Origin of the sequence: Marinomonas sp. CT5 (assembly GCF_018336975.1) — a bacterium.
Classification (GTDB): Bacteria; Pseudomonadota; Gammaproteobacteria; order Pseudomonadales; family Marinomonadaceae; genus Marinomonas.
The window spans coordinates 1,575,252-1,690,594 of the sequence record NZ_CP025572.1 but is presented as its reverse complement, the minus strand read 5'-3'; the positions used below and the strand labels follow the sequence as shown (position 1 = coordinate 1,690,594).

104 protein-coding genes (2 of these 104 cut by a window edge) are annotated in these 115,343 nt (G+C 42.5%); 50 read left to right on the top strand and 54 right to left on the bottom strand.

Annotated elements, in window-relative coordinates; genetic code table 11:
- Positions 1-223: the start of a (2,3-dihydroxybenzoyl)adenylate synthase gene (locus tag C0J08_RS07880; protein WP_212655570.1), read on the bottom strand. 1,385 nt of this gene lie to the left of the window's left edge; 223 of the gene's 1,608 nt are visible here — the first part of the coding sequence; its start codon is at positions 221-223; its stop codon lies off the left edge, out of view.
- 184 nt (positions 224-407) lie between these two features.
- On the opposite strand from C0J08_RS07880, the gene C0J08_RS07875 reads away from it, so the two are divergent.
- The 7 genes from C0J08_RS07875 to C0J08_RS07845 all read left to right on the top strand — a co-directional run bounded on the left by C0J08_RS07875 (position 408) and on the right by C0J08_RS07845 (position 10,793).
- On the top strand, positions 408-3,344 hold the full coding sequence (locus tag C0J08_RS07875) for a condensation domain-containing protein (RefSeq protein WP_212655568.1): 2,937 nt from the start codon (positions 408-410) through the stop codon (positions 3,342-3,344).
- 33 nt (positions 3,345-3,377) lie between these two features.
- Positions 3,378-4,715, top strand: a complete 1,338-nt coding sequence (gene basC, locus C0J08_RS07870; protein ID WP_212655567.1) for a putative histamine N-monooxygenase — start codon at positions 3,378-3,380, stop codon at positions 4,713-4,715.
- Positions 4,716-4,832: 117 nt separating this feature from the next.
- A complete protein-coding gene (locus C0J08_RS07865) occupies positions 4,833-5,774 on the top strand; it encodes an ABC transporter permease (RefSeq protein WP_212656270.1) in 942 nt (313 codons plus the stop codon).
- The gene (locus C0J08_RS07860) at positions 5,771-6,721 is read left to right on the top strand and encodes an iron chelate uptake ABC transporter family permease subunit (protein ID WP_249344576.1); all 951 of its coding nucleotides are present in this window, start codon (positions 5,771-5,773) and stop codon (positions 6,719-6,721) included. Before C0J08_RS07865 ends, C0J08_RS07860 begins: the two co-directional genes overlap by 4 nt.
- Entirely contained in the window at positions 6,718-7,479 is a 762-nt protein-coding gene (locus tag C0J08_RS07855) for an iron ABC transporter ATP-binding protein (protein ID WP_169459891.1), read from the top strand. Before C0J08_RS07860 ends, C0J08_RS07855 begins: the two co-directional genes overlap by 4 nt.
- A 10-nt stretch (positions 7,480-7,489) precedes the next feature.
- Entirely contained in the window at positions 7,490-8,458 is a 969-nt protein-coding gene (locus tag C0J08_RS07850; RefSeq protein WP_283247157.1) for a siderophore ABC transporter substrate-binding protein, read from the top strand.
- 94 nt (positions 8,459-8,552) lie between these two features.
- The gene (locus C0J08_RS07845) at positions 8,553-10,793 is read left to right on the top strand and encodes a TonB-dependent receptor (protein WP_212655564.1); all 2,241 of its coding nucleotides are present in this window, start codon (positions 8,553-8,555) and stop codon (positions 10,791-10,793) included.
- A 71-nt stretch (positions 10,794-10,864) separates the two neighbouring features.
- Here C0J08_RS07845 and dhbA read toward each other — a convergent pair whose 3' ends face one another.
- Both dhbA and C0J08_RS07835 read right to left on the bottom strand, forming a co-directional pair.
- Positions 10,865-11,623, bottom strand: coding sequence for a 2,3-dihydro-2,3-dihydroxybenzoate dehydrogenase (gene dhbA / locus C0J08_RS07840; protein WP_283247156.1), 759 nt, complete (start codon positions 11,621-11,623; stop codon positions 10,865-10,867).
- Positions 11,620-12,795, bottom strand: coding sequence for an isochorismate synthase (locus C0J08_RS07835; RefSeq protein WP_212655562.1), 1,176 nt, complete (start codon positions 12,793-12,795; stop codon positions 11,620-11,622). The genes dhbA and C0J08_RS07835 overlap by 4 nt, the downstream gene beginning before the upstream one ends.
- A 521-nt stretch (positions 12,796-13,316) precedes the next feature.
- Here C0J08_RS07835 and C0J08_RS07830 point away from each other — a divergent pair.
- The 4 genes from C0J08_RS07830 (at position 13,317) to C0J08_RS07815 (ending at position 20,712) form a co-directional block, all read left to right on the top strand.
- Positions 13,317-14,369: a FecCD family ABC transporter permease gene (locus tag C0J08_RS07830; protein WP_212655559.1), complete on the top strand. Its 1,053-nt coding sequence runs from the start codon at positions 13,317-13,319 to the stop codon at positions 14,367-14,369.
- 3 nt (positions 14,370-14,372) lie between these two features.
- The gene (locus C0J08_RS07825) at positions 14,373-15,215 is read left to right on the top strand and encodes an ABC transporter ATP-binding protein (RefSeq protein WP_212655557.1); all 843 of its coding nucleotides are present in this window, start codon (positions 14,373-14,375) and stop codon (positions 15,213-15,215) included.
- 64 nt (positions 15,216-15,279) lie between these two features.
- Positions 15,280-16,524: an MDR family MFS transporter gene (locus C0J08_RS07820; RefSeq protein ID WP_212655554.1), complete on the top strand. Its 1,245-nt coding sequence runs from the start codon at positions 15,280-15,282 to the stop codon at positions 16,522-16,524.
- 177 nt (positions 16,525-16,701) lie between these two features.
- Positions 16,702-20,712: a non-ribosomal peptide synthetase gene (locus C0J08_RS07815; protein WP_212655551.1), complete on the top strand. Its 4,011-nt coding sequence runs from the start codon at positions 16,702-16,704 to the stop codon at positions 20,710-20,712.
- Positions 20,713-20,786: 74 nt separating this feature from the next.
- On the opposite strand, the gene rnk is transcribed toward C0J08_RS07815, so the two are convergent.
- The 11 genes from rnk to C0J08_RS07765 all read right to left on the bottom strand — a co-directional run bounded on the left by rnk (position 20,787) and on the right by C0J08_RS07765 (position 31,770).
- Complete coding sequence (gene rnk / locus C0J08_RS07810) at positions 20,787-21,200, bottom strand: nucleoside diphosphate kinase regulator (RefSeq protein WP_212655548.1); 414 nt, start codon at positions 21,198-21,200, stop codon at positions 20,787-20,789.
- Positions 21,201-21,322: 122 nt separating this feature from the next.
- Positions 21,323-21,457 (bottom strand): hypothetical protein, encoded by a 135-nt coding sequence (locus tag C0J08_RS22725; RefSeq protein WP_283247155.1) that lies wholly within the window; start codon positions 21,455-21,457, stop codon positions 21,323-21,325.
- 30 nt (positions 21,458-21,487) lie between these two features.
- Positions 21,488-23,149 carry a glycoside hydrolase family 3 protein gene (locus tag C0J08_RS07805; protein ID WP_212655545.1) on the bottom strand — a complete coding sequence of 554 codons (1,662 nt, stop codon included), beginning with the start codon at positions 23,147-23,149 and terminating at the stop codon, positions 21,488-21,490.
- Between the two features lie 19 nt (positions 23,150-23,168).
- On the bottom strand, positions 23,169-24,515 hold the full coding sequence (locus C0J08_RS07800; RefSeq protein ID WP_212655542.1) for an MFS transporter: 1,347 nt from the start codon (positions 24,513-24,515) through the stop codon (positions 23,169-23,171).
- Positions 24,516-24,643: 128 nt separating this feature from the next.
- Positions 24,644-25,543, bottom strand: coding sequence for a helix-turn-helix transcriptional regulator (locus tag C0J08_RS07795; protein WP_212655539.1), 900 nt, complete (start codon positions 25,541-25,543; stop codon positions 24,644-24,646).
- 156 nt (positions 25,544-25,699) lie between these two features.
- Complete coding sequence (gene fucP / locus C0J08_RS07790) at positions 25,700-27,004, bottom strand: L-fucose:H+ symporter permease (protein WP_212655536.1); 1,305 nt, start codon at positions 27,002-27,004, stop codon at positions 25,700-25,702.
- Between the two features lie 351 nt (positions 27,005-27,355).
- A complete protein-coding gene (locus tag C0J08_RS07785) occupies positions 27,356-29,776 on the bottom strand; it encodes a zinc/cadmium/mercury/lead-transporting ATPase (protein ID WP_212655533.1) in 2,421 nt (806 codons plus the stop codon).
- Positions 29,777-29,907: 131 nt separating this feature from the next.
- Complete coding sequence (locus C0J08_RS07780; protein ID WP_212655530.1) at positions 29,908-30,198, bottom strand: YciI family protein; 291 nt, start codon at positions 30,196-30,198, stop codon at positions 29,908-29,910.
- Positions 30,199-30,219: 21 nt separating this feature from the next.
- Entirely contained in the window at positions 30,220-30,510 is a 291-nt protein-coding gene (locus C0J08_RS07775) for a hypothetical protein (RefSeq protein ID WP_212655527.1), read from the bottom strand.
- Between the two features lie 88 nt (positions 30,511-30,598).
- A complete protein-coding gene (locus tag C0J08_RS07770; protein WP_212655524.1) occupies positions 30,599-31,138 on the bottom strand; it encodes a hydrolase in 540 nt (179 codons plus the stop codon).
- Positions 31,139-31,170: 32 nt separating this feature from the next.
- On the bottom strand, positions 31,171-31,770 hold the full coding sequence (locus tag C0J08_RS07765) for a pentapeptide repeat-containing protein (protein ID WP_212655522.1): 600 nt from the start codon (positions 31,768-31,770) through the stop codon (positions 31,171-31,173).
- 185 nt (positions 31,771-31,955) lie between these two features.
- Here C0J08_RS07765 and C0J08_RS07760 point away from each other — a divergent pair, with 185 nt between their 5' ends.
- From C0J08_RS07760 to C0J08_RS07725, 8 genes are all read left to right on the top strand, one after another.
- Positions 31,956-33,785 carry an ABC transporter permease gene (locus C0J08_RS07760; protein ID WP_212655521.1) on the top strand — a complete coding sequence of 610 codons (1,830 nt, stop codon included), beginning with the start codon at positions 31,956-31,958 and terminating at the stop codon, positions 33,783-33,785.
- Position 33,786: 1 nt separating this feature from the next.
- Positions 33,787-34,956 (top strand): ABC transporter ATP-binding protein, encoded by a 1,170-nt coding sequence (locus C0J08_RS07755; protein WP_212655520.1) that lies wholly within the window; start codon positions 33,787-33,789, stop codon positions 34,954-34,956.
- Between the two features lie 23 nt (positions 34,957-34,979).
- On the top strand, positions 34,980-36,098 hold the full coding sequence (locus C0J08_RS07750; RefSeq protein ID WP_212655519.1) for an ABC transporter substrate-binding protein: 1,119 nt from the start codon (positions 34,980-34,982) through the stop codon (positions 36,096-36,098).
- Positions 36,099-36,193: 95 nt separating this feature from the next.
- The gene (locus tag C0J08_RS07745; RefSeq protein WP_212655518.1) at positions 36,194-37,048 is read left to right on the top strand and encodes an inositol monophosphatase family protein; all 855 of its coding nucleotides are present in this window, start codon (positions 36,194-36,196) and stop codon (positions 37,046-37,048) included.
- Positions 37,049-37,080: 32 nt separating this feature from the next.
- The gene (locus C0J08_RS07740) at positions 37,081-37,716 is read left to right on the top strand and encodes a dual specificity protein phosphatase family protein (protein WP_212655517.1); all 636 of its coding nucleotides are present in this window, start codon (positions 37,081-37,083) and stop codon (positions 37,714-37,716) included.
- Positions 37,713-38,729 carry a LacI family DNA-binding transcriptional regulator gene (locus C0J08_RS07735; RefSeq protein WP_212655516.1) on the top strand — a complete coding sequence of 339 codons (1,017 nt, stop codon included), beginning with the start codon at positions 37,713-37,715 and terminating at the stop codon, positions 38,727-38,729. The genes C0J08_RS07740 and C0J08_RS07735 overlap by 4 nt, the downstream gene beginning before the upstream one ends.
- 108 nt (positions 38,730-38,837) lie before the next feature.
- Positions 38,838-39,257, top strand: a complete 420-nt coding sequence (locus tag C0J08_RS07730; protein WP_212655515.1) for an acyl-CoA thioesterase — start codon at positions 38,838-38,840, stop codon at positions 39,255-39,257.
- A gap of 137 nt (positions 39,258-39,394) precedes the next feature.
- On the top strand, positions 39,395-40,462 hold the full coding sequence (locus C0J08_RS07725) for a DUF748 domain-containing protein (protein ID WP_212655514.1): 1,068 nt from the start codon (positions 39,395-39,397) through the stop codon (positions 40,460-40,462).
- Positions 40,463-40,529: 67 nt separating this feature from the next.
- On the opposite strand, the gene iolG is transcribed toward C0J08_RS07725, so the two are convergent.
- From iolG to C0J08_RS07700, 5 genes are all read right to left on the bottom strand, one after another.
- Positions 40,530-41,528, bottom strand: a complete 999-nt coding sequence (gene iolG / locus C0J08_RS07720) for an inositol 2-dehydrogenase (RefSeq protein ID WP_212655513.1) — start codon at positions 41,526-41,528, stop codon at positions 40,530-40,532.
- Positions 41,529-41,686: 158 nt separating this feature from the next.
- On the bottom strand, positions 41,687-42,502 hold the full coding sequence (gene iolB / locus C0J08_RS07715; RefSeq protein WP_212655512.1) for a 5-deoxy-glucuronate isomerase: 816 nt from the start codon (positions 42,500-42,502) through the stop codon (positions 41,687-41,689).
- A 63-nt stretch (positions 42,503-42,565) separates the two neighbouring features.
- A complete protein-coding gene (locus C0J08_RS07710) occupies positions 42,566-43,729 on the bottom strand; it encodes a Gfo/Idh/MocA family protein (protein ID WP_212655511.1) in 1,164 nt (387 codons plus the stop codon).
- Positions 43,730-43,740: 11 nt separating this feature from the next.
- The gene (locus tag C0J08_RS07705) at positions 43,741-44,538 is read right to left on the bottom strand and encodes an ATP-binding cassette domain-containing protein (protein WP_212655510.1); all 798 of its coding nucleotides are present in this window, start codon (positions 44,536-44,538) and stop codon (positions 43,741-43,743) included.
- Positions 44,539-44,591: 53 nt separating this feature from the next.
- Entirely contained in the window at positions 44,592-45,749 is a 1,158-nt protein-coding gene (locus C0J08_RS07700; RefSeq protein WP_249344573.1) for an ABC transporter permease, read from the bottom strand.
- Between the two features lie 435 nt (positions 45,750-46,184).
- On the opposite strand from C0J08_RS07700, the gene C0J08_RS07695 reads away from it, so the two are divergent.
- A complete protein-coding gene (locus C0J08_RS07695; RefSeq protein WP_212655509.1) occupies positions 46,185-47,144 on the top strand; it encodes a sugar ABC transporter substrate-binding protein in 960 nt (319 codons plus the stop codon).
- Between the two features lie 110 nt (positions 47,145-47,254).
- Here C0J08_RS07695 and C0J08_RS07690 read toward each other — a convergent pair whose 3' ends face one another.
- Together C0J08_RS07690 and katG are read right to left on the bottom strand one after the other, a co-directional pair.
- Positions 47,255-47,722, bottom strand: coding sequence for a DUF2127 domain-containing protein (locus C0J08_RS07690; RefSeq protein ID WP_212655508.1), 468 nt, complete (start codon positions 47,720-47,722; stop codon positions 47,255-47,257).
- 161 nt (positions 47,723-47,883) lie between these two features.
- Positions 47,884-50,082, bottom strand: a complete 2,199-nt coding sequence (gene katG / locus C0J08_RS07685; protein ID WP_212655507.1) for a catalase/peroxidase HPI — start codon at positions 50,080-50,082, stop codon at positions 47,884-47,886.
- A 365-nt stretch (positions 50,083-50,447) separates the two neighbouring features.
- Here katG and codB point away from each other — a divergent pair, with 365 nt between their 5' ends.
- The 4 genes from codB (at position 50,448) to C0J08_RS07665 (ending at position 56,470) form a co-directional block, all read left to right on the top strand.
- Positions 50,448-51,701 carry a cytosine permease gene (codB, locus tag C0J08_RS07680; protein ID WP_212655506.1) on the top strand — a complete coding sequence of 418 codons (1,254 nt, stop codon included), beginning with the start codon at positions 50,448-50,450 and terminating at the stop codon, positions 51,699-51,701.
- The gene (locus C0J08_RS07675; RefSeq protein ID WP_212655505.1) at positions 51,701-52,948 is read left to right on the top strand and encodes a PucR family transcriptional regulator; all 1,248 of its coding nucleotides are present in this window, start codon (positions 51,701-51,703) and stop codon (positions 52,946-52,948) included. Before codB ends, C0J08_RS07675 begins: the two co-directional genes overlap by 1 nt.
- A gap of 6 nt (positions 52,949-52,954) precedes the next feature.
- Positions 52,955-54,214 (top strand): cytosine deaminase, encoded by a 1,260-nt coding sequence (codA, locus tag C0J08_RS07670; RefSeq protein WP_212655504.1) that lies wholly within the window; start codon positions 52,955-52,957, stop codon positions 54,212-54,214.
- Positions 54,215-54,532: 318 nt separating this feature from the next.
- Positions 54,533-56,470 carry a methyl-accepting chemotaxis protein gene (locus C0J08_RS07665; protein ID WP_249344571.1) on the top strand — a complete coding sequence of 646 codons (1,938 nt, stop codon included), beginning with the start codon at positions 54,533-54,535 and terminating at the stop codon, positions 56,468-56,470.
- Positions 56,471-56,558: 88 nt separating this feature from the next.
- On the opposite strand, the gene C0J08_RS07660 is transcribed toward C0J08_RS07665, so the two are convergent.
- The 15 genes from C0J08_RS07660 to C0J08_RS07590 form a co-directional block, all read right to left on the bottom strand.
- On the bottom strand, positions 56,559-56,975 hold the full coding sequence (locus C0J08_RS07660; protein WP_212655502.1) for a hypothetical protein: 417 nt from the start codon (positions 56,973-56,975) through the stop codon (positions 56,559-56,561).
- 135 nt (positions 56,976-57,110) lie between these two features.
- Positions 57,111-58,079 carry a D-2-hydroxyacid dehydrogenase family protein gene (locus tag C0J08_RS07655; protein WP_212655501.1) on the bottom strand — a complete coding sequence of 323 codons (969 nt, stop codon included), beginning with the start codon at positions 58,077-58,079 and terminating at the stop codon, positions 57,111-57,113.
- 111 nt (positions 58,080-58,190) lie between these two features.
- Entirely contained in the window at positions 58,191-59,291 is a 1,101-nt protein-coding gene (locus C0J08_RS07650) for a mechanosensitive ion channel family protein (RefSeq protein ID WP_212655500.1), read from the bottom strand.
- A 151-nt stretch (positions 59,292-59,442) separates the two neighbouring features.
- Entirely contained in the window at positions 59,443-60,618 is a 1,176-nt protein-coding gene (gene fadA / locus C0J08_RS07645; protein ID WP_212655499.1) for an acetyl-CoA C-acyltransferase FadA, read from the bottom strand.
- A gap of 27 nt (positions 60,619-60,645) precedes the next feature.
- On the bottom strand, positions 60,646-62,796 hold the full coding sequence (fadB, locus tag C0J08_RS07640; RefSeq protein WP_212655498.1) for a fatty acid oxidation complex subunit alpha FadB: 2,151 nt from the start codon (positions 62,794-62,796) through the stop codon (positions 60,646-60,648).
- Positions 62,797-62,876: 80 nt separating this feature from the next.
- On the bottom strand, positions 62,877-63,806 hold the full coding sequence (locus C0J08_RS07635) for an electron transfer flavoprotein subunit alpha/FixB family protein (RefSeq protein WP_212655497.1): 930 nt from the start codon (positions 63,804-63,806) through the stop codon (positions 62,877-62,879).
- Entirely contained in the window at positions 63,803-64,555 is a 753-nt protein-coding gene (locus tag C0J08_RS07630; protein ID WP_212655496.1) for an electron transfer flavoprotein subunit beta/FixA family protein, read from the bottom strand. The genes C0J08_RS07635 and C0J08_RS07630 overlap by 4 nt, the downstream gene beginning before the upstream one ends.
- Before the next feature lie 408 nt (positions 64,556-64,963).
- Entirely contained in the window at positions 64,964-65,719 is a 756-nt protein-coding gene (locus tag C0J08_RS07625) for an enoyl-CoA hydratase-related protein (protein ID WP_212655495.1), read from the bottom strand.
- On the bottom strand, positions 65,712-66,278 hold the full coding sequence (locus C0J08_RS07620; RefSeq protein WP_212655494.1) for a DUF2889 domain-containing protein: 567 nt from the start codon (positions 66,276-66,278) through the stop codon (positions 65,712-65,714). Before C0J08_RS07620 ends, C0J08_RS07625 begins: the two co-directional genes overlap by 8 nt.
- Before the next feature lie 40 nt (positions 66,279-66,318).
- Complete coding sequence (locus tag C0J08_RS07615; RefSeq protein WP_212655493.1) at positions 66,319-68,016, bottom strand: AMP-binding protein; 1,698 nt, start codon at positions 68,014-68,016, stop codon at positions 66,319-66,321.
- Between the two features lie 230 nt (positions 68,017-68,246).
- On the bottom strand, positions 68,247-68,561 hold the full coding sequence (locus C0J08_RS07610) for an SCP2 sterol-binding domain-containing protein (RefSeq protein ID WP_212655492.1): 315 nt from the start codon (positions 68,559-68,561) through the stop codon (positions 68,247-68,249).
- 79 nt (positions 68,562-68,640) lie between these two features.
- Positions 68,641-70,446, bottom strand: coding sequence for an acyl-CoA dehydrogenase C-terminal domain-containing protein (locus C0J08_RS07605; RefSeq protein ID WP_212655491.1), 1,806 nt, complete (start codon positions 70,444-70,446; stop codon positions 68,641-68,643).
- A 213-nt stretch (positions 70,447-70,659) separates the two neighbouring features.
- A complete protein-coding gene (locus C0J08_RS07600; protein WP_212655490.1) occupies positions 70,660-71,664 on the bottom strand; it encodes a CobW family GTP-binding protein in 1,005 nt (334 codons plus the stop codon).
- Between the two features lie 29 nt (positions 71,665-71,693).
- Entirely contained in the window at positions 71,694-72,446 is a 753-nt protein-coding gene (locus C0J08_RS07595; RefSeq protein ID WP_212655489.1) for a DUF481 domain-containing protein, read from the bottom strand.
- A 227-nt stretch (positions 72,447-72,673) separates the two neighbouring features.
- Positions 72,674-73,204: an RNA methyltransferase gene (locus C0J08_RS07590; protein ID WP_212655488.1), complete on the bottom strand. Its 531-nt coding sequence runs from the start codon at positions 73,202-73,204 to the stop codon at positions 72,674-72,676.
- 474 nt (positions 73,205-73,678) lie between these two features.
- On the opposite strand from C0J08_RS07590, the gene C0J08_RS07585 reads away from it, so the two are divergent.
- The 3 genes from C0J08_RS07585 (at position 73,679) to C0J08_RS07575 (ending at position 77,042) form a co-directional block, all read left to right on the top strand.
- Complete coding sequence (locus C0J08_RS07585) at positions 73,679-74,539, top strand: TraB/GumN family protein (protein ID WP_212655487.1); 861 nt, start codon at positions 73,679-73,681, stop codon at positions 74,537-74,539.
- 247 nt (positions 74,540-74,786) lie between these two features.
- Complete coding sequence (locus tag C0J08_RS07580) at positions 74,787-76,079, top strand: NCS2 family permease (protein ID WP_212655486.1); 1,293 nt, start codon at positions 74,787-74,789, stop codon at positions 76,077-76,079.
- A gap of 198 nt (positions 76,080-76,277) precedes the next feature.
- Positions 76,278-77,042 (top strand): class I SAM-dependent DNA methyltransferase, encoded by a 765-nt coding sequence (locus C0J08_RS07575; RefSeq protein WP_212655485.1) that lies wholly within the window; start codon positions 76,278-76,280, stop codon positions 77,040-77,042.
- Here C0J08_RS07575 and C0J08_RS07570 read toward each other — a convergent pair.
- The 3 genes from C0J08_RS07570 to C0J08_RS07560 form a co-directional block, all read right to left on the bottom strand.
- Positions 77,039-77,260 carry a hypothetical protein gene (locus tag C0J08_RS07570; protein WP_212655484.1) on the bottom strand — a complete coding sequence of 74 codons (222 nt, stop codon included), beginning with the start codon at positions 77,258-77,260 and terminating at the stop codon, positions 77,039-77,041. The genes C0J08_RS07575 and C0J08_RS07570 overlap by 4 nt on opposite strands.
- Before the next feature lie 266 nt (positions 77,261-77,526).
- The gene (cpxA, locus tag C0J08_RS07565) at positions 77,527-78,915 is read right to left on the bottom strand and encodes an envelope stress sensor histidine kinase CpxA (protein WP_212655483.1); all 1,389 of its coding nucleotides are present in this window, start codon (positions 78,913-78,915) and stop codon (positions 77,527-77,529) included.
- Positions 78,915-79,601, bottom strand: coding sequence for a response regulator (locus C0J08_RS07560; protein WP_212655482.1), 687 nt, complete (start codon positions 79,599-79,601; stop codon positions 78,915-78,917). The genes cpxA and C0J08_RS07560 overlap by 1 nt, the downstream gene beginning before the upstream one ends.
- Before the next feature lie 244 nt (positions 79,602-79,845).
- Between C0J08_RS07560 and C0J08_RS07555 the strand changes: the two genes are divergently transcribed.
- Positions 79,846-80,355 (top strand): CpxP family protein, encoded by a 510-nt coding sequence (locus C0J08_RS07555; protein ID WP_212655481.1) that lies wholly within the window; start codon positions 79,846-79,848, stop codon positions 80,353-80,355.
- A gap of 49 nt (positions 80,356-80,404) precedes the next feature.
- Here C0J08_RS07555 and C0J08_RS07550 read toward each other — a convergent pair whose 3' ends face one another.
- Positions 80,405-80,683 (bottom strand): hypothetical protein, encoded by a 279-nt coding sequence (locus C0J08_RS07550; RefSeq protein WP_212655480.1) that lies wholly within the window; start codon positions 80,681-80,683, stop codon positions 80,405-80,407.
- Between the two features lie 214 nt (positions 80,684-80,897).
- Here C0J08_RS07550 and C0J08_RS07545 point away from each other — a divergent pair, with 214 nt between their 5' ends.
- Positions 80,898-81,446 (top strand): hypothetical protein, encoded by a 549-nt coding sequence (locus C0J08_RS07545; protein ID WP_212655479.1) that lies wholly within the window; start codon positions 80,898-80,900, stop codon positions 81,444-81,446.
- 87 nt (positions 81,447-81,533) lie between these two features.
- On the opposite strand, the gene C0J08_RS07540 is transcribed toward C0J08_RS07545, so the two are convergent.
- From C0J08_RS07540 to C0J08_RS07515, 6 genes are all read right to left on the bottom strand, one after another.
- Positions 81,534-82,532 (bottom strand): branched-chain amino acid aminotransferase, encoded by a 999-nt coding sequence (locus C0J08_RS07540; protein WP_212655478.1) that lies wholly within the window; start codon positions 82,530-82,532, stop codon positions 81,534-81,536.
- A 275-nt stretch (positions 82,533-82,807) separates the two neighbouring features.
- Complete coding sequence (locus C0J08_RS07535) at positions 82,808-83,686, bottom strand: diguanylate cyclase domain-containing protein (protein ID WP_212655477.1); 879 nt, start codon at positions 83,684-83,686, stop codon at positions 82,808-82,810.
- Positions 83,687-83,819: 133 nt separating this feature from the next.
- Positions 83,820-84,113, bottom strand: coding sequence for a DUF1294 domain-containing protein (locus C0J08_RS07530; RefSeq protein WP_249344569.1), 294 nt, complete (start codon positions 84,111-84,113; stop codon positions 83,820-83,822).
- Between the two features lie 36 nt (positions 84,114-84,149).
- Positions 84,150-84,596 (bottom strand): DUF1499 domain-containing protein, encoded by a 447-nt coding sequence (locus C0J08_RS07525; protein WP_212655476.1) that lies wholly within the window; start codon positions 84,594-84,596, stop codon positions 84,150-84,152.
- 37 nt (positions 84,597-84,633) lie between these two features.
- The gene (locus tag C0J08_RS07520) at positions 84,634-85,161 is read right to left on the bottom strand and encodes an NUDIX domain-containing protein (protein WP_212655475.1); all 528 of its coding nucleotides are present in this window, start codon (positions 85,159-85,161) and stop codon (positions 84,634-84,636) included.
- A gap of 465 nt (positions 85,162-85,626) precedes the next feature.
- Positions 85,627-87,006 carry an MATE family efflux transporter gene (locus C0J08_RS07515; protein ID WP_212655474.1) on the bottom strand — a complete coding sequence of 460 codons (1,380 nt, stop codon included), beginning with the start codon at positions 87,004-87,006 and terminating at the stop codon, positions 85,627-85,629.
- A 120-nt stretch (positions 87,007-87,126) separates the two neighbouring features.
- Here C0J08_RS07515 and C0J08_RS07510 point away from each other — a divergent pair, with 120 nt between their 5' ends.
- The gene (locus C0J08_RS07510; protein ID WP_249344567.1) at positions 87,127-88,023 is read left to right on the top strand and encodes a LysR family transcriptional regulator; all 897 of its coding nucleotides are present in this window, start codon (positions 87,127-87,129) and stop codon (positions 88,021-88,023) included.
- Here the strand turns inward: C0J08_RS07510 and C0J08_RS07505 are convergent.
- The 4 genes from C0J08_RS07505 to C0J08_RS07490 are packed head-to-tail and all read right to left on the bottom strand — an operon-like array spanning position 88,016 to position 90,970.
- A complete protein-coding gene (locus C0J08_RS07505; RefSeq protein ID WP_212655472.1) occupies positions 88,016-88,555 on the bottom strand; it encodes a GNAT family N-acetyltransferase in 540 nt (179 codons plus the stop codon). The two genes, C0J08_RS07510 and C0J08_RS07505, sit on opposite strands and share 8 nt — an antisense overlap.
- Before the next feature lie 41 nt (positions 88,556-88,596).
- A complete protein-coding gene (locus tag C0J08_RS07500; protein WP_212655471.1) occupies positions 88,597-89,103 on the bottom strand; it encodes a GNAT family N-acetyltransferase in 507 nt (168 codons plus the stop codon).
- Between the two features lie 7 nt (positions 89,104-89,110).
- Positions 89,111-90,127: a DUF2333 family protein gene (locus C0J08_RS07495; RefSeq protein WP_212655470.1), complete on the bottom strand. Its 1,017-nt coding sequence runs from the start codon at positions 90,125-90,127 to the stop codon at positions 89,111-89,113.
- A gap of 12 nt (positions 90,128-90,139) precedes the next feature.
- Positions 90,140-90,970: a hypothetical protein gene (locus tag C0J08_RS07490; protein WP_212655469.1), complete on the bottom strand. Its 831-nt coding sequence runs from the start codon at positions 90,968-90,970 to the stop codon at positions 90,140-90,142.
- 117 nt (positions 90,971-91,087) lie between these two features.
- Here C0J08_RS07490 and dsbD point away from each other — a divergent pair, with 117 nt between their 5' ends.
- The 11 genes from dsbD to C0J08_RS07435 all read left to right on the top strand — a co-directional run bounded on the left by dsbD (position 91,088) and on the right by C0J08_RS07435 (position 103,386).
- Positions 91,088-92,911 (top strand): protein-disulfide reductase DsbD, encoded by a 1,824-nt coding sequence (gene dsbD / locus C0J08_RS07485; protein WP_212655468.1) that lies wholly within the window; start codon positions 91,088-91,090, stop codon positions 92,909-92,911.
- Positions 92,912-93,162: 251 nt separating this feature from the next.
- Complete coding sequence (accB, locus tag C0J08_RS07480; RefSeq protein ID WP_212655467.1) at positions 93,163-93,612, top strand: acetyl-CoA carboxylase biotin carboxyl carrier protein; 450 nt, start codon at positions 93,163-93,165, stop codon at positions 93,610-93,612.
- A gap of 20 nt (positions 93,613-93,632) precedes the next feature.
- A complete protein-coding gene (gene accC / locus C0J08_RS07475) occupies positions 93,633-94,973 on the top strand; it encodes an acetyl-CoA carboxylase biotin carboxylase subunit (protein ID WP_212655466.1) in 1,341 nt (446 codons plus the stop codon).
- A gap of 117 nt (positions 94,974-95,090) precedes the next feature.
- Positions 95,091-95,981, top strand: coding sequence for a 50S ribosomal protein L11 methyltransferase (gene prmA / locus C0J08_RS07470; RefSeq protein WP_212655465.1), 891 nt, complete (start codon positions 95,091-95,093; stop codon positions 95,979-95,981).
- A 133-nt stretch (positions 95,982-96,114) separates the two neighbouring features.
- Positions 96,115-97,392 (top strand): DUF3426 domain-containing protein, encoded by a 1,278-nt coding sequence (locus C0J08_RS07465; protein WP_212655464.1) that lies wholly within the window; start codon positions 96,115-96,117, stop codon positions 97,390-97,392.
- 156 nt (positions 97,393-97,548) lie between these two features.
- Positions 97,549-98,517: a tRNA dihydrouridine synthase DusB gene (dusB, locus tag C0J08_RS07460; protein ID WP_212655463.1), complete on the top strand. Its 969-nt coding sequence runs from the start codon at positions 97,549-97,551 to the stop codon at positions 98,515-98,517.
- Between the two features lie 118 nt (positions 98,518-98,635).
- Complete coding sequence (gene fis / locus C0J08_RS07455; RefSeq protein ID WP_012070668.1) at positions 98,636-98,914, top strand: DNA-binding transcriptional regulator Fis; 279 nt, start codon at positions 98,636-98,638, stop codon at positions 98,912-98,914.
- 87 nt (positions 98,915-99,001) lie between these two features.
- Positions 99,002-100,579, top strand: coding sequence for a bifunctional phosphoribosylaminoimidazolecarboxamide formyltransferase/IMP cyclohydrolase (gene purH / locus C0J08_RS07450; RefSeq protein ID WP_212655462.1), 1,578 nt, complete (start codon positions 99,002-99,004; stop codon positions 100,577-100,579).
- 89 nt (positions 100,580-100,668) lie between these two features.
- On the top strand, positions 100,669-101,955 hold the full coding sequence (gene purD, locus C0J08_RS07445) for a phosphoribosylamine--glycine ligase (RefSeq protein ID WP_212655461.1): 1,287 nt from the start codon (positions 100,669-100,671) through the stop codon (positions 101,953-101,955).
- Positions 101,956-102,031: 76 nt separating this feature from the next.
- Positions 102,032-102,559 (top strand): helix-turn-helix domain-containing protein, encoded by a 528-nt coding sequence (locus C0J08_RS07440; protein WP_212655460.1) that lies wholly within the window; start codon positions 102,032-102,034, stop codon positions 102,557-102,559.
- Entirely contained in the window at positions 102,460-103,386 is a 927-nt protein-coding gene (locus tag C0J08_RS07435) for an IS3 family transposase (RefSeq protein ID WP_212656264.1), read from the top strand. The genes C0J08_RS07440 and C0J08_RS07435 overlap by 100 nt, the downstream gene beginning before the upstream one ends.
- A 72-nt stretch (positions 103,387-103,458) precedes the next feature.
- On the opposite strand, the gene C0J08_RS07430 is transcribed toward C0J08_RS07435, so the two are convergent.
- Positions 103,459-103,710, bottom strand: coding sequence for a hypothetical protein (locus C0J08_RS07430; RefSeq protein WP_212655459.1), 252 nt, complete (start codon positions 103,708-103,710; stop codon positions 103,459-103,461).
- A 58-nt stretch (positions 103,711-103,768) separates the two neighbouring features.
- Here C0J08_RS07430 and C0J08_RS07425 point away from each other — a divergent pair, with 58 nt between their 5' ends.
- The 4 genes from C0J08_RS07425 to pdxH are packed head-to-tail and all read left to right on the top strand — an operon-like array spanning position 103,769 to position 107,738.
- Entirely contained in the window at positions 103,769-106,063 is a 2,295-nt protein-coding gene (locus C0J08_RS07425; RefSeq protein ID WP_212655458.1) for a sensor histidine kinase, read from the top strand.
- A gap of 42 nt (positions 106,064-106,105) precedes the next feature.
- Positions 106,106-106,447, top strand: coding sequence for a histidine triad nucleotide-binding protein (locus C0J08_RS07420; protein ID WP_212655457.1), 342 nt, complete (start codon positions 106,106-106,108; stop codon positions 106,445-106,447).
- Between the two features lie 14 nt (positions 106,448-106,461).
- Positions 106,462-107,094 carry a 2-polyprenyl-3-methyl-6-methoxy-1,4-benzoquinone monooxygenase gene (coq7, locus tag C0J08_RS07415; RefSeq protein WP_212655456.1) on the top strand — a complete coding sequence of 211 codons (633 nt, stop codon included), beginning with the start codon at positions 106,462-106,464 and terminating at the stop codon, positions 107,092-107,094.
- Positions 107,095-107,096: 2 nt separating this feature from the next.
- Positions 107,097-107,738: a pyridoxamine 5'-phosphate oxidase gene (pdxH, locus tag C0J08_RS07410; RefSeq protein ID WP_212655455.1), complete on the top strand. Its 642-nt coding sequence runs from the start codon at positions 107,097-107,099 to the stop codon at positions 107,736-107,738.
- A gap of 23 nt (positions 107,739-107,761) precedes the next feature.
- Here the strand turns inward: pdxH and C0J08_RS07405 are convergent, their stop codons facing one another.
- Positions 107,762-108,262 (bottom strand): alpha-ketoglutarate-dependent dioxygenase AlkB family protein, encoded by a 501-nt coding sequence (locus C0J08_RS07405; protein ID WP_249344565.1) that lies wholly within the window; start codon positions 108,260-108,262, stop codon positions 107,762-107,764.
- Positions 108,263-108,288: 26 nt separating this feature from the next.
- Here C0J08_RS07405 and C0J08_RS07400 point away from each other — a divergent pair, with 26 nt between their 5' ends.
- The 4 genes from C0J08_RS07400 (at position 108,289) to yfaE (ending at position 113,216) form a co-directional block, all read left to right on the top strand.
- Positions 108,289-109,071, top strand: a complete 783-nt coding sequence (locus tag C0J08_RS07400; protein ID WP_249344563.1) for a heparan-alpha-glucosaminide N-acetyltransferase — start codon at positions 108,289-108,291, stop codon at positions 109,069-109,071.
- A gap of 299 nt (positions 109,072-109,370) precedes the next feature.
- Positions 109,371-111,635 (top strand): class 1a ribonucleoside-diphosphate reductase subunit alpha, encoded by a 2,265-nt coding sequence (nrdA, locus tag C0J08_RS07395; RefSeq protein WP_212655453.1) that lies wholly within the window; start codon positions 109,371-109,373, stop codon positions 111,633-111,635.
- Between the two features lie 167 nt (positions 111,636-111,802).
- Positions 111,803-112,936, top strand: a complete 1,134-nt coding sequence (gene nrdB, locus C0J08_RS07390) for a class Ia ribonucleoside-diphosphate reductase subunit beta (RefSeq protein WP_212655452.1) — start codon at positions 111,803-111,805, stop codon at positions 112,934-112,936.
- Complete coding sequence (yfaE, locus tag C0J08_RS07385; RefSeq protein WP_249344561.1) at positions 112,920-113,216, top strand: class I ribonucleotide reductase maintenance protein YfaE; 297 nt, start codon at positions 112,920-112,922, stop codon at positions 113,214-113,216. The genes nrdB and yfaE overlap by 17 nt, the downstream gene beginning before the upstream one ends.
- Positions 113,217-113,232: 16 nt before the next feature.
- Here yfaE and C0J08_RS07380 read toward each other — a convergent pair whose 3' ends face one another.
- Positions 113,233-113,838 (bottom strand): CDP-alcohol phosphatidyltransferase family protein, encoded by a 606-nt coding sequence (locus C0J08_RS07380; protein WP_212655451.1) that lies wholly within the window; start codon positions 113,836-113,838, stop codon positions 113,233-113,235.
- Positions 113,839-113,889: 51 nt separating this feature from the next.
- Here C0J08_RS07380 and C0J08_RS07375 point away from each other — a divergent pair, with 51 nt between their 5' ends.
- The gene (locus C0J08_RS07375; protein ID WP_249344559.1) at positions 113,890-114,684 is read left to right on the top strand and encodes an alpha/beta fold hydrolase; all 795 of its coding nucleotides are present in this window, start codon (positions 113,890-113,892) and stop codon (positions 114,682-114,684) included.
- Here C0J08_RS07375 and C0J08_RS07370 read toward each other — a convergent pair whose 3' ends face one another.
- A protein-coding gene (locus tag C0J08_RS07370) for a hypothetical protein (RefSeq protein ID WP_249344557.1) crosses the window boundary here: on the bottom strand, positions 114,685-115,343 show its 3' portion. The gene runs 247 nt beyond the window's last position; the window shows 659 of its 906 coding nt (coding positions 248-906); its start codon lies beyond the right edge, outside the window; it ends in the stop codon at positions 114,685-114,687.

The window sequence follows — 115,343 nt, the reverse complement described above, 5'->3', positions numbered from 1 at the left end:
TACCTTGCTGGGCAATACGAAACGCAAGATTAGAAGATAAGCGATCCAACTCAGCATAACGAATTTGGCGATGGCCGCTCACTACCGCAATCGCATTCGGATTTATCTCACATTGCTTAGCTAAAATCTCCGTTAAAGGTTTATCAATCCAGTAACCTTTTTCACGATACTGCTTAGCCCTCTCTTCAGGCCAACGATGATATTCAATAAGTTTTTTGGCCATATATTTCAATCCTCTGAAACATCAGTTAAGTAATCCAAAAGTACACACAACAACCAACCTTAGGCACTTTTCATTGACTAAGAACATTACAAACAATAATAATTATCAAAACTTACTAGGAATCATTATCATTTAAATGTAAGATTACGTATCTGTTTTATTTTGTCAACTGAGTAGGCGCATAATGAATGAATTAACCTCGATGCAAGCCGCATGCTGGTTTGGACGCTTAACCGACTCTGATTTTTTAGGCGGTGTTGCCGCCCACCTTTACACGGAATTTGATGGTCAAATAATTGACCTAAACAAATTGGAAGCGGCATTGCAACGTGTCTATTTGGAACACTCGCTATTACGACTTACCTTAAGCTCAGATGGCACCGCAGAAATAAAACCAAGAGCAGAATCTCCTCTTTTAGAAATCGATGATCTAACCGACCTATCCATCACAGAACAAGAGAAATACTTATTAAATAAAAGAGAGCAATGGACGCATCAACGGCTAGATCTTGCGAACGGACAAACGGCAAGATTTTCTGTTAGCTTACTTAGCAACAATGGTTTTCGCCTGCATATTGATACGGATATGATTGCGGTAGATCCTTCGAGTTTTCGTCGACTTATGGAGGACCTAACTTTATTTTATTTAGACAATGAGACCAGCTTTACACCAGCACCTTCTTTCTTTGAATGGCACAATGCGATCAGGTCCAATACTGATTTAAAGAAGTTCGTTCAAAGAGACCGTAAGTGGTGGCAATCTCGTCTTCTCGATATTGCTCCTTCGCCCTCACTGCCTACCAATAACGCCAACTCACAGCAAGTGAAAAGCCATTGCTTACGAGCGACTCTCACACCAGAAGAATCAGAATGCCTACAGCAACTTGCTCGATACAATAAAGTCACATTGTCAAACCTTACATTAGGTCTATTTGCATTCTGCTTGAGCCAATCAATAAACGAGAAATACTTCAGACTTAATGTCCCTACTTTTTGGAGAGAACCCGTATTACCAGAGATAAACCGATGTGTTGGTGACTTTGCTAATTTCGTCTTACTCAATGTAGATATTGCTCCACAACTAAACTTAACCTCATTAGTTCAGAGCATTGCAGAACAAATGATCGAGTTACTGGAGCACTCACATTATCCTGGTGTCAATATCATGCGCGACCTTTCTCGCCATCACGGCACAGCACAAATTGCCCCCATTGTTTTTACCGCTGCATTAGATATGCCTGAGGGTGAACTGTTTTCAAATTCTGTACAAAAGACTTTTGGTTCAATGGTTTGGAGCGTATCACAAGGCCCACAAGTGGCACTGGATGCTCAGATTGTTCGCACTGAAGGAAGCTTGCTAATAAATTGGGATGTTCGTTTAGATGCATTGCCCTTAGATTGGGTTAACAAGCTCTTTGAAAAATTTACTTATCTACTCAAAAAGATTAGTAAGGAACCCGAGCTTTTAGATAAAGATCTTGGCAGTTTAGAAGGGTTTTCTTTCAAAAAAGATGAGTCTGACACACGCAAAACATCGCCTTTATCCGCCATACAAAAAGCGTATTTACTAGGCCGCACGACACAACTCCCTTTAGGTGGCGTTGCCATGCAAGAGTTTCGCGAGTATCACGGCCGCTTTGATGCCTCATTACTTAAAAATCGACTTGTGGACATGGTTCAACGCCATGAAAGTCTTCGTACCTATATCGACACCAACAAATTAACTCAAGTTGTTACTGATAAAGCGGTAGTCAATCTAAAAGAAATCGACTTAAGCGAACAACCAGCTCAGATAGCTGCCACTTATATTGAAAACTATCGAGATACATACAGTCACGCCCTATTTAATCTTGATTTCTCACCTTGGGATATCACAATTTTTTACTTAAAGGACGAACTATTAACCGTCTTTACGCGCTTTGATGCATTAATTTTAGATGGCCGGTCCATTGCTTCATTAATGGTTGAGTTATTTAACATGGAGCAAAGTAAGCCAGAACCACTTCCCTCTCTTCAGCCAGAAGTACCCGATGACGTAAATCATAATGACGCTGAGCAACGTAAGTCAGACATGACATATTGGAAGAATAAGCTTTCTTCGATTAATACAACGCCTCAAATTCCTTGGCGGATGCCACTCGATAAATTAGGCGTTGCAACGTATGAGCGAAACAACATCACCATCAAACATAGCGAATTTCGTCCACTCGTTAAGATTGCAGCCAAACACGGTTTGTTTAAAAACTCAGCAATCATGTCGATTATATTAGAGCTACTCGCTTACTGGTCTAAAAACCACTCAACCCATGTGGCGGTGCCTGTATTACCCATGTATTCAGGCGCACTATCTAACCGCTCAACCTTCATTGCGGTTGCCTGGCAAGTTGGCTCCGGCAACTTAAGTCAGCAAGCTAAAACGCTTCAATCTGATATTCTCGAAGGCCTTCAACATCTTTCATTCTCGGGAGTAGATCTGGCTCGTATGCTATTTGAACAGTGTGGCACAGGGCCTGTACTCCCTATTGTCATCACCAATGGCTTATCGTGGCCCACTCTTTCAAAAGCGCATCCGATGCAACTGAAAGATGGTTTAACGCAAACACCACAAGTTGCCATGGATATTCGTTTCTCAACCCAACAAGACGGTGCGCTCATTTTAAGCATCGACTACGCTAATAACGCCATTAAAAGCACAGCAATACATGACTTTCTGCTTGCGGTAGAAAAAGCGATCCAACAAATTATCAATACAAACAAATTCTCTTTTGATACTGAACAATGCTTTATTCAAAATACCAAAGACAGTGATCACACCTATTCTTTTCAAGCCGAAGATACTCGACCTTCTCTGCATCAAGAATTACTCGCTATTTATACCGAGACCATTGGCGTTGAATCAAAAGACTACATTACGAAAGAAACCAGTTTTATCAATATGGGACTTCGTCCCAATCACCTAAAGATCATCTTAAAACGTCTACAAGAGACATTCTCAATCTCGCTTTCAGCCAAAGACGTTTTTCAATGTCGCAACATCCAAGATGTGGAACAGTTATTAAATCTAATTAATACATCTGATAACGCTACCGTCCAACATCCACAGCCAACCCATTCTATTTAATGGCATACATTCTATTCTGGAGGTTTATTTAATATGGAAAGCAAAACAAACATAATCGGTATTGGCATTGGACCATTCAACTTAGGGTTAGCGGCCTTACTTTCAACACATGACGATCTAACATCAGTTTTCTTAGAACGAAATTCAGAGTTTCATTGGCACCCCGGTCTTTTATTACCTGGAACCACCCTACAAGTGCCGTTCTTTGCAGATTTAGTCACTATGGCAGACCCTAGTCATAAACTGAGTTATTTAAACTATTTGTCTCAGCATGATCGTTTGTATCAGTTTTACTACTATGAAAACTTCCAAATTCCTAGGGTTGAGTACAATCACTATTGCCGATGGGCTGCCAATCAGCTACCTAACTGCAATTTTGGCGAAAATGTCACTGAGGTCAGTTACAATCAGCAAGATGACACCTTTACTATTTATAGTGAACTGACAGCCTCAGGACAAAAAAAGCAGTATACCAGCCCAAATATCGCGATCGGTATTGGAACCAAGCCTAATATTCCTAAATGGCTGGCAGAGTGTCGTCATCCCTTAGTAAAACACGCCTCGGAATTTTTCTACTTACAAGAAAAGCTCACGCAATGCCAAAATGTCACCGTTATCGGATCAGGACAAAGTGCCGCTGAATGTGTCTTAGCTTTATTTAGATCACTCACTCCTGAACAAATAAAGAATGGAGCTTCTATCCGTTGGATAACACAATCCGCTGGTTATCACCCCATGGAGTATTCAAAGCTAGGACAGGAATGCTTTACACCTTCCTACATGAATTATTTCCAAGATCTATCAAGAGAGCAGCGACGTAAAATTGCAGCAGGACAAGGCTTATTGTTTAAAGGCATCAGTTGCTCGACTATTGCCGAGATATATGACCTGCTATACGAACGCTCTACTGGCGGCCAATACCCTGGTCTTTCTTTAAACCCAAATTGCCAAGTCAATTCAATTGAGGAAACCGACCTGTCGAGTAAAGTCACAATAAAATGTAAACACACCCAGCTAGGGAAAACGTTTTCTCTAGAAGCCGATGCCGTTATTGCCGGGGTTGGGTATGTTCATGAATGGCCAACATGGCTAGAACACCTGAAAGGTTCTGTTCTGGCTGTCGATGACAACAACGATTTTATTGTTGAAAAGAACTTTACCGCCCAACGATGCGACAAAGGTTTAGGCAAGATTTTCATCCAAAACGCCGAAATATTCCAGCAAAGTGTTGCCTCTCCAGACTTAGGTGTGGGGGCTTGCCGTAATTCAGTCATTATTAACCAACTGGCTCAACGCGAGGTATATCGACCTCACAAAAACACTTCCTTTCAGCAGTATGGAATTCCCGAAGGAGCCATCCTTGATTCATAAAAACTAAACTTGCTTACGCAAACTAGTTAATCAAAAACGACATTAGGCAAGCCACTTCTATACAAAACAGTGGCTTGTCTAATTATGTTTAATCATTTCAAGTGAAGCCTATTGCTAATGATATTACGGTTATCCATTTTACTTGTAACGCTTTGCATCGTTTCGCTAACCATTGGCGCACAACAGCTGGTTTGGATCGATGTCTTAAATGGTTCTAAAGATGCTTGGCTAACTCTTACCGCCAGCCGTCTACCAAGACTAATTGCCTTAATACTGACAGGTATAGGATTAGCCATTAGCGGTGTCATCTTGCAGCATATAGTGCGTAACAAATTTGTTGAGCCAGCCACCTCTGGAGGTTTAGATGCCGCCAAACTTGGGCTACTGATCTCGCTGACCATGCTTCCTGGGGCTAGCACAAGCTCTAAAATGCTCTTTGCTATGCTCTTTTGTTTAGCCGCAAGCCTCTTATTTATTTTCATCATTAATCGGATTGAATTCAAAAACACCGTACTTATCCCAGTGTTGGGGCTAATGTATGGCAGCGTATTGAGCTCAATAGCGGAGTTTTATGCCTATAAAAATAATATGTTACAAAGTATGCAGGGCTGGTTATTAGGCGATTTCTCGAAAGTCGTTCAAGAGCATTATGAGCTCATTTATATCATCTTACCCGTCATCATCTTGGCTTACCTTTACGCCCACCGTTTTACCGTACTAGGCATGGGGGAAGAGATGGCTTCCAGCTTAGGTCTTGGCTACGCCAGCACCGCAGCCATCGGTCTAATACTTGTGGCGGTTACCGTAGCTGCCACTGTTATTACGGTTGGCAGTATTCCATTTGTGGGTCTGGTTATTCCAAATTTGGTTGCTCTAAAGTACGGAGAAAAATTATCGCGAACACTGCCTATCGTCGCGTTAGGTGGTGCATGCTTGCTTATCCTTTGCGATATTTTGGGACGCTTAATCATTTACCCATTTGAAGTCCCTATTGGCTTAACAGCTGGAGGCATAGGTGGAGTGATGTTCCTCATCTTAATATTGAGGGGGATCAAATGAGTACAAGTATGAAAATTTGGGGGACATTGCTTTTCACCTTATTGTTGATGTGCTTTTTTATTTTTATTGGGTCAGATCTCGACTTTGATTACATCATTCCTAAGCGTTTATTGCGTCTATCAACCATTATTCTTGGCAGTATTTGCCTTGCCGTATCTGCGGTTTTATTCCAAACCATTGTTGGTAATCGAATTCTATCGCCATCAATAATGGGGTATGAGTCCGTTTATTTATTATGGCAGGCCGTATTGCTCTTCATATTAGGTGCTCATGGGCTAACCATCTTAAGTGTTAGTGGTAATTTTGCCATATCAATCGCGATCATGTTGCTTTACTCATGGGCTCTGCATTATTGGCTTTTACCTAGATGTAAAAATAACATTTATATGTTGCTGCTATTTGGCCTAGTCCTAACAACCGTGATCGCCACGATTACTCAGTTTATTCAACTTAGCATTAGCCCAGGTGAATTTTCTATTTTTCAAGGTTTAAGCTACACCTCTTTTAATCGCTCAAAACCTGACACTCTGTTCTACGGCGCTTTTATAGTAGCCGTTTGCTTGTGGATGGGCAGAAAGACGCTCCCCATATTAGATGTCATGTCACTTGGTAGAGAGCAATCCATCTCTCTTGGAGTCGATCACGCTAAATACATCAGTTTATATTTGGCTCTCATTGCTGTACTGGTTGCAGTATCAACGAGCTTAATTGGCCCCACCGGTTTCATGGGAATCTTCATTGCCAATATAGCTTATGTACTCGCAGGCAGTCATAAACACAGAACTGTCATTCCCATCGCTTTTACGGTTTCCCTGATTATATTTTTAGTGGCTCAACTCTTCGTTGAGCATGTATTTAACTATAAAACTAGCGTCAGCATTCTTATCAATCTTGTTTGTGGGGTCTACTTCCTTGCACTGATTGTCCGTACTAGAGGAACCACATGATAACTGTTCACAACCTCCATAAAACCTATGGCACAAAGCCGGTAGTCACCGACATCAGCCTGGAATTTCCAACGGCTGGCATCACCTCTTTGATTGGACCGAATGGTGCAGGTAAATCAACGCTTCTAATGATGATAGCCAAACTACTCGAGCCAAGTAGTGGTCACATCGCTTTAAATGGCCAGAAAGTAAACAATATAAAAACAGCGGAATACGCTCACCGAGTTGCCACACTTCGTCAGTCTCCAGGTTTTAATCTACGGCTAACAGTAGAAGAGCTCATTTCATTTGGGCGCTTCCCTTACAGCAGAGGACACCTAACTCAAGAAGATAGAGACATTATTGAAGAATCAATCGAATTTTTAGAGCTGGAAGCTATACGAAACGCTTATTTAGATGAATTAAGTGGCGGACAACGACAAATGGCTTTCTTGGCGATGACGGTAGCCCAAAAGACAGATATTTTACTGCTGGATGAACCCCTAAATAACCTAGATATGAAGCATGCAGTACAGATAATGCAAGCCCTTCGCCGCCTATGTGATGAGCAAGGGCGTACCGTGCTTCTAGTCATTCACGATATCAACTTCGCTGCAAACTACTCAGACCATATTGTCGCTTTAAAAAATGGCACGCTGAAATTTAATGGTAGTTCTGAGCAAGTAATAACAGAAAACAATCTAAAAGCTTTGTACGACCTGGATTTTGAGGTCATTCGAAATAAGCGTGGTTGCCTATGCAACTACTTCAATCTGTAAGGAGAAAAATATGAAGATGAATAAACGAAAATGGATTTTTGGTCTTAGTGCAATGCTACTTATCTCATTACAAGGATGCGAAAAGAAGCCCGTTGAATCAGAGCAGGTGTCACACAAGTTTGATCCCCCACTAACCATTCAACATGACCTTGGTACAACCGTCTTAAACCAAAGACCAGAGCGAGTGGCGGCTCTTGATATGAATGAAGTCGACTTTTTAGATCAACTCAACATTCCCGTTGCCGGAATGGCAAAAGATTTTATACCTCATTACCTTGCCTCTTATAAAAACGATTCGAGCATTGAGGACTTAGGCGCGATTGTTCAGCCAAATATGGAACGTGTGCATGCTTTAAAACCTGATTTAATCCTTATGACGCCATTGCATACAAGCAATTATGAAGAGCTATCTAGATTTGCTCCAACACTGTATTTCAACACAATGACAAATCATCACATTGCTAGTATCAAAGAGCACCTACTTATTTTAGGAAGTATTTTCGGTAAAGAGCAATTGGCAAAGGAAAAATCTCTCGAACTAGACAATAAAGTCAAAGAAATACAACAGCTAACACAAAACCGACCAGAAAAAGCACTCGTTGTCCTCCACAACAACGGCTCATTTAGTAGCTTTGGCAAACAGTCACGTTATGGCTTCGTATTTAATGAGTTAGGTGTTCAACCAGCAAACAGCGACAAAGAAACAGGGCTTCACGGCCAACCCATTTCGAGCGAGTTTATAAAACAAGCAGATCCAGACATCATCTATATAGTCGATCGAACAGCCGTTATGGAACGCCGTGACGTAATCAAACCTGATGAGATAAGTAATCCACTACTTCGTCAAACCAAAGCTTGGAAAAATGGGCGTGTCATTTTTGCCGATGCAGATGCTTGGTATATTGCAGCGGCAAGCCCTACCGCCATTAAAATTATGCTTAACGATATCGCCGAAGGATATAAAAAGGCCAAAGAATAATATTTTATTGATAATGATTATCATTAGTGATATTAATATCAATTCTATACATTACTCTTATCAACTCTTCTACTAAAACAATAGGATGTTTTATATGTACTCCTCTCAATATGCGGGAAATGAAAAAAAGACTAAAAAAAGCAACCAAGAAACGCTTTTTTTAAAACATCACGCCGCAAAAAATGCCCTCTATGCAGGTATCGCAGCTGGAACCGTTTTTTTGTATAGCCAATCTGCTTATGCAGAAACTCAAACAACGACAAAAGAAAACAACGCAGTTTCAGCGGTTGCTCTTCCAGAAATCACAGTCGAAGATTCCCGTGAAAAAAAACCAGTGTACTCTGGCAGTAATGGACAAGTTTTAGAAACAAGCCACACAGGTTTTTTAGGAGATAAAGACACTTTAGATAACCCATTCAATGCCATCAGCTATACAGACAAATATATTCAAGACCAACAATCGAATGATATTTCTGATGTTATTAGTGCCACGGACCCTTCTGTTCATAACACTAACACCAGCGGTGAAAGTCGAGAAAGCTATTCAATTCGAGGTTTCAGTTTCAATAGTAATGATGCAACGGTTAACGGTTTAGCTGGCATGGCACCATACTACCGCAGCGCCACAGAAATGTATGAAAGCGTGGATGTGCAAAAAGGCCCTTCTGCCATGCTTAATGGTATGCCTCCAGGTGGTTCTATAGGTGGATCCGTTAATTTAGTCACCAAACGCGCAGGTGATGAACCTTTAACTCGCTTAACAACGAAATACCTATCCGACTCACAACTTGGCGCTAGTGTCGATGTAAGTCGCCGCTTTGGCCAAGACAAACAATTTGGCGTTCGAGTGAATGCAGCCTACTTATCAGGCGATGGAACCATTGATCACCAAGAAAATGAATCTCAATTAGGGGCTATCGCATTGGATTGGCGAGGTGATCGAGTCCGCTTATCCGCCGACCTTTACCACACCAAAGAAAATGTTGATGCGCCAACAAGGGGAATAAGCATAGCTTCGGGTCTTAGTATTCCAAGCGCCCCCTCTAACGATACGCTATTGAACCCAAGCTGGAATTTTTATGAAAGCGAAACCAAAGGGGCGATGGTGCGTGGCGAATTTGATATTAATGACCAACTGACCGCTTACGCTTCCGCCGGAATAACCAAGTGGAATTATCACGGCCTCAGTGCTGACAAAGCTGAAGTATATAATACGAATGGCGATATGAAGACAACTCTTGGCGGTGTTGGTGACGATAATCAAAGAACATCACTAGAAATGGGGCTAAATGGTCGTTTCCATACCGGGGATGTGGGTCACCAAGTAGCCACAAACATTACCCGCTATGAGGAAGAATACAATCTCTTCGCTGCAAGATTTCGTGGTGTGACAATTGATTCTAACCTTTACAACCCGGTATGGGGCACAAGACCGAATCTAGACTTAAATTATCCGCTTTTGACGACCACAGAAACAACACTAACCAGTTTGGGAGTAGCGGATACATTGTCTTTTGCTGATGACAAATATCAATTAACACTAGGTGCACGCCACCAGCAAGTTAAAACTGAAGAAACAGGAGGGATGATATCTACTGGAGCAAAGTATGATAAAAGTGCAGTTAGCCCTTCAGCAGCGCTCGTCGTAAAATTAACCGATCAAGTTTCTGCTTATGCAAACTACATTGAAGGGTTAAGTAAGGGTGCCACGGCGCCAACAAGTGCAAACAATGCAGGGGAACTATTTTCTCCCTATAAAACCAAGCAAAAAGAAGTTGGTTTGAAACTTGATCAAGGCCGCTTTACACATACAGTTAGTCTCTACGAAATTGAACGACCTAGTGGTTACACAGATCCAGACACCAATGTATATGGTATCTATGGTGAACAGCATAACCGTGGTGTGGAATGGAGCTTCTTTGGTACACCAGTTGATAATATTCGTCTAATGGGCGGTCTGACTCATATTGACGCTGAACTCACATCCACAAAAGGTGGAACCAATGATGGTAATCAATCTGCAGGAGTTGCAAAATGGCAAGCCAAATTGGGAGCCGAATGGGATACTCCGTATATCGAGAATCTAACCTTAATCGTTAACGCAAATAGCCTATCCAAACAGTATTTGGAAAGTGATAATAAACGTTCGATTCCAGGCTACACTCTATTTGGGTTAGGGGCTCGGTATGCGACCTCGGTGAACCAATTACCTATCACAATTAGAGCCAATATCAATAACCTAACGGACAAAGATACTTGGACAACGGCAAGCTATAATGCTTTGGGGCTGGTTGAAGGTCGATCATTAACGCTATCTGCATCAATGGATTTCTAAACATACCCTTTGTGACAAAGCATAAAAAAACGCCTATCAGAAATTGATAGGCGTTTTTCATTACGACTTATTTAAACGTTTAATGTCGCACCACCATCAACGACAACATCTTGCATAGTGATATGGTTCGACATATCGGAAGCAAAAAATAAAACGACTTGAGCAATATCACTTGGCTTAGCTATTTTCCCTAATGGTATACCAAGTTTATATTCCTCAGGAAAGCCTTTGATAGTGTTTTGCTCGGCGTCATCATTTGTCCACAACATACGTTGCATAGGCGTATCAGTAGAACCCGGACACACCAGATTACACCGAATGCCATAAGGCGCTAGCTCTAATCCTGCAGTATGACTAAGTGCTGATAATGCGGCTTTTGAGGCACAATAAGCCGCCATATTCTGACGAGGGACTTTTGCAGCGTTCGAACTAATAGTGACTATCGCCCCACTTTTTTGCCCCTTAAACGTCGGAGTCGTATGCTTAATCATTAAAAATGCACCGCCAGCATTGACGTTAAAGCAGTGTTTGAAATCCTCAAAGCTTGTCTCTTCTAGGCTTCCCAGCCGTAATATCCCAGCCCCATTTACTAATACATCTAATCGTGGAAAGTCACTCAGTACCTCAGGCACAATACGAGAAACTGCTTCTTCATTACTAATGTCTAATGTTACATAATCAAAGCCATAAAATTCATGATCAAACGACAAATCAAAGCCAATAACCTTGGCCCCCAGAGAAACAAATTGATTAGCAACCTCTAACCCTATTCCTCTTCCTGCTCCTGTCACCCAAACCGTCTTACCTGAAAAGTCTAGCGAGTTAATCATATAACATCATCCTTAATTCCGAATGCATTCAGCATAGTGCGCATTTTAGCGCTGGTTTCTAACCACTCACTCTCTGGATCTGAATCAGGCACAACCCCAGCGCCAGCGAACAGCGTCACTTTTTCTCCTGACACTTGCGCGCACCGGATAGCAATCGCCCATTCACCATTACCTTGTGCATCGCACCATCCAACCAAACCACTAAAAAACCCTCTTTGATGCGGTTCTAAAGACTCAATATGGCTCTTTGCTTGTAGCGTGGGGGTGCCACACATAGCAGGAGTTGGGTGAATGCACTTTATAAGATCAAATATGGAAGGCGTGTATACGCTAGATAGTGTTGCTTCAATATGCGTCGATAAATGCCACATAGTGGGTGTGCTAATCAGGCTAGGCTCTTCCCGCGCTTTAAGATTTTTAACAATAGGCTGTAAAGCAGAGCGAATTGCATCAACAACTAGCTGATGCTCATAACGATCCTTAGAAGAATTGGAAAGTGTAATTGCTGCCTGTTTATCGGCGTCTATATCATTCGAGCGTTTCGAAGACCCAGCTAAGGGATTTGAAAATATCTTGTTACCCTGCTTTCTGATAAGTAATTCAGGGCTTGCGCCTATCAGAACGCTATTATCAAGCGGAACGCTAAAATGATAGGCACTAGGATTTTGTGCCATGATATTCGCCAATAGCCGAGGAATATCTACTTTTTTATCTAAAGTGAGCTTCAATATTTTTGACAGCACCACTTTTTTTAAAGAATCACTCGCAAAACGGGATAATACGTCTTCTATCATGCCTATAAAATCGACGTGGCTTGGAGCAAATCCAGACTCATGCACATAGTGGACAAAATCAGGATCGACAAAAGGTGTCATTGTGCGATCCATAGGCGTCACTTTTTCATACCATTCAGGCACCACCAGATGCGCAGGCTGACTCATATCAAAAGGAATCGCCCCCACGAGAATAGGATTAACCTTTCCTTGTGATTTTTCTTTGCTAAAAAGCGCGTCGACCTCTTGAGAGAAGGTATGATCGAGAACGGGAATATTAAGCCGCTGGCTAATCCCATTTGTTCGTACAAGATTGAAGCTAGAATTAAATAAAAACAAATCATCTTGAGAGGGATTCAGAGCGAAAGGCCGAGCATAGCTTGGAGAGGTAATGTCCATAAAAAAACTCCTTTTAATGATAATCATTATCAAATAATATAAAGACAATGATAATCACTTGCAATTAATATGACGAGCAATTTACTCGTAAATTATGTGTAAGACGATCAAAGCAGAAAGTGGCTAAAAAATGAGTGATACAAGAATCGCTAGTGGAGCTAAAGGATAGTGGAGAGGGCTATTTTTTATTTTTTAATAGTAATGACTCTTAAATGCGCTTTAAATCTTAACAAAGCCCTTGATTAATTCTCATCTATCCGTAAGATTCCAAACGGAAATAATTCTCAATAAAAACATATTAATGGATCTACGCATACTGTTGGTTTTAGCAATAGGCGTCTCTATTTTGCAGGATATGTTTAAGTAAAAATTAGGAAGTCACTGTTGGTCGATTGTCTGGTGAGAACATTTGGTAAAGGTGTTAAACATCTAAAAATATCGTTATTTCATATGCAACTATCAATTAAACAGCCCAATTGTAGCAGCACATCAAACGCCCTTAAAATATTGGTAATATAATAATGCAATCAGCCATAATTTCTGATGCTATTGCAAGTCAACGACGTAGTGAAAAGCGCCGTTGGACTGTTATCAGCATTCTGCTCATTATTCTTATCTTTTCATTTGTATTAGATATTGCAACAGGACCCTCTTTGCTCAATGTAAAAGAGGTTGCTAATGCCCTACTAAATCTTGTTGGATTGCCAGTCGAGGTTGACCCAACAACACAAGTCATTGTTTCAAGTTTACGTCTTCCTATTGCCATCATGGCGGTTGTTGTTGGTGGCGTGTTAGGTGTTGGTGGTGCGGAAATGCAAACCTTACTTAACAACTCAATGGCAAGTCCATATACACTAGGCATGGCCGCAGCTGCTGGCTTTGGTGCCGCTATGATGCTGTATCTTGGTTCATTGGGTATAAGCACCTATATTGCAGTACCACTAGGAGCCTTTGTTTGCTGCATGCTAGCAGCGACATTTTTATTTGCACTTGCAACTATGAGACACATCAGTTCTGGCCAACTTATATTGGCAGGAATTGCACTGCTATTCTTATTTCAATCCTTACTATCTCTAGTACAATTTATTTCTTCACCAGAACTCAGCCAACAAATTCTATTTTGGCTCTTTGGTAGCTTGTCAAAAGCCTCTTGGTCTAATCTGTCTATTATCATTGGTGTGACCGTTGTTTGCATGTTCTTTTTAATCCGTGATGCATGGAAACTAACGGCATTACGCTTAGGAGAAGAAAGAGCAAAAAGTCTCGGAATCAATATAACTCAACTCCGCTTGCGTACCCTGCTCATAGTTGCCGTTATGACAGCGACAGTGACCAGTTTTGTTGGCATTATTGGATTTGTTGGTATTGTGGCACCAAACATCGCTAAAATTTTAGTGGGTGAAGACCAACGTTTTTTCTTACCACTTTCTTTTGTTATTGGCGCGTTCTTACTATCTAGTGCATCTGTCATGTCAAAAGTTATTGTTCCCGGTGCACTTTTCCCAATTGGTATAGTGACAGCCATCATAGGGGTCCCTTTCTTTTTTTGGCTGATTTTAGGTAAAAGGCGCTAACTTATGTTGCAGGTAACCAATCTAAACATCGCTCTGGATGATCTAATTCTAGCCAAGGATATGAGTTTTCACCTTAAACCTGGAAAGGTCAACGTGATTATAGGTCCAAATGGCACTGGCAAAAGCACCTTATTAAAGACATTATTTGGCGATATCCAGACAGAATCTGGCGAAATTTCCTTCGCCAATCAAACATTACAACGAAAACAGCTATCACATTGGCGCAAACAATTTGGCTATATGCCACAAGATATTCGCCTCGATGTAGAGTTAAGTGCTTTAGAAGTCGTATTACTTGGGCAGTTAGATTCTTTAGGCTTACGTTTAGACGATAGCGTAATAAAAGAAGCCTTATCCGCCCTAGATAAAATTGGTCTATTACATCTTGCTGATAAACAGGTCAATAAACTCAGTGGCGGTCAGTGCCAAATGATATTGTTTGCTCAAGCATTAATGAGAAAACCCAAAATACTCATGTTAGACGAACCCGTTAGCGCCTTAGATTTGCATTTTCAGCATGTTCTTTTAGATCATTTGGATGCGCAAACAAAAGAGCAAAATTGGGTTACAATAATGGTACTTCATGATTTAAACCTTGCCGCTCAATACGCTGATAATTTGTTGGTTCTAAAAGATGGAAAGCTAGTTGCTAGCGGACATCCCAGCGACATACTCACCCCGTCGCTAGTAGAAAGCGTTTATAAGGTTAAAGCTGAAGTCACAAGAGATACTGCAGGTGTTCCCTTTGTACGAACTATCCGCAAAAGCCGATCAGTGACGACTAAAAGTATCTCCCCAAAAGAACAAACTATGAACGTCAAAGAAAGTGTTTACCAAGCATCCTAGCCATAACAAATAATACCTAAACACTTCATAACATTGTTTTATTAAGGCTTACATTAACAACATCATGTTTTCTAGACACATCCTAAAAGATTGGGCGTTACTCTCTCCTGCTGGACGAGTTTTAGTGATAAACGGTTTCACATTCAATCTTGGCTTTTACATGCTCCTCCCCTATTTAGCAGATCACTTGCAACATAATTTAGGGATAAGTGGTTGGTACGTTGGCGTAATCATCGGACTTAGAGTATTAAGTCAGCAAGGTATGTATTTAGTAGGTGGTACGCTAGGAGACAGATTAGGTTACAAACGCCTTATTTTATTAGGATGTGCCATTCGTATTGTCGGATTTACCCTACTAGGTATTGGTCAAACAGTTCCCATATTATTATTAGGGGCATTTTGTTCTGGTTTCGCGGGCGCTCTTTTTACTCCCAGCAGTCAAGCCTACTTAGCCTCTGAATACCCAGAGCAAAGAGCACGAGACAGAGTGTTTGCGTTGCAAAACTTAACTTCTGGGGCGGGGATGCTGCTAGGGCCATTGGTAGGCTTAACGCTACTTTACTTTGACTTCGCTTTAGTGGGAATTATTTCTGCTGGATTATTTTCTGTTCTATTTGTTATTCAGTGGCGTTATTTGCCTGAGCTCGAATCACAAAAAAGTACTATACACACTCACTCGCAGTTTTGGAGACAGTGGGGCCAGATGCTCAGACACAAAACCTTTATTCAATTTGTCATGTGTTCCTCTGTTTATCACTTACTCTTCCACCAGCTCTACATTGCTGTTCCCCATGAAATTCGTTTAGTCACACAAGATGTCACTATCATTACATGGGTGTTTGCAACGTCTTCCATTATGGGAGTTCTAATGCAAATGCCTGTAAGCCGATTTGTAGAGTCCAACTTGGGGACAGCTCGCGGTATCGGTTTCGGAATGGCCATTATGGGCTCATGCTATCTATGGATAAACATTAACTTACCATGGTTTCCAGCACTTCCATTCATACTATGTGCTGTTTTTTTTAGTCTAGGATCCATGTTGGTTTTCCCGTTGTTAGGTGCTTATATACCAAAATTTTGCGAGCCAAAAGAGTTAGGCAGCTATTATGGTTTGTACTCTTGCGTAGGTGGAGTATATGCTTTTATCGGCAACATCAGTACAGGATGGTTGTTATCTTCTACCAACATCGATCACATTTGGATTTGGTCTGGGCTAGCTGGCTTTGGTCTAATATCAGGAATCCTTTTGTATAAGCAAGTCTCAAGCCATACAAAACATCAAAGTACGCTGCTTTTTCGGCCTCTCTAACATTAGAAAGATATCCTCAGCCATCTGAGACTTATGCCATCAGTGATCTAGTCATATAAATGTAATTTATTGTAGCTAAACTTAATCACAACATAAAAGCATGCTATTTTAAGTAATAATTAAGCGCTAATGGATAACGCGCTTCAAATGGATGACATTCTTGCAGGGAGCAAACAAATGATTATAAGTCATATAAACTCTTATGGTTTAAAAGAGCCTCTTTCACAGCAATCATTTGCATTACCCCTTACCACCGCGCAACGCGGACAATGGATCTCGCAAAAATTAGCGCCAAAAGACACGGCTTTTAACATTGCAGAATACATTGAAATGAGAGGAAGCATTGATGTTGTTCACTTTACTTCCGCAATCAAGCAATTAATTAATGAAGCAGACTGCATTCGTAGCCGAATCCTTGAAGAAAACGATGACATAATTCAAGTCATCCACACATCAGACGAAGACTATTTCTCTCTATTAGATTTGAGTTTGGATGCCACTCCTCATCAAACCGCCATCAAATGGATGACTGGGGACATGATGCAGCCCCTCAATAAACCTGATGATAAATTATGGCGCAGTGCTTTATTGAAAATCGACGAAGATCATTACTATTGGTATCACCGCTGCCATCATGTTGTCCTCGATGGCTTTAGCGGAAACTTACTTACCCTCAGGCTTGCAGAAATATACAATGCGCTCCTAAATAATGAAGACGCAGGACCGAACCCATTTGGCTCCGTCGCTTCCCTTGTAGAAGGCGAGCAAGAATATAAATCGTCTAATCGCTATAAAAAAGATCGTCAGTATTGGTTAGGAAACCTAATTAACTTACCCGAAACCACTTCCCTATCTCAAAGAATCGACCTAACGCAGAATCAGCAGCAGTTACGTAAGGCTCTAAAATTATCTCAAGACTTAACGGATAAACTCTCCGCCATCGGCCAAGAAGTAAACGCAAGCCTACCGCAAACCTTAATCGCTTTGGTTGCCGCCTACTTTTATCGTATGACAGGTGCAGACGATTTAGTTTTTGCTATGCCGGTCACAGCAAGAACTCAACGCTCACAACGCAGCACACCAAGCATGATGGCCAATGCTGTACCTATTCGCTTAAGTTTATCAACTGAAATCTCTCTGAATGAATTGATAAAACAAGTTTCTAAAACGGTTCTTAAAGCACTACGTCATCAACAATATCGTTATGAAGACCTTAAACGTGAGCTTGGTTTAATGTCTGCCGGACAACAAATTGCGTCATTGGGCATCAATATAGAGCCTTTTGATTACGACTTAACATTCGGTGATTGCTCAACTACTCTTCATAACTTGAGTAATGCACTGATCGAAGACCTCACAGTCTTCATTTTCGACAGACATGACAACAATGGTTTGAAAGTCGAGTTTGATGCCAACCCGACACGCTACACAGAGCAAGAAATTGAAAAGCATCTAATGCAATTCGAACGCTTAGTAGATGAAATGATCATCACACCAAGCAACCCTATCAGCAAAGCCACTTTGTTAAGCCCTAGTGAACGCCATAAAATCCTACACACTTGGAATGATACGGCTTGCCTCATTCCGCAACAGTCAGTGATTGAAGCATTTAAAGCACAGGCCGTGAACACACCTCATGCCATCGCTGTCTCTTCAGAGGACAGTTCTTTAAGTTATTTCGAGCTAAATGCGCTTTCTAATGCTTGGGCAAATAAACTAATAAATGAACAAGTAACACCTGGGGATTTAATCGCCATTGCACTCACTCGAAATGCCGACATGCTAGTGGCTTTACTGGGCACGCTGAAAGCGGGAGCAGCCTATTTACCACTGGATCCGGACTTTCCAGAAGAGCGCCTTCGTAGCATAGTTGAAGACGCTAATCCAAAGCTTATCCTTAGCTGTCACGGTGCGGTTAGCCAGCTTCCCGCAGTCGATACAAAGATCCTACTGATTGATGATCAACATTCGGACATATCCTTAGATAAAAGTGTTAGCTCCCCTTGTGGCGTTCTCATTGAGGCAAGAAGCCCTGCTTATGTCATCTACACATCTGGCTCAACAGGGCGACCTAAAGGCGTAGAAATACCTCATAATGCCTTGATGAATTTCTTATATTCCATGCAAAAAGAACTTAACCTTTCAAATAAAGATAAGTTCTTGGCAGTGACTACGATTTCTTTCGATATCTCCATCTTAGAACTATTTTTGCCTATTACTGTTGGTGCTTGCGTTGTTATTGCGGATAGAAAAACCGTTCGCGATCCTCAAGCATTAACAGAGTTAGCCGTAAAAGAAGGCGTTACTTTACTTCAGGCGACACCATCCCTTTGGCAAGCACTCTTACCAACCTACAGCAATGAGTTAAAAGGGATTCGACCACTTGTTGGGGGCGAGGCACTACCCGGTCAACTGGCTCAAACTATGTCTAATCTAGGACACCCAGTTGTGAACCTTTACGGCCCAACAGAAACCACCATTTGGTCTAGCATTATGCCTCTGGTTAAACCTACCGATTTGCGTAACCCGCCAATAGGAAGACCTCTACTGAATACCCAGCTCTATGTTTTAGACCATGCAATGGAACCCGTTCCTGTTGGCGTAACAGGCGATTTATACATTGCTGGTGACGGTTTAGCATTAGGTTATTATAAACGTCCAGACTTAACTAATGAGCGTTTTATTCCTAACCCATATGGTAAGGAAGGCAGCCGGCTGTACATTACTGGTGACAAAGCCCGCTGGCGACCTGACGGTTTATTGGAATACCAAGGGCGTGACGACCATCAAATTAAAATTCGCGGCTTCCGCATTGAGATCGGTGACATAGAGTCTGCATTATTAGCTTGTCGTGAAGTGGTGCAAGCCATCGTTGTGGCGCAAACCTCTCCAAATGAAGACAAACAACTCGTTGCTTATGTCATACCTGTTGATAGTAATCTAGATACCAGCGAGCTTCGTCGTCAGCTAATCAATGTCTTACCTGACTATATGGTGCCAGCTCACTTTATGCTGCTGGATGAGATGCCATTAACACCAAATGGAAAAGTCGATCGTAAAGCCTTACCTATGCCTACGTGGCAGGCTTCCAATACTTATGAGCCACCAAGGAATAAGCTAGAAGAAATGCTCACAAGCTTATGGGCAGAAACGCTAGGTCTTACCCTCGTAGGTATACGTGATAACTTTTTTGAAATTGGTGGTGACTCAATCTCGGCAACACGGATTTTGAATCACATCCAGAAAAACTTATCAATTGAAGTGCCATTGGGTGTTTTATTTAAAGCATCCACTATTGCTGACCTTTCTGATTACCTAAGCAAAAGTGAAGATTGGGACCCTTTAATTAGCATGCTGCCAATTAAATCCAGTGGTTCGGAGCCTCCATTATTCTGTATTCATCCAGCATTAGGGTTATCTTGGGGCTATGCTGGGTTATTACGCCACCTGCCAAAGTCCACTCCAGTATATGGCCTACAAGCAACAGGATTACGTCATGCGGCACGACTACCTGAATCCATAGAAGAAATGGCCGAAGAATATTTATCGCAGATAAAACGAGTTCAACCTGAAGGACCATATCGTCTATTAGGCTGGTCATTCGGTGGACTAGTGGCTCATGCTATCGCTGAAAAATTACAGTCGCAAAATGAGGAAATTTCGTTTTTATGTATGCTAGACAGCTACCCATACAAACTTGGTTTCGAACAACCCACTAATGAAGCGGATATTGTGCGCTCCGCCCTACTTTTCCTTGGCTACGACCTCAGCACACTGGAAAAACTGCCTATTAACAAAGAAGAATTAGCCTCGTTACTATGGCGAGACTACGATGACTCTTCTATGTCTGTGGTCCAAGATATTCAGAAAAGCCAAGCGGATATCATGGATAGAGTGCAAACTATTATCGAAAATAACTTAGCGCTTGCAGGGCGCTTTAAACCAGGCAAAGTTGATACAGATTTATTATTTTTTATTGCTGAAGAAAGCGTTAACGGTTCAATGGGCAATATTTTGGAACATCAATCCAATGCTTGGGCCTCAAGAATTACAGGCAAAATCGAAACCCACAGCATTCCCTGTCGACATCAAGATATGCTGGACTCTGAACCTCTTAACGCTATTGCACCAATTATCAAAGAGCGCCTTCAACAAGAGATAGAAGCAGAACAAAGCAAAGCACATTAATGCACGCCACAAAAAATAACCCCAAGCAATTGGGGTTATTTTTTTATTAACAAAGCGAGTAATGGATAATATTTCTATAACTGAAATTCACCAGCACGCTCAGGCTGATAATCTACCTTAACAATGGTCACCGAAAGTACATCGCCGTTTGGTTTTGGCCAATCTATTTGATCACCTTCTTTAAGACCAAGTAAGGCACTACCAACTGGCGCCAAAACAGATACAACATCTTCTGCACCATTAGCATTTTTAGGGTACACCAAGGTTTTGGAAAACTCTTTGCCCGATGATGCCACTTTGAATGTCACTGACGAATTCATTGTCACAATATTATCCGGCATCTCTCGTGGCTCAACAATGTCGGCGCGATTAATCTCCTCCTGCAAATCATCCTTGTTTGGGAATTGAGAATAACTTAACGAATCCAGTATTTTCTCAAGCCTCACGGCGTCTAATGATGAAATGGTTATGGACGGTCTTAGCATCATAATCTACCTTTCTTTTTATCTAACTCGTTGCTTAAAATAGAAAAAAGCCGCAAATAAACTTGTTACCTGCGACTTTATTCAGAAATTTTATGGGTGTGTAAAAGTATGGCGGAAGGGTAATTTTATGCTGGCAAAAAACCTTCCTTGTTATATAACACACTCGTTCCTTTTCGAGAGGTGGCCTTTGCACCACAATGGAACATCATAGTCGAGTCAGAAGACAAAGTCAGCAAACAAAAAGAGCCTGCATGATTCATACAGGCTCCTTTTTATTGAGCAAAAGAAAATCAGTAGCGGAGTTGCTCTAATCCACAGAAAGGGTCAATAGCAGCATCACTATTAAATTCCAATCGCCCTAGCAATCCATCCACCACAGCCTTCTGAACCTCTAATAATGGACTATAGGCGTTGATGTAAACAGGCACTTTTGGAGCATCATACAAAAGATATGGGTGACCGAAAGACACCATCACTGTTGGTATATCCACCCAAGGACGATACATGGCATTTCCAAAACCATCATGCAATGCCATCCAATCGATATAAATATGTGACTTCACCAACATAGATTCATCGGCATTTAGATAGAGCAACAAATCATAGTTACCCACCTCTAGGGCCATCCCTGCTTGGAACTCAGTTACCTCAAAGCCTTCTTCTTTTAGCATATTAGCCACACTTAATGGCGTAGGTTCGGGCATGAATACATGCCGAATGCCAGTAGAAATAATCAATATTCGTGGATGTTGTTCTACACTAATTGGTAAAATCTCATCACGATTTTTCACTAAATGAACGGTTCGACGATTCAATTCGGCAATATGATCCGCGTAATCTGAAGCCAACAGATCATTAAATTTACTGACACTAATCTCATCTTGTTTTTTATACAAACCCAAGGCCGCTTTCATCGCTAAAATACGCAACACGGCTTGCTCCAAGCGCGCCTCAGATACACGCCCCTCACGTACCGCCTTGAGCAAATAGGCATAATCTTCCACCGGATCTTTGCAAAACAGTAGCATGTCACAACCATTTTCTATGGTTTGCGCAACCACCTCTTCACGCTTCGCCCAGCTACTCACACCGGCCATAACAGTAGCGTCCGATACAATTAAGCCATTAAACCCTAGTTCCTCACGTAGTAACTGTTCATTCAGTAATTTGCTTACACTGGCAGGACGCCACCACTCTTCAGGGTTGGTGTCGTGCTGCTTTACATATTCAGGTAAAGCAATGTGGGCTGACATAATTGCCATCACATTATTATCAATCGCACCACGGTAAAGTCGTCCATAATGCTCTTCCCATTCAGGCATAGTGAGTGGATTAACCGTCGTAACTAAATGCTGATCTCTATCATCAAAACCCTCTCCCGGCCAATGCTTGGCTGTTGCCGCAATGCCATTTTTTTGGAAAGTAGAAATATTCGAGCGACTCATAGTCTCGATGATATCAAGATCACTGCCGTAGGATCGTGTCCCAACCACTGCGCTGCGAAATTTAGCATTAATATCGATAACTGGGGTAAATGACCAATTTATGCCAAGCAACTTCGCTTCTTGAGCAATAACTTGAGTGCAGTACTCTACCGCTTCTTCATCTTTTAAACCCGCAAGGCCGAGCTGATTTGGCACTTGGGCACCAAAAGGAAAGCTCATACCGCCTCCCTCAAGGTCACCACTCACTAAAAGAGGAATGACAGAATGATGGCGAAGTTGATTCATCGTCTTAACTTCTGTTGTAAGGTCTTGTCCGACAAACTTCGTCACAGCCCCAGGTTGAATCGTCTTAATAAGAGACAATTCCTCCTCAGAATTTGCCCTAACAATAAGATTAAACAGCTGCCCTACTTTTTGTTCTAACGATAACCCTAAATAGGTTTCATTTACCCATGCCAGTTCATCATCACCTAGAAAAAATGGCGCCTTACGAAATGATTCATTCATATTAAAATCTCTGTATTCTTTAATTAACTTGATTCGCCTCACGAGCCACGCGTAATTCAGCCTGCATAGTCTCTTCGATTTCTTGCGTAATCGGATAAAAATAAGCGATAAATGCAACACAACCAGCACCAAAAGCAGGAATCAAACTCATGAAAAGTAAAATCATTTGAACAGACTCAGCCGTTTGCTCAACGCCCGCTTGATAACCCGCAACACTTAATCCGATACCAACCAAAGCACCACTTAAGCCCATACCAAATTTATGAGAAAAAGTGGCAGAACTCGTCGATAACCCAACCACTCGTCGACCAGATTTCCACTCAACATAATCTGCAGTATCAGCCACCAGCCCCCATAGGGAAGAAGCGGCAATACCTTTAGACAGCTGGTTAAAAAAGATAATGGCGTAGATCACAAACATATTAGATGGGTCTACCCAATACAGATTGCTAATACAACACATACTCAACAAGGCACCCGTAATTACCAAACTCCTTTTTGAATAGCTCTTCACTAACTGAGACATCAACGCCGAGCCTGCGATCATTCCTAGACTAGCCATAGTAAAGAACATTCCAGCTTTACTGGTATCACCTACGATATAAGTAAAATAATACATACCTACAGCAAACGGCATAATAGTAAAGGTAAACAATGGAATACCCATTAAAATCGTCACCCACCAAGCACGATTTTTTATAACCACCGCAAAATCGTCTTTCAAAGAGGAACGCTGTTTTATCATTGGGACACGTTCTTTGACACGGGAAAAACATAGCCAAAACGTCACGACCATAATGACACTGAGCAACATCATGGTGTATTGAAAGCCTTGCTGTTTATTACCATCACCAAAGAATTCAACAAGCGGCAAGGTACTCGCATTTACCAGTAATGCCCCAGTAAAGGCTAAAACCATTCGAAATGATGCCATCTGACCACGCTCAACAGGACTATCCGATATGGTCGCAGGTAAAGAGGAGTATGGAATGTTGATGGCAGTGTACAGTGTCATCAGCAAAATATAGGTCACAAATGCCCAAATGATTTTTCCCGATTCATCTAAATCAGGCGTGGTAAAAGTAAGTGTAGCGACAATAGCAAGGGGAATAGGAACATAGAGTAAATAGGGACGAAATTTACCAAATCGAGATTGAGTTCTATCGCCTATCATCCCCATTAGAGGATCTGAAATGGCATCCCACATTCGTGTAACAAAGAATAATGTCCCAACCAGTGCAGCAGAAATCCCAAATACATCGGTATAGAAAAACATCAGATAGGTGCCCACCGCAGTAAACACCACATTGCTAGCTAAGTCACCAAAGCCATAACTAACCTTATCGAAAAACGACAACTTCTTCATAATGTAACCTTATTTTTATTTATTGTTGGGCTTCATTATGGGAATTAATCTGCTTGGAGCTATCCGATTTTTGATCTAATTATTAGCCTTTTTTTGACCTATATAAAATACACTTAAACAATAATCTTCTAGAGATACAAAAATTGCTTATCTAGCCAAGGCATGATTTTCTTTTTTAAAATAACCAGATCAACCCCCGCGTAAGCTTGACCAATACTGACTAAATTCACCGTCCCACGCTTAAGTCGAAACTCCGTTGGCGTACAATCGTATTCACGGCGAAAGGCTGAATTAAAGGCTTTCACGGAAGGAAAACCATGCTCCAACGCAATGTCCGATATCGCTTTTTTGGGTTTCTGAGCCAAATCTGACAAGCTTTTTTCTAACCGATAATGTGTCAGATAACGCAAAAAAGTCTCACCTACTTTAGCCTTAAAATAACGACTCAAATACGCTTCTGATAATCCCCGCTCTTCAGCAAGCAAGGATAAAGAAATATGTTCTTGATAACGCGATGTAATCTGACGCAGCAAATCATTCATCAATAGAGTGGATTCAAGAGAGTCAGCTTTAATCGTATTAGTTGAAGGAAAGTAGCGGGCAAACAACAAGCCAAGCTGGCCAAGTAAACAGGATTGAGCTTGTTGCCAATGATCGCCCTTGTAATGCTGTTCCCACCATAAGTGCGCTATCAGTCGTTTAATCGTTGGCAACATATTTTTTTGCACCAAACTCCACGCTTTCATAGGACGAGTATCCAAAGTCACCCCCGCAAAATTGTGCTGCAAACACAACACTAAATTATCCTCTTCGGTGGATTGAGTTGCGTGAGGCAATGCTTTATCAATAAACAAAACGTCGCCTTCTTGTAATAGCAGTATTTCATCCATTACTTGAACACGAATACGACCTTTCACTACCCATAAACACTCATGAGCATCATGGTGATGCAATTCACATTGAGTGACGCAATGAGCAAATATACTGGTTTCCTCTTCCAATATTTCAGATCGATTAGACAAGTACATAACAAGCTTACATCCCTATTGATTCACCCTAATTCGAAATAAGCCATTCTAAAGCTTATTTTAAAGAACCGAATCTTAAAGAAGTAAGTTCACAATGTCACAGATAAAAAAGCCCCGCATTTCGCGAGGCTCTTTGATGTTCGACTCTTGTAGAAGTTAAACGCTGGTGTTTTTCACCGAGAACATGCCGAAACCAGCCACCACCAAAAAGCAAGCGGCTGGCACGACGTAAGAAAAAATCGCGCCGTATTCATCAATGGTAGCACCTTGCACCAGCGGCATCACCGCACCACCTAAGATGGCCATAACCAAACCCGCAGAGCCAAATTTCGTATCACTTCCCAGTCCATCCAATGCGATGCTGTATATGGTTGGGAACATCAAAGACAAACACGCAGAAATAGACACGATGGCCCAAACACCCGTTACATCAGGCACCATTACGGCATACAAGCACAAAGTGGTTCCTAATAAAGCCAAAATACTTAGCAATACAGCCGGACGGAAGAAGCCCATTAACCAAGTCATCACAAAACGCGAGATTAAGAAAATGATCAAACTATACTGTAGGTAATCGGAAGCGCTTGCCTCCGTACCACCCAGTGTTGCTTGAACATATTGAATAGTAAAAGTCCAAGTGCAGGTTTGTGCCGCCACATTAAAAAACTGCGCAACGACGCCCCAACGGTACTGTTTTCGAGCCATCAATCGACCTAACGTGGCAACAAAATCAATAGTCTGTACTTCATCAACATTGACCTTGTTAGCCGATTTAGGCACACGCATAAAGTAGATCAATACCCAGATAATCATCAGCACAAACGCCATACCGACATAAGGCGTCATCACACTGTTTAACTCATCAGCACGAATACTCAGCAAGGCTTCTGGCGCCATCGTTGCTCTTTCTTCTGCCGTGGCCGTGTTTAGATTAGGAAGAATCAATGTCGCAGCCAGAAAAACACCGATATTAGTGCCTACTGGGTTAAAAGCTTGAGCCAAATTTAAACGACGCGCTGCGCTGCCTTCTGGTCCCATTGTCATCACAAATGGGTTTGCCGAAGTTTCTAAGATAGACAAGCCCGCCGCTAGAATAAATAAAGCAGCCAAAAAGAAGCCATAAGTCATAGAAACACTGGCTGGATAAAAGGCCAGAGCCCCTAAGATCGCCAAGCCCAAACCAGTCAAAACACCGGCCTTGTATGAGTAACGCGCATTGATAAATGCCGCTGGAATCGCCAAACAGAAATACGCACCGTAATAAGCGAACTGTACTAAAGCCGATTCAAGTGTACTCATGGTAAAAATTTTGCTAAAGACCTTTACCAATGGGTCAGTCATGTTGGCAGCGACGCCCCATGCCGCGAAGCAAGTAATCAATAGAATAAATGCGACTTTCATGTTCGGGTAAACGAACGGAGCCGAAAGGGAATTTTCAGGAGCTGTATTTTGATTTTTCATAAAGCAAACAACATCTATTATTTATAGTTGGATGATAAGACGTGTTTCATATCTATCCCCAAAAGACAGACTAAAAACACCTCAACACCATCAGACATTGATATAGGCTAACCGCAGCTTGGGACATTATTTTGATGGATCTATAACCACTCAAAAAATGCCCTTTTTACGACCAACATCAAACACAAGGTGCGAGATCCTACCATCAACTTCCCATAAAAATGTGCTTGCAAAATAAAACTTAGCGCTTTGCAATTGGATTAACTTTTTTTTACCCATTTCATTAACATAAATGAAATATTCATGACTCAAAGTTCATTTTCACTTTCTCTAAAACCTCCCTAACTCGTACTAATCATTCTTGTTAAGTGTATTTTTCCGCAGTAATCGCAACGCGTTTGCAGTGACCAATGCGGTTGCGCCAGAGTCCGCTAATACGGCCAACCACAACCCAGTTATACCCAGTAACGTAGTGACCAAAAAGACCGCCTTTAACCCTAACGCCAAGGTGATATTTTGGCGAATATTGGCATTGGTCGCACGAGACAAACGAATCATCTCGGCCAAGCCCTGCAAGCGATTATGAGTTAACGCCGCATCGGCCGTTTCTAAAGCCACATCCGTGCCGCTTCCCATAGCAATGCCAATAGTGGAGGCTTTCATTGCTGGCGCATCATTAATGCCATCACCGACCATGGCCGTGGCTTGCTGCTGATTCAATTGTGTGACCGCAATCACCTTATCCTCTGGTAACAAGCTCGCGCGGAAATCTATGTTCAGTTCTGCAGCAATCGCTGCCGCAGCTCGGGCATTATCCCCCGTTAGCATCACACCATTAATGCCCAAATCGGCGAGGTTTTTCAACGCTACTTTAGCATCGTCACGTAATCTATCTCGTAATGAAATCAGACCGATCGACTCGCCGTCTTGCAGTACCACAACGACCGTTTTACCTTCTTCTTCAAGATGAATGACTTGCTGCTGAATACTATCGTCTAACGTTCGCGCTAATTTACTGGGTGCGCTTATGCTGATTTTCTTACCGGCAAAATTTCCTTCTACCCCCACACCCGCCACGGTCTTGCGATTATCGGCATGAACGAGAGCAACGCCTTGTTGCTCGGTGTAATCCACAATAGCCTTCGCCAATGGATGATGGGAACCCATTTCAACCGACGCAGCCGCCGCCAATACGTGATGCACATTTGCATTATTAAAAGACACCACATCTGTCACGCTTGGTTTGCCTTCGGTGAGCGTGCCAGTTTTATCAAGCGCAATGGTTTTGATTCGGCCTAGTTGCTCTAACGCCAATCCGCCCTTAATCAAAGTGCCTCGACGAGTGGCCGCCGCTAGACCAGAAGTAATCGCCGCAGGCGTTGAAATCACCAAAGCACAAGGACAACCAATCAATAACAAAGCCAAGCCGCGATAAATCCAGGTATCCCAAGGTTGAGCGAAAGCCAAGGGTGGAATCAAGATCACCAAGACAGAAATCAGCATAATCACAGGCGTGTAGATGCGACTGAATGTATCTAAGAAGCGCTCAAGGGGGGCTCGGCGCTCTTCCGCCTCTTCAATAAGCTGCAAAATTCGATCTATGGCGTTCTTACCAGGCTGGGATACAACTTTTAACCTCACCACTCTATCGGCCAGCAAGCTGCCAGCGGGAACTTTTTCACCAGATGAACGTTCAACAGGAACAGATTCCCCAGTCAAAGCGCTTTCATCAAAACTTGCCATTTCAGACAAGAGTTCCGCATCCGCAGGCAAGCGTTCACCCGGTGACACTTCAATCTCATCCCCTGGGCGTAAATCCGCAATAGCGATTTTTTGGCGTACTCCGTCTTTGATAATCAAGGCTTCTTCTGGCAGCAAGGCCATCAAGGCGCTGACGCCCTTGCGCGCGCGATTCGCCGCATAAGACTCTAGGCACTCACCAATCATAAACAGCAGCAACACCATGGCGGCTTCTGCGGTGGCACCGATAAATAATGCGCCAATCGCTGCGACGCTCATTAGAGTTTCAATGGCAAAAGGTGAACCACTGCGCATCATGCGCCATGACTTTTTCATGATGGGTACTAAACCAATAAAGGTAGTCACAATAAAAGCCGCTTCACCAAAGACAGGATTAAATTGCGTTATTCCCCAGCTTAATAACATCAAGAAGGCCAATCCAACAATCGGACCGTATTCCGTTAATTGCTGGCGAGAAAACCATGAAGCCGTTTGTTGTTCAGAGTGGGTAGGCTTTTGGCTCTGCTGCTTGGAAGCACTGGCATCAAAAGAAACTAAGTCAAAGCCAATGCCTTTTACAGCGTTTTGAATTTTGTCAGACACATCAGCATTCGCCGACACTCGAAGTTTTTCAGTAGAGAAAACCACATTGACACTTAATACACCTTCAACAGAAGTAACCGCCTTCTCAATGGAACGCGCACAACTGGCGCAATCCATTCCGCTAACTCGCCAACTATAATTCTGCTTACCTGTTTCTTGCCCTATATAGGCATAGTCACTGGAATCAGCGAATGTGCCGCAACTGGCGTCGTCTTCGTCATCAGAAGAACAGCACTGGCTTTCTTTTTTCCCGCTATCATCGCTTACACAGCAAGAGGAAACGTCGCTTGCCGTCGAACAACAAGATCCGCATGTCTCTTGATGATAATGAGCTTGATGAACATGAGCTTGAGATTGACTAGAAGGGTGACACTGACATGAAGAATGAGATTGGCAGTTTTCTTTATGTTTACCTGATGAGTGATGCATAAATCTCTCCTGTTATGAGTCTATAACAGGAGTGTAGACCTTGGAGTATACTCCAAGGTCAAGCAAATGAAGTACATTTATATAAACTTAAAACAAGACAGTAATAGTCGCTGAGAATATGTGTTCTATTATTAAAGCACAGCTGCTCGATTACCTGCTTTCCCCCAAACTAAAATATCAAATTCCCGTAAAGCCGGATCATAATATGGATCATTCATAACAAGCTCATTGGCTCGCTCAAAAGAGTCCACTTCAAGCACCCAAAGACCACCAACGAATATACCACCCACTTCTTCGCGGAGCCCACCACCAATAGAAATTTCTGTATGATTCGATTCCAAGTAAGCCAAATGTTGCTCTTCATAGATGGCTCGATGAGCCATCATCGCAGGCTTATCTTTAAATATAACAATCAACCGCATCAGTAATCCTCTCTACATCATTCATTTTTGATTTAAGAAACTCACACCTTCTACTTCTAATACTGTTTTCGCATCGGTACGTTCCATGATTTTCACCAGGGCGGATTGAATCACTTCGTCTTCACGAACATCACTTTGGCCCGCAAAACGCTGATCTTGTGGCTCGGCGCCTTCTTCAGCCGTAAAAGTCACAACCACTTCTGTGGCGATGTCCTTTGTATCGCCAAAATAGGCAATGGAAAGCTGCGGATAACCTTTGAAACCCATTTTTACTTTCTTCGCGATACGTTTTTTAGATTTATCTATGTTCATGCTGCCTGCCTAAAGGGAAAAGTATTGAGTCTCTATAAAAGCCATTACTGAATTAAACCACAAAGCAGATGCTTCAAGATAAATTAACTTACTTAATTAAGCTAAGCGCCGCTCTAAATTCATTCGCTCGACAATCACCAATCAATTCAAACAAACACATTTCAAGACTGGTCACTTCCGCACCTTTGCGAGCTAACTTGGCAAGCGCCATGTCTTTATTCTCTATCGTTCGAGATGACACACAATCGCTAACCAATTCCACGTCATAACCTAAGTCCAACAAACCTAATGCCGTTTGATAAACACAAATATGTGCTTCGATTCCGGTAATAAGCCATGTGTTCATCTTGGCCTTTTTAATCGCCTCGACAAAAATGGGCTCACCACAGGCGCTAAAAGAATACTTAGCAATAGGTTCAACCATGTCTAACACTTCACGCAATTCCGGTACGGTTGCGCCCAGTTTTTCAGGGTTTTGCTCTAACCACAGAATAGGCATTCCAAGTAGCTTGGCGGCTTTTACTAGCTTAACCAAATTAGCGATAAACGCCTCGCTGTCATGAACGATCGTCGCTAGCTTTCCTTGTACATCGATCACCACCAAACCCGTTTTGTCTTTTCTTAACATGCTGCTTTCCTTTTTATTTTTTCACGCTGCCTTTAAACCAATTTGATACCCAGTGACGTCAGCAAGCTCACCGCTTCATATCGACAAAAGATGGCGTTTTTAATGGTATTTTTCTTCACATCAATATCGTAATTGGTCGCACCATTAAAATCGGCGCCTGTAAGATTGGTGTTCACAAACAAACTGTTGGTTAAATCGGTGCCAGTAAAACGCGCACGGGAAATCCTTGCTTCTCGAAAATCCACGTCATGCGCTCGGCAATCTTCAAACACGACACCTGATAATTTCAAGCCATAAAACGATGAAGCATTCACCAGACATTCTTTAAAAAATAACGGCTCACCTAACTCCAAGCCTCGCCAATAAGCTTTGGTCCAATCCACACCCAGCACTCTAGATTCATAAAACTTCACGTCGGAGAACTTGCTGTTTCTCACATTCATTGCCGTTAATTTGCACTGACGGAACTGACAGTCTTTAAAGGTGCAAGCATCAAAAAACGCTTCGGTAAAATCACAAGATTCAAATACGCAAGACTCAAACACCTTACGACTCACCTTGCCCTGATCCATCGACAAATCCATAAAGGTCTTGCCATAAAAAGCCTCATCGTTCGGCAATACATGTTCCATTACATTCTCCCTTCACTAGAAAAACTAAAGTAACAAGAGATGTCAGCGTGCTCAATCTAATAAGGTTATTTAGCTTGAAAAACCGTTCGCAAAAACTTTTTTGCACATATGTGCAAAATGTCATCGGTTTGTCATAGAGGAAGATTATTGTTTAGAAAATTACATGTTTTTCTAAGGAATAACCTATGACCACCTTGCTCACCGCAGCAGAGCAAAAGAAACCAAATATTTGGCGACGCGCAAGGCATTCATTTGCTGTTGCCCGACACGAGCCTGCCAATTTGATTGGTCTTGTTCTGGCTATTTTCTTTGCTTATTTGATTCTTGCACCCGTGCTCTCCATTCTTGTGGATTCCTTTATCGTGCAATCAGGAGACGAAGCCAGAACCCACCATGACGAAGGCCACTTCACTCTTTACTATATTGTTCGCACTCTGTACTCACGCATTTCTGAAATCCTCTTATGGCAACCTCTCTATAACACCTTAGCCATTGCGGCCAGTACGGTGGTGTTTTCTATGAGTATTGGAGTAGTGCTAGCCTGGTTGGTAAATCGCACCAACATGACGGGACGAGCTTGGTTCGCTACGGCGCTGATTGTGCCTTTTATGTTACCAACTTGGACCTTCGCTCTCGCTTGGACGACGATTTTTAAAAACCGTACTGTTGGCGGACAACCTGGCTGGCTAGAATCTTTAGGCATCACAACTTCAAACAGTGTGGCGTACGGCTATTTCCCCATCGTTTTTATCTTGGTTTTGCATTACACGCCCTTGGTCGTCTTGATTGTCGGCAATGCGTTACGTCGCCTTGATTCACAAATGGAAGACAGCGCTCGAGTACTTGGTGCACCATCACGAACCATCGCTTTTTCTATTGTCCTGCCATTAATTCGCCCGGCCTTAATGTCTGCCGCTTTATTGATTTTTGCCGATTGTATAGGCGAGTTCGCAGTGCCTTATATTTTAGGTTTACCTGTGCGCTATGACACCTTGGCAACTGGATTGTATCGGGCACTAGACACCCGCCAAAACGGCGTGGCAGCGGTCATTGCTGGCGTAATTATGATCATCGGTGTGATCACCTTACTGATTGATGTGCGCATGATGAAAGAAGCTCGCCGCTTCGTCACTGTTGGCGGTAAAGGCAATATGGACAGACTTCGCAAACTGGGTCGTATGCGTTTACCAGCATCTGGCTTTGCGGGGGCTTTTGTATTGATCGGAGTAGTTCTGCCATTATTGACCTTGTTCTTATCCACCATCATGATTTTACCCGGCCGTTTTACACTGGAGAACTTCACCTTTGACTATTGGATTGGCAGTAATTTAGACACGGTCGCCCTACGCAATGGCATCTTGCTAACACCTGAATTCTGGCAAGCCGCGTGGAACACTATTGTCATTGTCGGCTCATCTTCAATGATCTCTGGGGTACTAGGTTTACTAGTGGGTTATGCGGTATTACGCTGTTCATTCAAAGGCGTTGGCGCTTTCTTGCGTCAGATTACCTTCTTACCTTATTTGGTTCCCGGCATTGCCTTTGCGGCGGCGTTTTTATCTTTATTCGCCGTGGCTCGCGGCCCGATTCCAGCGTTATACGGCACACCTGCCATTTTGATCATTGCTCTAGTGGCTTCCAAAATGCCGTTTGCCAGCCGATCTGGTATCGCCGCCATGACACAGCTGGGCAAAGAACCAGAAGAAGCGGCACGTATTGCTGGCGCCAACTGGTTTAGCCGCATGACTAAAATCATTATCCCCATACAAGCAGGGCCATTAGCAACGGGGATTCTATTGCCTTTCATTTCCGGTATTAAAGGCGTCAGCCTGTTCATTATCTTGGCGATTCCATCCACAGATGTTCTCACCACCTATTCACTGCGTTTACTCGATTACAACTACGACCAAGCCGCCAATGCGGTGGTCTTGATGATTGCACTTATCGCTTGGCTTGGCACCGTCTTGATCCAAAAGATCTCTGGTACTGGTTTGGCTCAAGGTCTGGAGAATTAATATGCCTACAATCTCATTAACTAATCTAACGAAATGCTACGACGGCAATACTGAACCTTCCGTTGATCAAGTATCACTGACAGTGGAAGACGGCGAATTCATGTGTTTGCTCGGTCCATCAGGCTGTGGCAAAACGACGATTTTACGCATGATTGCCGGTATCGAACATTCCACCAGCGGCGAAATTGCCGTAGACGATTTAGTGGTCGATTCGGTTCACCAATCCTGTTTTATTCCACCGGAACAGCGCCGTATTGGTTTTGTATTTCAAAACTATGCCCTTTGGCCCCACATGACAGTGGAACGCAATGTGGACTTTGGTTTGCGTTTACAAAAAGTACCAGCCCAAGAACGCAAAGAACGTTGTTTGGATGTGATGAGCAAGTTACGCATTCTTGAATACGCCGATCGTTATCCGTCTCAATTGTCTGGCGGTCAGCAACAACGTGTTGCCTTGGCACGTATGCTGGCGGTAAATCCTGGTATTCTGCTACTAGACGAGCCTTTATCGAACCTAGATGCGACTTTGCGACTAGAAATGCGCGCCGAGCTACGTCGCTTACATCAAACCTTTGGCACGACCATTATTTTTGTCAGTCACGACCAATGGGAAGCCATGACGCTGGCCAACACCATTGCAGTCATGAACAAAGGGCAGCTACAACAAATCGGTACGCCAGATGAAATTTACGCCGAGCCGAGCAATCGCTTTGTGGCGGAATTTATTGGTAACCCGAAAATAAATATTGTTGATTTAAAAGCCTCTGCCGCAGAGCAAATCAGCCTTGCTAATCATATTCGAAGCAGAATCGCCACCAACGAATTCACCAGCGTCTGCGCGATCCGTCCTGAAGACATCATTCTGACCGATACGGCAAACGCCAATACGCTGCCAATGAGCATTGAAAACATCATGCCAACGGGTGGCAGCTGGGTGATTGAACTAAGCTTTGGTGATGACAAATTATTCCACTCTACTCAGTCTCGTCCTAAGTGGAGAGAAGGAGAGCAAGTAAATGCTTATTTGCCAACGTCGTCACTGCACTTTTTTGATCAAGCAAGCAATCGCCTTGTTCTTCCAGAAACAGGTTTCGATGACAGCCATTTACTGCTCAACTCGGCGTCAATCAATCAGAAGCACACCAATCAACCACTCGCTAAACAAGCCTAAGCTAATCAACAAAGGAAACCGTTATGAACTTCCCGATGAAAAAGAGCCTTCTTGCACTGACTGTTAGCCTAACCACTTTTGGTACGGCTTCGACTTTCGCTGCCGACACATTTGATCTTCAAGCATTAATCGCAGCCGCAAAACAAGAAGCGCCGCTAACTGTGTATGATTCCACAGGAAAAATTGTTAAACAGGCGAAATCCTTCAGCAAAAAGTACGGCATCCAAGCAACAGGGATTAAAGCCAAAGCTTCGCAAATTCTCGAAATTGTCAGCCGTGAAGCGAAAGCCGGCAATGTGAAAGCCGACGTTGCCATTCTGGCCGATGCGCCTGCAGGCATGGAGCAGCTTTTATCAAAAGGTTATGTCACCAGCTGGGTGCCAAGCGATCTAGCTGAACACATTCCAGCAACCTACCAAAAGCCGCTTACTGTGGTTTTAGCCCCCAACATTTGGGCTTATAACACAGGCCTTTATGACTCCTGCCCAATCACCAATATTTGGCAACTGACCCTACCAAAGTGGCAAGGCAAAGTCGCCATGCAGGATCCACTTGGTAAACCGTCTTACACGGATTGGTTTAACCAGCTAGCCACACACCACGACAAAGCCATGGCTGATGCCTATCAAGCCGAATTCGGCAAACCATTAAAAACCAACGAAAGCAGCGCAACGGCGGCGTTCGTAAAAGCCCTCGCTGAAAACCACCCATTAGTCACCAGTTCAGACACCGAAGCCGCCAACGCCGTTGGCGCACCAGATGTCAAAGACAGCTTTGTCGGCATGGTCAGTGCCGCTAAGTTCAGAAACAATAAAAATGGCATGAAGCTTGGCCTTTGTGCCGACATGGTGCCATTTAGTGGCTGGAGCTACCCAGGCTTAGGTTTTATCACCACAGGTACTAAGAGTCCTAACGCCGCGAAACTCTTTATTCATTACATGATGACAGCTGAAGGCATAGCGCCACAGGGTGTTGATGGTAAAATGTCCACCAATCAGACCGTTAAACTGCCTGCTAACGAGCCTTCAGGCATTGATAAAGTGCGCGATCAAATCATGGGGTATGACGCATCCACAGCCAAATCGGACTGGGAAAGCCGTCAAGATTGGCAAGACCTGTGGAGCCTAAGCTTCAAAAATTAAGCAGTAAAAGGCTCTAGCTATTACTAAGAATGAAATCAGTTGGGACGAATTTTTCCCAACTGATTTATATATAACAAATAGAAAAGGATCCCTCCTTGACCCTCCACGACATCAAAGAAAGTGAATTAGAAAAGCGTGAAACCGCTCTGCATGACATTACTCTCAGCGCAGGAGCATTAGCACTGGAACGTTATCGCACCAGAAAACCAGGCGACTTTACCATGAAAGGCCAACAAGACTTTTTAACAGAAGCCGATGCATTAGTGGAAGAACACATTCGTCAGGCTATTCATCGACTTTTTCCTGACGATGGATTACTTGGGGAAGAAACAGGAGGCTCAGTCACCAACCCATCCCTTTGGGTCGTTGATCCGATTGATGGTACAGCCAACTTCGCCCGTGGCATCGATCATTTCTGTATTTCCATTGCTTTTGTTCATAACGGCGAAACACTACTTGGTGCAATCTACAATCCTGCGACAAACGAAATGTATTTAGCGCGTAAAGGCCATTACGTCAGCAAAAATGGTCAGGCGCTGCATGTTTCCAATATAACGGATACCCATAGCTCCTCCTTTGAATTAGGATGGTCTACACGGGTTCCCCAAGAAATCTACTTAGCAATCGTTTCTTCATTATTGGCAAGTGGCACCAATATTCGTCGTGGCGCATCTGGCGCATTAGCATTGGCTTGGGTAGCTGAAGGTCGCACTGACGGCTATGCTGAATCGCATATGAATGCATGGGACTGCTTAGCAGGATTACTCATGGTGCGTGAAGCGGGCGGGCGAACAGGCGTTTACCCTCAGACCCACGAAGAGATAGCGCATGGCGGAGCCATTCTAGCCGTAGCCCCCGGTGTCGCAGAACAATTTTCCAATGACACCATGATATCTCTGTCCACAGAAACACATAACCGAAAAGAAAATCAGTTTGGACTGACAGCCTAATCTGTTGACTCCATACAATGAAAGAGACAATTATGACCACCGAAAAAGTAAAAAAACGCTACCCTCGCCCACCAATGAGCCTAATTGAGAGCAATATTCCTGGCTGGGGCGTGGATATCTACATTGGCGGTTCTACCAGTGTGACAGACGCAGAGCTACTTAAAAAACATAATATAAAAGTGGTGCTTAACTGCGCGATAAACCTAGATATTGACCTTGTTAATTTGCAAGAACCTAACCCACCAGAACACTTACTAAAACATGGTTGGGCTCCTGTTCGGTATTACAAAATTGGCATGATCGATGGCCCAGGAAACCCAGAGTCCATGGTCTTAGCTGGTTATCACTTAATGCGCTCAGCTCTAGATCAGGTACTGCCTGAAAAAGCCTCCTATAAGGTTCGTGAAAAAGGCAATATTTTAGTGAATTGTCGAGGTGGACGCAGTCGCTCAGTCACTATAGTTGCCCTATTTTTGCATTTAGAATATCCAGATCGTTACCCAACTCTGGATTCTGCCATTGCACATATTCGGGAAAAACGAGAGCTTCACCCAGATGAATGGTATGAAACCCCAAAACCCGCCTTAATTCACCTAGCAGAACGTGCCGCCAGCATGGAAAAGGTACTACGCGAGGCGGGCTTTGGTCAGGATATAAGAAAAGCATGAAAAACCAGCAACCGAAAAATATCGCCAGCGCCGCAGAAGTAGCCAAACTCGCTGGCGTTTCTCGGTCTGCTGTTTCTCGCACCTTTACCCAAGGTGCGAGTGTTTCCAAAGACACTCGAGAGCGTGTACTGGCTGCTGCGGCAGAGCTAAATTATCACGTCAACCATCTTGCCCGTGGCTTATCTAACGAGAAAAGCCGACCTGTTTGTATTCTTGGTGCTAACCTAAATGCCCCTTATCAAGCTAGCTTGCTCGATGCCCTCACCCAGCGTTTACAATTGGCTGGCCGGGCTGTGATGGTGATCAATACGTCTGGCGGCGAAGCCAGTGCTGATGCGGCATTAAGACAAACGTTAAATTATCGCGCATCGGCAACTATCGTTTTATCCGGCACACCACAAACTACCTTAATCGAAACCTGCGTCAAGAGCGGCCAGCAAGTCATCCTTGTGAACCGTGCCGGTCAATTTGAAGGCACAGACCACATCAGTATCGACTATCAGTCCGCCATGGCCGACGCTCACCATATGCTTTTAAGAGCCGGCTGCACAAACCTTGCCGTTGTCTCGTCGACCATTCAATCACCCAGTTTACTGACTCGTGAAAAACTCTTTCTTCAAGCCGCCAAAGACGCGCAGCAAACTTGTATTCTGCTGCGAGCAGGACCAACCAGTTACCAAACTGGCGTAGACGCAGCACGACGTTTATTAGCCTCACGTGATAGACCTGACGGTGTCTTTTGCGTTACGGATCTGATCGCCTGTGGTTTTATAGATGTGGCCAAAAATGAGTTTGGTTTAAGAATTCCGGAAGACATCTGCATTGTCGGATTTGATGATATTGAGCAGGCCGGTTGGCTTGGCTACCAGCTCACCACTTTTTCACAACCATTAGGCGCTATGGTCGATGCCATTTCAGAACTCTTGGAAAACGCCTCTGACAAAGCGCGTAAAAAGCAGCATTTAACCTTCCATGCCCCCCCCATTTGGAGACACTCGGTTCGACCAAGCTAACCACATCGCCCCTTTTCTCTGTTATAAAAGTCGAGCGATTTTGTTATTTTTTTCTCGATTAAAGCATCGTATTCTTCTTCGCTTGAATTTTTATGCGGAAAAGATGACATGCTCAACAAAACACAGATAAAAGTACGCGGCTATCACTTAGACCTTTTTCAACACGTTAACAACGCCCGTTATTTAGAGTTTATAGAAGAAGGACGCTGGGCATTTTTTGATGAGTTTTTCGAACGCGATAACTGGATGCAAGACGATTTTGTCTGGCCTGTTGTCAACATAAACATTAACTTCAAATCAGAAGCCAACTTTGGCGATCTACTTGAAGTGCAAACTTGCTACACTAAAATTGGCAATCGCAGCATCACCATGAGGCAGACTATCATCAAAGTGCCAACCAACGAGATCGTCGTTGATGCAGATGTCACTTATGTGTGCTTCTCCAAATCGGCAAAAGCTGCCATTCCTTTTCCTGACGAAATAAGAAAGAAAGTCGAGTTGGCGATTACATCCGCTACACAATCTTAACCTTCTTAACAACTATGCTTTTACCTGTGAACTGTTGGTAATACGCCAACAGCATGTACAGATTATGAAAACCCTTGATTTTTATTGAGAAAAGTCGCTCTGCACCTTAACCTTAAAGCTAATAAGGAGAAATTAGCATGAAAGCAGAACGCCTAAAAAATACGATTACTTTTCTGATCTTGGTATTAAGTATCCTCATCATATTGAGACTGTACTTACCTTCTTGGGCACTTTATACAATCAATCAGAAGCTATCCGATATGGGTGAGTATTCTGGACATATAGAAGACATTGACATAGATCTTTACCGAGGCGCCTATCAGCTACAGAAATTATCCATTTCAAAAATAAAAGGCACACACAAGGTACCTTTTATTCGAATTGATGACATAGATATAGCCTTAAGCTGGCGTGCACTATTTAAAGGAAAAGTTTTAACAGATATTTCTCTACATTCACCGCAAGTTAACTTTGTCGACAGTGAAAAAGCAGATAACACTCAATCAGGTAAAGGTGGCGATTGGCAAAGTGTTGTCGAAGGACTTATCCCTATTACCATCAGCAAAATCAATTTACACAATGGCATCATCGCCTTTCGCAATTTTGAATCCAAACCACCCGTTAATATTCAACTTACTGAAATTAATGCCGTCATTTCCAATCTCACCAATATATCTGGGCAGGATGGTAAACGTGTCGCAACGCTAACATTAGACGCCAAGCTATTAAATTCTGCACATTTGGAAATGAACGCCCAGTTCGACCCTTTTGTCTCAAATGACTTCGGCATTGCTTTAAAAACAGAATCGGTTTCACTTCCCTTACTCAATGACTTTGCCCAAGCGTACGCTGGTTTTGACTTCCGAGGAGGCACAGGCGAAGTAGTCAGCGAGCTAAAAGCGACAAATGGCAAACTAAATGGTTACGTAAAACCTTTGTTCAAGAAAGTCGATATTCTGGATTGGCAACAAGATGCAGTTGAAGATAATGATGGTGTATTTCAACTATCTTGGGAGGGATTAAGCGGCGGTCTCTCCGCCTTATTTACCAACAGCAAAACGGACAAAGCCGCGACTATTATTGAAATAGACGGTTCCCTAAACGACCCTGAAATCAGTACGTTTGATGCCATTTTAGCCGCACTAAAGAATGCTTTTATAGAAGCATTCGACAATAAATTTGAGGGATTAAAAGGAAAAGAATAGTTTGATAGCTTCTTAGTTCTCAAACAATAAAAAAGGGCTATTCGCCCTTTTTTATTTATCTAAACCGTTACCAGCTCAATGATACTTTTTGTCCTGTTTCTAAAGACTGCTGTGCGGCATCAGCGAGCATTTGGGCGCGACGGCCATCTTCGAAGCTAGGAGAAACAGGCCTTTTTGCTAAAACATTCTCGATAAAAGACGTGAGTTGCAAGTTATAAGCGTCTACATAACGATCGATAAAGAAGTTATAAAGTGGATCTTTTACTTGCGTCGTATCTTTGCTAAAACGCGTTACAGAAGTTGGCGTTTGGTTATTAGAGATAACCATGCCTTCCGAGCCAAATGCCTCCACACGTTGATCGTAACCGTAAATGGCACGACGAGAGCCGTTAATGTGAATAAGACGACCTGATTGGCTTTTCATAATTACCATGACACTGTCAACATCGCCAATGTCGGTAATCTTTTCATCGACCATAGCGCTACCAAAAGCTTGCAGCTCCACAATTTCTTCGCCCAATACAAAACGCGCCATATCGAAATCATGAATAACCATATCGCGGAAAATACCGCCAGACGATTTCAGATACTCCACGGGCGCCATGCCCGGATCACGGCTCGTAATAATGACCTGCTCTAATTTACCTATGCTGCCATCTTGTGCCGCTTTCACGACAGCTGAATGGCTCGGATCATAGCGACGATTAAAGCCAATCTGAATAGGTACATGACAATCTTTAATTTGCTCTAGGCACTCATTTACAGTGGCCGTATCTAAATCAATAGGCTTCTCACATAAAATGGCTTTACCCGCTTTCGCGGCTTTAATAATAAGGTCCACATGAGTATCAGTACTGGTTGCAATCAATACCGCATCTACCTCAGGATCAGCCAAGGCAAGGTCCACACTTTCTGCTACTTGAGCACCAGTGGCTTTTGCAACCTCTTGGGCCGCAGGCGCATAAACATCATAGACATATTTTAAATTCGATTGAGCAAACGCCTGAATATTTTGGGCGTGCATTTTTCCGATTCGACCAGCACCAAATAGCGCAAAATTAAGCATGATATTTCCTTAGGTATATTTAAGGCGACTACAGTGCTTGTAAATACTGTGTTAAAAACGAACTCGAAATACTCATTTATACCTCTATAAACTCCGTTTTCTCGTTCGTTTTTGCCTTGTCTTTATTTCGCTTGTAACGTCGCAACAGTTATTAAGGTTTAGAGCTGTTTATCTCGTTCAATAATCCATTCATGATCCGGATCATTATGAAAAATCCAATGACGACTTGGCCCCGCCATGACGTTTAAATAATAAGACTGATAACCATGAGGTACTCCAACTGGGTGATACCCCTCCGGCACCATGACCAGATCACCGTCTTCCACGGCCATGGTTTCATCAATGCTTCGGTCATCGGTATACACACGCTGGAAAGCAAATCCTTGTGGCGGATCAATCTTGTGATAATAAGTTTCTTCCAACTGTGTTTCTGCTGGAGCAGCATCAGTATCGTGTTTATGAGGTGGATAGCTAGACCAGCCGCCACTTGGCGTGATGACTTCACAAACGAGCAAACTGTCGGCTGGTTCATTACCAAATAAGATATTGCACACATGGCGAGTATTACTGGTAACACCTCGCGTTTCGTATTGGCACTGTTCAGGGCTTATCAATTTCGCTTTAAAACCACCTTTGCCAGGAGCTTTACAAAATGCCACTTCAACATCAGTAATAGCCTCGATACAGATTTCATCTTGCGCTGGCGAATACACAGAATAAGGTGCCTTTTGCTCGAACACACTCATGCGATCACCTAGGTTTTGCCAAGCCTCATGTTGGGTACTCGCATTCGCTTTACCAGACAAAATGACAGCACACACTTCATCTGTTCCGGTTTGCACGGTTACAGATTCACCGGCTTTCAACTGATGTGCTTCAAACCCAACATAACGCCAATTAGCACTTTCTGGCGTTACCAATTGCGTTTGAGTCTCGCCATCTAATTGACGTTTTTTGCTTAATAAATATGACATAGTCAAAACCCCAGTACTTAATGTTTACCTATTCGAATAACAGGTTCAGTTGTATAAAAAAACTTATTTACCAACATCATATTGCTCAACCTGAACCCAAGCGCCTTTTTCGTAAGACTCAACCACGCTGTCGAGAATGATGTTTACCTGTGTTGCTGCTCTAAAATTTGGCCACAAAGGAGCATCATTAACCACCCCCTGAAATAAATCTCGAATTTCGACTGCTTTCATATCATTGAAACCCAATCCGTGCCCTGCCGACACACAAAAAGCTTGATAATCAGGGTGCTCTGGTCCCACTAAAATACGTTTAAACCCTTGGGTCTGAGTGTTACCTTCTGCAACATATAAAGACAATTCTGACAAGGTTTCTTGGTCGAAGATGACACTTCCTTTGGTGCCTGTAATTTCGAATGACAGACCATTTTTTCTCCCCCATGCGATACGTGACGCTTCCAAGGTACCTTGAGCACCATTAGCAAATCGCACCATCATATGAGCTTGATCATCGTTTTCGACCTCGCCTACCCCAGCCTCAGTATCGTCTGACGTTTGAGACAATGGGCGTTGTTGGTGCACAACTTTTAGATCAGCACACAAGGAAGTAATTGGCGCAACCAAATGTGCTGCTAACTGCACAAGATGTGAAGCTAAATCATTCAGTGCTCCCGTCCCAGCAAACTGCTTTTGCAAACGCCAGCTGAAAGGTAAATTTTCATCGGCAAGGTAGTCTTCATTGAAAATGCCACGAAAATGTACCACCTCTCCAATATCACCACGAGCAACTAATTGCTTAACAAATTGTACCGTTGGATTCTTTATGTAATTAAAACCAACTAAAGTTTTCACCCCAGCTCGCTCAGCCGCTTCCGTCATTTCTTTTGCATCAGCAGCGTTAAGCGCTAAGGGCTTTTCACTGTAAACATGTTTTCCTGCGGCAATAGCGGCAAGTGCAATTTCTTTATGCAAAAAGTTCGGAGCGCAGATATCAACTACATCAATATTCGAATCGTTAATTAAATTTTTCCAATCCCCAGTCGAGCGATTAAAGCCTAACTCCAGTGCTTTCGATTCAGCCAGTTCAGGGGTCGCATCAGCCAACATTTCACAATGCAGCTGATCTTGAGGAATGGCAAAAGCCGCCATTGCATTTCGATAGGCAATCGCATGGGCTTTTCCCATGTATCCCGAGCCAACTAAACCAACACGCATTTGTTTCGTTGTCATCTGGTCGTTCCTCATGCGGTCGCATCTAAGCGGCTGAATTCTTCTAGTTCAGCCGTAAGCTCATCCAGCTCTTGACCACCCGCCATCATTTCCAAAACGTCTTCACGGCTAACTTCTGATTTCAAGAAAGAACCTAAACTTTGCCCACGATTCAACAAAGTGAAACGATCAGCAATTGGGTAAGCATGATGAACGTTATGGGTAATCAAAATAACGGCTAAACCTCTGGCTTTGGCTTTTGCAACCACCTTCAAGACATTGGCCGATTGCTTCACACCAAGTGCGGCAGTAGGTTCATCGAGAATTAACACCTTGGCACCAAAATGAATGGCACGTGCAATTGCCAAACACTGTCTCTCACCACCCGACATGGTGCCAATAGCTTGAGAAGGATCTCTGACATTAATGCCCATTTCAGCCATACCTTTTTGAGCAATTTGGTTGGCCGTTTCAATATCAAAACGCTTAAAGATCCCAGATCCTTTAGTAATCTCACGACCCATAAAAAAGTTACGAGTCACACTCATTAAAGGCACTAAAGCAAGATCTTGATAAACGGTCGCGATACCAGAATCAAGTGCTTCGACTGGTGACTTAAACACCACAGGCTTGCCATCCAACAAATATTCTCCATCGCTAGGAGCATGAACACCTGCGAGTGTTTTGATCAAGGTAGATTTACCTGCGCCGTTATCTCCCAGCAAACAGTGAACCTCACCCAGCTTCACCTTCATATCAATATCTTTAATGGCAATAACAGACCCGAAATAACGGCTCACTTTTTTCAATTCAATAATAAATTCGCTCATTTTGTTCTCCTAAATTCATTTTCCAAAAAGTAAAGTCAAATGCAGACACGCCACTAATGTCGGGCCTCTGTTACCTTTTTACGAATATAGTTATTAAACAAAACTGCGATTAACAACATGGCTCCAAGGAATACACGGAACCAATCTGAATCGATACCAGTAAAGAATATCCCCATTTGCACGACACCAAAGATCAAGGCCCCAAAACAAGCACCAATCACCGAACCATAACCACCGGTCAATAAAGCCCCACCAATTACCACAGCAATAATGGCTTCAAACTCTTTTAACACACCTCGGTCGGCCGCCGCAGAACCAAATTCGAACACCTGACAAGCGGCGTAAACCGTTGCAGTGAATGCCGTAAACATAAACAAAGAAATTTTGACTTTATCCACTGGAACCCCGACATTACGAGCGGCTTTATCATCACCACCAGTAGCAAAAATCCAGTTACCGTATGATGTGCGCAATAGCACCCAGCTTGCGATAATTGCTAAGAGCACGCACCAGATAATAACCATAGGAATGCCTTCTACAACGGGAGTGCCATCATCGTAAGAACTAATCAAGCCAATGTTAGCAAACCAAACAAATAGGCTTTTACCGACAACACCACCAAACACAGCAGCGAGCCAATCCCCATCCGCGTATTTATCTATACCACCAACAATGGTGCGATTAGTGAACAAAATAGACAGTGCAATGGTCAAACCACGCAACATAAAAAGAAAAGCAAGACTAACGATAAAAGAAGGCAAGCCTGTTTTAACAACAATATAGCCGTTCAAGAACCCAATCAGCAAAGCACCAGCAAAGGCAAAAAGAATGGCCCCCCAAATTGGCCACCCCCAATAAACGGCAGGAATCGTCATCATCATACCGGCGAAACCAATCATAGAACCAATCGATAAATCAAATTCACCCGCAATCATTAATAAACAAGCACTGATTGCAATCAGGCCTAATTGTGCAGATACAGTTGCCCAGTTCATAATGCCATCTGAGGCAAACATGCCTGAGTCTCCAGCAGTGATCAAAAAGAAAACGAACACCAATACTGTTCCTGAAATCGCCCCAAACTCAGGTCGATGCAACAGTCGTTTCCAAGCCGGCACTTTACGAACCCGTTCATCTCCAGGTGTTTTTTCTTCTGTTGAGTTATCTGCTGTCATTTTAGATAAATCAACCGTTTGAGTTTGATCTGTCATAGCGTCACACCTTACTTTTTATATTTATTTTTTGTGATTTCTCATTGTCATATAGAGATCTGTTGGCTATCCAGCCGCTCAACAAGATTCTCTTTGACCATTCGATAGCTTAAGAGCTTTTCATTGAAGTAATGGAATCATGATAGAATATTTATTTCATTTCATTCAATAGGAAAAATAAAATTTTACTTAAAATACAAAAAAATCGATCTTAAAAACATAAAAAAAATCGATAAAAAAAGACATAAAACTATAAAAAACAATAAAATAGACAATAAAACCCACATCAAAATAATTTCTTTCAATATATTGCATTAATGAAATATTCATTCTAGTATCACTTCCATTCTGATTAAAAATAGATCAGAAGTGGTGTTTACTAAATCCAAAAATAAGTAATAACAAAAATAAATAAACGAAACGGAGATAGTGGTAATGAAAAACTTTCTTAAGAAAAGTACAGCCATATTAGTTGCGGGCGCAGCAACATTAGGTGTTATGTCAATGTCCACAGTAGCGCACGCTGAAGGTGAACGCTATGTGTTCATTTCCCATGCGCCAGATTCTGATTCTTGGTGGAACGTGATTAAGAATGCGGTTAAACAAGCCGCTTCAGATATGCATGTCACTGTAGAATACCGCAACCCACCTACTGGTGATTTAGCCGATATGGCACGAATCGTTGAGCAGGCCGTGGCGACAAATCCTGATGGTATTGTACTTTCTATTGCTGATTTCGATACCCTAGAAGGACCATTGGAAAAAGCCTCTAAAAAAGGCATACCATTCATTACCATGAACTCAGGCACTCAAGAACAATCCAAAGCGTTAGGTGCTTTATTGCATGTTGGACAACCTGAGTTTGCAGCGGGCTATGGAGCTGGACAACGTGCAAAAAAACATGGTGTTAAATCATTTTTATGTGTGAATCACTATATTACTAATCCAGCGTCTGTAGAGCGCTGCATGGGGTTTGCCAAAGGGTTAGGGGTTGAACTTGGCAGCCAAATGATTGATTCTGGATCAGATCCAACCAATGTAGAAACCAAAGTTTCTGCTTACCTTCGTAAGAACCCAAATACGGAAGCAATCCTAACCTTAGGACCAACCTCGGCCCACCCAACATTACGAGCGCTAAGCAAAAACCGTAACCTTAAAAATATTTACTTCGGTACGTTTGATTTGAGTGGTGAAATCTCAGCGGCTATCAAAGATGGTCGAATTAACTTTGCTATTGATCAACAACCTTACTTACAAGGTTACTTACCAATAAGCTTCTTAACGCTTTACACTCGTTATGGGTTGATCCCAAGTAACGATGTGAACTCTGGCCCTGGCTTCATAACCAAAGACAACATCGAACTGGTAGAAAAATACGCAGGAGAATATCGTTAATTCCATATAATAAATGAGGTGCATTAAAAACGGCCTCAACGTACTTTCTTAGTCAGCGACCTACCCTGTCGCTGACTAAGATCTCTCGATAAATGTCAACGAAACCATTCCTATTTACCAATCTTTGCTAGTGTTTTTTCGCCACGTTTAAGTACCCAATATAAATATGCCACGACTATCAAGTTAAACAACAATACAGCAAAGCTAACATGGCTAGGTTTTTGGTAAATGGCATAAAGTTCAAATGGAATATAAAGTGAACCACTGATAAAAGCGAACCACTCCGTCCAACGCAACTTGTGCCACAAACCATACGCAATAACAAAACGAAAACTGGCATACATCAAAGAAATAGTGATCACAAAGAGATGATTTTGTTGCGTGATTTTTTCAACAAAATTTAACGTCAAATTAACATAGTAATTATTTGGCGAGATAGGCCAATTTTGCATGACATCAGTAGCAAGTTGATGAAGATCTTGCCTAGCAATAACGTTAACACTCAATGCCAAACATAAAGCCAAGGCTCCTTTTAGCCCATCGACTAACGCAATCGCTTTTAACCCTTCAAACTTCATACGCTCGACTTTTTTGAAAAAAATCAGCATACAACAAATAGATGAAAAAAATATGATGACATTATGTATCTTATTTAACAGAGGCAAAATAAAAGGATTACAATGAAAAAAAACCCGCTTTCCTCTCGGAAGCGGGTTTAGTTGTTGGTAACGCTACTTAATTACGCTAGATCAAAACGATCCAATTCCATTACCTTCGTCCAAGCTGCAATAAAGTCTTTCACAAAGCGCTCTTGCGAATCAGAGCAAGCATACACTTCAGCAATGGCACGTAGTTGAGAATTGGAACCGAAGACCAAATCTGCACGGGTCGCTGTCCATTTGATCTTACCAGTGGTGCGGTCACGCCCTTGGAACTCTTCCTCTTCTTCCGAAGTCGCAAACCACTTAGTTCCCATATCCAATAAATTCACAAAGAAATCATTGCTTAAGGTTTCTGGCTTGTCAGTTAACACACCATGCTGAGATTGACCAACATTAGTATTCAATACGCGTAAACCACCTAACAACACTGTCATTTCTGGCGCAGAAAGCGTTAACAACTGCGCTCTATCCACCAGCATTTCTTCCGCTGATACGGTGAACTTACCTTTCAAATAGTTACGGAAGCCATCTGCAGCAGGCTCTAAGAAAGCAAAAGATTCCACATCTGTTTGCTCTTGAGAAGCATCAGCACGCCCCGCCGTGAAAGGAACCGTCACATTATGACCGGCGGCTTTGGCGGCTTGTTCAACACCAACCGAGCCAGCCAATACAATCAAATCCGCTAAAGAAACCTGCTTAGTGGAATCTTGGCGATTAAACTCGGCTTGAATCCCTTCTAAAACAGACAACACCTTGGCAAGTTGCTCTGGCTGATTTACGGCCCAGTCTTTTTGTGGCGCTAAACGGATTCGAGCACCATTTGCTCCACCGCGCATATCTGAACCGCGGTAAGTCGATGCGGAAGCCCAAGCTGTCGATACCAATTGTGCAACACTCAAACCCGAAGCCTGAATTTTGGCTTTCAAATCAGAAATATCTTGGTCATTAACCGAGACATAAGTAACAGCTGGAATCGGGTCTTGCCATACCAACTCTTCTTGTGGGACCAAAGGTCCTAGGTAACGAGCTACTGGCCCCATATCACGGTGAGTCAATTTGAACCAAGCGCGAGCAAAGGCATCCGCTAATTGGTCTGGATTCTCGTAAAAACGTCGAGAAATAGGACCGTAAATTGGATCATCACGCAGTGCCAAATCCGATGTGAACATCACTGGCGCATGACGTTTAGATGCATCATGGGCATCCGGAACAGAACCGTCTGCTGCACCACCTTTAGGAGTCCATTGCCAAGCACCAGCAGGGCTCTTGGTTAATTCCCAGTCATATTCAAATAAGTTTTCAAAGTAGCCATTGTCCCAAGTGATCGGGCTTTTCGTCCAAGCACCTTCTAGACCACTGGAAATAGTATCAGCGCCCTTCCCAGAGCCCATGCTATTGCTCCATCCAAAACCTTGCTCGGCTATGCCTGCGGCTTCTGGATCAGCACCTACTTGAGCAGCATCACCCGCACCATGGGCTTTACCAAAGGTATGACCACCTGCAATCAAGGCAACCGTTTCTTCGTCGTTCATCGCCATTCGGCCAAAGGTATCGCGAATATCACGAGCAGAGGCTAACGTATCTGGCTTGCCTTCTGGACCTTCTGGATTGACATAAATTAAGCCCATTTGCACCGCAGCTAGTGGGTTTTCTAATTCACGATCACCGGTATAACGCTCGTCATCTAACCAAGTCTTTTCCGCACCCCAGTAAATGTCTTCTTCAGGCTGCCATACATCTACTCGTCCACCAGCAAAACCGAATGTTTTGAATCCCATAGATTCTAGTGCGCAGTTACCGGCCAATATCATTAAATCGGCCCAAGAGATTTTACGACCGTATTTTTGCTTAATAGGCCAAAGCAAGCGACGGGCTTTATCTAGGTTAACGTTATCTGGCCAGCTGTTTAATGGAGCAAAACGTTGGGTACCTGAAGTGGCACCGCCACGACCATCGGCCGTTCGATAAGTACCAGCACTGTGCCACGCCATACGAATGAAGAATGGACCATAGTGTCCATAGTCGGCAGGCCACCAATCTTGTGAATCTGTCATCAAAGCAAATAAATCTTGGCGAAGCGCTTCAAGATCTAAACTATTAAATTCTTTAGCGTAATCAAAGTCTTCGCCCATCGGATTAGACTTCGGTGAGTGCTGATGCAGAATGTTTAAGTTTAACTGGTTGGGCCACCAGTCTTTATTAGATGTGCCGCGGCCTGATGATTGATTTGCACCTGCGGCACCATGATTAAAAGGACACTTACCTTCGTTAGACATAACTCTCTCCTGCTTGCTACTTAGAACGTTTTATTGTTTCTGTGACATTGAATTAACTATAGTTATAAACTTAAAAAGAGCGAGTAACTAATAAATAAAAACTAATGAGATGATAGCCTAAACCGGCCACCCGTTGTTTTGTTGCTATCAAATGGTGCACTCAGCATTTAAACCCATAAGTATTCAAGGTTAAGTAAAACCCAGCTTTGTATAAGTTACCTAATGATTATTACCATTCTTGGTCATCTCGCCATAAACTCGTTTCTTATAATGTGCTTAGCCAAATCTGGTTCACAAGTTGCTTAGTCAGACAAAGGAAGACCACAAAGTAAGCGACTTTAACCTAACCATCATGGGAAACGACTATGACTCAATCAGATTATCCATTAATTGAAGTGCCTCAAAATAAACGCCGGGGGCTATTGCCAATGGCAGTGATTCTGCTTGGTTTTACCTTTTTCACTGCCACCATGTGGGCTGGAGGTACATTGGGCACCGCCTTTTCATTTTCAGAATTGCTCTTGGTGATATTGGTCGGTAACTTGTTGCTTGGCCTTTATGCTTCGTGTTTAGCATTCATTGCCTATAAGAGTGGTTTAAACAGCGTTTTAATGGGGCGATTTTGTTTTGGTGAAATTGGTAGCAAACTAGCCGACTTCATCTTGGGCTTTACTCAAATAGGTTGGTACGCATGGGGTTCAGCAACGCTCGCAATTGTATTAGTTAAAATCACCGGCATACCAGAAGTATGGCAAACGCCATTAATGATTTTGTTTGGTATGGCTTTTTGTATCACCGCCATGATTGGCTTTCGAGGCATGGATATTTTGTCCCGTATCGCCGTGCCTGCCATGCTCTTGTTTATTTTAATTAGTCTTTATACTGGCTTAGTCGATGTGGGTGGCCTCTCTGCTTTATTTGGTATTGAGCCAACACAAAGTTTAAGCTTCACCGCCGCCATCACCATTGTCATAGGTACGTTTGTCAGCGGCGCCACTCAGGCAACCAATTGGAGTCGTTTTGCGAACAGTGGCAAGGTCGCCGTTTGGGCAACCATGGGCGCATTCTTTATCGGCAATGGTTTAATGGTATTAACTGGAGCGCTTGGTACGTTAATCTATCAACAAGCGGATATTGTCGATGTTATGCTCGCTCAAGGCTTTATGGTTTTGGCGGTGCTTATGTTATTTCTTAATATCTGGACCACTCAAGACAATACCATTTATAACTTTGCCGTTGCTGGGTGCAATCTTCTTCGCACCGATAAACGTCGTGTTGTCACGGTGGCAGGGGCGGCCATTGGTACCATCATGGCGGTGTTTGGTATGTACAATTTCCTCATTCCATTTTTAGTCTTACTAGGGACATTTATCCCGCCTATTGGTGGCGTCATCATGGCGGACTTTTGGTTACGCCATAAAGGTCAGTATCCTTTATTAGCCAATGCGGAACTGCCTGCGTTTAATTGGGTTGGACTTGGCGCTTATGCTATTGCGTCTGCAGCGGCCTATCTATCTCCTGTTATGCCACCTATTGTTGGGGTCTTTGTGGCCATTGTGGCTTATAGCGTATTATCTTTTCTAACCCATAGACAAACGGTCACCGCACTAGGAAACTAATGAGTATTTGTTGCGCAGATATACCTCGTCTACCCGGCCTCGAAAGCATCAGCTTTCGAGCCGGTTTAACTGGAGGTCAACGTATAGTCCGCTGGCCTTATGTTGCAGAAAATGACTCCATTCAACCATGGGTCAGTGGTGGTGAGCTGGTTTTTGTCACCGGAATTAACCACCGTCGCACCGAAAAGAATCTCTGCCAATTAGTAACAGAAGCGGTGAATAGTCATGTCGCTGGGCTGGTTATCTTGACTGGGCCGGAGTTTATCCAGCAAATTCCTAACAGTGTCTTAGAACTCGCTAATCAGCATCAGTTACCTATATTAGAACAGCCATATCGTCTAAAAATGGTACTGGTTACCGAGATCATTAGTAATGCTATCGTTCAGGACAACCTCATAGGGAAGTCAGTACGACTATTTTTAACCAAGTTAATAAACGGTTTTGATCAAGCGCCAGAGTTAATCCATTTACGCGCTGGGGATTTAGGCATCAGTGACAACCGCCCTTTTGTCACATTAGCCTTAAGAATTAGCCGGATTAAGCAAGAGACGGACGACCCGAATTATCCGCTGCATCACTTAAACCATGAATTGGAGCAGCATTTAGGCGGCATTTTAAAACGCCGGCAAATTGACTGGCCTGTTCTCAGTTATGAAAAAGATCTATTAGCCATTTGGCCAATCACAGAAGAGGACACTTCTGAGCTTTATCGCGAATTAGAGCAAGTACTAAACTTATTACAAAAACGCTTTCCACAACTCGTGTTATGTATCGGAGTAAGTGAACGTACAACAGGTTTGGAAAAGTTAGCCCAAGCAACAGAGCAAGCTCGCCAAGCGTTACAGTTCGCTGTCAAACATCAGCATCAGCGTATTTTCCTCTATGAACAACTCGGTATTGCCCGCCTGTACGCCGCGATTCCAAACCGCGGTTTACTCGCCGACTTTTGCAAACAACACCTTGGGGAATTGTGCTTTGCTCGGGACAATGCCACGTTAGAAATGAAAAACACACTTAGCCATTACTTCAACCACTTTGGTCATTTACAACAAACAGCTGATGCCATGGATGTTCATAGAAATACGCTTAGCTATCGTCTTAGCAAGATCGAACAGCGTTTAGGCTATTCTTTACAAGATCCATTTTTGCGACTCAACTTACAAAACGCATTACTCATCGAACAAATCTTATTTCACCATCACAACATTGATGATCAGGCTGTCACACCTGACCCACAAAAGGATTGAATTTTTATGCAAATCATCAACGCCCGTTTGCGTCAGCGCCCAGAACTGTTTTCTATCCATATCGAAGAGGGCTGTTTCAGTCGCATTGATATTCAAGACAATACGCTGACAGCAACGGATAACACTATTGATGCTGGCGGTAATCTAGTTTGCGCCCCATTTGTCGAGCCACATATCCACCTTGATGCCGCTTTAACCGCCGGTGAACCAGAGTGGAACCAAAGTGGTACCTTGTTTGAGGGCATTGAACGCTGGCGTCAACGAAAACCCATGTTGAATGAAGAAGATATTCGCCGACGAGTGCTATCAACAATAGAGCTTTTGGTGCAAAACGGCGTTCAGGCGATTCGAACCCATGCCGACACGACAGATCCGACTTTAATTGGCGTTCGCACGCTTTGCGCTTTGCGGGATGAACTAAAAGACAAAATCGACTTGCAAGTGGTGGCCTTCCCGCAAGACGGTATGCTGTCTTACCCAAATGGCTTAAAGTTAATGGAAGAAGCCTTGGAGATTGGTGCTGATGTGGTTGGCGGCATTCCACATTTTGAATACACGCGTGAGTTAGGGGAAAAATCCGTCAAACTCATCATTGAGTTAGCTCAAAAATACGATCGTTTGGTCGATGTCCATTGTGATGAAATTGACGACCCCAATTCGCGCTTTTTAGAGTTTCTCGCTCATGAGGCCTTACTCCATGACATGGGTTCAAAAGTCACCGCTAGTCACACGACAGCGATGCATTCTTATGACAACGCCTATTGTTCCAAACTGTTTAGACTACTGAAAAATTCTGGCATTAACTTCATCTCTTGCCCAACCGAAAGCATTCACTTACAAGGTCGTTTCGACACCTATCCAAAACGTCGTGGAGTGACCCGAGTCAAAGAGCTAAGAGAAGCCAATATCAATGTGTGCTTGGGTCAAGATTCCATCTTCGATCCCTGGTATTCACTCGGCAATGGCAAACTACTAAGAACATTGGATTACGCCATGCATATATGCCAAATGATGGGCTATCAAGACTACGCCCGCGCATTAGACATGATCACAGACAACAGTGCTCGCACTATGTGCTTAGAAGGGTATGGCATAGAAGTAGGCAACGCAGCGCACTTTATACTATTAGAAGGACACGATGACTACAGCGTACTGCGTCAACAAGGTGATGTATTACTCTCTGTACGTCACGGAGAAGTCATTATGCAACGCCAACCATCTAAAGTAATCACGCAGCCTTGGGTGACGAAAGAAGTACTGCAATAAATTACACTCTTACTGAGTATGACAGCCCATTTCTAAGAATAATTCTTCCTAAGATAGGTGTAACGCTTTTCACCTATCTTGTTCTCTAGCATTTCTCTAAAAAAACACCGCCGTAATCAACACACCAAACAAACTGTACAAAAAACAACCTTTATTTTTTGCGCTAACAAATATCCTTTCCTAGACTTTGATGACTAACAAAATGATAAAGGACTATATATGCGCATACACTCCATTCGAATCAAGATGATGCTCCCTATTATTTTCCTCTCAATTATTTTGGTCTCTCTATTTGTTTTTATGATGCTCATGAGCAATATGCAAAAGAATAATATGAAGTTACAGGCCGAACACTATTTCGAAGCGATTTCGGAGGTATTAAATGCTGACCGAGATATCTATCAAGCACGACTTGCACAAGAAAAAATGCTCGACGGCCAAGGACCTAAGACAGACAATGAAGAAGACTTTAGAGAAAATGCTCAACAAGTATTTGATCGTTTTCAACTTTATAGAAAATATCTTGCAGACGAACCGACAGAGCTGCTAACACCTTTTGACTCCTTTAATACTCTTTACAAAGATTGGTTAGAATCCAGTGAAAATCTTATTGCCACCTCAAAAGGTAGCGTTCAATTTTCCGAAACCATGATTGCATTAGATAATCAATTCCAAGTCATTCGTAATATGCTTGATGAAGCTGGAGAAAAGCTTCGTGATCACATCCATAATACTAAAGAGCAAATCAACTCAGCAGTCGAACTTAATAACTATGTAGAAGCCATTACAGAGGTATTAAATGCCGATAGAGACTTATACCAAGCACGTTTAGCACAGCAAAAAATCATTAATGGCATAGGAGACAGTGACGCCAACAAAGAAGATTTCAACCTAAATGCTGCTCAAGCATTAGAACGATTCAGAAAATATCGTGGCCATTTAATGGATGAACCCGAACTGACAAATCCTTATGATAAATTCGATATACTGTTTGATGACTGGTTTAAAGCAAGTCTCGCTCACCTAAACTCTCCTGAAGCTCAAATATCAACCAAACTCCCGCAAAAAATAAAAAAGGCTGATGAAAAGTTTGCTGCTATCCGCTCACTCTTAGACAAAGCTGGTGAAACGGTAAGAAAACACTCCAGAGCAATTGAAGATGAAACCAAAAACAATATTAGCCGTAATCAAGAAATCGCCATGACAGTCACAACAATCGCCTTTGTCATATCTCTCATTTTTGGCTACCTCATTCCACTTAAAATCACCAAAAATGTTGAAAATATGGGACGTCGTATCCGTGAAATAGCCGAAGGGGATGGTGATTTAACCCAAAGGATTAACTCCAGCGCAAAAGACGAACTTGGGGATCTTGCTAAAGAATTTGATGGCTTTGTAGAACAGCTAAGATCCATTATTAGTAATATACATAAACAATCTTCAGCTCTTGGCAGTATGACTACGGAGCTAAAAAGCGCATCAGAAACCACCAACAATATTACCCATGCATTGGTAGATGCCTCTTCATCCATGATTAGTGCAGGGCAAGAGATGAATATCTCAAACCAACAAATGGCGGAAGTCGCAAAAGATACGGAAACAGAAGCCACCAACTCAAGCCAATTAACCGAACAAGGCATACAAGCGGTAAATACCTCTCATAAAGCCATTTCCAGCCTTATCGGTGATATCAATGAATCATTAAAACGGGCCGAGGAACTAGAGAAAAGTTCGGAAAATATTTCGTCTGTGCTTGAAGTAATTAGAAACATCGCAGAACAAACCAACCTATTAGCCTTAAACGCAGCGATAGAAGCAGCTCGTGCCGGTGAACAAGGCCGTGGTTTTGCCGTGGTTGCAGATGAAGTACGCACATTAGCAACCCGAACACAAAACAGTACCGATGAAATAGAAACCATCATAGAGCAGCTAAAACTGAATGTTAAAGAGTCTTCTATTTCGACTCAAAACAGTAGAAGTAATGCAGATAACACCGCAGCCAACTTTGATAACGTTATCAATATTTTTGACTCTCTGAATCATTCCTTTGAAAAAGTACAGCAAATGGCATCAAAAACAGCTCAAGCCACTCTTGAACAAGCAACGTTATCGGACGGCATAAATCAAAGCCTTATGTTGTTAAAAGAACAAACCGATGGCGTGAAAGATGTCTCCAATTTAATCAACAATCAATCAACGCAAATAACTGACTTGTACAAAACGCTGAATAATGAAGTAGGAAACTTCAAAGTATAGGTAGAACGTCAGAAAAAGGAGCGAATGGAAGCAAAGTGCAATTAGCTAGCTCTTTAACATCAGCAATGAAAGAGCTAGCATTGACCACTTACTTATCTGTTGGACAGTTTTCCAGTCCAATGCGGTAAGTTGAAACCATGCCTGTACCGCCATATTTGTGGAATGCAGTAAATGCACTGTAGCTTGGCTTATAAGTTACTGTGTAATTCATGTTAATTTGAGAACCATAATTACCGCAGCAGTTTGCACTGACTGAAGCGTCTTGATTAACAATTTGAAAGTCTTCGAGATTATACTTTTCTGCGAAAGCAATAAGCTCCTCAGTCTTTGCCTTATAGATTTCCCCCACATCAATATCGCTATTAGGCTGAAGGTTTTCCATATAAGACACAGAAGTCATATCCTTAACTTCACAAGCTGGTGCTTCAGTTGAGTCTTGAGCGATTAACATGCTAGAAAAAAGTAATACAGGTACTGAAACGCACGTAGACAAAAGAGTTTTCATCATAAACATCCTATGTGGTTTAAAACATATCCATTAGCGTAATGAATCATCACGACGCAGATTAATTAAAGGCTTTTGCGCGAGAAATGTTAACACAAACTAACAGTCCAAATAAAAGCACTACCCCAATCTTTCTTATGAACTAATGACCAAATTCTGAGCTTTTCCATTGGCAAACGCGACAACATTTTCAAACGCCGCTTTAAAGTAAAGCTCATAACTGTTCTTCTCAACGTAACCAATATGAGGTGTACACAACACATTAGGCAAGGACAACAAAGGCTCGTTATTTATATTAGCGGGTTCGGTTTCAAACACGTCAATGGCTGCACGCTTAGTTGGATTCGATGACATTTCACGATAAAGCGCACCACTTTCAATAAGTTCCGCTCTACTAGTATTCACGAGCAAAGAGTCCTGTTTCATTAAAGCCAAATCTGACTGTGTTACAAGGTTTCTAGTGGCATCATTAAGTCGTAAATGCAAAGTAATAATATCCGCCGATTGAAAGAAATCGGCTTTAGAAGCCGCCGCTAGAAAACCATGCTCTTGGGCCAAAGCTCTTGAACTCTCACTGCCCCACACCAAGACCTTCATACCAAAGACTTTCGCATATTGCGCGATACGTTGACCTATTTTACCGTAGCCCCAAATTCCTAACATTGACCCATTTAATACTCGGCCTAAACCCAGAGCCCCAGATTGCTGCCAATTGCCTTGATAAAATTGCCCAACGTATTCAGGAATATGTCGGCTTGCTGACATAATAAGCCCCCAACATAATTCAGAGGGAGCAACAGGAGAACCGACACCTTCTGCCACAGCAACACCATATTGATGGCAAAGCTTGGCATCTATATGGTTACTAATTTTTCCGGTTTGACTAATGAGTTTTAAATTGGGTAATTGCGCAAGCAACTCTTCTGAAATAACGGTGCGTTCACGAATCAAAACCAACACATCAAAGTCTTTCAGATTCGAGACTAAATCTTCAATGCTAAGCATCGTATCATTGAAAATACGCACACTATGATTCGCTAAAAGGTCAAAGCAAGCTAAGTCCTTCACACAATTTTGATAGTCATCCAGAATGGCGATTTTCAATGGAAGCGTCTCCTATTCAATTCGGTAATAAATTGTCATTTTACAATGAATGAGAGCGATAGAGTGAGCTTAAAACTTAAAAATACCCAATAAAACACAACAATCACGCTTTTACTCTCTCTTAAAGTGCGCGCTCTCTTGCACCGTATTAATGGCTCGTATCGGATAGGGAATGACGATGCCTTCCTCTTTAAATCGCTTGTGCAGAGCCTGTATAAAGGCAGATTTAATAAAAAAGCGCTGGAAGTATTCATGAGACCTAAGCATAACGGTAAAATTAATGCTGCTATCATCAAAAGTATGAAACAGAATGAAAGTATCATAACTTTCCACGCCAAATTCATGCTGCTTTAGAATGTTCCTGGCGACTTCCAATGTGACTCGCTCAACATGATCTAAATCCGAGTCATAATGCACACTCACTTCAACCGGAACAGACAACTCTTTAGACGGATAAAAGTAATTAATAATTTTAGATTCCGATAAGACGCTGTTAGGCATAATTATCGTGTTGTTTGGCAACATTCTAATCCATGTCGAACGCCAGCCAATTTTTTCTACGAAGCCCTGCTCGCCAGAGTCCAATTCAATATAATCTCCAACACGAATCGGCTTATCCATTACCAATTGAACACCAGAAAAGAAATTCACTAAAGTCGGCTGCAGTGCCAAGGCGACAGCAAGAGAACCAATTCCCAAAGAAGCAACAACAGGCATAATAGAAATACCCAATGTTCCCATCAAAACCAGCCCACCGATTGCCACAACAAAAGAGCGACTAACCCCAACCACGATGGATTGACTGCTTAGCAAAACCGCAGAGTTTTTACTGTAATAGCGGATAAACCCAGTTAAAACACGATCAACAAATATCACGGCCGCTAAGACCAGCAAAATAGGTAATGCATATTTCACCACTCCTTTCGTGACATTAGCGACCGGAGAAGACGTTGATGGCAGAAAATTGTCGAGTAATAAAAAGCCAATCCAAATAATTATTAAGGATAAAGGCAAGCGAACAGCCTTAATCAAGAGGCTATCAACAAAATAATGAGATCGATCTGTAATACGACGAATGCGGATTAAAATAAGGCGTTGAACCAGCAACAATGCGCAGATAACTATCAAGACAACAGCAAAAACCAACACCCAATTCGGTGTATCAAGCAGCCAACTTGTGGCTTGAGCATAAAACGATTGAAAAGAGTCCATCAGCATGGCCTTTATGCAGTTTTGTTACCTAAAAAGCTGCAAAATCCATTCCGTAATCTTTTCCTAGCTCATCAAACTTACTATGCACCATAAAAAAGCCCCGCTAATCATGCGGGGCTAATAACAGAAATTATCACTCTAAATTTAGTCGCTATAGGCGTTCGAAAACCGTCGCAATGCCCTGCCCCATACCAATACACATGGTCGCTAGGCCGAGAGTCGCGTCTTTTTCACGCATCACATTTAGCAAAGTCGTGGATATGCGCGTACCTGAACAACCAAGTGGGTGACCAAGCGCAATCGCACCACCATTCAAGTTCACTTTATCTTCCACAAGATCCAGCAAACCAAGGTCTTTTAGTACAGGAATAGATTGGGCAGCAAAGGCTTCGTTTAACTCAACAATCTCAATATCATCCATTGACAAGCCTGCTCGCTTTAATGCCTTCTTCGTTGCTGGCACAGGGCCATAGCCCATAATGGCTGGGTCACAACCCGCAACCGCCATACTACGAACTTTGGCTATTGGTGTTAAACCAAGTTCTTCGGCTTTCTTAGCTGACATCATTAGCATAGCTGATGCACCATCAGACAATGCAGACGATGTACCTGCCGTTACAGTTCCCACTTTCGGCATGAAAACAGGTGGCAAGCTCGCTAGCGATTCCATTGAAGTTTCAGGACGAATGACTTCATCGACTTCAACGAGGACCTTATTACCATCCGCATCATGACCTTCAATAGACACAATTTCGTTATCAAAGCGACCTTGCAAAGTCGCTTCATGGGCAAGACGATGAGAACGCACCGCAAACTCATCTTGTGCTTCACGGCTAACACCATGCATTTTGCCCAACATTTCAGCGGTCACGCCCATCATCATAGACGCTTTTGCCATATGTTTAGACAGCGCAGGGTTCACATCCACCCCATGCATCATGCCAACGTGCCCCATATGTTCAACACCACCCACAACAAACACATCACCTTGTCCGGTCATGATCGCTTGCGCGGCGGTATGGATTGCAGACATTGATGACCCACAAAGTCGGTTAACGGTTTGTGCTGCACAAGTGATTGGTAAGCCAGCTAACAGAGATACGGCGCGAGCCATATTGAATCCCTGCTCTAAGGTTTGGTTTACACAGCCCCAGATCAGATCTTCAACGTCTTTTTGCTCAACACTTGGATTACGTTTAAACAGTGCTTTTACCAGCTCAGCCGATAAATTTTCCGCTCGCACATTACGGAATACACCATTTTTTGTTTTACCCATTGGTGAGCGAACGGCGTCAATAATAACGACATCATTTGGATTCAGTTTCATGGAAGTTCTCCTCTAGCCTATGGGAAATTATGCGCCGTAATAAGTGTCGTTGTTTTTCGCCATTTCACGCATTTTTGCGGTTGGCTCGTACAACTTACCTAAGTGGCTGTATTTATCTGCAAGGTCACAAAAGGCCTGCAGTCCCATTTGGTCTAGGTAGTGCAACGCACCGCCAAGGTATGGAGGGAAACCAATACCATAAATCAATCCCATGTCCGCTTCTGCGGCAGAGGCCACTATATTTTCTTCAAGACAACGTACTGTCTCAATACACAGTGGAATCATCATACGAGCCACAATATCGTCTTCGCTTAACTCAGATTTTGAGACCACAACCGAGGAAAGCAATGTATCGATTTCTTCATTAAAGATTTTCTTTGGCTTGCCTTTACGATCCTGCTCGTAGGTATAAAAACCTTTACCATTTTTCTGACCGAATCGCTCTAACTCAAACAAGCGATCAACCGCATTGGTACCTTCATGCTTCATTCGATCAGGGAAGCCTTCTGCCATTACTTGATCCGCGTGATATGCCGTGTCGATACCAACTACATCAAGCAAATAAGCAGGCCCCATTGGCCAACCGAATTTTTCCATGGTTTTATCCACCACTTGGAAATCCGCGCCTTCCTGCATCAATAAAGAAAAACCAGCGAAATAAGGGAATAAAACTCGGTTTACCAAGAAGCCTGGGCAATCATTAACCACCACGGGGGTTTTACCCATTGCCTGAGCATAAGCTACGGTTTTAGCAATTGCCGCATCACTGGTTTTCTCACCGCGAATTACTTCGACCAAAGGCATACGGTGCACAGGATTAAAGAAATGCATACCACAGAAATTTTCAGGGCGTTTTAGATCTTTTGCCAATTCCGTAATAGAAATGGTTGACGTATTAGACGTCAAAATTGCCTCGTCAGAGATCTTAGTTTCTACTTCAGCCAATACCGATTTTTTAATCTTAACGTTCTCAACAACCGCTTCGACCACTAAATCGACATGCTCAAATTCACCGTAGCTCAAAGCCGGAATAATGGCGTTCATGGCTTTAAACGCTTTGTCGGTGGTTAATCTTCCACGCTCTACTTGGCCATTAAACAATTTATTCGCTTCACTCAATCCCAACTCTAGCGCTTCAGGACGAATGTCTTTCATGATAATTGGGGTGCCTTTTGATGCAGACTGATAAGCAACACCACCGCCCATAATACCAGCCCCCAACACGGCAGCTTGTTTAACTGGCGTTGCGTTTTTCGAATATTTACCCGCCGTTTTCTTGATTTGCTGGTCACTTAAAAACAAATTCACTAAAGATTTCGCCACTGGGCCTTTAGCGAGCTTAACAAAGCCTTTTATTTCAGTATCAAGGGCTTTTTCAATGACTTGGCTAACGCCTTTTTCAATGGTTTTAATCGCCGCCATTGGAGCAGGATAATGTTTACCTGCTTTCGCTCCCACCACACCGCGAACAGACTCAAAGACCATCATTTTTTCAATGGGTGAAAACTCTAATGGCGCACGCAACTCGTCTCGACGAGCATGATAGTTTAATTTGCCATCTATCACTTGCTGAATAAGGTGGCGTGCAGATTCATTCACTTTCTTTGCTGGTACAACAGCATCGACAGCACCATCTTTAAAGGCATCCGCACTGCGCTTTTGAGCACCACCACAAATCCATTCACAAGCATTGTCTGCACCGATTAAGCGAGGTAAGCGAACCGTTCCGCCCCAACCTGGATAAATACCAAGTTGCGTTTCAGGCAAACCGATCTTAGCTGAGTCGGCCATCACACGATAATCACACGCCAGCGCAAGTTCCATGCCCCCCCCCAGTGCAATACCATTAATAGCGGCTACGGTTGGGCAGCATAAGTTCGAAATATCAGTGAAAATATTATGAACATGACGCAATTTATCCGACAGCTCATCTTCTTCAAGCTTGAACCAAGTCATAAACTCAGTGATGTCTGCGCCAACAACAAACACATCTTTTGCACTGGCAAAAATAACACCCTGTAAGTCATCAATATGTTTAAGTGCTGTCACGGCTTCAGATAATTCATTCAAGGTAAGACTATTGAATTTATTAATCGACTCACCGACCAAATCCAGAGTGACGGTTGCCACACCGGCATCATCGACTGCAACCTTGACTGCTTGTCCTTCGAAAATCATGCTGGTCTCCAATTATTTTTATTGTAATGACGGAGGAAATCTAACCACCGCCATCCGGTACATCAAACGTTAAGCTTCAACTACAAACTCTTTTCTAACTCAGGTACAGCGTCAAACAAATCCGCTACTAAACCATAATCTGCCACTTGGAAAATTGGAGCCTCTTCGTCTTTGTTAATAGCAACAATTACCTTAGAGTCTTTCATCCCCGCCAAATGCTGAATGGCCCCAGAAATACCAACGGCAATATACAAGTCTGGCGCAACTGTTTTACCGGTTTGACCGACTTGCAAATCGTTTGGTACAAAGCCGGCATCTACCGCCGCTCGTGAAGCACCAATCGCCGCTCCCAATTTATCTGCAACTCCTTCCAATAAAGCAAAGTTATCGCCATTGCCCATACCACGACCACCGGAGATGATCACACTCGCTGCGGTCAACTCAGGACGATCCGACTCGGCAAGTTGTTCTTTTACAAAGCGGCTGCGATCTGAACTAATCACTTGAGAAAGCACTTCTCGCTCAGCGTTGCCGCCAGAACTGGCTGCTGCATCAAAGCCGGTTGCACGAACGGTCAATACTTTCACAGCATCGGTTGTCTTAACCGTTGCAATGGCATTGCCAGCATAAATTGGACGAACAAACGTATCTGCCGACTCAACCTTGATCACATCAGATAACTGAGCAACATTCAGTAATGCCGCCACTCGTGGCATGGTATTTTTTCCAGTTGTCGTTGCTGGCGCTAAAATATGTTCATAGCCACCTGCCACTTCAACAATTAATTTAGAGACATTTTCAGCCAACTGATGTTCATAGGCAGCATTATCAGCTACTAAAACTTTTGTCACCCCAGCGACTTGTGATGCTTGTTCAACAACCGTTTGGCATTCAAAGCCAACAACCAGCATATGAACATCTGCATCAATTTGTGTGGCTGCGGTTACTGTATTTAACGTCGCAGGCTTAAGAGATTTATTGTCGTGTTCTGCAATGATTAATACGCTCATGACACCACCTTCGCTTCATTTTTAAGTTTGTCGACTAACTCAGCAACAGAGCCAACTTTGATACCACCCGCCCGCTGCGGTGGTGGCGTCACAGAAACAATGCTGACATTAGACCCAACTTCGACACCTAAATCCGCAGGAGTTTTAACATCTAAAGGCTTTTTCTTAGCTTTCATTATGTTTGGAAGTGAGGCAAAACGCGGCTCATTGAGTCGAAGATCGGTCGTAACCACCGCTGGCAAGGTAATCGCCAAGGTCTGCAAACCACCATCAATTTCACGAGTCACTTGCGCTTCGCTGTTTTCAATAACGACTTCAGAGGCAAAGGTTGCTTGAGGATAATCAAGAAGAGCTGCAACCATCTGACCCGTTTGATTGTTGTCAGAATCAATCGCTTGCTTACCCATAATAATTAAATCGGCAGACTCTTCTTGCGCCACCTTGGAGAGTAATTTAGCGACGGATAAAGAATCCAATCCATCCTCAGCTTCAACTTGAATAGCACGATCAGCGCCTAACGCCATCGCTGTTCTCAGTGTTTCTTGGCAAGCTTTAGAGCCGACAGACACCACCACGACTTCATCAGCTACACCTTTTTCTTTAAGACGAATCGCTTCTTCCACGGCAATTTCACAGAATGGATTCATAGACATTTTGACATTAGTAAGATCGACCGCTGTATGGTCGGACTTAACACGAACTTTGACGTTGTAGTCGATGACTCGCTTTACAGATACTAAGATTTTCATAAGCCCCTCGTAATTATTATTAAGCTCTTATTCATACTTTCTAACTCTTTTTACTTAGAGTAGTAGTATGTAAAAATTCCCTATCAATAGAACTCTTTACTTACCCTCTATACTAGTTTGGGAATGCTTTTCATCAATAACAAAAAAGCGCCAGTTAACTGACAAAAATATTCAGGCTATGTCCAAACACACTTATTTAAAACATGAAAAGCCATCACTGGCGCTTTCCTCAAATCAGTTTAGTAGGTTGCAATGAAATTAATTGATGAAAATATGGATTAAATAAAGAAATGTCAGGCTCATTACAATAAATGAGCCATGATCGTGAGAATAAGGTTTTAGTGTATTTAAAAAGTGAGAAATCAGATTAAAAGCAAACCCTTTAATAACCTGATTTGGCAGAGAGAACTAGTTTTTATTGCGAGATAGAAATTCCGAAAAAGCCTGATGAGCTTCTTTTGAACGTAAACGATCCTTAAATATACGCCCCTCTCGCATTAATGCCATTTGGACATCATCTTGAGCGCGATATTTAAGTAGGTCTTTACTTAAAGAAACAGCTTCTACAGGCAAGGCCGCGCTCTTTTCGGCATAAAGAAACGCCATGTTATATGCCTCACCTTCCTCACATAAATGATTTATTAATCCCATTTGATAAGCCCGCTCGGCATCAACACTCTCACCTAATACCAGTATTTCAAATGCTTTTTGATGGCCTACTAGCAGGGGAAGTAAATGACTAGACGCCGCTTCAGGGACCAACCCCAGTTGGACAAAAGGAAACTGTAATCTAGCCTCCCGTGAAGCAAGCACTAAATCACAATGCAAAAGCATAGTTGCTCCAACGCCAACAGCGCGACCTTCAACACCAGCAACAAGTGGTTTTTTATAAGTACTCAGTACTTGTAAGAAAGCCATGATGGCTTCCATTTTCTCTGGTGTTTGCGCAATTTGCACAAATTCATTTATATCGTTACCAGAAGAAAAATCCTTCCCTGCGCCATGAAGTAAGGTCACTTTTATTTCAGGGTTAAGCTCTGCTTGACGTAGCGAATCCGTCAATGCTTGATACATTTCCAAGGTAATCGCATTTTTCTTTTCTACCCGATCTAGGCACAAAATCTGTATACCAGACTCGACTCTTTCAGTAACAAAATCACTCATTACTGACGCTCCCTAAAGGTAATTTAAGTATCTGTTCATCTACTAATTTACGTACCATAGGTCCCTCTTCGGACCACCCATGACAGCTATTAATTAAATTTCCAAGAGATTTAGGAACTTGCTCAGGATATTTTTCCCCTAACGGCCCCCACATGGTTTGAAAAGCCGTCGTTGCAACCACAGGAAAAAGCTCTAAAACATGGGTACAACCGACTTTGCCACCAAAGTTTTCCTTTAGCCAACGATTCCAGCCTGATCCAATTCGCGTCCCTTTAACCGCATCAAAGCTGCCCGCTGCCCCGCCGCAATTAGGAAAAGGAAAAGAGTCCATTGAAACCCACACCTCTTTAATTAAAAACGTGTCGTCTATCGTTAGGCGAATACTGATATCATGGAAGGGACTGCCTTCTGGTACCAAACTACCATCAAACTCACGCTTTACATTATAAGGCTTCAAATCTTTCATCGTTGCCTCTATATCCCAAAGACCATCATCACGTAAAAAACCATAAGACTCGATACTGCGTCTGTGCATTAACTTACGTTTAGTCTGTGACATTACCCCTCCGAATACATCTTAAAGTGATATGTAAATAGGACTAAGCTTGCTCTTGTTCCCTTAAGGCACGACGTAGAACTTTACCAACATTCGTTTTTGGAAGCTCTTTGCGAACTTCCACAAACTTAGGAACTTTATAAGCGGCAAGATTTTCCTTGCAGTAAATACGCAAAGCCTTTTCATCAAGCGTGTCGGCATCCGCCTTCAAAACGACAAATGCTTTTACCGCCTCACCCGTTTTATCATCTGGCACACCAATAGCAGCCGATTCGAGAATCGAAGGATGAGATGAGAGGCAATCTTCCACTTCCGTCGGATAAACATTAAAGCCTGATACGATAATCATATCTTTCGCTCGATCGACTATTTGTAAATAACCGTCCGAATGTTGCATAGCAATATCACCAGTAATTAAGAAGCCATCAGCGGTCATAACTTCTTGTGTTGCACTCTCTCGATTCCAATAGCCTTTCATCACTTGAGGCCCACGTACGCACAACATACCCGCTTCACCCTGTGGTAAAGCTTCCCCATCACGCCCCTGAATCTTAATGTCTGTTTCTGCAACAGGAACACCAATTGTACCGATGTGTTCTTTTCCAATAGGATTAAAAGAAACAACGGGGGATGTTTCGGTTAAACCATAACCTTCAACGACTTTACAACCTGTCACTTTCTCCCACTCATCAGCAGCAGCATGTGTCAAAGGCATACCACCGGAGCAAGTTAATTTAAGAGAAGAAAAATCGAGTGCTCTAAACTCCTCTTTGTTACATAAGCCTACGAACAAAGTATTTAGACCAACAAAACCAGTAAATGGCCATTTTTTAAGCTCTTTCACAAAACCAGGTAAATCGCGAGGATTAGGAATTAAAATACTATGAGCACCACGCTCTAACAATGTCAGACCGTGAATGAGGAAAGCATAAATATGATAAAGCGGCAGTGGGGCAATATAGACTTCATTTTTATCATCAATAATCGAGCTTAATCTGGAGCTTAATTGATACATGTTTGCAGCCAAATTAGCATGGGTCAGCATAGCGCCTTTCGCAACACCGGTTGTGCCACCTGTATATTGCAAAACGGCGATTTGCTCGGGCGTAAGCACGACTTTATTAACCGTTTTACCTTTGCTTTTTTGTAAAACGTCATTAAGCGTCAACGCATTAGGAAGGTGGTAAGCTGGCACCATTTTCTTAACATATTTAACTACAGAGTTAACCAGTAAACGCTTTAATGGCGAATGAAAGTCGGCAATTTCTGTGATAATAACGTGCTTTATTGAGGTTTTTGCCAATATTTTTTCGACGTTATGCGCCATATTGGCAAACACCACTAACGCTTTCACGCCAGCATCATTAAATTGATGTTCAAGTTCTTTTGGTGTGTAGAGTGGATTCGTATTAACAACAATCAAACCAGCTTTCATTGCACCAAACAATACTACGGGATATTGAATGATATTAGGCAATTGAACAGCAATACGATCACCAGGCTGTAAATCCGTTTCGTGTTGAAGGTAAGCGGCAAATTGATCGGACTTTTCATTTAATTCACGGTATGTGATTGTTCTACCTACACTCGTAAACGCAGGTCGATCCGCGTATTTTTTACTCGCCAACGCCAAGATATCGGTCAATGACTGATACCCATGCGGATTCAAAGAGTCTGGCAAATAACTGCCAGCCGTTTTACCAGTATATCCATTGCTAGTAGAAGAGGTTTCTATAGCCATAATAAGCTCCATTTGTTTTTTTTATTTAGGAGAATGTGAGGCCCCTATACGATGCCACCAAAGAAGCCAATACAACCCCAAACAAACAAGACATGAGATTATATAAACATCCCATGTCTGTTTCTAACAAAGCAATTGGCGTACTCAGTAACCGAATAAAGCCTTTGTACGAAAGCTCAAGTACTTACAGTGTAGTTGAGCTTTCGAGCTATAAAATTGCAAAAAGATCCCTATTGGGGAAAAATTTGAGTCAATTTTGTCGCTAGCATGATATCGCCATCGGCACGTATTTTTCCCTGCATGAAAGCAGCCATACCATCAAGCTCACCACTCATAACGTCTTTCAAAGTATTTAAATCCATACTAAGCGTTACGGTGGGATCATCATGCTCACCTTCTCCCATTTCACATTGTCCATCTGCGATAGTTAAGTAATAACTGTCAGCATCATCTAAGTCAAATTGAAACACCGCTTCCATGTCATCCGCTTCATCCGCATCAAAACGATTTAGCATGGATTCAAACACTGCTTTTGCTTCACTCATATCATTAACCTCTTCAATCTTCTAAAACATGATTACTGTGCATAGACAAGAAAGCACAGATGATTATTTATTGTGCTAGTTAGGCGTTCAAAAATAAGAAATTATCTTCATCCATCGCCAATAAATTATCCGCACCAGACAACATGGCCTCTACATGGGCGCGAGTACGAGGCAATAGACGCTCGTAGTAGAATGTCGCCGTTTGCAATTTCGCGGTATAAAAGCCCACGTCATCGGTGCCTTCATCAAGCTTGGTTTGTGCGGTCACAGCCATACGAGCCCAGAAATAAGCTAATGCTACATAACCAGAGAACATCAAATAATCGACGGAAGCTGCACCCACTTCTTCTTTATTGCGCATGGCTTTCATACCGATTTTCATCGTCACATCTCCCCATTCGCTGTTCAATTTATCCAGCGTCGAGATATAAGATTTAAAGCGTTTATCACCTTTATGTTCTTTACAGAATTTATGGATGATTTTAGTAAAGCGACGTAATGTTGCACCTTGAGTCATTAACACTTTACGACCAAGCAAATCCAAAGCTTGAATGCCGGTTGTACCTTCGTACAACATTGCAATTCGGCAGTCACGTACGTTTTGCTCCATTCCCCACTCAGCAATGTAGCCATGTCCGCCATATACCTGAAGACCATGGTTTGCAGCCTCAAACCCTGTTTCGGTGAGAAATGCTTTTGCAATCGGTGTCAGTAATGACATCAGCTCATTGGCTTCTTCTTTTTCATCCTCTGAGCCTTTTTTGGTGATATCTACCAACATAGAACAGTAATGAATTAATGCGCGACCACCTTCAGCAAACGCTTTTTGCGTTAGCAACATACGACGCACATCAGGGTGAACAATGATTGGATCAGCGGCTTTATCTGGTGCTTTGGGGCCAGATAAAGCTCGCATCTGTAAACGATCCTTAGCGTAAGCCACCGAGTTCTGTAATGCCCACTCTGCGTGCGCCAAACCTTGTACAGCCGTACCTAAACGCGCCGCATTCATAAAAGTAAACATGCAATTCAAGCCACGGTTTGGCTCACCGATCAAAAAGCCTTTTGCGCCATCAAAGTTCATCACACAAGTTGCGTTACCATGAATCCCCATTTTGTGCTCGATGGAGCCGCATGCTACTTGGTTACGATCCGCAATTTCACCAGAATCGTCTACGTTATGTTTTGGCACAATAAATAATGAAATGCCTTTTGTTCCAGCGGGTGCATCGGGTAAACGAGCCAATACGATATGAACAATATTGTCCGCCATATCATGCTCGCCAGCAGAAATGAAAATTTTGGTACCGGTAATGGCGTAACTGCCATCGTCTTGGGGCTCAGCTTTGGTTTTTAGCATACCCAGATCTGTTCCGCAGTGAGGTTCGGTCAAACACATTGTGCCTGTCCACTCACCGGATACAAGTTTCGTTAGGTAGGTTTGTTTTTGCTCATCCGTACCATGCAATTCAATGGTATTCATAGCGCCGTGACTTAGACCTGGGTACATCCCCCAAGACCAATTCGATGTAGCAACCATCTCAGTTATCATCATACCAAGTGAATCCGGCAACCCCTGACCACCCACTTCTTCAGGATGAGATAAAGATGGCCAGCCACCTTCAACGTACTGTTGATAAGCCTCTTTGAAACCTTCGGGAGTTGTCACAACACCATCTTTAAATTGACACCCTTGCTGATCACCAACACGATTTAGAGGCGAAAGGACACGCTCAGCAAACTTGGCACCTTCTTCTAGAATTGCCGCCACCATATCTGGCGTCGCTTCTTCGGCACCCGGCAACTTAGCGTAGTGTCCGTTAAAATCAAGCATTTCTTCAGTGACGAATTTGATATCGCGCAGTGGCGCTTTATATTCAGGCATGACCTATGACCTCTTCTTGTTTTTATTCCATCTGTTCCAATAGGAACTACTTATGATAGAAAGGTTCCTCTATCGGACGCTTTCTCTCAATAACAAAAGGTGCCAAAGTTAATGACAAAATAGACCAAGTAAATAATTTTGCCAGTCAAACAATGTGAATAATGACCAGTGACGTCTGTTTATTTCTAGCAAATAACATCACCAAAGCGTGTATTAAGGCAATTCAGCAAAATGACTTTGACTAATAGCCAACCAATCTCCCTCAAGACCACCAATAATTTCCAAGCGACTGCCTCCATGCCAAAATGACCTTGTTACCACCACTTCACCTCTCGCTACATTCACAAAAAGCGCTTCGTTAGAGCTGATAACAAATACGCCTTTAATACGGTAAATACCGTTCAACTTAGATAACGCTTTAATAGTCGCGATGATGATCTCTTTATCAAAAAGCGTCTGATTGGGCCAACGCCAGCCAACAACTTTCATCTCACCTTGCTGCTTTTGGTAGCTCCAATACTCATCTTGATTAACCGATTCACTCTCATGATGAGCATGATGAGGTGGAGTTTCTTCTGGCGCTAAGGGGAGAAGTCCATTTGATATATCCGTCAAACCGATATCTAACGAATCCACATCTAATTTCATTGGGTCAGATAAAAAAAGTACCGGAGAGTTTTTGGGGTTATTTAATGACGCAAAGCGTGATTCGAGTTGATGAAAATCATCTTGCTGATAACGATCAACATGACTAAAGACAATTGCGTCAGCGGACTCTATTTGATCATTAAAAATATCATGCTGTGTATATCGCTGATCTGTTAAATGACGGGCATCCAACACACAAAACGTACCTGTTAATAAGAGTACATCTTGATAAGAAGGGCCACGTAACTTTTGTATAATTTGCTTTGGATGACCAAGACCGGAAGGCTCAATAAGAATTCGATCAGGATTGTAGCGCCGTATTAATTGATTTAGACCTTGTTGAAAGGCGGCAGACGTGGTGCAACAAACACAACCTCCGGGCACCTCACTAATTGCTACATCTAAGTCCGCATAAAAGGCACCGTCTAAGCCTATTTCGCCAAACTCATTCACCAACACGGCCCAGCGTTCATTTATAGGAGATTGCTCAAGCAAATGTCGTATAAGAGTCGTTTTACCCGCCCCTAAAAACCCTGTTATTAATGTAACTTTTATCCCTTGATAACGCATAATTCGAGGATCTCAATAGAACTTTTATATTAAAAATTGTAAGCAAAAATGACACTCGTAGTGGCATCCGTATTCTTCTTACTATTTGGCACGTCACTATTATGAGTAATACTGTAAGCAGCCTTCATACTTAAGTCTTTTCTGAGTTTTACACTAATAGATGTCTCTGATTTGGAACGACTATTTTTGTCTTCTTGTAACGCCACTTCACTACTAAAAAACTGTTGAAACGTCGCCATAGAGTTAATAGTGTAATCATACTGCAACTCTATATGAACAATAGCGTTATTATCGTCTTCTCCCTTGTCTGTTTTACTGAAGGAATAGCCAGGACCGAGACTGTAATCAAGAAAATAATCATCATCGGATAATAAACGGCCAGAATAACCAACCGAAAGCGTATTTTGATACTCGTAGCCACTGAAACGGTCTCCTGTATAGGAGCCATAAACAAATACCGAACTGTTTTCACTGTTTAATTTATAATCGCTTTGCGCTGATAAAAATATTTTTTGGGCTGTTGTCTTGGTGTCATCTTCCCCTTCGCTTTTACTTTTTTTATAAAGCGTATCCAGAAGATACTTATTCTTCCAGTTTGGAAAATCCTGCTTTATTGTTGCTTTTCCTTTTAATGCTGCACTTTCTGTATTACCAGAAGTAGAAATAATCCCCAATTCCAATTCAGCACTTAATGGTTCTAATGGGGTAAAAGGAGTTTCGGCATAAACAAAAGGTGAAGAACAAGCCAATATAGCAAGCACAACTCGTTTTATAGGCTCCATTTGGATACGTCCCTTCTATCTCATCATCAAGATTTCATAACAGCTAAAAAGGAAGTTCTGGAGATAGAAAATCAACAGCAAATAAAAAATGCCTCCTTCCTAAATAGCCGTTAGGTCTAAGAGACATTTTCACATTGATAACGACTTATCACAGTCAAAATACTGCTAACTATATGGAAAGTAATAGACAAGAAAATACCGCCCCCTTACATTCATAAATCGTATTTTTATGGGCTAAATCGAACCTTGACGTTATTATTAACATCTTTGCTATGGCGAATTAATTCGTCTCCAGCTAATGCTCGAGAAGACTTAGCCAGACGATCATAGAGCAAAACATTGACTGAAGCAGCGAGGTTCATACAACCTATAGTAGGTACAAAAACCACAAAATCAGCACGGTCAACGACATGCTGTGCAATCGTGCCGTCTTCTGGGCCAAAAATATATAAGGCTTTCTCAGGATGATCGAAAGCTGGCAATGGTGTCGCCCCTTGAATCAAATCCACACACACGATCTTAGTTTGCTCATCAACCGCATCCATTAACTCAGCTACACCAAGACTTTCAATGTTAATCAAGGGAATTGAAGAGCTCGCTTTTTTGGTGTCCGTAGACATCTTTGTGGCACGATCATAACGATTTCCAGAGTACAAAACTTGATCAACTTGATAACAGCCCGCTGCTCTCATCACTGACCCCACATTAGAGATACTTTTTGGATTCGTTAACCCAACAAAAACACATTCTTTTTGCATCGATAATCTACTAAGCCTGAATGGAAAATGCGATATTAGCATTTTTCACGTATCCAGTTTCATTCAATAAATCAGCGATTATTGCGCTAACATGAAACTTAGCAGGAAAAAATAAGTAAAAAGAAGTACAAGTTATAACGTCCTCTTTCGCTAACCATCCAGATTGGTAAACTAAAATTAAAAATAGGGAAGGTACGAAAGGGTTCTCTTTGCTCAGCATGTGTAGAAAAGCCCGTTGTTCGAGGCGAGTGCCGAATGTGAATAGTGATTCTATTTTCGAAGTGCTCAACAAAGAACATAAGCTTTTAGATCATGTCCTGCGGGTCTTTAGGAGGAAACGCCATATGTCTTTAAAAGGTACCTAGATTTCTTCAGAGTCGCGCCTTATTTGACGTTTTCTCTGAAAGACTGAGACTTAGTAAACTTATTCTCACCTTCCCTAGAGTTAATTGATCAACATTATTCAGGAATACCATGAATCTTATTAAAAAGTTTGGTCTGACCTTACTTGCTGCTGCCTCATTTCAAACTCAAGCCGCTTCAGTATGGAAAGTTACCTCTGGCAGCCACACTCTGTATATTGGCGGAACTATTCATTTACTAACGGCTCGAGATTACCCTTTACCAAGCGCCTACGAAAAAGCTTATCAAGCCTCTGATAAAGTGGTTTTCGAAACTAATATGGATACCTTAAGTCACCCTGCATTTAGGCGACAAATGCAAAGTGAGCTGTCATATTCAGACGGCACCACTATTGACCAAGTCATTAGCCCAGACACCTACCAAGCACTTAAAGTCTATTTAGACGCTCGTCAAATTCCTATGATGGCTATAGAACACCTGAAACCTAGCGCGTTGGCTATTTCTTTAAGCATGATTGAACTAAAGCACATGGGCTTTACCAGTGCAGGCGTAGATCAATTTTATGCTGAGAAAGCACAACAGGACAAAAAGCCACAAGGTTGGTTAGAAGAACCTGAAGCCCAGCTTGAAATGCTAAGCGGCTTGAACAACCAAGACAGCAACGAAGTAATTAACTACACCTTATCAGATATAAAAGATATGCCTAAAACAATGCATGACCTCAAAAAAAGCTGGCGCAAAGGCGACATGGAAGCCATGGCGAATATTGAATTAAAAGATTTTAAACAGGATTACCCTGATGTTTATCAATCTCTTTTGGTTAATCGTAACAATTCTTGGATGCCACAAATAGAAACCATGCTTCAAGATAACACGGTAGAATTCATCATGGTGGGTACGATGCACCTAGCCGGTCCAGATAGTATACTCAACAAGCTCAAAGACAGTGGCTATCAAGTCTCACGACTTTAAACCGCAATCATAGCTAATAGAGTAAAAAGGCGGCCAGAGACGTGTTTTTACTCTTTCATCAGACAAATCTATTATTTATTGCTTTTTTCCTCCCCAAAGCGCTTCGAATTTTTTATACTTGCCGCCGAAATTAATAACTGACCAAATGATCAGTTAAAAAACTCCACCTCGGTATAGTGTTAAACGAGCCCCTCAAACCAAACTCGTATTAACTCTACATCGTCGCCCACTAGCAAAAGGTTGCGCAATGCTCGAACGTTATTTTCAACTTAAAGCACACAATACTTCAGTTCGTAATGAAATCCTTGGCGGTATTACGACTTTCCTAACGATGGCTTACATCATTTTTGTTAACCCTTCTATTTTGGCTCAAGCAGGAATGGATCAAGGTGCGGTTTTTGTCGCAACCTGTCTTGCGGCAGCAATTGGCTGCTTAATCATGGGGTTATACGCGAATTACCCAATAGCCCTAGCACCCGGCATGGGATTAAACGCTTTTTTCACTTATGGCGTAGTATTAGGCATGGGCTACACATGGGAACAAGCGCTTGGGGCGGTTTTCTTATCTGGCGTATTGTTTATCTTCATCAGTATTTTTCGCATTCGAGAATGGGTCATCAATGCCATTCCGTCTTCATTGAAATTAGGTATTGCGGCGGGCATTGGCTTATTCTTGGCGATGATTGCTTTGCAAAACTCCGGCATTATTGTACAGAATTCGGCTACCATTGTTTCCCTTGGCGACTTGTCTTCTCCTTCAGCCATATATGGCCTTATGGGCTTCTTTGTCATCTGTGCTTTGGCGTATTTAAACGTCACAGGTTCTGTGATGATTGGCATTCTTTTTGTGACTATATTGTCTATTTTATTTGGCCAAAATGAATTCGGCGGTGTTGTATCTATGCCTCCCTCCATCGCACCAACGTTTCTTGCAATGGACATAGAAGGCGCCTTTCAAATTAGCATGCTAAGCGTCATTTTCGCGTTTTTCTTTGTCGACTTATTCGATACATCTGGCACTTTGATTGGCGTTGGACAGCGTGGCGGCTTATTAAATGATAAAGGCAAATTACCCCGTTTGAAAAAGGCTTTATTAGCGGACTCAGGAGCGACCGTTGTCGGTGCCGCTTTAGGTACGTCTTCCACAACAAGCTACATCGAAAGTGCTTCAGGTGTCGCTGCAGGCGGACGCACAGGCTTAACCGCAGTGGTTGTGGCTTTGTTATTTCTATTAAGTTTGTTCTTTGCACCATTAGCAGGGTCCATTCCAGCCTATGCAACAGCCGGCGCATTAATGTACGTCGCCGTTTTGATGGCAAGTAGCCTTTCTCATGTAGATTGGGACGACATCACTGAAGCCGCTCCCGTATTAATCGCCGCTTTCACGATGCCATTAACCTACTCTATTGCCGATGGTATCGCTTTATCCTTCATCAGCTATGCCGTTATTAAGCTTCTATCGGGTCAAGGCAAACAAGTTAGCCTCGCAGTGTATTTATTGGCTGCCTTATTTATCGCTAAGTTCTTTATTTTTGTTTAAGAGTAACGACTAAAAAGAGAGGGTAAAGACATTCTTTACCCTCTCTTTTTCCTATCTAGCTAATAAACCACTACCGTCACAACGAAAAACACCAAAATTTTCACTTATTTCTAACCCTGACTTAGCAAGTACAGTAGTCGCGAAGCTCTATCTACTATATGATTCGCCATCATTTTTTACCCTGTAAGCGAAACACACATGTCTGACAATGCACTCTACACAGACTTATCTGGCTACTATGATTTAATGTGCGCCGATATTAATTACCAAGCTCAAAGCAACAATGCACATCGACTACATCAGATTTTTGGCAACGGTGGTAAAAAACATTTAGATTTAGCTTGTGGTACAGGTCCGCATATTGGCTTTCTTCAGCAACAAGGTTATCAATGCAATGGTTTAGACATTAATCAGCCAATGCTTGATATCGCACAGAAGCGTTGTCCTGATGCGCAATTTCAATTAGGCAATATGTGTACTTTCGATGCCATTGAGCCTTACGACTTTATCACCTGCTTTTTATATTCAGTTCACTATAGTGGGGATATCAAAAATTTCATCCGCTGTATTCAAAGCGTGCACAATGCGCTCAATGAAGGTGGTGTATTCTGTTTTAATTCGGTCGACAAAAACCATATCGACAACAGCTTATCTGCAAAACACAGTGTTATGCATGATAACAGTGAATTTTCATTCGCTTCATCTTGGTTTTACTGCGGTGAAGGAGAAAAGCAAATACTTAAACTGAGTATTGCAAAAAACAATGCAATAGAAACGCAGTTCTGGAAAGATGAACATCCCATGGTAGCGATGAGCTTTGACGAATTACAACAGCATTTAACTCCGTACTTTGATGTGCATATTTTTGAACACGAACACGACAAAATTCAGCCTTGGGATAAGCAATCAGGTAATGCCATTTTTGTGTGTATCAAAAAAGAACAGAGTAATACGTTGGCTTAAGATTCAGCCATAGAGCGATATTTTAGAATCAGTGCGATAATTTCGTGATCACTGACTGAAGAAGATAAAGACTCATTGATAGAACGTCGCTGCGGTAAACGAATGTTGAATTTACTTTTTAATAATCCAACGACTTGCGAGTCGGAATTCGGGTCAAACGTCTGACTTGCAAAAATGCAAATTCGCTGTAGTACATATTCTTTGGCGGTATTTATCATGTATTTCCTAAGATTGTAGGGAAAAACAGCAAGGCTTCCCCTTTTTTAAATAGGCCTAAACAAATAGGCCGAACGCTTATTAGCAAATTGTGTGTTTAATTAAAGTATAAAAAGGCAAGGTCACTGAGAGGCAAACTCTCGTCATAGCTTAGTACTTTGAGGAAAACGGCTATTCGAACGCATAATAAGATCAGTCGCCTTCTAATATGAGCTGAATAAATCGTTTTGTCCACTACTCCTTGTTATAAAAACAAACTAAATGAAAGTTAATCTTCTATTAGTAACGGCAAAGTAATTTCCACCAGCAATCCACCTAATACGCTACGCTCTGCTCGAATCAAGCCTTGATGCTGACGAATTGCATTATCGGCAATGGCTAAACCTAAACCTGTTCCGCCACTGTGCCGATCCCGGGCCGTCGACACTCGGTAAAAAGGCCTAAAAATAGACTCTAATTCTTCCTCTGAAACACCATCACCATCATCTTCTACTCGAATAAATAACGTACCATCTCTAACTTGCAAAGAAACCTGTATATGTTGCTTCGCATAGTGAATAGCATTGCGAACAATGTTTTCTAAGGCACTCTTCAGTAATTGTGGGTGACAATGTATTTGTCGATCCGGCAAGGACGATACCAGTAGGTTCTTATTCATTTGTTGGGCCTCAAATTGACTGTCTTCTAACAAGTCTCCAAACAAATGTTTTAACGCTTGTACTTGCCTATCCACATGACTGTCTACCTGCACTCTGGATAATTCCAACAGCATAGCAATCATTTGTTCAAGGCGCTGCGCTTCGGTATCAATACGTGTTAAATCGGCACTCTCTCCTAGCTTTCTCTTCGCAAGCGCCTGGGCCATTCTTAAGCGTGTCAAAGGCGATCGTAACTCATGAGAAATATCCGATAGTAAACGTTGCTGTCGAGAAATCATCAAATTAACAGCTTCCACCATTTGATTAAAACTGGCCCCAGCTTGGCGAAACTCAGAGGCCCCTTTTTCAAGTTCAGGGTCAATCTCAAAAATGCCTTTAGCGACTCGTTGTGCCGCCTCTTCAAGGCGACGTGCAGGCTGACTCAACGCCCAAGCCAACCATAACAATAACGGCGTACTTACTAGCATCACTGCTAATAATAAACGCAACGGATGATCAAATAGCTGCAAAAAGAAATGCGGAGGCTGATCCCATCTTGAACCAAAAAAAAGATAGTAATCACCATTCGCCAACCTAACAGGCAAAGGGCCAGAAATCATCATCTTGCCGTAAAGTTTTTGCTGAGGATTCTCTGGGCTATCAATAGATGTCACGAAATTACGTAAAGCCTTGTAACTAAAGTCAGTACGTCGCTTCATAGTAATAATATTGCCATCAAGATCACTAAGAAATAGGCGCAATTTTTTATCATTTGGGCGCCGGTGTGACCAATCATCTAAATAATTAATAATCGGCTCGATAGATTTCATTGAAGAAAATTGCAGCTCAATACGGTCACGTATTTGTTGCATTTGATGATAATAGCGAGGCTCTATATTTCTTGTTTTTCGTGGATCAAAGTGTGGCAAGGCCAGTACAGCAAGCAACACTAAAAACATCGTAAACCAAAAAATCGCAAAAATACGCCCATATAAGCTGGTAATCTTTGGTAAGCGCATTAATCGCCCTCCACCAACAAATACCCTCGACCACGCAAAGTTTTAATTCGTGGCTTACCATTTGGCCAATCCGGTAGCTTCTTACGTAAGTTGGAAACATGCATATCTACCGCACGATCAAACGCAGCTAAGCGTTTACCCAATACATCTAGACTTAATACTTCCTTTGTTAAAACTTGACCGGGATGAATCAAAAAATGATGCATCAGCGCAAACTCTGTACTGGTTAAATCCAACAAATCACCATTGCAATAGGCCTCTAAGCGACCAGGATAAAGCGTGATGTCTCGATAGGTCACACCATCATTTTGCGGCTGCCCTTGATTGGTCTGAGTTCTACGAAGGATGGCACGAATTCTTGCTAATAGTTCGCGCTCACTAAAAGGCTTAGGTAAATAATCATCGGCTCCCAATTCAAGCCCTACCACGCGATCAATCTCTTCTCCTTTTGCCGTTAACATCAAAACAGGCACTGTCCATTTTTCACGAAGCTGCTTAAGAGTTTCAAAACCATTCAGCTTTGGCATCATGACATCCAGCAAAATCAAATCAACACTCTCGCTGATCGACGACAAACCAGACTCTCCGTCATAAGCCGTAGAAACAGTGAAATTTTCAAAAGCTAACACCTCTTTGAGTAAATCACTCAATTCGATGTCATCATCAATGATTAAAACATGTGCCATGCGCATTCCTAAAAATTAAAGATCTATAAGTGGTCAACCTGTCTCGCTGTAAAAGCATTTAAAAGACGCATCGCCTTATGGCGACGTTGCTATTTTACGTCTAAATGCTCTAGGCGCCGCAGCCTTTACGATACTTTACCTTGCTAATACGCCGCTTTACCTTACTGCCGCTATTCTACTTCCATGCGTATAGAGCGCAGTGTTGTTCGATAATTTAACCTTTTGAATGAATAAGGAAAAGAAAATGAGACTATCTAAAAAAGTCGTTTTAGCCACTGTCGTTTTACCTATTATTTTAAGTAGTCAAGCATTTGCTTCTGGTGGAAAAGACCCAAAAAACCATCCACATCATCAAGAATGTCGTCTAGGACTAGATCGCGGCATGATGAAAGAACTCAACCTGACAGACGACCAAAAAGAACAATTTAAAACGCTTCGTCAAGCAAACTCAAAAGCCAAGAAAGAACAATTCAAAGACAGACAAGAACAGCGTAACCAAGACCGAATGGCACACTTAGACAAAATGAATAACCTATTGATGGCCGACAAATTTGACCCAGCCAAAGCGACTCAACTAGCCAAAGAAATGTCAGAGAAGCAAGTCGAGCGCCAAGTAGAAATGCTAAGCAAACAACATCAAATGTTAAGTATTTTAACGCCTGAACAAAAAAATAAATTCATCAGCCTACAGAAAGAACATAAGAATGACTGTCGCGACGATAGACCTAGTCATAAAGGCAAAGACCGTTTCTAATTTTATGTCACATACCAATACAAAAAGGCGACACGATGTCGCCTTTTACTTAGTTTCGCTTCCAAATTCTAGCAACCGCCCGATCAGTTCCCAGCAATCCAACTATTTCACAAATTAACCCAGTCAATAAAAACAGTAGGATCGGAATCACACCAGCAAGTTCACGCGTTACTAAAGTGACTGCCAAAGAAGCCGATGCAATCACCAAACACAGTCCTCCGAGCACAATCAATATCGTTCGGTGAGATGGCTTATAATCGTATTCCCCTTCTCCAGACTCAAACATACTCAAAACCGGAAAACAGAGCTTTCTCAGAAGCGATTTCATAAACAACACCCTTTAAATGAGTCTAAAACTACCTATTCACGTAAAAATAATATCTTATTTATATCATCAGCTTACCCAAAAATACGAACTCAGATTAAATAAATAATGCGTTTTCATTAAACTTTAAGCTATTGATGCCGCTTACATGGTAAATAAAATCGCAAAGTACAGACTTTGCGTTGCATTTTTATTTATCGAATACATGGAGAAGAACATGAAAAAAATACTACTTGCAGGTTTGGCGGCAACAACAATTGCCCTTTCAACTGGCGCTCAAGCGGCGACATTTACCTACCTAGATTATGGTTTTGGTAAAATAGACCCAGACAATTCCAACCCGTCTAATGATGACTACTCTTCTCTTTCTGGTGCTTTTGAGTTAGGAAATGGCCCGTTCATTGCTGCAGAATCAACAGAGTATGGCGACCTTGACGTTACTGCGATTGGTGCAGGCATTTATGCGCCTGTGGGTCGAGCCTCAAACCTGTTTGGTACGCTGCAATTAGTCAAAGCTGATTATGGTAATAATGATGAAACAGGTTACAGGTTTACTGCTGGCTTGCGTAGCTCATTGGCTGACCGATTAGAGTTTGAAGGAAAATTCAAATATGATGATGTTTTTAGAGAAACAGACAGCAGCTTTGCTCTAGCACTTAGATACTACATGACCAAAAACTTCTCGATTGGAGCAAATTATGACGTAGCTCAATTTGCTCAGCAAGATCAAAACGCCATTTTTGCTTCTCTAAGACTGGCTCTGTAACTAAGCGATATAAAGTTAAATATTGCATACATAAAAAAGGAGCGGAAGTTTAGAACTTCAGCTCCTTTTTTTGATTCTGGACTTTACTCAGCAAACTTTCGTTAACCAGTTATGCTTGTCCTCTGCTTTACCCCATTGAATATCATTCAATGCTTGGCGTAGCTTCTGCGCAATAGGGCCTGGTTCACCTGTTCCAACTTTGTACTCTTTCTCGTTATGAATGAAAGTACCAACAGATGTTAATACTGCAGCTGTACCAGACAATACCGCTTCTACTTCTGGCTTAGCAGCGCGCTCTAACAATTCAGCAACGGTTAAATCACGTTCACTCACTGTCATTCCCAAATCCGCTGCCAGCGTTAAGATAGAAGAACGCGTCACACCATGTAAGAAAGAAGAGTCCAAACCTTTGGTAATGATTTCGTTGCCATCGATCAATAAGAAGTTAGCCGCACCTGTTTCTTGAACATCACCATTTGGGCAAAATAAAATCTGATCAGCCTGAACTTCTTCTTTTGCTTTCGAAATAGGGCCCAAAGCACTGGCGTAGTTACCACCACTTTTGATCATACCCATATGTGGCGCACAACGCATACCGGTTTCATCCAATAGCAAGCGAAGCGCTTTATCACCACCAGTGAAGTAATCACCAACAGGAGACAACAGCACATACAACATTGATGTTGCCGTTGGTGCAGCCGCTTTGCCCACGGCGGCTTCCGTACCAATATGAGTCGGACGAATGTACATGGACCCTGGCGGCTCAGGAACATCTGTAGCAAACTCAGCGACCACATCAACAATCATTTTAGACACTTGGGCTTCATCAATCGTAGGCAAAGACAACAAACGTGAGCTTTGAGCCAGACGTTTAATATTTTGGTCCATACGAAATACATGTACGCTACCATCCGCATGGCGAAATGCCTTCAAGCCTTCAAAACAAGTACTTGAGTAATGTAATACATGGGCACCAGGATGCATTTGAATACTGTCTGATGCGACAATGCTTGCATCACTCCATTGATTATTTTCGAATGTTGCCAATGCCATTTTAGGCATAAACACGCTACCAAAAGCCGCCATTATTGTTTCCTATAAAGTTAAATGATTACAAACAACACCAGTGATCAACACCAATATTATGTGGACTCTAGGCTTTACCTCTCGCCCAATCTCCCGATAGTAAAACGGAAAACAGCTCGAAGAAAGCAAATCGTAAACCACGGATCAAACAGAATGTGTATTTTCAGTATATTTGCTAATTTTCACCAGAAAATACACCAGCAGAAGAGTGATGAGACGTGATAAGAATATTACCTGTTGAAAAAGAAGTGCTCAATAACCCAAAGTAAAAATCCCTAGGTAACAGACAAAATAACCTTATCGCCGCCACAGTTTTTTGCCTGATACATAGCTTTATCAGCAAACTGCACCAACTCCAACGCCTCTTTTCCATATTCAGGGTAACAAGCAATACCAATACTGGCAGAAACAGACAACAAAGCACCTTCAATAACAAAAACATCCGATAAGGCAACACGGATCTTTTCAGCGACCAAAGAAGCACTTTCTGTATGGTTTACCTTATTTAAGACAATTAAAAACTCATCGCCTCCCAGACGCCCAACCGTATCAGACTTACGAACACAGCCAACTAACCTAATCGCTATTTGCTGCAACAGTAGATCTCCAATGGCATGCCCATAACCATCATTAATCTCTTTAAAACCATCGATATCAATAAACAAAACTGACAATCCGGCTCTCTCACGCTCCGCGAGCATAAGCGACGACTGCAAACGATCCAAAAGCAAAGTACGATTAGGTAACCCCGTTAAATCATCATGACCTGCGGCATAAAGCAACTGAGCCTCCATTTTCTTGCGCTCGGTGATATCATGAGCCACTGCGATTCTTACCTGATGCTCGTCAGACCATCTCGCCGACCACAACACATTCACTACCTTACCATCCTTACGCACCCACCGATTCTCAAAGCCAGGCAGCATATAACCACCCACCACAGATTCAGCAACATCCAGCGTTCTTTCCCTATCTTCTGGATAAACCATTTCTACCATAGGTTTACCAATCACTTCTTGTGGAGCATAACCAAACATCTTTTCAAACGCTGCGCTGACAAAAACAAATATTCCATCACGATCTACAATACAAACGGCATCCAGCATGAGCTCCATCACATCAGCTAGATTAATCGCAAGTTCTTTTTTATTCATAAGGCAGGCACCCAAACGCATTAACATTGTTTAAAGAAGTATAGAAAACAAGCTAACCCAGCGTCGTATCTAAATATTGATTATCTATGGTGTTTGCCTAAAAAATCTATGTAAATTACATAACGTAACGAGATTATCTAACCTCAGCAAAGTTAAGAAGATAGACGATATAACTGACAGCCATAATATTTACGATAACCGTCAACCAAAACATCGCTAAAAAACGCCGCTTTTGAATCTTATGACGAAATAGTTTTTGTCCCAATAAAGCACCGAGCCACCCACAAAATAAAGACAACCAATGCAGGGTCGATTCTCGTACTCTCTGCTTACCCCGTTTAGCCGCCGACTTATCCGCACTATAAATACAAAAGGTAACCAGCCCCATAATCCCATAAAATCCCAGCAACACTATGAAACCAGACACCTTATTCCTTACCTATCGAATCAAGCATCATAAACACTACTCTTCTAGTTTGCCGCGAATGTCTTCCATTCGCTTGCGATTCACCCCAAAGTCGGAATGCCCAACGCGAGAGGCAGAACGAATATCAACCATCACTTCCCCATCTCGTTCTTTGGCAAACAAAAACTCCACATCATCGACAAAACGAAACACCGCTGATGTGAACTCAGCATGGATGTAATTCTCTTCATTCACCACAACCTTAGTACGCCTCGAAGACTCCAGTACCGACATCACCTTGTCATGGGCAGACGCCATAGACGCCTTCAACACAATAGGCTCAATGTAATGCTTATCACCGACAGCAGCCTGACTGCTCACACAGTTTGGCGAGCTAGGACACGCCGCTAACTTTCCATTAGAAACACCTAATTTCGGCATATGGCTTGAACACCCTTGCAATAAAATAAACACAAATAAATAGAAAAACGTTCTGTTCAACATCCCCAACTCCCGCGTAAAAGCACCCGAGCTAAATCAATCAGCTCGACACTCCTAACAACTCATCACGAATCAAACACAATAAAAACGTCTCTCGTTCAATCGACATCCCTTTTTTTTCACTGTTTTTAATTGTCTCGATATTATGCTCAATCGCCTCATGAATATTAATCCACACTGGCTTCATACCATTTTTCACTTCGTAATCTTCCAGGCTGGTCTCGCCTAACTGCTCGTCAATCTCACAGGTATAGCAATAAGACTTCATCTGCATGATATCGAAATCCTCTCTATACCAAGGCCGAAACTCTTCATACAAACCAAACGCCTCGACATTACGAATATTCCTTGCGCCAGTTTCCTCCGTTAACTCACGGATCAAACCATCAACCTGATCTTCCCCTTCATCAATCCCACCACCCGGCAAGGTGTAATCATCATAACGCTGGGTATAGAGCATCAAAATATCCTCGCCTTTTAAAATAATTCCACGGGCAGCAAGACGTAAGAAGGAAGATTGATCAACAGACTCGAGACTAGGATGAATTGATGACTTTAACAAACGCATAGATTGGGTACTTCGTGAGGTTGAGTTAATTTTCTTTGATCCACAAGTATATCTGTTACACCTCAACGATTCCTAGTTTGCATACATGGCTTCGCCCTGCTGAGCGAAAAAAGGTAGGGATTACAAAGCGTTTGAATGGAAGCAAATAAGCTAAAGAAGCGGCTTCGACGCGACGAAGTTGCGCGACTTTATGGAGTTTCAGGGTCATTAACAGAAAGACTTTCACAAACAGAAAAGCCAATCTATGCCTTACGATAAAAATCGTCTTGCCAAACTAGTATTTAACAATATGAATGAGACGTTTGGGCGATAGCCCGATAAAGCGCATTTTTGGTTACTTTTTGGGCGCTTGCAAAAAGTTACCCGCTCAGCAGAGCGGAAAAAAGGTGAGGAATACAAAGCGTTTGAATGGAAGCAAATAAAGAACACCTTGAACAAAGTGTTCTTTATTAATAGGTTCAGAGATTACGGATAAGCGACCACTCCTGTTCCAATATCACTTTGTTGATTATGCATTTTCTTCAACCCTTTCAGATTAATCAATAGCATCGGCAGTACGATCAATGTGAATGCGATGTTGGAGAGTGGAACGGCTAACCAAACCCCATCGACTCCTAAGTATTTCGGCAGGATGAATAAAAATGGAATCTGTATCAACATGTTGCCAACAGACACAAACAGAGCCTGTCCACTTTTACCAACCGCAACGAAATAGATCGATGCCATAAATAAGAAACCATCTAAGAACAATGCTAACAGGTGAAGACGAATACCGTTTTTACTTGCGGCCACTAAAACATCGTCACCTGAAGTAAAGACACTAATAAAAAGTTCTGGGAACATATTGAGCAGTATCACCAGAGCAATACCTGATCCAACAGTAATGGAAAACGCCAGTTTTACCGTTTCAATAATCCGTTTGTATTGCTTGGCACCTAAGTAGTAACTCACAGGTGGTTGCAAGCCACTCACCAAGCCTTCAGCAAAAAAGTAGTAACAACTTGCCACATAGCCAACGATCGCAAAGGCCGCGAGTTGCGTGGTATTTCCGTATGCCATAAATTGCAAATTATGGAACGCCATGACAAAGCTAAAATAGATAAACATCACCAAGTTGGAGGATCCTAGCTGCACGATTCGAATTGCAATCGCTTTATCAAGTTGCTTAATGGCTAGCTTGGTTTTCGCTTTGGATGACATAAAATAGCGCAAGCACAATACACAGGTAAAAAATTGGGCGATCAGAGTGGCGATCGCGGCCCCTCTCAGCCCCATATCAAGATAAGCTAAAAAGATATAATCCAAGACAATATTCGCTAAGGCTCCAGCCACAATGAATACCGTTGCACGATTTGGGCTGTCATCATTACGCACAAGCATAGGCATAGCACTGGCACCAATGGAGATAAGCGCGCCAAATGACATGGTCTGCACATAACTCCAGCTCATATCAAGCGTCACGCCCGTTGCACCTTGCAAATCCAGCAACGTTTGCCCAAAGGCGATAAAAACAACCGTGGCCAATAGGCCAATCAAAACGATTAAACATAATGACGTGACCAAGGTTGCTTGGGTGGCAGAAAGGTTGTTCTCGCCACGATAGTTAGACAAGACACTGCCTCCGCCCATCCCTACCAACAGACCAAACCCCATGATTAGACCAAGCAAAGGAATCGCCATGTTAATGCCAGCTAATCCGTCTGCTCCAACAAAATGACCAACGAAGAAACCATCGATGATTTGATACAGTCCACTGACTAACATAGCGACGATAGAAGGAATGGCAAAACGCCAAAACGTACCAGCGACGGATTGTGAAGGTTGAATCTGCGGATCGGCTTGCATAACAAAAATACCTAAAAATGAACAATGCAGGCATAATATACTCAATTGAGATATAAGAAAGTTAGTTACCATCCGCTTAACGAATGGATAAAACAATACCTCTGCCCTATGAGCCCCTTTATGAGAAAAGAAATGAACTGGACATTGGATCAATTATTGGCTTTTGTTACCGCTGCTGAATTAGGCTCTTTTTCTGCCGCGGCAAGACAGTTAAATAAAGCGCAATCGCGAATCAGCAGTGCCATCGCGAACTTGGAATTAGACTTAGGGTTTGATCTTTTTGATCGCAGTTCTAAATTTCCCGTGCTGACACACTTAGGCAAGGAAATGCTACCGGAAGCACGGGCCGTACTTAACCAATGTTTGCGCCTAGACTCTCGTGCTTTATCGGCCGCCAACAAAGAGCCAATTTCACTGCGTATCGCATTGGATGAAGCCCTGCCCCTAGAAACCATTCATTCTATTTTCTCTCAAGTTGGCGACCTCTTTCCCAACACGCATTTGGTGATCACCAATGGCTCGCAAGATGACATCGCCAATGCTATAGCGAATCAAAGAGCCGACATTGGCTTTATGATTAGCAACAGTGCTCTGCCACCAAAATTAACCTTACAATCTTTAGGCTATTTTAAGAAAATCCTGATCGTTGGGAAAAAGCACCCTCTGGCGCAAGAGGATCAATTGAGTCTTTCTCAGTTACAACAGTATCGTCAGTTTGTGCTGTGTAACCGCTCAGGAGAGAACCGTGAAAACGCCTTAAGTCCAGATCATTGGGACCTAGACAGCTACTATCTGATATGTGAGTTGGTCACACAGAATCAAGGTTGGGCGATTGTGCCAGAGCATATTGCAAAAGCGAGTTGGTTTTATGAACAAATAAAAATCGCCAAAAGTGACTTTTTAACAGATCAGTTAATTGAAGTGGGAATCGTCAAACGACTCGACAGCCCAAGTAATAAATTGACAGATTGGATCACCGAACAAATGCGTCACTTAATGGATAATCGCTCTATTTAGACAACTGGAGCTTTTCAACCAAAACCTCTAGCACCCCCCAGCTATAGATAAATTCTTTTGCTTGATTGCCACAAGGCGTATGCCAATAAGAAGAGCCGATGTTTGTAGCGCCAAGGGCTTCATAGAATCCAATGGCTTTGATATTAGACTCTAAAACTTCTAAATATAAGTCTGTGTTTTTGTAATGAGTCGTCGCCCAAGATGCCGCGGCGGCGAGCAATTGGCGGCCAACACCTTTACCTTTATTACCAGATTTTACATGTAGATTATCGATGATAGTGCCAAAAGTTGGATGATGATCACCAAACGCGCAAATGAAGCCGCAGATGTAGTCGTCTAACTCAGCGACTAACACCAACTGGTTGGTTAAAGGTTTTTTTAGTCGAGACGTCCATACTGATGCTCTATCGGCAAAGACACTTTTCTCTAGGTATTCCTCAGACAAAACATCACTGTAATTGTCACGCCAACTTTGGGCATGCAAGTTTGCAATATTGGATAGATCGGCTAAACACGCTTCTCGAATGATCATATCTTGACTCAATCCCTATCAATCAGGCGGACTATTTATTGCTAGTTAAACTCTCTTCCAAGAATAAAAACGTCTTCTTTAATCTGTTCATTCTGAGCAATATTCGGCAGCAGTCCCCATTGTTCAAACCCTTGGCGCGTAAAAAAGCCTTGGCTAGTGAGGTTGCTGGCATAGATATAGGCGACAAGATGGCTAAAACCCAATACAGATCGATTGGCCTCTAGGTATTGAAAAAGCTGTGAACCGATGCGTTTACCTTGCCAGTGTGGTGTAACGTAAAGGCTGATTTCGCAGGCACGATCAAAAGCAGGCAAACCATAAAAGGGCTCGATAGAGCACCAAGCAATGGCTTCGCCCTGTTCTTCTAGGACTAACATTGGGTGTCGGTCGGAGGTGTTTTCTAACCAGTCAATTATATCGATCAGGCTGATGTTGTCTTGTCGACGCCCCGTCGTGGCAAATAGGTCACAGCGCTGAAAAATATCTAATATCGCAGGGGCGTCGTCTAGTTCTGCTAGACGAATCCCCTTGCTGTTGCCAAGTGACATTGATTCGTTAGCCTTGTTCTAACAAACGACGTAGGTCAATTATCGCGGTATTGGCACGAGCGATGTAAGAAGCCATAACCAATGAGTGATTCGCCAATACACCAAAGCCGCTGCCATTCAATATGAATGGAGACCAAATACTGGCTTGAGTCGCTTCCAACTCACGAATGATTTGACGCAAGCTAACCAGCGCATTTTTGTCCTGTAATGTGAAGAAAAAATCCACTTCGACGGCACGCAACATATGAATAAGCGCCCAGCTTGTACCACGAGCCTCATAGAAAACATCATCTACTTTTAACCAAGGCGTACGCACATAACGCGTATTTTCGTCTGATTCCAGTTGAGGTTTATCTTCGATCACACTGGCTGATAAGCGCTGTGACAAGCTGCCAAGGCGAGTACTGACATCCGACAACCAATCTGAAAGGTTATCGGCGCGTGCATAAAACTGAGCCTTGTTATTAGTTTGGCCAGCCAAACGGTCAAGGTACTCCATTAGCTCTTTATTGCCACGGCGATACTCACTTTCACTGGAGGGTAGCGCCCAGCTTTTGTTGTCAAAGTTGAATTGTGGCTCGGCTATTTTCAAGTTCACATCTTCGGTAGACTGCGATTGAGAACGGCTAAACTCTTTGCGGAAAGCTCTGGCAAGATCGCGGGACTGAACCAGAACACCAAACTCCCAAGCAGGCATGTTATCCATAAACAGGCCCGGTGGCATTATGTCATTACTAATGAAACCGCCTGGTTTATCCAACAATGTTTCCATAATGGTGTGCAATGTACTGGCTGTTGTATAGCCAACCACGAGTTTCTTGCTGTTATTCAAATAACCTCGTTCCGCGGCCTTTTCTTTTGCAGTAGCAACCACATCAAACTGATCAGGCTCACTACTCCAATACATGCCTAAAATACTCAATAAGATTGCAATAATGAGCACAGCAAAGGCAGCAACCTTTCCTACACCTGAGAAACTAAAATTGGGTTTTAGCCCTTGAAACTTATTTGCTAACCACGACATTATTGATCCACCTTAATCTTTTTGTAATTCAACCATGTAATCAGCACGATGATAGGTCATCGCACGTACACGAAATTCTGGAACACGACTGTTAATTATTTGATAAATCAACCGTGCCTCTTTGTCATTTGGCCAGTAAATAGCGATGGGGCGATCCGTTTTCGCCACCTCATCTATAATAGGCTGAATCTTTGCGATTATCTCATCATCACTCAAACTAAAAAGTGTTTTAGGCAAGAAATATTGCCCCTCTTTTGCAATATTAGGGAGAGCCTCCGATTTTGCTTGGTTTTTGTCTGCTTTGGCAGCCTGTTGTCGCTTTGCTTTTAAATCACTGACCCGTGAAGCCATTTCCACAATCATAGGATCTCCCGGATTTACAGACCGTGCAGAGTCAAGGTAACGCTCAGCCTTATTATAATCTCGATTCCTTGCTGCTTGCCAAGCCCACTGTGTATAAGTATCCACTATCGCGGCAATTCCCTGTATAGCTTGAAAATTTCCTGGGTCTCGTCCTAAGGCCGCCTGAAAGTATAAATTAGCATTGTCTTCAGCAGGTGTTAATAACCTTTGTTCAGACAACGCTTGCTTACCTTGCTGTATAAGATGTTGTGTCAATTTTTCAAACTTAGTGGGCGCTTTTTGTTCCGGAGTAGATTTTTCTTGCTGTTCCGGCTTGGTATGAGTTATTTGTTCGGATTGATTAGAAACATCACTATCAGGAATAACAGGAGTCATTGCCACTTCAGGTTCTGGCTGTATGTTCTCTGAGGGCTTAACGTTTTTCTGACAACCTGTCAGGAATGTCACAACAATAAGCAAAAAAACTACGAATTTACTCAATTTGGCCCCTTACGATTGGCAACTAAAAGGTGGATTGGTAGTCTACACCTTCTCTCTGGCCTGATGAAATATGGATTTTCTATTTCAGTAGCACGCTCAACTTGATTGAAGAAATATATGCGCTTATTTGCTCTTTTATGTTTATTAACATTTCATTCTGCTTCTTATGCCTTTACTTTTGCACCAACAACTAGGATCTCAGAACCAGAATTTCTACCGGTAGAACAAGCCTTCCAATTGTCTATAACATCGCCCAAAGATGGTAAATTAATCGCTTCTTGGCAAATTCATGACGGTTACTATTTATATCAAGAACAGTTTGCTTTGTCTGGTGAAGGAGCAGATAAACTGCACTTTTCTCCCTATCCTAAGGGAGAAAACAAACAAGACCCATATTTTGGCGAAGTCGTCGTTTACCACCATAAATTATCTCTGCCTATCTATTACGATATCAATTTACCACCCGGAACAAAAATCAACGCAACCCTCATATTTCAGGGCTGTGCAGAGAAAGGCTTATGCTACGCACCACAAAAACACCCAATACAATTTACAATACCCGAAACACACCTTTCAAAGTTAGAGTCGATAAAGGCCAGCCCACAACCTAAAAAAAGTGACACAGCTGCTGATAACCACATTTCCCTCTCAGAATCCCAATCTATCAGTCAATCACTATATACCGGCAACCTCTGGTCGACGCTAATCCTACTGTTTGGATTAGGTTTACTTTTATCGATGACCCCTTGTGTACTTCCTATGATTCCCATTGTTAGCGCTATTGTTATCGGTACACGCCATTCTAAATTGGGAGCGTTCTTCTACAGTGCCGTTTATGTGTCCGCCATGGCATTCACCTACGCTGCGATTGGCGGTTTAGTTGGTATTTTTGGCACACAACTCAACTTACAAGCGCAACTACAAAAACCTATTTTCTTAATGGGTAGCGCGATCTTATTCGTACTACTAGCCTTAGCTATGTTCGGTATATATGAGTTAAAACTACCAAGCACTTGGCAGCAACGCCTACAAACAACAACTCACTCAAGAGATGGGTTATGGAAATCTACCTCCAGTATTTTTATCGCAGGCGTATTATCTACATTGGTCGTATCACCTTGTGTCTCAGCGCCCTTAGCAGGAGTGTTACTGTATATTAGTGGCCAAGGAAATGCAGTGTATGGTGCTTCCATGCTATTTATTATGGCTCTCGGAATGGGGGTACCTCTATTGCTAGTCGGCTTATTCGGTCCCAAAATATTACCTAAAAGCGGCCAATGGTTAGATGATATCAAGGTGTTGATGGGCTTTGGTCTAATTGCCATGTCAATTTGGCTCATTAACCGCTGGTTACCAGCTTATAGTCACCTTTACTTATGGAGCTTTCTAGCTCTTGCGATAAGTAGCTATTTCATCCATCGCGCTTATCGCGTCCACTCTCATCCTGTACGCTGGTTTTTTGCCTTAGTGTTTTTCCTCATTGGCTGTATTGAATTTTTCGGCGGTACAACAGGCAACGACAATCCGTTACAGCCCTTGAAAAGCTTAAACATCACCTCAAGTGATAATTCAGAAACAAAAAACTTATTTAGCACCTCGATTAGAGGGCTAGATGAGCTTGATCAATTAGTCGCCAATCAAGATACTCGTCCCATTGTGCTCGATTTATATGCAGATTGGTGTATCAGCTGTCGGATTTTAGAAGAGATGTTTAGATCACCCGAAGTGTCGCCAATGATCGATCAAGTACAGCTGGTAAGAGTCGATGTCACCGAAAATTCAGAGAAAAACCAAGCTTTGATGAAGCAGTTCGGTTTATTTGGGCCACCATCACTGGTGTTTTTAGACGCTAAAGGTAATGAAAGAAAACCACTAACACTAATAGGAGAGCCGACTAAATCTACCCTAATAAACCGTTTGAACTTAGTTATCAATCAGTGAACTTCCCCCTTCACAAGGCGAGAGTTTACGACAGAACAAAAAACGCACAGAGCAAACATTTTTCGGTTTTTTTAACGCATAACTGGACAATATCACGCTTTTTATTGATAATTTCCAGCTAAATGCTTTTGCAATTCAGTTTTATTAAAAGCTTTACTAACAGTTTACCGTTAGTCACCAATAAAATTCATAAAAATAGTCAGTGAATAACATAATCACTGAATCACCAATTCAGACAGAAGAGAGTAACCATGGATATTCGTAAAATCAAAAAACTAATCGAACTTCTAGAAGAGTCAAACGTCTACGAGATTGAAATCAAAGAAGGCGAAGAAGCAGTTCGCATTAGCCGTGGTGGTGCGCCAGTTCAACAGCCACAAATGATGGCCGCTCCTATGATGTCTCCTCAAGCACCTAGCGCACCAGCAGCATCCACTGCGGCTCCAGAAGCCCCAGCAGCGGTAACAGGCCACACTGTAAACTCTCCTATGGTCGGCACTTACTACAAGTCTTCTGCTCCAGGCGCTAAACCTTTCATTGAAGTAGGTCAAAAAGTTAACGTGGGCGATACTATTTGTATCGTTGAAGCTATGAAAATGATGAACCAAATTGAAGCCGATAAGTCTGGTACAATTGGCGCTATCCTTGTTGAAGACGGCGAACCAGTTGAGTTCGACCAGCCTCTTGTTACTATCATTTAATCCAACGCAAAGGTTCCATCATGCTTGATAAGGTATTGATTGCTAACCGAGGCGAAATCGCGCTACGTATTTTACGTGCGTGTAAAGAACTCGGTATCAAAACCGTTGCGGTTCACTCTAAGATTGACCGCGACTTGTTACATGTGCGCCTTGCAGATGAATCTATCTGTATAGGTCCGAATCCATCTACGCAAAGTTATTTGAATATCCCAGCTATCATCAGCGCTGCGGAACTAACAGATACTTCAGCTATTCATCCAGGTTACGGCTTCCTTGCTGAAAATGCGGACTTCGCAGAGCAAGTTGAACGTTCTGGCTTCACCTTCATCGGCCCAAAAGCTGAAACTATCCGCCTAATGGGAGATAAAGTTTCTGCCATTAAAGCAATGAAAGAAGCTGGCGTTCCAACGGTTCCAGGCTCTAACGGCCCAGTACCGACCGACCCTGAAGAGTGTATCCGAATTGCCAATGAAATTGGTTTTCCGGTAATCGTTAAAGCGGCAGCTGGTGGTGGTGGTCGTGGTATGCGCGTTGTTCACAACGAAGGCAGCCTACTAAAATCTATCAGTATTACGCAGTCTGAAGCAGGCTCTTACTTTGGTGACAGCACGGTTTACATGGAGAAATTCCTACAAAACCCACGTCACGTAGAAGTACAAGTACTTGCTGATGGTCAAGGTAATGCGGTTCACCTATATGATCGTGACTGTTCTTTGCAACGTCGCCACCAGAAAGTATTGGAAGAAGCGCCAGCACCGATGCTAAACGAAGAATCTCGCCAAGCTTGTTTAAAAGCCTGTGTTGATGCTTGTATCAAGATCAACTACCGCGGTGCAGGTACGTTCGAGTTCCTTTACGAAGACGGTAACTTCTACTTCATCGAAATGAACACTCGTGTTCAAGTAGAACACCCGGTTACAGAAATGGTAACTGGAGTTGATATCGTTAAAGAACAGCTTCGCATCGCGAGTGGCCTTCCTTTGTCTTTGAAACAAGAAGACATCAAACTTAATGGCCATGCGGTTGAATCTCGCATCAACGCAGAAGACGCAAAAACTTTCATGCCTTGCCCAGGTAAAGTGGACTACTTCCACGCTCCAGGCGGTATGGGTGTTCGTGTTGACTCTCACTTATACAGTGGCTACTCGGTACCACCTACGTATGACTCAATGATTGCTAAAATCATCTGTCACGCTCCAGATCGTACTGCAGCACTAAAACGCCTTTCTGGCGCTCTAGATGAAACCTTCATCGATGGTATTAAAACCAACATAGAGCTACAAAAAGACCTAGCAAATGACGTTAATTTCATTGCCGGCGGCGTTAACATCCATTATTTGGAGAAAAAGCTCGGCTTATAAAAGCTGAAGCTTTGCCCCTAGCGATAAGATAAATCACTAGGGGCAATCATTTTCCCTCGCCTCTCGTTCCAAGCTTCGCTATTCTATTCTTGTTTGTTAATTGTTGGACTCCACCTTATGCCTTGGCTTCAAATTCGTATTCATACCACACCTGACCATGTCCCTGCTTTCGAGGATACCTTACTTGATTGCGGTGCATTAGTAGTCACTTTTGAAGACGTTCACGATGACCCTGTTTATGAGCCAGACTTAAACACTACCCCATTGTGGAAAAACACTAAGGTGACAGGCCTATTCGAAGCCGATGCCGATGTTGAACATATTCGCCCCGTGGTCGAGCACAAAGCAGAAGCTCTTGGCGAAACAGATATTGATATGAAAATAGAAATTCTGGAAGACAAAGACTGGGAAAGAGAGTGGATGGACAACTACCACCCCATTCAATTTGGCGAACGTTTATGGGTTTGCCCCAGCTGGCGCGAAGTTCCAGATCCAAACGCAGTCACGCTCATGCTGGATCCAGGTTTGGCATTTGGCACAGGCACTCACCCAACTACAGCACTGTGTTTACAATGGCTAGACAGCATTGATTGCAAAGACAAAACCATCATTGATTACGGTTGTGGATCTGGCATTCTTGGAATCGCAGGCTTACTGCTTGGTGCAAACAACATGGTGGGTATCGACATTGACCCACAAGCCGTTCAAGCCACTGAAGCCAATGCGGAACGCAACAATATTGATCCAAACCGCTTAGAAGTTAAACTACCACCCTACGAATCCGACCTACAAGCCGATATCGTGGTAGCCAACATTCTGGCTGGGCCTCTAGCGCAGCTTGCACCAACGATTTCCGCTTTGGTAAAAAACAAAGGTCAATTAGCCTTATCAGGCATTCTTGCCAACCAAGCTCATGAAGTGATTGAGGCGTATCAGGAATGGTTTACAATTGACTCCATCACAGAGAAAGAAGAATGGGTTCGTATTGTAGGCACTAAGCACGCATAATACTTAGCTCTATATATTAAGAGACCTTTGCACGAAATTATGATCAATACAAAATCTATTTGATCCAAATATTGGTAACAATTTTAATCTATGCAAAGCTCTCATCAAGTTTTAAACAGGAAGATAACACCCTATGGCCAATAGCCTTATTACCCGCTGCCCCAAATGTTCAACGGCATTTCGTGTGAGTGATGAAGTATTAAGCATGGCCAAAGGAAAAGTACGGTGTGGTCAGTGTTTCCATATATTCAATGCAAGCAAAGTTTTAGATAACAACAAAAGCGCAATTGAAAAGCCAGCTGCACAAGATGGCACAAAAGAAGCGAAGGAAGAAGCCGTAAAACCTACTCCGTCGACTCCCAAAAAGCCATCTACAATAGAGGACGATGACGCAAGAGTGCCTTCTAGGCTTGCTCCTGCCGAGGAAATTATTAATCCAGATTGGCTACACACGCTTTTTCATGATGAAGATCTACAACCCCCAAAAGAGAAAACAAACACCAATCAAAAAGAAAGTAACACGACTCGTAAAGCATCAACGGATACCATAAAAGAGCCTGAATATAGAGCGGAAAGCAGGCAAAATAACACAAGCACTCAACGCCAAGAAGAACCTGCGCCTTGGGAAGTAGAATTAGCCGAAGTCGAAGCAGCTCTTAATGCAAAACCAAACTCTCCTGAGCCCAAAAAACCAGCTCCCGAGACTAAGCAAACAAAACCGCTTACAAACAAAACTCCTCAAGAAACCCCAAGCGAGGAGCCAGACTATATGGTGGCTTTGCATTCCCTAGCACAGACAGCCGCCGAACAGACTCGACCTTCAGAAATACAAAATCAACACAGTTTTCTCGAGCAACTGTCAGCTCAAGAAAGCCTAGCGCCACTATTAGGCGATAATGAGGCCACTACTCGTCCAAAAAAGTCACACCCTTGGCTATGGTTTTTTGCCTCATTGTTAGGAATCGCATTACTAGTCGCTCAGATAGCGATACATTTTTTTGACGAAGGCAGCCGCTCCCCAAACTTTAGGTCTTTTTACAAAACCATATGCTCGTATTCAGGTTGTATTTTACCAAGGTTTGAAGACATCAATGCAATCAGCATTCAACATGTGCGCATACAAAGCCATCCTTCTATTCCTAATACACTACTAGTCAATGCGATTATCACCAACACCAGTAAATTCTCTCAGCCAATGCCAAAAATTGCGCTAGAGTTTTTCGATTTAAATGGCCTACCTGTTGCTGCTCGCCTCTTTGCCCCCAGTGATTATTTACATAAGGACTTTCTTGATATCACTTACATGCCCCCCAATACTCCGATCCATTTAGTGATTCCAATTCAAGACCCTGGCGCTCGTGCTGTTACTCATCAGATTAGAGCCTTTCCTGCGGACACTCGTTCTTACTAGTTTTTAGTTGTTTTCTCTTTAAGCTCAAAAAAAGAACAAAAAATAGCCAATTTTCGTCCTGTCAAGACTACAAAAACAACGATTCCATAGGTATTATTCACGCCCGCTCGACAGTGTCGACGATCTTTAACATTCTATCCAGTATTCAGGAACATCATGGCATTTGCTATTGGCCCATATTGCGTTGACAAACCAGTTATTCTAGCCCCAATGGCGGGTGTAACTGATTTGCCTTTTCGCCGCCTTTGCCATGACCAAGGTGCAGGTCTAGTCGTATCAGAGATGGTCACCTCTGATGTTCGCCTGTGGAACTCGACAAAAAGCCGTCATCGTTTAATTCATGATGCGGAAGTCTCACCGAGATCTGTACAAATTGCTGGTGGCGACCCTCAAATGATGGCTGAAGCAGCACAACAAAATGTTGAGCTAGGCGCACAAATCATTGATATCAACATGGGATGCCCCGCTAAAAAAGTATGCAATAAAGCGGCAGGCTCAGCCTTACTTAAGGACGAGGCACTGGTTCGTGAAATACTGGAATCTGTTGTAAATAGTGTTTCGGTTCCTGTCACTCTAAAAATCCGCACAGGATGGAGTCAGGATCAAAAAAACGGTCTTGCGATTGCAAAAATGGCAGAAGATATTGGCATTCAAGCATTGGCAATTCATGGTCGTACACGGGAATGTAAATTCCAAGGGCATGCTGAATACGACACCATTGCTGAAATTAAGCATCACTTAAATATCCCTATTTTTGCGAATGGAGATATTAAAGACGCACAGTCAGCAAAGTTTGTGAAAGATTACACACAGGCGGATGGCATCATGATTGGTAGAGCCGCTCAAGGAAGACCGTGGATTTTTCGTGAAATAAACCACTATTTAGAAACAAACGAATTGTTAGCACCTCCATCTTTATCAGAGGTGAGACACCTTGTTATTAATCACGTGAACGCCTTACACCAGTTTTATGGTGACTATTTAGGCGTGCGAATTGCTCGCAAACATGTTGGTTGGTACCTGCAAACGTTAGCGGATAACACACAATTTCGCAGTCTGTTTAACCGTATTGATAATACGCAAGAACAGTTTGATAAATTGGAAGAGTTCTTTGTTTGCCAATAGGCAAACGAACCTTACACTTAATGTCATGAATATCAAAAAAGAAGAGTGAGATCCCCTTCTCGATGATAATCAATGCGCATTAATACATGGTTAGCTTTAAAAAATAGAAGGTCATTCTGTGGTAGAACAAACTCATACTCATACGTTTCAAGCCGCTTCTTCAGAGCAGTCACAAACCCTACGTGACAATGTTGAAAAAGCCCTACAAAACTATTTCGCTCATCTTGATGGGCAGCCAATAACAGACTTATACCAGTTAGTCTTAGCTGAGGTTGAGGCGCCTTTGCTAGAGTCTGTAATGAGCTACACAAAGGATAACCAAACAAAAGCATCCACTATCCTTGGTTTAAACCGAGGAACACTTCGCAAGAAGTTGAAACAATACGGTATGCTATAAGCACAAAGAAAAAAGGGCGAATTCGCCCTTTTTTTCGTCTTAACTTCCCCTTGTTTATTAAGTGTTAAATTAACTGCGAGAACCATGATGGCAAATCAAAATACAGTGACTCCAATCAAACGAGCGTTAATCAGTGTTTCCGACAAAACAGGCATTGTCGAATTCGCACGCGAACTGACCGCTCAAGGCGTTGAAATTCTTTCAACCGGTGGAACTTACCGTCTTTTATTGGACAGCAATGTTAAAGCGACAGAAGTGTCTGACTACACAGGCTTCCCTGAAATGATGGATGGCCGTGTTAAAACCCTTCATCCAAAAGTACACGGTGGCATTCTTGGTCGTCGCGACATCGACGGCGCCATCATGAAAGAGCATGGCATTGAAGAAATTGATATGGTAGTGGTAAACCTTTACCCATTTGAAGCCACTATCGAACGCCCAGATTGCGATCTACCAATGGCGATTGAAAACATCGACATCGGTGGCCCTACTATGGTTCGCTCTGCAGCGAAAAACCATAAAGACGTTGCTATTGTGGTATCTCCTTCTAGCTACGAAGAAATCTTAGCTTCTCTTAAAGCAGACGGCGGTTTGACTTATGAGCAGCGCTTCGATCTTGCCGTAAAAGCATTCGAACACACTTCTCACTACGATGGTGCTATTGCTAACTTCCTAGGCAAAAAAGTAGAAGGCGGCAGCGAAGATTTTGCTCGCACCTTTAACCTACAATTCAACAAACAAGAAGAAATGCGCTACGGTGAAAACCCTCACCAAAAAGCGGCTTTTTATGTTGAAGCCAATCCTAAAGAAGCGTCTATCAGCACAGCGAAACAGATTCAAGGCAAGGCACTGTCTTACAACAACATCGCCGATACCGATGCGGCTCTTGAGTGTGTAAAAAGCTTCGAGAAGCCTGCTTGTGTTATTGTTAAGCACGCCAACCCTTGCGGCGTAGCGACAGCAGAGACACAACTTGAAGCCTATGACCTAGCTTTCCAAACCGATCCAACGTCGGCATTTGGTGGCATTATTGCATTCAACCAAGAGCTAGATGCCAAAACAGCACAAGCTATTGTTGACCGCCAATTCGTTGAAGTCATCATTGCACCAAGCGTTAGCAAAGAAGCGGCAGTAGTCGTAGCAGCTAAGCAAAATGTTCGCTTGCTAGAATGTGGTCAATGGTCAAAAGACAAACCTGCGGCACTTGACTACAAGCGTGTAAATGGTGGCCTATTGGTTCAAGACCGTGATGACGGCGTTATTACGTTGGACGATCTTAAAATCGTTTCAAAACGTCAGCCTAGCGAAGCAGAACTAAAAGACCTATTGTTTGCTTGGAAAGTAGCAAAATTCGTTAAATCCAATGCCATTGTTTATGCTAAAGCTGAGCAAACGATTGGTGTAGGTGCAGGCCAAATGAGCCGTGTTTACAGCGCAAAAATTGCTGGTATCAAAGCGGCTGATGAGAACTTAGAAGTAGCGGGTTCTGTTATGGCATCCGATGCATTCTTCCCATTCCGTGACGGTATTGATGCAGCGGCACAAGCGGGTATTACAGCCGTTATTCAACCTGGTGGCTCTATGCGCGACGAAGAAGTTATCGCCGCGGCTGACGAAGCAGGCATGGCGATGGTGTTTACTGGCATGCGCCACTTCCGCCACTAAGATTGCGCCCTAGCAATTAAAAGACATCAAAACTTTTAGTTAGCCTCCAGAGGCTTCGGCCTCTGGTTTGCAGTACAAAGGATTAGATAATGAAAGTTCTTATTATTGGTAACGGTGGTCGTGAACATGCTTTAGCATGGAAAACGGCAGAATCAGACCAAGTTGAAAAAGTTTTTGTTGCCCCTGGCAACGCAGGCACCGCGACGGAAAGCAAAGTTGAAAACGTAAACATAGGCGTCACGGATATTGCTGACCTTGTTGCTTTCGCAAAACAAGAAAGCATCGACCTAACCATTGTCGGCCCAGAAGCGCCATTGGTTATTGGTGTCGTTGATGCATTCGAAAAAGAAGGCTTGGCCATCTTTGGCCCAACAGCGGCAGCAGCACAGTTAGAAGGCTCTAAAGCCTTCACCAAAGACTTTTTAGCTCGCCACAACATTCCCACGGCCGCTTACGGTAACTTCACTCAAATCGAGCCAGCTGTTGCTTATATCAAACAACAAGGCGCTCCAATCGTGGTCAAAGCCGACGGTCTAGCCGCAGGCAAAGGCGTTATCTTGGCACAAACTGAGGCCGAAGCCATTGAAGCGGTTGAAGACATGCTCCAAGGCAATTCTTTTGGTGATGCGGGAAGCCGTGTTGTTATCGAAGAATTCCTAGTGGGTGAAGAAGCCAGCTTTATCTGCATGGTTGATGGCGAGACGGTTTTACCAATGGCCACTAGCCAAGACCATAAAGCACGCGATAACGGCGACAAAGGCCCTAACACTGGCGGAATGGGAGCTTACTCTCCTGCGCCGGTTGTTACACCTGAAATCCATGACCGCATCATGAATGAAGTCATTATGCCAACGGTTAAAGGCATGAACGCTGAAGGCAACCGCTACCGTGGCTTCTTATATGCTGGTGTAATGATTGCTCCAGATGGTACGCCTAAAACATTAGAATATAACTGCCGTTTTGGTGACCCAGAAACACAACCTATTATGATGCGTTTACGTTCTGACTTGGCGCAAATGTGTTTAGCGGCGGTTAACGGCAAGCTAGATACGGTTGAGGCGGATTGGGACCCTCGCGCAAGCTTAGGTGTTGTTCTAGCCGCTGGCGGTTACCCTGCAGACTACGCTAAAGGCGATGTTATTTCCGGTTTGGGCACCAATCTTCCTGAAGGTCAAAAAGTCTTCCAAGCAGGTACAGCGCTAAAAGACGGCCAAGTGGTCACCAACGGTGGTCGCGTACTATGCGCTGTCGCACTTGGTAATACTGTTGCTGAAGCACAAGCTGCGGCATACGACGTCGTTAACACTCTGTCTTGGGACAAAGTTTACTTCCGCACCGACATAGGCCACCGCGCCATCGCTCGCGAGCAAAAGTAACCCAGTTACAGACTAAAAAGGCCTCAAATTGAAGTGACCCCCAATAGTTGGACAACCAACATTGGGGGTTCTTTTTATGTCTAAGTACAGTCGCACTTTTAAAATTGCATTAGCTCAACAATGTCTTGATGGTGTTTCATCACCAAGGGCTCTTGGAAAACAGCTATCCATTCCATATAGTCAGATTCGCTATTGGAGCAAGGTCTATAGCTTCAATGGTGAAGAATCGTTTCTACCGCCAAAATTTCCTCGTACCGCTAAAAATAAGGCCGATATTCTTAAAAGAATGTGGTCAGAAAATTGGTCATTAACTTACACAAGTGCCTTTTATAATCTCCCCTCTCCCGGTACGCTTTCGGTGTGGCTACGTGAGTTTGACGAATCAGGACTCCAAGGCCTTCAACCTAAGCAGCGAGGGCGCCCTTCCATGAAAAAACAGAGCCAAGAATCAAACGATAAATCTATTGATGAAATGACATTAGAAGAGCTTCGTGACGAGTTGGAATATCGTCGGACAGAAGTTGCCGTTCTAAAAAAGTTAGAAGCCTTGGACGAGATGAAACGCCAACAAGCGAAGAAAAAACGTCAATCGCCCAAGGATTAAAAGATCAGTATAAACTACCGAATTTACTTCGTTCTCTGTCGCTAGCGCGAAGTGTGTTTTATTACCATTGCCAACGATTAACACAGCCAGATCAGTACGCAGAAGCGAAGGAAAAGATACAAGAGATCTTCCATGAGCATAGAGGCCGTTATGGTTATCGACGTATCACCTCTGAGCTCCGTAAAGCCAAAATAGGACTGAATCATAAAACAGTGCAAAAACTGATGAGGTTATTGGGGCTTAAATCTAAGGTACGACCTAAGCGCTATCGCTCTTATCGAGGCGAAATAGGACGTATTGCGGACAATCTCTTATGCCGAAATTTTAAAGCGGACAGACCGAATGAGAAATGGGTCACCGACGTGACAGAGTTTAATATTAAAGGGCAAAAAGTATACTTGTCCCCAGTAATTGATCTGTTTAACCAAGAGGTGATTGCCTACCAAATTAAAAAGACAGCGCATTTACCGCTCGTGACTGACATGCTAAAAGAAGCGATGAGTGGCCTAAAAGAAGGAGAAATACCGATATTACACAGTGATCAGGGGTGGAAGTACCAGCAAAAGCAAACACGATATCTTTTGGAGAAACAAGGACTACAACAAAGTATGTCACGAAAAGGAAATTGTTTGGACAATGCTATGGCTGAGAACTTTTTTGCATTACTAAAAACGGAAATGTTCCATGGTGAAACCTTCGAAGATGCAGATGATCTGATCCAAGAACTTGAAGAGTATATTGATTACTACAATACGAAACGAATAAAAATGGGGTTAAATGGCCTGACTCCGGTAGAGTACCGAAATCAGGCGTTGTTAGCCGGTTAATAAAGTGTCCAACTTTATGGGGTCACTTCAAATGAGGCCTTTTTTATTTATGAACAGTGGAACTAATCCAACTTACTTTTTAAGTTGAGACTCTTTTTTATCTAGCCAAGCTTTAAATAAGCGCCCCACTTCTAAAACCAACAAGCCAAAAATAATACCCGAAACCCAATCTAGACCAAGAACAAAGCCTAATGCAGCAATCATCCCGTAACCGTACATAAGGTTCGTACGTGTTGCTGGTTTTTTTTGTCTTGCAAACCAAGTAACACCTAGAAGCAGTATGCTAAACCAAACATAATACTCTACTAAAATTGGATATAGCATTTGATCCCCTATCTAGTTAATAATGATAGCCTTTATACAATACAGTCAGGCTAGCGTTTTGCTTTATCGATTAATTTTACTGTTTTTACTCAGCATCTCCAACTTCGCTTGGGGCGCAAACAGCATTGCGATCATTGATGATAGTAATAGTGAGTTCAATATAGGCAAAAGCGGCACCTATTTTATCGACAAAGAGCAAAACTTATCATTTGATAAAATCACTTCTGACGAATACATAAAGCAATTTCGTCCAATCAATCGTGACTACTTACAACTGGGTATTGTAAAAGGCGATATATGGGTTCGAACCGATGTTGCCATTAGAAGCAACAACACGCCTATTCTGCTGAATATAAAATCCCCAAGACTTCAATACTTAGATATTTATCTGCCCAACCTTTATGAAAACCAAGTTCAGGCGGAGCTTGGTAGCGCAAGACCTTACACCAATAGACAGGTAAACACTCCAAATTACGTTTACACTATCCCAAGTAACGCGCCTCCTATTTTTACTCTTTACATCAAATTGTCTTCTCATTTACCAATAAATGCTGCAATTGAGCTAAAAACGCTATCCGCCTTTAGCCTAGATAACCAAAAAGACTTAACCATTACAGGGATTTTAATCGGCATATTACTCACTTTGTTCGCTTGTAACCTCTTCTTTTTTATCAAGACATCGCATGCCATGTATCTAATTTATGGCTTATTGCTAATAGGCATTATGGCTTTGCATTTATCATTACATGATCAAATCACGCAATTTTTCCCAAACGCAATCCATATTCAAGAACGCGTTTATAATTTAGCTTCTCTGTTAAGCCTATGCGCAATAGTGTTCTTTTCTCGACTTTATCTTGATACCAAGAAACATCTACCCAAAGTTGATAAAGCACTTGTGGTCGTGGGATCGATCAACATTTTGTTCGCTTTTATTTTCACTATATGGCCTGACAGCATTAGCATATTGGCCCTATCTCTTATTGCCGCAAGCACCTTATTACTACTTTCCGTTCATGCTGTTATTGCCTTTATTAAGAACATCCCTTTCTCTGGATACTATTTGGTCGCAAGACTTATTCTACTAATCGGCCATTCGGCATGGCTTATGTCTATTTATGGCATTATCCCTAGCGCGGCATTATTTGAATGGGGATTAACTTTAACGGTTATTCTTGAAGCCATGATTCATTTCACAGGTATGATTTCGCAAACAGCACCTCTGCTGCAAAAACACTCACAAATAACAAAACAATCTCAAGCCGACATTTCAGACCTTTTATCAGACCTTTCTAGTCGTATGCGTCGTCAAATCAATATTATTAATGGCGGGTTATCCCATCTAGAACAGGCAGCGATGTCCAAAGAAGCAAAAATGTTTCTAGCCAGTAGCCAAACAGCAAACAGCAATATTCAAGATCTCATAGAACGCATCGACCTACTTAGCGACATAAAAGAAAACATCGCTCTAGAACAAAACCAACCAATTCTACTCAACGACCTAATAGACAAAGCAATCAATAACGTTCAACGCTTAGATCAAGACAACTCAAACATTGAGCTCAACACAATAGGAACCGACCAGGTCGAAGTTTTACAAGACTCACTCATTCTGCAACGACTCATTGAAAGCCTCGCACAAGAGTTTAAACACTTTACTGACCAAGAATTAATGCTCAATATTATTCGCCATGACATCAATCGAGAAGGCATCATTTTTCTAGAACTAAATTGTTCTCCGCTTCCCACAAGAATCCAAGTCAATTCAAAACAACTCGATCTTGGTATGCATTACATTTCATTACTGGTTGAACACTTACAAGGTGAAAATCAAATCACAACAAATGATCAACTTCGTAGTATGAATATTAAACTGCCAATTAAAGCGCATATTAGACCATTCAACGAAAACGTGATGCACCAACACCACTTTGACCTCATTCTACTTGGTCAGGTAGATAATCATTTACAAAAAGCTCTGACACTTCTTCAGCGTCATGCCAATAAAATAGACCATTTCACAACATTAGAAGGGCTATTAGAATACCTAGATAAACCATCAAAAAGAGAGTCTGGCTCTATCATTTTGGTATTTGACAATGGCGGCCACATTCCCCACATTACTCAACAAAGACTGTTGCCATTAATGCGGGATGAAGATCAATGCTTACTCATCAGCAACAATGTTAAAGTGTCCCTTAATTACGCTAAAAAACTTGGTTTTGATGATCTGCTCACTTGTTCGGACTTAGAAAGTCAACTCAAAATAAGAATTTCACGCCTAATACAAAAGGGAGACAGAATAAAGAACACATCCTTGTCTAGGATCAACCCTTTGAACAAATCATCTTGAAGCGAAACAACTAACCCTGAATAATACAAAAAAGGAGAGGATATGGACTGTTTATTTTGCAAAATAGTAAAAGGGGACATTCCGGCAACTATTCTATTTGAAGACGATGATGTTATCGCCTTTGAAGACATTATGCCCCAAGCCCCGACTCACTTCCTTGTCATCCCAAAACGTCATATCAGCACATTGAATGACCTTACAGATGAAGATGCGCCAGTAGTTGGTAAGCTACAAATTACTGCCGCAAAAATCGCAAAACAAAAAGGTATCAGCGATGCCGGCTACCGTGTGGCCATGAACTGCAATGAGATGGGTGGACAATCGGTTTACCACATTCACATGCATGTCTTAGGTGGCCGCGCAATGACTTGGCCTCCAGGTTAACCAGAGGAAACACAATGATCTCTTTTCTAGACAAAGCGGTACTTCAATTTGATCGCGCCCTACAAACGCTTGTGCCTCATGCCGCTAATGCAAACCGCTCTTCACCTGCGGACAAGCTACAAGAAGCTGAGTTAGACCAAGCCGAACGCAAACACTCATCAGGCCTGATGCGCATCAATCACACGGGTGAAGTATGCGCCCAAGCACTTTATGCGGGACAAGCAACAACGGCAAAGCTTTCCACGGTACGACAAGAAATGGAAAAAGCGGCCTATGAAGAAATCGACCATCTCGTATGGTGTGAGCAACGCCTTTATGATCTAGGCAGCAGACCAAGCATTTTAAACCCATTATTTTATGGTGCATCTTTTATGATTGGCGCTGGTGCCGGCTTAATTAGTGACAAGCTTAGCCTAGGCTTTGTGGCCGCTACAGAAGATCAAGTTTGTGTCCACCTTGAAAAGCATCTGGCCGCTATGCCTGCGCAAGATGAAAAAAGCAAAGCGGTTTTAAATCAAATGCACATTGACGAAGCAAAGCACAAAGCAATGGCATTAGAAGCGGGCGGGTATGAATTCCCTCAACCTATTATGGCTATCATGACGCAAGTATCGAAAGTCATGACCTCTACTACTTACCGGATTTAATCATGAACAGAGACCTTCATTCTATTCGCCGCGACTACCAGTTCGAAGATTTACTAGAAGAGCAAGCCGGCAACGAACCATTTACTCTTTTTGACACTTGGTTAGAAAAAGCTATTGAGGCCTGCCCCGATGATCCAACAGCGATGACTTTAAGCACTGTTGACCAAGACGGTTGGCCACATTCGCGAGTAGTTCTACTAAAACAACGCAATGATTCAGGTTTTTCATTTTTCACCAACTACGACAGTGAAAAAGGTCAACAGCTTGCTCAAAACAACAAAGCCTGCATGACGTTCTTTTGGCCAGCCCTTTCACGCCAAGTTCGTATAGAAGGCACCATCGAAAAAGTATCTCGAGAGATGTCGGTAACCTATTTTGCCAGTCGCCCACGAGGCAGCCAGCTTGCTGCTAGAACATCGAGACAAAGTGCTACGATTGAAAGTCGAGAGGCTCTCCAAAAAGCGTTTGAGGCTGAAGAACAAGCATTCGATGACCAAAATGTTCCCTGCCCAGACAACTGGGGTGGATATGTCCTCAAGCCTAACTTCATCGAGTTCTGGCAAGGACGACCAAGCCGTCTTCACGACCGAATTTGCTTCACTCAAAAAGATGAGGGTTGGTTAAGAACTCGAAAAGCGCCTTGATCAAGCGGATAATAAAGACAAACTCAAAGCAGGAGACGAAAAGTTAAGCTTATTCGCTCCTCTTTGATTCGCTTTCTAACAGGCAAAGAATGTTGCCATAAAACTTGTGTAGAAGGAGACATTACCAACCAACTCTCGTTTTCTAATTCAACAGTATGTTTAATTTTATGATCCATCTTAAGACGAAATATGAATGGACGTTTGACGCCAAGACTCAACATAGCAACCACTGGCGCAGGCCCTAATGATGCCTCATCATCAGCATGCCATCCCATATACTCTTCCCCATCTTGATACCAATTTAATAACACGGCATTAAAAGGTTGCCGCGCTAACTGCTCCGCTTCTTGCTTTATCGGTTGTAACCAACTAGGCCAGCCTGAACCCAAGTGATCTTTATTAGAATAGCGATAACAAACACCTACATCAGCAATAAACGCCACCAACCTTGGCACCAAAACATCTCGCCCAAACATAGGAAGACTTTCTCTCTCCCATGACAAATTTTGCTTAAGCCGTGACATGAGAAGTGCTGAACTTGAGCTAGAAAATGAGTATCGGTATGATGGCCGAATTCCTATCTTATTATTCACTTTGGATTTCAATGCAAACCTCTCCAGTGTACGAGTCAACAAAACGCAGTGTTTTTTTAGATGTATACCGTGGCTCTGCGGTTCTACTCATGATGATATTCCATTTTTGCTGGGACCTGCGCACTTTCGGTTTTATGGAATATTCTATTTACGATCCTTTTTGGGTGTATTTTCGCAGCCTTATTTTGACGTTATTTCTCAGTGCTGTTGGTTGGTCAACTTATACCTCATTAACAAAGATGAAAGGGAACACATCCTTTTGGCGAAGAGATAGTAAATTATTTATCTCAGCGGCAAGCATTTCACTAGCAACCTATTTAGCCGCCCCAAATCAATGGATTTATTTTGGCATTTTACATTTTATCTTTGTAGCTTCTTTGATCACCAGACCATTTGCCAAATGGCCAATAAGCTCAGCACTAACCGGAGCGGCCATCATAACTCTCTATCACTCAACCAATTGGCTACATTTCCCAAATGCTTTCTCAACCATCACCGACTATGTACCACTCCCCCAAAGAACCTTAGATATTGTGTTTCCATTTCCTTGGATTGGCGTTGTTTTAATTGGTCCCTTACTTGGTTATCTTAATTGGCATAAATGTCCTATGCCGAGCTTCTTACTCATTGAGGTTTTAGCATTTATGGGACGCTTTGCCTTACCTATCTACCTTCTTCATCAACTGGTTCTATTTGCCCTTGTTGCAGCGTTCAAAATGGTGCTTGAACTCTTAACCTGATCTGTTTTCGTGCATGCCAGCTATGAAGTTTTTCAGTCAAAAAAATAGATAAAAATAGCCGTTATAAGCTTGCCAAACGCTAACTTTACGCTTTTTCAGGGAAGTAAAGTCAGTGATCACTTAGGCACTCGGGCTTTCTTATTTTTGAGTTTTTTTCAAGTCTTGATTTTATATCAAATGGGCACTATTGTTCGTTACAGATTTTGAACAAAGCACTACATATAGTGTGTAATGAAAAAGCAAAACACTATATAGAGTAAATCTCCTCTTTTTATACTGCACTAATGGGAAGTCATTGAATGAGCACTCTCACAGTTACAAAACGTAACGGGACGACAGAAAACATCAACCTTGAAAAGATACACAAAGTAATCACTTGGGCTGCTGAAGGTTTAGACAATGTCTCTGTTTCCCAAGTAGAGCTGAAGGCTAGAATTCAGTTTTTTGAAGGTATCCGTACTACAGACATACATGAAACGCTCATTAAATCTGCGGCAGACTTAATTTCTGAACAGACTCCCGATTATCAATATCTTGCTGCTCGCTTAGCTATTTTTCATTTGCGTAAAAAAGCCTTCGGTGATTTTGAACCACCACACCTTTACGACCACGTAAAAAACCTTGTACAACAAAAGCGCTATGACGCTCAGTTGCTTGAAAAATACACAGAAGACGATTTCAATCAGCTAAATAAGTTCATTGATCACTCTCGCGACATGAATTTTTCCTATGCGGCGGTCAAACAACTTGAAGGTAAATATTTAGTACAAAACCGTGTCAGTGGTGATATTTACGAAAGCCCTCAATTTATCTACATTTTAGTTGCTGCTTGCCTATTTGCTGAATACGATCCAAAAGAACGTTTAAACCTGATTCGTCGTTTTTATGATGCGGTTTCTAAATTCAAAATATCCTTACCAACTCCAATTATGTCGGGTATCCGCACACCTACTCGCCAATTTAGTAGTTGTGTATTGATTGAATGTGGTGACTCTCTAGACTCTATCAATGCGACTTCAAGCGCTATCGTTAAATACGTCAGCCAGCGCGCTGGAATTGGTGTAAATGCCGGAGCTATTCGTGCGCTTGGCAGCCCAATACGCGGTGGTGAAGCATTCCACACAGGTTGTATCCCATTCTACAAACACTTCCAAACGGCAGTAAAAAGCTGCTCTCAGGGTGGGGTTCGTGGTGGCGCTGCGACGGTTTTCTATCCAGTCTGGCACTTAGAAGTAGAAAGCTTATTAGTATTGAAAAACAACCGTGGTGTTGAAGAAAACCGCGTTCGTCATTTGGATTACGGTGTACAATTCAACCGCCTAATGTACCAACGTTTGATTAAAGGCGGCAATATCACCTTGTTTAGCCCCTCTGACGTACCAGGTTTATACGACGCTTTCTTTGCTGATCAAGAAGAATTTGATCGACTTTACACAATGTACGAGCAAGACCCATCTATTCGCAAGCAAACGATCAAAGCAACGGAACTGTTCACTTTATTTGCTTCTGAACGGGCAAGCACTGGCCGTATTTATCTACAAAATGTTGATCACTGTAATACTCACAGCCCATTTGACCCCAAAGTGGCTCCCGTTAAACAAAGTAACTTATGTCTAGAAATTGCTCTGCCAACGAAGCCATTGAATCGCATTGATGACCCAGAAGGCGAAATAGCACTTTGCACGTTATCTGCTTTCAACCTAGGAGCGCTGGAAAACCTAGATGAATTGGAAGAACTCGCAGAGTTAATCGTACGTGCATTGGATAGTTTGCTGGATTATCAGAACTACCCTATCCCTGCGGCACAACGCGCAACTGAATTGCGTCGTACGTTAGGTGTAGGTGTTATCAACTATGCTTATTACTTGGCGAAAAATGGCGTTAAATACTCTGACGGTAGTGCAAACGAGCTAACTCACAAAACCTTTGAAGCCATTCAATACTTCCTATTGAAAGCTTCTAACAAATTAGCCAAAGAGTTTGGTCCATGTTTAGCGTTTAATGAAACCACTTACTCCAAAGGTATTTTGCCAATCGATAGTTACAAAAAAGAAATCGATAATATTTGCTCTCCTGAGCTCTATTACGATTGGGAAGCATTGCGCTCAGAAATCGTTACTCATGGCCTTCGTAACTCAACACTAACGGCGTTGATGCCCTCTGAAACATCGTCTCAAATTAGTAACGCAACCAATGGTATCGAGCCTCCTCGTGGTTTTGTCTCTGTCAAAGCCAGTAAAGATGGCATTTTGAAGCAAGTCGTACCTGAGTTTGAGCGACTAAAAGACAGTTATGAATTGCTGTGGTCCATTCCATCTAACGATGGCTACCTGCAATTAGTGGGTATCATGCAGAAATTTGTCGACCAGGCAATCTCGGCTAATACAAACTATGACCCTCAAAAATTTGAGTCACAAAAAGTACCAATGAAAGTCATTCTAAAAGACTTGTTAACCGCTTATAAATTGGGGGTTAAGACTTTGTATTATCACAATACTCGTGATGGTGCTGATGATAAGCAAGAAGATATGGACGATTGCGCTGGCGGTGCTTGCAAAATTTAATCTGTCGGCAATCATCATACAAAGATCTTTGCATGATCTAACAAGCAGAGCCTCATACCATTGAGGCTTTGCTATGTTTACTGCTTTAACGAAATACTAAAATCTATTAATAACTAAGGCATCTTCATACTGGACACGCCTTACGCTTTTGAGGAATACCCTGAAACATGAGTTACTCGACTTTTAACCGCAAGCACTTCGATAGTACAAAAGAACCTATGTTCTTTGGTGAAAATGTCAATGTTGCTCGCTATGACCAGCAAAAGCACCCTATTTTTGAAAAGCTAATAGAAAAACAATTGTCTTTCTTTTGGCGCCCTGAAGAAGTTGATCTATCTACAGATCGCAAGGATTTCCAACGCCTAGAAGAACATGAGCAGCACATTTTTTTAAGCAACCTTAAATACCAAACCCTGTTAGACAGTGTACAAGGGCGCTCACCTAACGTGGCTTTATTGCCGATTGTTTCATTGCCTGAATTAGAAACCTGGATCGAGACTTGGTCTTTCAGTGAGACCATTCACAGCCGCTCTTACACGCACATCATTCGTAATATCGTTAACGACCCAACCAAAATTTTTGATGACATTGTTACGAATAAAGAAATCACCAAACGTGCAGATAGCGTGTCTATCTACTATGACCGCCTAATTGAAATGGTCAATTTATACAACACTATGGGCATGGGGAAATTCGATATCCCAGGTAAAGGTGAAATTGAAATTTCTATGCCTAAGCTTAAAAAAGCTCTTTACCTGACCATCGCCTCAGTAAACGTACTGGAAGCTATTCGCTTTTACGTAAGCTTTGCTTGCAGTTTTGCTTTTGCTGAACGTACGTTAATGGAAGGCAATGCAAAAATCATTAAATTGATTGCCCGTGATGAAGCATTGCACTTAACAGGCACGCAACACATGTTGAACCTAATGGCTTCCGGTAAAGACGATCCAGAAATGGCCATTATTGCCGCAGAATGCCAAGACGAAGTTCGTCAAATCTTTATCGAAGCGGCGGAACAAGAAAAAGAATGGGCTACTTATCTATTTAAAGACGGATCAATGATAGGCCTAAACTCTCAAATCTTGGGCCAATATGTTGAATACATCACCAACGTGCGCATGCAAGCGGTTGGACTTGAAACTTGCTTTGATACTAAACACAATCCAATACCATGGATAAATGCTTGGTTGGTAAGTGACAATGTACAAGTTGCCCCACAGGAAGCAGAAATTAGCTCTTACCTAGTAGGTCAAACTGACAACAGCTTAGATGACTCAGACTTCGATGACTTCGATCTCTAAATCAGCAAATCTAGAAAAAACAGAGCAAGTACATCGCGTATTATTGGGTAAAAAACAAATTCTCGTTACTGAGGAAGAACCTTTATTAATACAATTGGAGCGTGCTGGTATTCATGTAGAATACCAGTGTCGTGAGGGTTACTGCTCTTCTTGCTCGATTAAACTCTTATGGGGGAGCGTTATGTACCCATTTGAGCCTTTAGCTTGGGTACAAAGTGGTTATTTATTAGCTTGCTGCGCAATTGTAAAAAGTGACATTGAAATCGCTTTTTTTGATTGAACTTGGCCAACTGAATTCAAACTAATGTACGGTAACCCGCATATATCCGAGTTGCCGTCGTTATCCAACATATCACCCCAAAAACATACGCCATGACAACAAAATAACTGGGAAATAGACAGATCAACACTAGAAAGAGAATCGTTTCTGCCCCTTCTGCTAACCCCCCTAAAAAATACAGAGATTTACGACCATACTCTAAACGCTCTATTTTTCTCTTCTCTGCCATGATGGCAAACGCTAAAAAACTACTTCCTGTTCCCATAAAAGAAAAAATTAAAAAGCTTGCAGCCAATGCATTTTCTTGTGAATCCATTAAAGCAAAACCAAAAATCACCGCTGAATAAAAAATAAAATCCAACGTGATATCCAAATAACCACCTAAGTCCGTTGGCCCCTGAACCCGAGCAACCGCACCATCTAAGCCATCCATGACCCGGTTAATGACGATACAAGTCAGGGCCAAGGTCGTATTTCCAAAATACAGGGCTGGCAACACCAACATGCCAACAAAAAAACCCAACAAAGTAATCCAATTAGCTTTAACGCCCAACTTATCAATAACCAGAGCGGTAACCCTTAGAGGATGCTTCAGACTCTTTATAAAAAACGTATCTAACATTCTAAAAACTACCTAGATTCTATAGGACGAAACTTTCTAAGACTTGGTACAATGAAAGTATATTTACTTACAAACAAGGTTTCTATGATACACGCAAAACAATATGGCTCGTCAGGCCCGGATCTTATTGTCATACATGGTTTATTTGGCAATGCAGACAACTGGCACTCGATTGCACAAGGGTTAGCAGAGCACTTTACCGTTCACTGTATCGATCTTCCTAACCACGGTAAATCAGACAGTATGTCTGACGCTAGCTATCCCAAAATGGCGGAAGCGGTACTTGACTGGGCAAAGTTAAATGAAATCCGTTCCTTTTATCTACTCGGCCACTCGATGGGTGGCAAAGTCGCTATGCAAATGGCGGCAATCGCAACAAAAGGTCTCATAAAAAAGCTCATAATTGTAGACATTGCACCGGTCGATTATGAACCCAGCCACACAAAAATTTTAGAAGGTTTACAGGCCATTAATAAATCAAAACCGTCATCTAGAAAAGAAGCGGACACTTTACTAAGCCAATATGAATCTAATCTAACCGTCAGACAATTCTTACTAAAAAACTTAGTTAGAAAGGAGAGCGGCTTCGAACTCGCTCTCTCTGTGGACAATATAGCCAGCAGTTATTCTACTATCCTAAAAAAACCACACATTAAAGATCCGGTTGATATCCCAACATTATTTATCAAGGGTGAGAATTCAGACTATATCGTGGCAGAATATCAAGACGCTATTTCAACGCTCTTTCCAAACGCGAATTTTAAAATGATAGTCGGAACAGGCCATTGGTTACACGCTGAAAAGCCCTTACCTTTTACCAGTTTAGTAAGACGATTTTTAGAATAGTTACTCGCACCTTTCCTCGGAACAAAGCCCGTATTTTTCACGTAAATACGATGAAGATGGAGGCACAACACCATTCGACTTAAGTAGGTAAGGATTAAAACTTACCCTAAGCTTGTTGGGATAAGTAGCATCTGGCATGACTCCATATTCATTCCAACGAGTAATATACTCAACCAAGACCTCTAATTTAGCGGAAGTATCCGAATAAATGGCAAACATAGAGCCTGATCGTACGAAAGCATATGAAGGACCAATCATTACCTGCTGTTTACGAAAAAGCAGTTTCAAAATATCCTGAGCGACACCATCTTTATACATGTCCGTATCGACCAACGAAAAAATAACAGATGACTCCTCTAAAACAAAATTGATCGATTTGAGAATAGACAAACGATCTAACTCTGTTTTTTGAAAAATAAATTCAAAGCCATATTGTCTCGCCTCCTTCTGCATTGCCTGCTCGTCAACCAAAAGGTTATCGCTGTAAATAACAGCCAATGGTTTTCGGTCAAACCAAATCGCTTCAAGCAAAGCGAGACGTTTATCTAGAGGGGCCCCTGAAAAAACGCCGCTTGAAGAGACAGAACACTTGGACTGCGCTTTTAAGTACTCTTCTTTACCGATAAAAATGGCTATAACCACACCCGTATTGACAGAAG

What these genes read in the sequence shown, in the direction of transcription:
- C0J08_RS07510 (WP_249344567.1), top strand. Translation starts at nt 87,127, where the DNA reads ATGAGAAAAGAAATGAACTGGACATTGGATCAATTATTGGCTTTTGTT.
- C0J08_RS07845 (WP_212655564.1), top strand. Translation starts at nt 8,553, where the DNA reads ATGTACTCCTCTCAATATGCGGGAAATGAAAAAAAGACTAAAAAAAGC.
- C0J08_RS07820 (WP_212655554.1), top strand. Translation starts at nt 15,280, where the DNA reads ATGTTTTCTAGACACATCCTAAAAGATTGGGCGTTACTCTCTCCTGCT.
- cpxA (WP_212655483.1), bottom strand. Translation starts at nt 78,915, where the DNA reads ATGCGCTTACCAAAGATTACCAGCTTATATGGGCGTATTTTTGCGATT.
- C0J08_RS22725 (WP_283247155.1), bottom strand. Translation starts at nt 21,457, where the DNA reads ATGAATCATGCAGGCTCTTTTTGTTTGCTGACTTTGTCTTCTGACTCG.
- C0J08_RS07875 (WP_212655568.1), top strand. Translation starts at nt 408, where the DNA reads ATGAATGAATTAACCTCGATGCAAGCCGCATGCTGGTTTGGACGCTTA.
- C0J08_RS07505 (WP_212655472.1), bottom strand. Translation starts at nt 88,555, where the DNA reads ATGATCATTCGAGAAGCGTGTTTAGCCGATCTATCCAATATTGCAAAC.
- C0J08_RS07800 (WP_212655542.1), bottom strand. Translation starts at nt 24,515, where the DNA reads ATGAAGAAGTTGTCGTTTTTCGATAAGGTTAGTTATGGCTTTGGTGAC.
- purH (WP_212655462.1), top strand. Translation starts at nt 99,002, where the DNA reads ATGGCAAATCAAAATACAGTGACTCCAATCAAACGAGCGTTAATCAGT.
- C0J08_RS07740 (WP_212655517.1), top strand. Translation starts at nt 37,081, where the DNA reads ATGACCACCGAAAAAGTAAAAAAACGCTACCCTCGCCCACCAATGAGC.
- C0J08_RS07650 (WP_212655500.1), bottom strand. Translation starts at nt 59,291, where the DNA reads ATGGACTCTTTTCAATCGTTTTATGCTCAAGCCACAAGTTGGCTGCTT.
- fadB (WP_212655498.1), bottom strand. Translation starts at nt 62,796, where the DNA reads ATGATTTTCGAAGGACAAGCAGTCAAGGTTGCAGTCGATGATGCCGGT.
- C0J08_RS07635 (WP_212655497.1), bottom strand. Translation starts at nt 63,806, where the DNA reads ATGAGCGTATTAATCATTGCAGAACACGACAATAAATCTCTTAAGCCT.
- codA (WP_212655504.1), top strand. Translation starts at nt 52,955, where the DNA reads ATGCAAATCATCAACGCCCGTTTGCGTCAGCGCCCAGAACTGTTTTCT.
- C0J08_RS07830 (WP_212655559.1), top strand. Translation starts at nt 13,317, where the DNA reads ATGCAATCAGCCATAATTTCTGATGCTATTGCAAGTCAACGACGTAGT.
- C0J08_RS07615 (WP_212655493.1), bottom strand. Translation starts at nt 68,016, where the DNA reads ATGGCTATAGAAACCTCTTCTACTAGCAATGGATATACTGGTAAAACG.
- C0J08_RS07735 (WP_212655516.1), top strand. Translation starts at nt 37,713, where the DNA reads ATGAAAAACCAGCAACCGAAAAATATCGCCAGCGCCGCAGAAGTAGCC.
- C0J08_RS07465 (WP_212655464.1), top strand. Translation starts at nt 96,115, where the DNA reads ATGGCCAATAGCCTTATTACCCGCTGCCCCAAATGTTCAACGGCATTT.
- C0J08_RS07835 (WP_212655562.1), bottom strand. Translation starts at nt 12,795, where the DNA reads ATGGACATTACCTCTCCAAGCTATGCTCGGCCTTTCGCTCTGAATCCC.
- nrdB (WP_212655452.1), top strand. Translation starts at nt 111,803, where the DNA reads ATGAGTTACTCGACTTTTAACCGCAAGCACTTCGATAGTACAAAAGAA.
- C0J08_RS07805 (WP_212655545.1), bottom strand. Translation starts at nt 23,149, where the DNA reads ATGAATGAATCATTTCGTAAGGCGCCATTTTTTCTAGGTGATGATGAA.
- C0J08_RS07535 (WP_212655477.1), bottom strand. Translation starts at nt 83,686, where the DNA reads ATGAATAAAAAAGAACTTGCGATTAATCTAGCTGATGTGATGGAGCTC.
- pdxH (WP_212655455.1), top strand. Translation starts at nt 107,097, where the DNA reads ATGAACAGAGACCTTCATTCTATTCGCCGCGACTACCAGTTCGAAGAT.
- C0J08_RS07825 (WP_212655557.1), top strand. Translation starts at nt 14,373, where the DNA reads ATGTTGCAGGTAACCAATCTAAACATCGCTCTGGATGATCTAATTCTA.
- C0J08_RS07730 (WP_212655515.1), top strand. Translation starts at nt 38,838, where the DNA reads ATGCTCAACAAAACACAGATAAAAGTACGCGGCTATCACTTAGACCTT.
- dsbD (WP_212655468.1), top strand. Translation starts at nt 91,088, where the DNA reads ATGCGCTTATTTGCTCTTTTATGTTTATTAACATTTCATTCTGCTTCT.
- dhbA (WP_283247156.1), bottom strand. Translation starts at nt 11,623, where the DNA reads ATGATTAACTCGCTAGACTTTTCAGGTAAGACGGTTTGGGTGACAGGA.
- C0J08_RS07585 (WP_212655487.1), top strand. Translation starts at nt 73,679, where the DNA reads ATGAATCTTATTAAAAAGTTTGGTCTGACCTTACTTGCTGCTGCCTCA.
- katG (WP_212655507.1), bottom strand. Translation starts at nt 50,082, where the DNA reads ATGTCTAACGAAGGTAAGTGTCCTTTTAATCATGGTGCCGCAGGTGCA.
- C0J08_RS07605 (WP_212655491.1), bottom strand. Translation starts at nt 70,446, where the DNA reads ATGCCTGAATATAAAGCGCCACTGCGCGATATCAAATTCGTCACTGAA.
- C0J08_RS07560 (WP_212655482.1), bottom strand. Translation starts at nt 79,601, where the DNA reads ATGGCACATGTTTTAATCATTGATGATGACATCGAATTGAGTGATTTA.
- C0J08_RS07760 (WP_212655521.1), top strand. Translation starts at nt 31,956, where the DNA reads ATGACCACCTTGCTCACCGCAGCAGAGCAAAAGAAACCAAATATTTGG.
- C0J08_RS07795 (WP_212655539.1), bottom strand. Translation starts at nt 25,543, where the DNA reads ATGTACTTGTCTAATCGATCTGAAATATTGGAAGAGGAAACCAGTATA.
- iolG (WP_212655513.1), bottom strand. Translation starts at nt 41,528, where the DNA reads ATGCTTAATTTTGCGCTATTTGGTGCTGGTCGAATCGGAAAAATGCAC.
- C0J08_RS07855 (WP_169459891.1), top strand. Translation starts at nt 6,718, where the DNA reads ATGATAACTGTTCACAACCTCCATAAAACCTATGGCACAAAGCCGGTA.
- C0J08_RS07555 (WP_212655481.1), top strand. Translation starts at nt 79,846, where the DNA reads ATGAGACTATCTAAAAAAGTCGTTTTAGCCACTGTCGTTTTACCTATT.
- fucP (WP_212655536.1), bottom strand. Translation starts at nt 27,004, where the DNA reads ATGAAAAATCAAAATACAGCTCCTGAAAATTCCCTTTCGGCTCCGTTC.
- C0J08_RS07570 (WP_212655484.1), bottom strand. Translation starts at nt 77,260, where the DNA reads ATGATAAATACCGCCAAAGAATATGTACTACAGCGAATTTGCATTTTT.
- C0J08_RS07700 (WP_249344573.1), bottom strand. Translation starts at nt 45,749, where the DNA reads ATGACAGATCAAACTCAAACGGTTGATTTATCTAAAATGACAGCAGAT.
- rnk (WP_212655548.1), bottom strand. Translation starts at nt 21,200, where the DNA reads ATGATGCTAAGACCGTCCATAACCATTTCATCATTAGACGCCGTGAGG.
- C0J08_RS07575 (WP_212655485.1), top strand. Translation starts at nt 76,278, where the DNA reads ATGTCTGACAATGCACTCTACACAGACTTATCTGGCTACTATGATTTA.
- C0J08_RS07765 (WP_212655522.1), bottom strand. Translation starts at nt 31,770, where the DNA reads ATGGAACATGTATTGCCGAACGATGAGGCTTTTTATGGCAAGACCTTT.
- codB (WP_212655506.1), top strand. Translation starts at nt 50,448, where the DNA reads ATGACTCAATCAGATTATCCATTAATTGAAGTGCCTCAAAATAAACGC.
- C0J08_RS07710 (WP_212655511.1), bottom strand. Translation starts at nt 43,729, where the DNA reads ATGACAACGAAACAAATGCGTGTTGGTTTAGTTGGCTCGGGATACATG.
- C0J08_RS07690 (WP_212655508.1), bottom strand. Translation starts at nt 47,722, where the DNA reads ATGAAGTTTGAAGGGTTAAAAGCGATTGCGTTAGTCGATGGGCTAAAA.
- nrdA (WP_212655453.1), top strand. Translation starts at nt 109,371, where the DNA reads ATGAGCACTCTCACAGTTACAAAACGTAACGGGACGACAGAAAACATC.
- C0J08_RS07705 (WP_212655510.1), bottom strand. Translation starts at nt 44,538, where the DNA reads ATGAGCGAATTTATTATTGAATTGAAAAAAGTGAGCCGTTATTTCGGG.
- C0J08_RS07660 (WP_212655502.1), bottom strand. Translation starts at nt 56,975, where the DNA reads ATGAAAACTCTTTTGTCTACGTGCGTTTCAGTACCTGTATTACTTTTT.
- C0J08_RS07440 (WP_212655460.1), top strand. Translation starts at nt 102,032, where the DNA reads ATGTCTAAGTACAGTCGCACTTTTAAAATTGCATTAGCTCAACAATGT.
- C0J08_RS07695 (WP_212655509.1), top strand. Translation starts at nt 46,185, where the DNA reads ATGAAAAACTTTCTTAAGAAAAGTACAGCCATATTAGTTGCGGGCGCA.
- C0J08_RS07545 (WP_212655479.1), top strand. Translation starts at nt 80,898, where the DNA reads ATGAAAAAAATACTACTTGCAGGTTTGGCGGCAACAACAATTGCCCTT.
- C0J08_RS07375 (WP_249344559.1), top strand. Translation starts at nt 113,890, where the DNA reads ATGAAAGTATATTTACTTACAAACAAGGTTTCTATGATACACGCAAAA.
- C0J08_RS07525 (WP_212655476.1), bottom strand. Translation starts at nt 84,596, where the DNA reads ATGTTGAACAGAACGTTTTTCTATTTATTTGTGTTTATTTTATTGCAA.
- C0J08_RS07400 (WP_249344563.1), top strand. Translation starts at nt 108,289, where the DNA reads ATGAGTATCGGTATGATGGCCGAATTCCTATCTTATTATTCACTTTGG.
- C0J08_RS07775 (WP_212655527.1), bottom strand. Translation starts at nt 30,510, where the DNA reads ATGAACATAGATAAATCTAAAAAACGTATCGCGAAGAAAGTAAAAATG.
- C0J08_RS07520 (WP_212655475.1), bottom strand. Translation starts at nt 85,161, where the DNA reads ATGCGTTTGTTAAAGTCATCAATTCATCCTAGTCTCGAGTCTGTTGAT.
- C0J08_RS07495 (WP_212655470.1), bottom strand. Translation starts at nt 90,127, where the DNA reads ATGTCGTGGTTAGCAAATAAGTTTCAAGGGCTAAAACCCAATTTTAGT.
- C0J08_RS07675 (WP_212655505.1), top strand. Translation starts at nt 51,701, where the DNA reads ATGAGTATTTGTTGCGCAGATATACCTCGTCTACCCGGCCTCGAAAGC.
- C0J08_RS07500 (WP_212655471.1), bottom strand. Translation starts at nt 89,103, where the DNA reads ATGTCACTTGGCAACAGCAAGGGGATTCGTCTAGCAGAACTAGACGAC.
- C0J08_RS07380 (WP_212655451.1), bottom strand. Translation starts at nt 113,838, where the DNA reads ATGTTAGATACGTTTTTTATAAAGAGTCTGAAGCATCCTCTAAGGGTT.
- purD (WP_212655461.1), top strand. Translation starts at nt 100,669, where the DNA reads ATGAAAGTTCTTATTATTGGTAACGGTGGTCGTGAACATGCTTTAGCA.
- C0J08_RS07860 (WP_249344576.1), top strand. Translation starts at nt 5,771, where the DNA reads ATGAGTACAAGTATGAAAATTTGGGGGACATTGCTTTTCACCTTATTG.
- C0J08_RS07750 (WP_212655519.1), top strand. Translation starts at nt 34,980, where the DNA reads ATGAACTTCCCGATGAAAAAGAGCCTTCTTGCACTGACTGTTAGCCTA.
- C0J08_RS07420 (WP_212655457.1), top strand. Translation starts at nt 106,106, where the DNA reads ATGGACTGTTTATTTTGCAAAATAGTAAAAGGGGACATTCCGGCAACT.
- C0J08_RS07550 (WP_212655480.1), bottom strand. Translation starts at nt 80,683, where the DNA reads ATGAAATCGCTTCTGAGAAAGCTCTGTTTTCCGGTTTTGAGTATGTTT.
- fadA (WP_212655499.1), bottom strand. Translation starts at nt 60,618, where the DNA reads ATGAAACTGAATCCAAATGATGTCGTTATTATTGACGCCGTTCGCTCA.
- C0J08_RS07770 (WP_212655524.1), bottom strand. Translation starts at nt 31,138, where the DNA reads ATGTTAAGAAAAGACAAAACGGGTTTGGTGGTGATCGATGTACAAGGA.
- C0J08_RS07540 (WP_212655478.1), bottom strand. Translation starts at nt 82,532, where the DNA reads ATGGCGGCTTTTGGTAGCGTGTTTATGCCTAAAATGGCATTGGCAACA.
- C0J08_RS07600 (WP_212655490.1), bottom strand. Translation starts at nt 71,664, where the DNA reads ATGCGTTATCAAGGGATAAAAGTTACATTAATAACAGGGTTTTTAGGG.
- accC (WP_212655466.1), top strand. Translation starts at nt 93,633, where the DNA reads ATGCTTGATAAGGTATTGATTGCTAACCGAGGCGAAATCGCGCTACGT.
- iolB (WP_212655512.1), bottom strand. Translation starts at nt 42,502, where the DNA reads ATGTCATATTTATTAAGCAAAAAACGTCAATTAGATGGCGAGACTCAA.
- C0J08_RS07865 (WP_212656270.1), top strand. Translation starts at nt 4,833, where the DNA reads ATGATATTACGGTTATCCATTTTACTTGTAACGCTTTGCATCGTTTCG.
- C0J08_RS07625 (WP_212655495.1), bottom strand. Translation starts at nt 65,719, where the DNA reads ATGAGTGATTTTGTTACTGAAAGAGTCGAGTCTGGTATACAGATTTTG.
- C0J08_RS07405 (WP_249344565.1), bottom strand. Translation starts at nt 108,262, where the DNA reads ATGTCACGGCTTAAGCAAAATTTGTCATGGGAGAGAGAAAGTCTTCCT.
- C0J08_RS07430 (WP_212655459.1), bottom strand. Translation starts at nt 103,710, where the DNA reads ATGCTATATCCAATTTTAGTAGAGTATTATGTTTGGTTTAGCATACTG.
- dusB (WP_212655463.1), top strand. Translation starts at nt 97,549, where the DNA reads ATGGCATTTGCTATTGGCCCATATTGCGTTGACAAACCAGTTATTCTA.
- C0J08_RS07725 (WP_212655514.1), top strand. Translation starts at nt 39,395, where the DNA reads ATGAAAGCAGAACGCCTAAAAAATACGATTACTTTTCTGATCTTGGTA.
- accB (WP_212655467.1), top strand. Translation starts at nt 93,163, where the DNA reads ATGGATATTCGTAAAATCAAAAAACTAATCGAACTTCTAGAAGAGTCA.
- prmA (WP_212655465.1), top strand. Translation starts at nt 95,091, where the DNA reads ATGCCTTGGCTTCAAATTCGTATTCATACCACACCTGACCATGTCCCT.
- basC (WP_212655567.1), top strand. Translation starts at nt 3,378, where the DNA reads ATGGAAAGCAAAACAAACATAATCGGTATTGGCATTGGACCATTCAAC.
- C0J08_RS07665 (WP_249344571.1), top strand. Translation starts at nt 54,533, where the DNA reads ATGCAAAAGAATAATATGAAGTTACAGGCCGAACACTATTTCGAAGCG.
- C0J08_RS07850 (WP_283247157.1), top strand. Translation starts at nt 7,490, where the DNA reads ATGAAGATGAATAAACGAAAATGGATTTTTGGTCTTAGTGCAATGCTA.
- C0J08_RS07590 (WP_212655488.1), bottom strand. Translation starts at nt 73,204, where the DNA reads ATGCAAAAAGAATGTGTTTTTGTTGGGTTAACGAATCCAAAAAGTATC.
- coq7 (WP_212655456.1), top strand. Translation starts at nt 106,462, where the DNA reads ATGATCTCTTTTCTAGACAAAGCGGTACTTCAATTTGATCGCGCCCTA.
- C0J08_RS07620 (WP_212655494.1), bottom strand. Translation starts at nt 66,278, where the DNA reads ATGTCACAGACTAAACGTAAGTTAATGCACAGACGCAGTATCGAGTCT.
- C0J08_RS07610 (WP_212655492.1), bottom strand. Translation starts at nt 68,561, where the DNA reads ATGAGTGAAGCAAAAGCAGTGTTTGAATCCATGCTAAATCGTTTTGAT.
- yfaE (WP_249344561.1), top strand. Translation starts at nt 112,920, where the DNA reads ATGACTTCGATCTCTAAATCAGCAAATCTAGAAAAAACAGAGCAAGTA.
- C0J08_RS07780 (WP_212655530.1), bottom strand. Translation starts at nt 30,198, where the DNA reads ATGCGGTTGATTGTTATATTTAAAGATAAGCCTGCGATGATGGCTCAT.
- C0J08_RS07515 (WP_212655474.1), bottom strand. Translation starts at nt 87,006, where the DNA reads ATGCAAGCCGATCCGCAGATTCAACCTTCACAATCCGTCGCTGGTACG.
- C0J08_RS07580 (WP_212655486.1), top strand. Translation starts at nt 74,787, where the DNA reads ATGCTCGAACGTTATTTTCAACTTAAAGCACACAATACTTCAGTTCGT.
- C0J08_RS07755 (WP_212655520.1), top strand. Translation starts at nt 33,787, where the DNA reads ATGCCTACAATCTCATTAACTAATCTAACGAAATGCTACGACGGCAAT.
- C0J08_RS07815 (WP_212655551.1), top strand. Translation starts at nt 16,702, where the DNA reads ATGATTATAAGTCATATAAACTCTTATGGTTTAAAAGAGCCTCTTTCA.
- C0J08_RS07630 (WP_212655496.1), bottom strand. Translation starts at nt 64,555, where the DNA reads ATGAAAATCTTAGTATCTGTAAAGCGAGTCATCGACTACAACGTCAAA.
- C0J08_RS07785 (WP_212655533.1), bottom strand. Translation starts at nt 29,776, where the DNA reads ATGCATCACTCATCAGGTAAACATAAAGAAAACTGCCAATCTCATTCT.
- C0J08_RS07595 (WP_212655489.1), bottom strand. Translation starts at nt 72,446, where the DNA reads ATGGAGCCTATAAAACGAGTTGTGCTTGCTATATTGGCTTGTTCTTCA.